This window comes from Brachymonas sp. J145 (genome assembly GCF_036312245.1).
Classification (GTDB): domain Bacteria; phylum Pseudomonadota; class Gammaproteobacteria; order Burkholderiales; family Burkholderiaceae_C; genus Brachymonas; species Brachymonas wangyanguii.
Genome location: NZ_JAZDCI010000004.1, coordinates 1 through 113,474, shown reverse-complemented (window position 1 = coordinate 113,474; position 113,474 = coordinate 1). Strand labels below are relative to the sequence as shown.

The window sequence follows — 113,474 nt, the reverse complement described above, 5'->3', positions numbered from 1 at the left end:
CACCCAGATCGTCGGCACGGACGCTGGACAGGGCACCGCCGTAACGGCCGATGGGCGTACGGATGGCATCACAGATAAAAGCCTGGTTCATGTCGGGAACTCCTTACAGTTGCTTCGGACGGTTGTCGAACACACGACGGGCCTTGCCGGTCATGGTGCGCGGCAGCGTGTCGAAATCGACCACGATCACCTTGGTGGAAATGCCGATGTTGGTCTTGATGTGGTGCGTCAGTTCCTTGGCGATGGCCGCCACTTCGTTCGGGCTCAGGTGGCCGGAGAACTCGCGCTGCAGTTCGCAGTGGACTTCCACGTTGTCCATGTGACCGGTACGGTTCAGGTGGATCTGGTAGACGCCAGCCAGACGCTTGTCGCGCAGGATCTGCTCTTCCACCTGGCTCGGGAACATGTTCACGCCACGCACGATCAGCATGTCGTCGGTACGCGCGCCGATCTTGCCGATGCGGCGGAAGGAGCGGGACGTCGGCGGCTGCAGGCTGGTCAGGTCACGCGTGCGGTAGCGGATCACCGGGAACGCTTCCTTGGTCAGGGAAGTGAACACCAGCTCGCCTTCGCTGCCGTCGGGCAGCACTTCGCCGGTTTCCGGATCGATGATTTCGGGGTAGAAGTGGTCTTCCCAGATCACCGGGCCGTCCTTGGTTTCCACGCACTCGCAGGCGACGCCCGGGCCCATGACTTCGGTCAGGCCATAGATGTCGATGGCGTCAATGCCCAGCTTGCGCTCGATTTCGCCACGCATGCCTTCGCCCCAAGGCTCGGCACCAAACACGCCGACGCGCAGGGAGATGTCCTTGGGATCGATGCCCAGGCGCTCGAATTCCTCGGCCACGACCAGCGAGTAGGACGGCGTCACCATGATGGCGTCCGGCTTGAAGTCCAGGATCTGCGCGACCTGCTTCTCGGTCTGGCCACCGGACATCGGCACCACAGTACAACCCAGGCGCTCGATGCCGTAGTGGGCACCCAGACCGCCGGTGAACATGCCGTAGCCGTAGGAGTTCTGCACCATGTCGCCCGGGCGCACGCCGGCGCCGTACAGGGAGCGGGCAATCAGGTCGGCCCAGTTGTCCAGGTCGTTGGCGGTATAGCCCACCACCACCGACTTGCCGGTGGTGCCGCTGGACGCGTGCACGCGTGCCACTTTCTCGCGCGGCACGGCCAGCAGGCCAAACGGGTAGTTGTCGCGCAGGTCGATCTTCGTCATGAAGGGGAATTTCGACAGATCGGACAGCGTCTTCAGGTCATCCGGGTGCACGCCCTTCTCTTCACACTTGGCGCGGTAGGGAGCCACGTTGTCGTAGGCGTGGCGCACCGACCACTTCAGGCGCTCGAGCTGCAGCGCAGAGATTTCATCACGGCTGGCCGATTCGATCGCGTGCAGGCCCTTGCCGTTGGTTGCGGGTTGATGTTTCATGGATGTCTCCAGATTGTCTGTTGTGGGAGAAAAGTGCGACTGCTCAGGCCGCGTCAGTGAAGCTGGTGGTCACTTCGCCACGGATGCGATAGCTCTTGCCGCGGAACAGGGCCACGACCGGGCCACCGACCACGCTGACCGTGACGTCATAGACGCCAGTACGGCCGGAAGCGGAGCGCTCCTCGCCGCGCGCTTCGAGCAGGTCGCCCTCGCGCGCCGGCGCCAGAAAATCGATATGGCAGGCCGAAGCCACCGTATTCAGGTTGTAGCTGTTGCAGGCGTAGGCAAACGCGGTGTCGGCCAGTGTGAAAATCATGCCGCCGTGCGCAATGTGGTGGCCGTTGGCCATGTCCGGACGCACGCGCATGCGCAGCGTGGCCTTGCCGGGCGTGACCTCGATGCGCTCCATGCCGAGGGCGTGGGCGGTGGCATCGCGTTGCCACATGGCATCGGCAGCCGCCGTGGCCAGTGCTTGGGCTTCCTGCGGCGTCAGTTCGGGTTGCTTATCCATGCTGCTTGCCTCCTGCCAGTACGGTCTGCTGGATCCAGGGCGAGACGCGATAGCGGTCTTCGCCGTAGAACGCGGCCAGGTTAGCCAGCACGTCACGCACATGCGCCAGGCCGACGTCTTGCGCCCAGGCCAGCGGGCCGCGCGGGTAGTTCACGCCCAGTTGCATGGCCACGTTGGTGCTCTCGACATCGCAGACGCCGGTATTGACGGCATCGGCCGCTTCGTTGGCCAGCATGGCGACGGTACGCATCACGGCCAGGCCGGGCACGTCACGCAGCACGGACACGGCGTAGCCGGCAGCCTGCAGCAGGCCGGTCACGGCCTCGGTGGCAGCAGCATCGGCCTGCAGAGCGGCGGCAATGGCCAGGCGCGTGGCCTTGGTGTAGTCCAGCGCCAGGTCCACCAGCACCAGGTTGTTGCAGCCCAAGGCATGGGCGCGCTGGGTGGCCGTGCGGCCATCGGTCAGGCAGAGCACGGTGTCGCCAATCTGCGCCACGCGGCCATCGGCCTGCGCCGGCTGCTGCGTGAAGGCCACGCCCGCCTGTTGCAGACGGCTGGCCAGTGCCTGTGCCAGCGGGCAGTCGCCATGCAGCACGATGTTGGCCGGTGCGGCCACGGCGGCAGCGGTTTGCGGTTGCGGCTTCTCGGCGCCTTCCGCGTAGTCGTAGAAACCACGGCCGGTCTTGCGGCCCAGGAAACCGGCATCCACCAGATCCTGCTGCATCAGCGAGGGCAGGAAGCGCTGGTCGTTGTAGAAGGCGTTCCAGACCGACTTGGTCACGGCAAAGTTCACGTCGTGGCCGATCATGTCCATCAGCTCGAACGGGCCCATGCGGAAGCTGCCAGCCTCGCGCAGGATCGCGTCCAGCGTGGCGATATCGGCCGCACCCTCGCCTGCCAGACGCAGGCTTTCGGCGTAGTAGGGACGCGCCACGCGGTTGACGATGAAGCCGGGCGTGGACTTGGCGTGCACCGGGGTCTTGCCCCAGGCAGCGGAAGTGTCATAGATGATCTCGGCCACCTGGCGGTCGGTAGCCAGGCCGGAGACGACTTCAACCAGCTTCATCAGCGGAGCCGGGTTGAAGAAGTGCATGCCGACCAGCTGCTGCGGACGCTTCAGCGCCGCGCCGATGGCGGTGACGGAGATCGAGGAGGTGTTGGTGGCCAGGATCGCGTCTGCAGCGACGATGTCTTCCAGTTCGGCAAACAGCTTGCGCTTGACGTCCAGGTTCTCGACGATGGCTTCGATCACCAGGGCGGCATCGGCAAATTCCTGGTTGCTGGCGGCCGGCAGCAGGCGTGCGCCGGCGGCTTCGGCCTCTTCGGCGCTCATGCGGCCTTTCTCGGCCAGCTTGTCGAACATCTTGCGGATGTTGGCAATCGCCTGTTCGGCGGCACCTTCACGGGCATCCAGCAGACGCACGGTGTGGCCAGCCTGGGCGGCGACCTGGGCAATGCCGGCGCCCATGGCACCAGCACCAATCACGGCAACCACACGGCTGGTGGGCAATGCTTGACTCATGTTCAGGCTCCGGTAAAGCGCGGTGCGCGTTTTTCCAGGAAGGCAGACACGCCTTCCACATAGTCGGCGCTGCGGCCCATTTCACGCATCAGCATGCCTTCCAGCGTCAGGTGCTGTTCCAGCGTGTGGCTGGAGGCAGTCAGCATGGCCTGGCGCGTGCGCACCAGGGCCTTGGTCGGCATGGCGGCCAGCTGGGCAGCCAGGGCGTCGATGCGGGCAGCGAAGTCGTCGTTCGGCACGGCTTCCCAGATCAGGCCCCACTCGGCGGCCTTGGTGGCCGGCAGCTTTTCGCCGGTCATGGCCAGGCCCATGGCGCGGGCAAAGCCCAGGCGCTGCGGCACGATCCAGGAGCAGGCGGTATCGGGAATCAGGCCGATCTTGGCGAACGGCAGCATGAAGGCGGCCGATTCGGTGGCCACCACCATGTCGCACACCAGCGCCAGGCTGGCGCCGGCACCGGCGGCGATGCCGTTGACGGCGGCGATGGTCGGCACGCGCAGGCTGGCCAGTTGCATCACCAGCGGCTTGTAGCGGCGTTCCACCACGTCACCCAGGTCGGGCGGCGTGCCTTCGCCGGGCACGAAGCGCACTTCGGCATCGGCCAGGTCCTGGCCAGCACAGAAGCCACGGCCATTGCCGGTCAGCACCAGCACGCGCACGCTGGCGTCGTCCTGCACCTGTTGCAGCGCAGCGCGCAGCTCGTCGTGCATGGTGCCGTTGAAGCTGTTCATCTTGTCCGGGCGATTCAGCGCCAGTCGCGCCACGCCCTGCTGGATGTCCAGCGTGATGGTTTCAAACGTCATGCCGGACTCCTCAGACGTGGTAGCGGCGCTGCACCACGCGGAAGCGGTTGGCCACGAAGGCGGAATCCGCATAGGAGGCGTTGGCAGACGGGTTGCCACCAGTGCCGTGGTAGTCGGAGAAAGCGGAAGACTGGTTCACGAACACGCCGCCCAGTAGGTTGATCGACAGGGCGACCTTGCCGCGCCAGGTGGCTTCGGTCATGGCGTCCAGGTAGTCCTGCTTGGTGGAGTAGACACCCACGGTCAGTGAGCCGTGCGTCTTGACGATGCGCTCGGACAGGGCCAGCGCGCCAGCGGCGCTGTCGGCCTTGACGACAAAGCTGATCGGGCCAAAGCGCTCTTCCATGTAGGCGGCTTCGTCGGCAGCATCGACCGCCAGCAGCACCGGGGTGCGCACGTCGGCGTTCGGGAAATCGGGGTTGTCCAGCTTCTTGGAGGCCAGCACGACCTTGCCCAGCTGACCGCTGTTGGCCAGGTCGACACGCTCGGCCGTAGCCGTGGACTGCATCGCGCCCAGCACGGCGTGGGCGACTTCGGGCTTGCCCAGGAAGCGCTCGATGGAAGCACCCAGGTCGGCGCAGACTTCGTCGTAGCTCTTGTGGCCCTGGTCGGTCTCGATGCCTTCTGCCGGCACGATCACGGCCTGGGTAGTGGTGCACATCTGGCCGGAGTACAGCGACAGGGTGAAGGCCAGGTTGTTCAGCATCGCCTTGTAGTTGTCAGTGGACTCGATCACCACGTTGTTCACGCCAGCCAGCTCGGCGTAGACCTGCGCCTGGCGGCAGTTGTCGATCAGCCACTCGCCAAACACGTTGCTGCCGGTGAAGTCAATCGACTTGACGGACTCGTGCTGGGACAGAGCCTGGGTCACGCTGCGCTTTTCAGCGACGCACAGGGTCACCAGGTTGGGGTCGATACCGTTCTCGGCCAGCACGGCGCGGATGGTACGCACGGTGATGGCAGCCGGCAGGATGCCGTTGCTGTGCGGCTTGACGATCACGGCGTTGCCGGTAGACAGCGCAGCGAACAGGCCGGGGTAGGTGTTCCAGGTCGGGAAGGTGCCGCAACCGATCACCAGGCCGATACCGCGGCCGACGATCTCGAAGTGCTTCTTCATCACCAGCGCCGGGTTCTTGCCCTGCGGCTTTTCCCAGTGGGCGGTGGTTGGCACGAAGCTCTGCTCGCGCCAGGCGTAGGCCACGGCCTCAAGGCCACGGTCCAGCGCGTGGGCGGAACCGGCCTGGAAGGCCATCATCCAGCCCTGGCCGGTGGTCATCATGACGGCGTGGCCCATTTCAAAGGCCTGCTTGTGCAGACGATCCAGGATTTCGACGCAGATGCCCATGCGGCCTTCGGCGCCCACGGCCTGCCAGCCCTTCATGGCGTCCAGACCGGCAGCGATCAGTGCCTCGTGGTCGCACACCGGGTACTTGATGTTCATCTCGATGCCGTAGGGAGAGGCTTCGTTGCCACCCCAGCCAGTCTGGCCCGGCTGATCCAGTTCGAACTGCTTGCCCAGATGCGCCTCGAAGGCGGCCTTGCCATCAGCGGCAGCGGTTTCGCCGTAGAGCTTGGGGCTCGGCATCTCGGGATAGGGCGACCAGTAGCCGCGCGTGGCGATGGCGTTGAGGGCGCCATCCAGGGTAGCGCGGTGCTTTTCGAACAGGGGATGAGACATGTGCTAGCTCCAGAACTTGGGGGTAAGTGGGGAGAGCAGAGGCCACATGACACGCCAAAACGACAACGTGCTACAGGCAATCTGCATTTCGAAGATGAAATGTATCACGTTTGATCCAAGTCAAATTAGTGGTTTCCCCTATACGTGACTCAGAATCGTGTTGCCAAGTGTTGATTCGGTGACACTTCAGAGACAGTTGGCAAGGGCCTGTCCTGAACATACACACTACCATGTACGACACAAAAAAACCCGGCTTTCTTGCGAAGAGCCGGGTTAATCCCTGTCTGCCAGCGGGTCAGAACTGTTCGTGCGGACCGAGGTAGCGCCACTGCCCGACCGGCAGCTTGCCGAGCACCACCTGGCCGATGCGCACGCGCTTGAGGCCGACCACTTTCAGACCGACCGCTTCGCACATGCGGCGGATCTGGCGCTTCTTGCCTTCGACCAGCACGAAGCGCAACTGCTCCAGGTTTTGCCAGTCCACCTGCGCCGGCTGTAGCGGCACGCCGTCCAGGCTCAGGCCATGGCGCAGCAGCGCGAGCTGGTCCGCCGGGAACACCGACTGCACGTCCTGACTGACGATGCCACGCGGCGACTGGTATTCGACGCGCACCAGGTATTCCTTGTCGGTGGTGCTGTCCTCGCCGATCAGCTGGCGCGCCACGCGGCCGTCCTGCGTCAGCACCAGCAGGCCGGTGGAATCGATGTCGAGTCGACCTGCCGGCGCCAGGCCGCGCAGCTGCTGCGGCTGGAAGCGCTGGCGCACCTGGCAGTCCTGCCAGCGGCTGGCGGCGCGGATCAGGCTGGCGGCGCTCTGGTAGCCGTCTTCGGGCTGGCCGCTGACATAGCCAACCGGCTTGTGGATCAGGATGGTGACGCGCTGCTCCTGCTGGCCACGCGCCGCCTTCTGCACGCGGATTTCGTCCTCGATACGGACGCGCTGGCCGGTTTCGGCTGCTTCGCCATTCACCAGCACCCAACCTTGCGCGATCCATTCATCGGCCTCGCGGCGCGAGCACAGGCCAAGCTCGGCCATGCGCTTGTTGAGGCGGATGCCGGTGGTCAAGCTGGGCGCAGCAGCCGGGCGCGCACGCACCGGGGCGGCATCGGCCGGCAGGCGGTCGGTGGGTACGGCGGGCGCCAGCGGAGCGCGGCGTTCACGTGGCGGTTGCGCGGAAGCTGCATCGCGGTCACGATAGCGCCCTGCACCGTCGGCATCGCGCCAGCGGTCTTGCGGGCGCTCTTGTGGCCGCTCCTGGCGGTTGCGTTGCGGCGCACGCGAATCGGCATCGTCACGGCGACGCGCGCGCGGCGGGCGATCCGGGTCATCGCGCCAGGCACGACGCGGATGCTCGTCACGTTCTGGCCTGCCATCTTCCGGGCGGCGGCGCTGCGGCGGGCGATCCAGCTGGCGCGGCATCGGACGACCCTGGCCATCGGTCGGGGCGGCACCCTCGTGGCGTTTCATGCCGGCGCTGCGCAGCACCGGCTTGCCCTCCCCTTTCAGTGCAGAAGGATCGTCACTGCGCCAGACATTGGCACGCGGTGCCGGCGGCCGCAGTGCGGCGGCGGCGCCGTGCGAGCGGTAGCCCTTGCTGCGCATGCCACCGGACGGGGCCGGCTGGGCGGGCGTATCAGCAGGTTTAGACTTGGCCGGACGGTGCAGGACGGGACGGGAGGGCGGCTTGGAATCGGTCATGCGGCATTATCGCGCGCCGGCCCGCTGCTGGCTATTCCGCCTCGAAGGTTCCGCGCCGCAACAACTCCAGATCCGACACCAGCAAGCCGCCATAGCCAACCCGGATCGCGCCATGCGCCGCCAGCACGCGCAGCGCCTCGTTCACGCGCTGGCGTGACAGGCCTACCAGATAGGCCAGCTCCTGCTGCGTGATGCGCAGCATCTTGTCCGCCACCGTCGGGAACAGCACCGGGTTGAACAGCGCCGCGAGGTTGCGCGCCACGCGCACATCCGGACTGTCCAGCCGTTCCACCTCGCGCGCGGCGATGAACTGGCCGAGGCGCTCATTGAGTTGCCGCATGATGAAGCGGTTGAAGGCAATCGAGTGGTCCAGCAGCCAGTGGAAGGTCTCGATCGGCAGCACTGCCACCGTGCTATTGCGCAAGGCCTGGATGTTGTAGCGATAGGGCTCACGCTTGATCAGCGTGCCCTCGCCAAACCAGCCGCCCGGCGCCAGGCCGGAGAAGGTGATGGTCTGCCCTTGCGAGCCGTCATTGCTCATCTTGAGCAGACCTTCGAGCAGGCCAAACCAGTAGGTTGGCGCGCGCCCGGTACGGCAGACCAGCTCGCCGGCATGCGCCTGCCCGACACGCATGTCCTGCGCCACGCGCAGCTGGTGCTCCGGTTCCAGCAGCCGCCACCAGGTGATGTCCTGCAACTCTTCATGCGTGGCAAAACGGTGCCGCTCCAGCAGGGGCGGCACGCTGGAAGCAGTGGAAGCGACTGACGGGGCGGAAGATGGGGCGTACATGCTGGCTACAGGCCAAAAAGGGGAGACTGGAAAATTGTCAACAGGATGCTGTTTTAGCAGCAATGTGACACGGTAGCAAAACAACAGCCCTCCCCGCCATCAGGGTTATTCCCACAGAGGGATTGCCCTAGATTGTCAACAAAAAGACACTCAAACAACAAAGTCACCGATAACATTCGCCAAAGACATTTAGCCCGTAGCGACTTGTTACTGACGCAACGGACTTCTACAAACACACGGAGACAACGAGGCAAGCGCATGACCATGACCTTCCCCCGATTGCTGCTGGAGCATGCAAGCCAGCGCCCCCAGGCCCACGCCCTGCGGGAAAAAGAATATGGCATCTGGCAGACCTGGAGCTGGCAGCGCGCTGCCGACGAGGTGCGCTGGATGGCCGGTGGCCTGGCCAGCCTGGGCTTCCAGGCCGGCCACAACATGGCCATCGTCGGCAACAACCGGCCGCACCTGTACCTGACCTTCCTGGCGGTGCAGAGCCTGCGCGGCATCCCGGTGCCGATGTACCAGGATGCGGTAGCCACTGAAATGGCTTTCGTGCTAGGCGATGCAGACATCCACTTCGTGTTTGCCGAAGACCAGGAGCAGGTCGACAAGATGCTGGAGCTGCGCGAAACCATGCCCGGCATCTCACACATCATCTATGACGATCCGCGCGGCATGCGCAACTACAGCGAGCCGGGCCTGATCAGCGTGGACGAGCTGTTCGAACTGGGCCGCGCCTACGAGCAGCAGCATCCCGGCTTCTACCAGCAGTCGGTAGACCAGATCCAGCCCGATGACGTGTCGGTGATCCTGTACACCTCCGGCACCACCGGCAAGCCCAAGGGCGTGTGCCAGACGCATGCCAGCTTCATCGGTTCCGCGCGCGGTGGCCAGCAGGTCGACGGCCTGAACCCCGGCGACAACATGATCTGCTACCTGCCGCCGGCCTGGGTGGGTGACCACCTGTTCTCGATTGCGCAGTGGCTGGTGGCCGGCTTCACCATCAACTGCCCGGAATCGGCCGAAACGCTGAGCATCGACATGCGCGAAATCGGCCCAAGCTACTACTTCGCGCCGCCGCGCGTGTTCGAAGGCATGCTGACTTCGGTCTCGATCCGCATGGAAGACGCCAGCAAGCTCAAGCAGAAGATGTACAAGGCCGCCATGAACGTGGCGCAGCGCGTCGGCTCCGACATCCTGGACGGCAAGAGCGTGGGCACCGGCGACCGCATCAAGTATGCGCTGGGCAACTGGTTTGTCTACGGTCCGCTGAAGAACGTGATGGGCCTGAGCCGCATCCGCGTCGCCTACACCGCCGGTGCCGCCATCGGCCCGGACCTCTTCCGCTTCTTCCGCTCCATCGGCGTCAACCTCAAGCAGCTCTACGGCCAGACCGAGACCTGCGCCTATGTCTGCCTGCAGCAGAACGGCCGCGTCAAGCTCAACACCGTGGGCGAGGCCGCTCCCGGCATCGAGCTGAAGATTGCCGATAACGGCGAGGTGCTGGTCAAGGGCGTGTCGGTGCTCAAGGAGTACTACAAGCGCCCCGACGCCACCGCCGAGGTGATCGACGAGAACGGTTACTTCAAGACTGGCGATGCCGGCGTCATCGACAGCGATGGCCAGCTGCGCATCATCGACCGTGCCAAGGACGTGGGCAAGCTGGCCAGCGGCGCCATGTTCGCACCCAACTACATCGAGAACAAGCTCAAGTTCTTCCCGCAGATCAAGGAAGCCGTCTGCTTCGGCCACGACCGCGACAGCGTGATGGCCTTCATCAACATCGATTACGAAGCCGTCGGCAACTGGGCCGAGCGCCAGAACCTGCCCTATGGCGGTTATGTCGATCTGGCCGCCAAGCCGCAGGTGCTGGAGATGGTGCGCGAGTGCGTCGAGAAGGTCAACGCCGACCTGGCGCGCGAAGCCGGCATGGCCGATACCCAGATCGCCCGCTTCCTGGTGCTGCACAAGGAGCTGGATCCGGACGACGACGAGCTGACCCGTACCCGCAAGGTGCGCCGCGGCTTCATCTCCGACAAATACAAGGTGCTGGTGGACGCGCTGTACGAGGGCAAGTCCGAGCAGTTCATCGAGACCCAGGTGAAGTTCGACGATGGCCGCACCGGCAAGGTCAGCGCCACGCTGAAGCTCGCCGACGCCAAGACCTTCCCTGCCACCCAGGCCGCGGCCTGATCACGACCGACGGAAGACCGCAACATGACTACGAAAAAAATCGGCGACGTCATTCTTGACATCAAGAACATCAGCCTGCGCTTTGGCGGCGTGAAGGCACTGACCGACATCTCCTTCAACGTGCAGGAGCACGAGATCCGCGCCATCATCGGCCCCAACGGCGCCGGCAAGAGCTCGATGCTGAACTGCATCAACGGCGTCTACACCCCGACCGAAGGTTCCATCACCTTCCGTGGCAAGACCTTTGACCACATGAACAGCCGCCAGGTGGCCGAGATGGGCGTGGCCCGTACCTTCCAGAACCTGGCCCTGTTCAAGGGCATGAGCGTGCTCGACAACATCATGTCCGGCCGCAACCTGAAGATCAAGAGCAACATCTTCCTGCAGGCGCTGCGCTTCGGTCCGGCTGAGCGCGAAGAGATCCGCCACCGCGAATACGTGGAACGCATCATCGACTTCCTGGAAATCCAGGCCTTCCGCAAGACGCCGGTCGGCACCCTGCCCTACGGCCTGCAGAAGCGCGTCGACCTGGGCCGCGCACTGGCGATGGAGCCGCAGGTGCTGCTGCTGGACGAACCGATGGCCGGCATGAACGTCGAGGAAAAGCAGGACATGAGCCGCTTCATCCTGGACGTGAACGAGGAATTCGGCACCACCATCGTGCTGATTGAGCACGACATGGGCGTGGTGATGGACATTTCCGACCGCGTCGTGGTGCTGGACTACGGCAAGAAGATCGGTGACGGCAGCCCCGAAGAAGTGCGCAACAACGAAGACGTGATCCGGGCCTATCTGGGCTCCAGCCACTGAACCGGCGACCACGCAAGGAGACAACAACATGGGATTTTTCCTCGAAACCCTTCTCGGCGGCCTGATGACCGGCATGCTGTATTCGCTGGTCGCGCTCGGCTTCGTGCTGATCTTCAAGGCCAGCGGCGTGTTCAACTTTGCCCAGGGTGCCATGGTGCTGTTCGCCGCACTGGCGATGGCGCGCCTGGCCGAATGGATTCCGCAGTACCTCGGCATCAGCAACATGATTGCCGCCAACCTGATCGCCTTCATCGGCGCCGCGCTCATCATGTTCGTGGTGGCCTGGCTGATCGAGCGCCTGGTGCTGCGCCACCTGGTGAACCAGGACGGTGCCACGCTGCTGATGGCCACGCTGGGTATCACCTACCTGCTGGAAGGCGTCGGCCAGACCCTGTTCGGTAGCCAGATCTACTCGATCAACATCGGCATGCCCAAGGATCCGGTGCTGGTGATGGAAGGCCTGATCGAAGGCGGCGTGCTGATCAACCGTGAAGACCTGATTGCAGCCGCGATTGCTGCCGTGCTGGTTGCCGCGCTGACGCTGTTCTTCCAGAAGACGACCACCGGCCGTGCCCTGCGCGCCGTGGCGGACGACCACCAGGCCGCCCAGTCGATCGGCATTCCGCTGAACCGCATCTGGGTCATCGTCTGGTGCGTGGCCGGTATCGTCGCCCTGGTGGCCGGCATGATCTGGGGCTCCAAGCTCGGCGTGCAGTTCTCGCTGGCCACCGTGGCACTGCGTGCCCTGCCGGTGGTGATCCTGGGCGGCCTGACCTCGGTGCCCGGCGCCATCATCGGCGGCCTGATCATCGGTGTCGGCGAGAAGCTGTCCGAAGTCTACCTGGGCCCCATGGTCGGCGGCGGCATCGAGATCTGGTTTGCCTATGTGCTGGCGCTGGTGTTCCTGCTGTTCCGTCCGCAAGGCCTGTTCGGTGAAAAGATCATCGATCGCGTGTAACCCATAACGATAAAACTGGAGACTTCCCATGCTTTACCGCGAAAACGGTCAATACAAGACCACCTACCGTGCCGATCAGGCCATGCTGCCGATCAAGCAGGACCGCTTCTTCATGCTGGCGCTGCTGGCCGTGGTGTTCATCGTGGTGCCGGCGATTGCCAGCCCCTACTGGTTCAACGCCGTGCTGATCCCGCTGCTGATCATGTGTCTGGCGGCCCTGGGCGTGAACGTGCTGGTTGGCTACTGCGGCCAGATCTCGCTCGGCTCCGGTGCCTTCATGGCGGTCGGCGCCTACGGTGCCTTCAACCTGCTGGCACGTGTCGACGGCATGCCGCTGATCATCTCATTGCTGTTTGGCGGCCTGTGCGCGATGGCCTTCGGCATCCTGTTCGGCCTGCCCTCGCTGCGCGTGAAAGGCCTCTACCTGGCAGTGGCCACGCTGGCCGCCCAGTTCTTCAGCGACTGGATGTTCCTGCGCATCAAGTGGCTGACCAACAACTCGGCGTCCGGCTCGGTCTCGGTCAGCAACCTGAGCCTGTTCGGCATCCCGCTGGATACGCCGGTGGCCCGCTACCTGTTCGTGCTGAGCGTGCTGGTGATCAGTGCCGTGCTGGTGAAGAACCTGGTCCGTGGCGCCATCGGCCGTGAATGGATGGCGATCCGCGACATGGACGTGGCTGCTGCGGTGATCGGCATCCGTCCGATGTTCGCCAAGCTGTCGGCCTTTGCCGTGAGCTCCTTCATTGTCGGCATGGCCGGCGTGCTGTGGGCCTTCATCCACCTGGGCTCCTGGGAGCCGGGCGCGTTCAGCGTGGACCTGTCCTTCAAGCTGCTGTTCATGGTGATCATCGGCGGCATGGGCTCGATCATGGGCAGCTTCTTCGGTGCCGCCTTCATCGTGCTGATGCCGATCTTCCTGACCAACTTCCTGCCCTTCGTGGCTGGCCTGTTCGGCATGAGCATGTCCACCGCCACCATCTCGCACATCGAGTTCACCATCTTCGGCGCGCTGATCGTCTGGTTCCTGATCGTCGAGCCGCATGGCCTGGCCAAGCTGTGGAGCATGGCCAAGCAGAAACTCCGGATCTGGCCCTTCCCGCACTGATTGCCAATCCGACTGTCCTTTTTCCGAATCTGAATTTCCCACTTTTTCCACTTTCAACACACCAGGAGACAAACCCATGACTACACTCCAATTCCGCCCCGCCCTGCTGAGCGTTGCCGCTGCAGCCCTGCTGGCCCTGGCCGGCTGCGGCGACAAGGGTTCCAGCACCAGTACTGCTGCCAGTGGCGCAGCCTCCGGCGCTGCAGCCGGCACCGCTGCCGCCCCGGCAGCCACCGGCGGCGGCGGCAAGTCCGTCACCGTGGAAGCCAGCGCCGACAAGCAGTTCTTCCCGCTGCTGTCCTACCGTACCGGCCCCTACGCACCCAACGGCATCCCGTGGGCTGACGGCAAGCAGGACTACCTGAAGCTGGTCAACGAGCGTGACGGCGGCATCAATGGCGTCAAGATTGCCTTCGAGGAGTGCGAGACCGGCTACGCCACCGACCGCGGCGTGGAGTGCTACGAGCGCCTGAAGACCAAGCCCGGCGTCGCCATGTTCGACCCGCAATCCACCGGCATTACCTTCGCCCTGACCGAGAAGGCCCCGGTCGACAAGATCCCGCTGCAGACCTTCGGCTACGGCCTGTCGGTGTCGCAGGATGGCACGCACTTCAAGTGGAACTTCCCCAACATGGGCAGCTACTGGACCGGCGCTGACGTGCTGATCCAGCACCTGGGCCAGAAGGAAGGCGGCCTGGACAAGCTGAAGGGCAAGAAGATCGCCCTGGTCTACCACGACAGCCCGTTCGGCAAGGAGCCGATCCCGCTGCTGCAGAAGCGTGCCGAAATGCACGGCTTCGAACTGCAGATGCTGCCAGTAACCGCACCGGGCGTGGAACAGAAGGCCACCTGGCTGCAAGTGCGCCAGAGCAAGCCTGACTATGTGCTGCTGTGGGGCTGGGGCGTGATGAACTCCACCGCCCTGAAGGAAGCGCAAGCCACCGGCTTCCCGCGCGACAAGATGTATGGCGTGTGGTGGGCCGGTGCCGAGCCGGACGTGAAGGACGTGGGCCAGGGTGCCGCCGGCTACAACGCGCTGGCACTGAACGGCAGCGGCCAGCAGTATCCGGTGATCCAGGACATCCTGAAGCACGTCTATGACAAGAACAACGGCACTGCCTCCAGCCGTGACGAAGTCGGTACCGTGCTGTACAACCGCGGCGTCGCGATCCAGATGCTGTCGGTTGAAGCCGTGAAGGCAGCCCAGGAGAAGTTCGGCAAGGGCAAGGTCATGACCGCCGAGCAGGTGCGCTGGGGCATGGAGAACCTGAACCTGGACAAGGCCAAGCTGGAAGCGCTGGGCTTCGGTGACATGATCCACCCGATCGCCACCACCTGCCAGGACCACATGGGTTCTACCGCGGCCCGCGTCCAGACCTGGGACGGCAGCAAGTGGAACATCCAGACCGACTGGATCCAGGGTGATGCCGCCGTGCTGGATCCGCTGATCAAGGAAGGCGCTGCCAAGTACGCCAGCGAGAAGGGCATCCAGGCCCGTACCGCTGAAGACTGCAACGCCTGATCGTTGATCCCGGCAGTCCGCTGAGCCGGACTGCCCCGCTGCCCTGGCAGCGGCAAGGCGGTGCCCCCGCGCCCCCTTGCCAGTGCCGGCACCCTGCCCCACCGACAACAATACCTACGGAGACAACGCCCATGGACACCACCACCCCCGCCGCAGCCGCCAACCCGCGCCTCGACGCACCCGCGCTGGTCACGGTCAACGGCATCGAAGTCATCTACAACCACGTGATCCTGGTGCTCAAGGGCGTGTCCCTGAGCGTGCCCGAAGGCGGCGTGGTCGCCATCCTGGGCGGCAACGGTGCCGGCAAGACCACCACCCTGCGCGCCATTTCCAACCTGCTGGCCGGCGAGCGCGGTGAAGTCACCAAGGGCACCATCGAATACCGCGGCGAGCAGATCCAGAACCTGTCGCCGGCCGACCTGGTCAAGCGCGGCGTGGTGCAGGTGATGGAAGGCCGCCACTGCTTCGCCCACCTCACCATCGAGGAAAACCTGCTGACCGGTGCCTACACGCGCAAGGACCGTGGCGAAATCGCCGCCAACCTGGAAAAGGTCTACAACTACTTCCCGCGCCTGAAGACGCGCCGCACCAGCCAGGCCGCCTACACCTCCGGCGGCGAGCAGCAGATGTGCGCCATCGGCCGCGCGCTGATGAGCAACCCGAACATGGTGCTGCTGGACGAGCCCTCCATGGGCCTGGCGCCGCAGATCGTGGAAGAGGTGTTCGAGATCGTGAAGGACCTGAACACCAAGGAAGGCACCACCTTCCTGCTGGCCGAGCAGAACACCAACATGGCGCTGAAGTACGCCGACTACGGCTACATCATGGAAAGCGGCCGCATCGTGATGGATGGCACCGCCGAACAGCTAACCAGCAACGAGGACGTGAAGGAGTTCTACCTCGGCATGGGTGGCGGCGAACGCAAGAGCTTCAAGGACGTGAAGAGCTACAAGCGCCGCAAGCGCTGGCTGGCCTGAAGCCGGCCCGGATCTCCGGATTTTTCAAGCCCTGGGCGCACGCCACTGCCGCGTGCAGGCTGGCTGCGCCCTCCATCTGACCTTTTGCTTTCTGTCCGACCATGCAGACCTATTACGACACCCTGGAAATCCGTCCGGCCGAGGAGCGCGAAGCCGCCCTGTTTGCCGCCCTGCCGAAGCAGATTGCCCATGCCCAGCAGAACTCGCCGGCCATGGCCGAGATCCTGGCTGGCGTGGATGCCGCCAGCATCACCAGCCGCGAGGCACTGGCAACGCTGCCGGTGACGCGCAAGTACGAACTGCTGGAGCGCCAGAAGGCGCAGCGCGCATTGAACGCCTTTGGCGGCTTCAGCGCGATTGGCTATGGCCCCAACATGGGTCGCGTGTTTGCCAGCCCGGGCCCGATCTACGAGCCTGAAGGCAAGGCGCGCGACTACTGGCGCATGGGCCGCGCCATGCACGCCAGCGGCTTCCGCAGTGGTGAGCTGGTGCACAACTGCTTCAGCTACCACTTCACGCCGGCCGGCAGCATGATGGAAAACGGTGCCCACGCCCGTGGCTGCACCGTGTTCCCGGGCGGCATCGGCCAGACCGAACAGCAGGTGCAGGCGATGCTGGAGCTGCATCCGGCCGGTTATGTCGGCACGCCGAGCTTCCTCAAGATCATCCTGGAAAAAGCCGCCGAGATGGGCGTCAGCCTGCCCTCGGTGACCAAGGCCATGGTCAGCGGCGAGGCCTGCCCGCCCAGCCTGCGCGACTGGTTTGCCGAGCGCGGCGTGCAGGTGTTCCAGTGCTACGCCACCGCCGATCTGGGCCTGATCGCCTACGAGACCAAGGCGCGTGAAGGCATGGTGCTGGACGAGCACGTGATTGTCGAGATCGTACGTCCCGGCACAGGCGACCCGGTGGCCGAAGGCGAAGTCGGCGAGCTGGTTGTCACCACGCTGAACCCGGATTACCCGCTGATCCGCTTTGGCACCGGCGACCTGTCCGCCGTGCTGCCCGGCCAGTGTCCGACCGGCCGCACCAACACCCGCATCAAGGGATGGATGGGTCGCGCCGACCAGACGACCAAGGTGCGCGGCATGTTCGTGCATCCGGCGCAGGTGGCCGAAGTGGCACGCCGTTTCCCGGAAGTGGTCAAGGCTCGGCTGGTGGTCAGCGGTGCCATGGCCAACGACCAGATGACGCTGCAGGTGGAGTGCGGCCAGCCGTCCGATGCGCTGCTGCAGGGCCTGGCCAATGCCGTGCGCGAAGTCACCAAGCTGCGCGCCGATGTCAGCTTCTGCACCCCGGGCAGCCTGCCGAATGACGGCAAGGTGATCGAGGACGCGCGCAGCTACGATTGAGCGGCAGCGCCGCCTGCCGCCCTCAGTCTTCCCAGGGCGGCGTATCGTCAGCGGTGGCTTCGGCCACCGTTGCCGTTTCTGTCGCCGCCACGCCACTCGCCACATGCAGGTGCAGCGGTGCCTGCACCGCCGGAGTGGCGGCACCAAACTCCTGCTCGCCTCCCAGGATCGCGAACAGATCCGGCAGCAAGGCGATCAGCTCGCCGGTGGCAATCGCGGCATCGGCATCGAAACCGTCATCATCGGGCGACTTGTCCTCGAACACCACGTCCTGGAACGCCAGCTTTTTCAGCTGCAGCGTATCGGTCAGCGTGAAGGAGACACGATCCTGCCAGGTCATGGCCAGGCGTGTCGGCACCTTGCCACCGACCAGGATGTGCTGGCGCACCTCGTCGGTATCGAGCAGATGGCGCGCATAGCGCACCACCGATTTCATCTCGTCCATGGTCTTCAGCTCGCATTCGCGATCGATACTGAAGCCGTCCGGTGCCTCGCCGGTGCCGAGCCAGTCGGTCATGGCGGCAGCCGGTGACACCGCGGTCTGTATCAGCGACAGCGCCAGCCCCTCGAACTCCTTCACCAGCAGCGTGGTGACCTCGTCGGCCTTGCCCTGGCTGCCGGCATCCACCACCAGCAGGCGCTGTTGCGGCGCAATCCAGACGCGCGTCGCGGACTGGCGCGTGAAGGCGCGCGGCAGCAGTTCGTGCAGCGCCTGTTCCTTCAGCTCCTTCTGTTCCTTCTTGCCGGGCTTGCGGCCGGTGGTCTGTTCGATGTGGGCAACGATCTCGTCCACGCGCTGCTTGACGGCCGACGCCGGCACCACACGCTGCTCGGTCAGCAGCTTGAGCAGCCAGTGGCCACCCACGCTTTCCACCAATGCACCGCCGGCCTCGCCACGCGGCTCCACCCAGCCCAGCGCCTTCTGCTGGGTCGGGCCGCAGGGCACGAAACGGTTCTTGTCCAGACCAGCCTCCAGCGTGGCAACGCCGGGGTTCCAGTCGGGACCAATACGAAACAGGATCAGATTCTTGAACACGGGATTCCTTTGTCTTGTGGGCCGGCACAACGCAAGCGCCCCGGGACAGGCCGGGGCGTCAGGGAGCAGCCAGCCGCGGCAAGCGACAGCGGATGCTGTCCATGCCGGGGGCTCTATCGTAGCGGCTATCGCAGCGATTTTGCCGGCTGTTTCAGGCCGCCATGAGGTCCTTCATGGCGTGCACCAGCGCCTTGCCAGTGGCATAGCCGCTGGTGATCAGGTGCAGTTCCCTGCCCTTGCGCAGCACCACCGTGGGGAAGCCGCTGACGCCCCACTCGCGCACCATGTTGAACTCGGCGTAGGTCGCCTGGCGCGCTTCTTCCGAGGCAAAGCGCTCACTGAACACTGCGAAATCCAGCCCGGTCTGCGCGCAGATCTCGCGGTAGAAATCCACCTGGCCCGGATCGGCATTGTCGGCATAGAAATGGTGCTGGATGCCGGCAAAGAAGTCGTGCAGCGCCGATTCCTCATCCTCGCGTTCCAGCAGCATCTCGCGCGCGATCACGACAGCGCGGCACGGCGGCTCGGTGTCGTAATCGAAGCTGCGCTCCTTGTCGTCCAGCAGCTCGTAGCTGAAGGGCTGGCCAGTACGCGTCCAGACCTCTTCCCAGTGGTGGCGCAGGAACTGGCGCATGGCATCGTCCCAGGCTTCGCCACCGCCCGGACGCAGGCCGCCGACCAGGATGGTGTAGGGCAGGCCGGCTTCGGCCGCGGCCTTGTGCAGCGTGCGCAGGCCCGGCTCCATGCCCCAGCACCAGGAACACATCGGATCACCGATGTAGATCACTTCCTGGCTACTCGCTTCAGCATCATCGGCTTCGCCGTCTTCCTCGTCCGTCGCGGCCGGCTGCTGGGCAGACTCGGGGCCGGCACCCGGGGTGCAGCTACCGGTCACCGGATCGCAGTAGGGAATATCCTGCAGCTTGCCGCTATCGGCAGCCGGGGTATCCGGCGTACACGTCCCCGTGACCGGGTCGCAGTAGGGAATATTGTCCAGTTTCTTGCTCATGCCAGTCCCCTTTGCACGGCAGGACGCGCCAGAAACGCCTCCAGAACGCGCAGTACGTTGCCAAACTCATCGATACCGACCAGCTCTCCCGCCTGGTAGACGTCGCGCATGCAGCGCACCCAGGGGAAGATGGCGATATCGGCCATGCTGTAGTCACCCATGACCCAGTCGCGGCCTTCCAGCCGGCGATCCAGCACGCCCAGCAGGCGGCGCGCCTCGTTCACGTAACGGTCGCGCGGGCGCTTGTCCTCAAAGTCCTTGCCGCCATAGCGGGTGAAAAAGCCGACCTGGCCAAACATCGGGCCAACGCCACCCATCTGCCACATCAGCCACTGGATGGCCTGGTAGCGCTGCACCGGATCCTGCGGCAGCAGCTGGCCGGTCTTTTCTGCCAGATAAATCAGGATGGCGCCGGTTTCCCACAGCGGCATCGGCTCACCACCCGGCCCGGCCGGATCGAGAATAGCGGGAATCTTGTTGTTGGGGTTGATGCTCAGGAACTCGGGCGTGAACTGGTCGTCCGCCGAAATGTCCACGCGGTGGAACTCGTAGGGCAGGCCCAGTTCCTCCAGCGCAATCGACACCTTCTGGCCATTGGGCGTGCCCAGGCTGTACAGCTGGATGCGCTCCGGATGCTGCGCGGGCCAGCGCCGGGTGACGGGAAAGGCGGACAGGTCTGTCATCTTGGGCTCCTCCTGCAATGTGATGATCCCAGTATGCAGCTTTCCGCGGCCCATTGTTGTAGGACGGGATTGCCGATAACCCGAACAGGGGCTTTCGTCGGCACCAAAAGACAGACCCGCGCGGCACCGGGCCGGGCGGGTCTGCAGGCTACAGGCTGGTGCCCAGCCGCGCCATCAGGGCTTGATGGCGATCTTCAGCACACCGTCACGCTGGTTGGCGAACAGATCGTAGGCCTCGACGATGTCGTCGAGCTTGCGCTCGTGCGTCACCAGCGGTTTCAGGTCCACGCGGCCGGATTCGATCACGTTCATCAGGCGGCGCAGGCGTTCCTTGCCACCCGGGCACAGCGCGGTGTTGATCTTGTGGTCACCCAGGCCGGCACCAAACGGGCCGAGCGGGATCTTCAGGTCAGTAGAGTAGACACCCAGGCTGGACAGCGTGCCACCCGGCTTGATGCAGCGCATCGCCTGCTCGAAGGTGCTCTGCAGGCCCAGCGCCTCGATCGCGCTGTCGGCACCGCGGCCTCCAGTCAGCTTCATGACCTCGTCCACCACGTCGACGTTCCTGAAGTTCAGGGTGACATCGGCACCGAGCTGCTTGGCCACGGCCAGGCGCTCGTCGTTGCCGTCCACGGCGATGATGGTGGTGGCGCCGCGCAGCTTGGCACCAGCGGTGGCGCACAGGCCAATCGGGCCTTGCGCGATCACGACCACGGTGTCACCGATCTTGATGTTGGCGTTTTCGGCACCGACGAAGCCGGTGGACATGATGTCCGGGCACATCAGCACCTGCTCATCGGTCAGGCCGTCCGGCACCGGCGCCAGGTTGCCCTGGGCATCGGGTACCAGCACGTATTCGGCCTGGGTACCGTCGATCAGGTTGCCGAAGCGCCAGCCGGCGGTGAGCTTGTAGCCATGGCAGCCGCAGCGGCCACTGGCGACCAGATAGCTGCCGTCCTGGGACGCCACGCCATCCTGCGCCGCGTAGCTGTTGAAGTCGGGGCAGATGGCACCGGCAATCACGCGCTGGCCTTCCTGGTAGCCCTTCACCGCGCTGCCGAGCTTGACGATGATGCCGACCGGCTCATGGCCAACCGTCAGGCCTTTTTCCACCGGATACTCGCCCTTGAGGATGTGGACGTCGGTACCGCAAATGGTGGTGGTGGTGATCTTGATCAGCGCGTCGTTGGGGCCGACATCGGGAATCGGCTTGTCGGCGATCTCGATACGACCGGGTTCAACGAAAACTGCTGCTTTCATCATGGCTGCCATGGACTTGTCTCCTCGATCAAGGTTGGGAAAACATACACGTTCAGGGCAGCCTGCCTGCATACCGGGCTGACTGCCGCTGGAATGACGATGGACCAACCCCAGTGTAGCAGCCTGCCTCCCGGGCGTACAGGGCGGGAAGCGGCAGCCTCAAACCGCTGCGGCCAGTGCCTGCAGACGCGCCCACTCCGCCGCCGGCAAGGCGATGCCGTCGCGCTCCGATTGCGCGCGCTGGCGGTAGCGGCGCTCGCCGGGCATGCGCGTCTGGCCGGCCTCGCGCATGGCCAGTACCAGCGCCTCAGCCCGATCGACAAAGCCGGCTGCGCTGGCACCTGCTGCCGGATCAATCACGATCAGCAGCTGGCCGGTACGCGGCGTCTGCGCTCCCGGATGCTGCGCCCAGCTGAAACCAAACGAGAAATCGCCACCGGTCAGCGCGGCGGCCAGCAGCTCCACCATCATCGACAGTGCCGATCCCTTGTGGCCGCCAAACGGCAGCAGCGCCCCACCCTGCAGGATCGCCTGCGGATCCTGCGTTGGCTGGCCGTTGGCATCGACGCCATGCTGCGGCGGCAGCAAGCGCCCTTCGCGTGCGGCAATCTGCACATCGCCATGCGCGATGGCACTGGTGGCCATGTCGAACACCAGCGGATCGCCCCCGGCGCGTGGCGCGGCAAAGGCGAGCGGGTTGGTGCCGAACAAGGCCTTCTGGCCGCCGTGCGGCACGACGCAGGCCATGCTGTTGACGACACTCAGCGCCACCAGCCCTTCATCCGCAAAGGGCTCGACGTCGGGCCAGAGCGCGGCAAAGTGGTGCGAATCGCGGATCGCCAGCAAGGCGATGCCGTTGCGGCGCACTTTCTCCAGCAGCAGCGGACGTGCCGCTGCCAGCGCCGGCTGGGCAAAGCCGTTGCGCGCATCGACACGCACGAAACCGGGCGCCACATCCTGCACCTCAGGCACGGCGCGACCATCGACCCAGCCGCTCTTGAGCGTGGAGACATAGCCGGGCATGCGGAACACGCCATGGCTGTCGGCGCCATCGCGCTGGGCAGCGGCACAGTTGACGGCAAGAATGGCGGCGACTTCGGCCGAACAGCCGTGACGCTCAAAAATGCGCGCCAGCAGCGCCGTCAGGTCAGACAGGGAAACGGTGTGGACGGAATCGGTCATGCAGGGGCCCGTTCGGCAAAAGCCCCATGGTAACGGACTGCGGCGGCGCTCAGTGCGCTGGTGCCAGCTGCGTCGGGAACAGGCCCGCGTTGCCGACCTTGGGGCGCGCCTCCGGCAAGGGCACGGCCTGCAACACCGGGCTGCCGCCGAGCGACTGGTACAGCGCCACCAGGTTATTCAGGCGTTCCAGCTGCACGTCTTCCAGCGCCAGCTGCGCGCTGCGGCGCGTTTCCTGCGCATCTAGCCAGAGCTTGAGCGCCACGGCGCCGGCGCGGTAGCGCACTTCCATCAGCTCTTCTGTGCGCGCGGCCTGCTGTAGCGAGCGGCGCAACTGCGTCTCTTGATCGGCCAGGTTGCGGCGGCCAGCCAGCGCGTTTTCGACATCGGCATAGGCCTGGTACAGCGTCTGGCGGAAATTGAGGATGGCCTGCTCGTACTGGTTTTGCGCGATCGCCGTGTTGCGGCGCATTTCGCCAAGGCGCAGGAAGGGCAGCGCCAGGCCGGCGCCCAGCGTGGCAATCGGGTTCTCCAGCAGGTCAGACAGGTCGCGGCTGCTGTTGCCGATAGAGCCGGTCAGGCTCAGCACCGGGTAATAGCTGGCGCGCACCGCATCGGCATTGGCCAGCACCGAGCGCAGCCGCATTTCGGCGGCCAGCAAGTCCGGGCGGCGGCCCAGCAGTTCGGACGGCAGGCCAGCGGGAATCACCGGCAGCGCGCGTGTATTCGGCAGACGCGGCTTGCGCGCCTCGGGCGGCAGCTGGTCGGGCGCGCTGTCAAACAGCAGCGCCATGGCGTTGCGCAGCTCGACGATTTGCTGGCGGTAGCGGCTGATCTGCGCCTGCTGGCTGGCCTGGGTCTGGCGCGCCTGCGCCAGTTCCAGCCCGGAAATCGCGCCGGCCTGGTACTGCACGTTCACCAGCTCCAGCGTGCGGTTGGCACGTGCCAGGCTTTGCTGCTGGCTGGCCAGCTTGCTCTCGGCCACGGCCAGCTGCCAGTAGGTGCCGGCCACGGTGCCAATCAGCGCCTGCGCTACCGCCTGGCGGTCCATTTCGGTGGCGGCAGCTTCCCAATCAGACGCTCGCTGCGCCGAAGACAGGCGGCCCCACAGGTCAGCCTCCCAGCTCGCGCCCAGGCTGGCATTGTGGTTGCGGCTGGTGCCGGCACCGCCGTCCAGCACGCGGCTGGCGCTGGTGCCGATGCTGGCACTGGGCGTCGGAAAACGATCGCCCAGCGCATTGCCTGCCTGCAGCTGCGCATTGCGCACGCGGTAGGCGGCCGCAGCCAGGTCGTTGTTGCGCTGCAGGGCCAGATCGACCAGCGCGGCCAGCTGCGGATCACCCAGCTGCGTCCACCAGCGGTCGCGCTGCGCCACCTGGCTGCCGGTAGTCGGCTGGCTGGCACCCTGTTGCCAATGGCCGGGCACCTGCACGGCAGGGCTCTGGAACGGCGTGGCAGCACAGCCGGCCAGCAGGCTGGCGGCGGCGATCACGCCCAGGCTGTGGCGGCGCCACACGGCGGCAGCAAACATCGTCTTCATCATGGAATCACTCATGTCATTGGCGCGATAGCGCATCCACCGGATCCAGCCGCGCCGCATTGCGCGCCGGCAGGAAACCGAACAGCACGCCGATCAGGGTCGAGAAGAAACAGGCCGCCACAATCGAGCCGACCGAAAAAATCATGCGGAAATTGCCGCCAAACTGGGCAAAGATCCAGCCCACGGTCAGCGCCAGCAGCACGCCGAGCACGCCACCCAGCAGACACACCAGCACCGCCTCGATCAGGAACTGCTTGAGGATGTCGCCCTGGCGCGCGCCCACCGCCATGCGCACGCCAATTTCCTGGGTGCGCTCGGTGACCGATACCAGCATGATGTTCATCACGCCAATGCCACCCACGATCAGCGAAATCAGCGCGATGGCGGAAATCAGCAGCGTCATGGTCTGGGTCGTGCTTTCCACTGTCTGGCGGATGCTGTCCGAGTTTTGCGTGAAGAAATCGACCTTGCCGTGGCGCAGCGCCATCAGCTGGGTGATGCCCTCTTCGGCCGCCTTGCTGTCGGCGCCGTCCTTGACGCGCACCGTGATGCCGCGCAGGTAGTCGGTGCCCATGATGCGCCCCATCACCGTGGTGTAGGGCAGCCAGATGTTGAGCGTGTCAGCCGCGCCGAACATGCTGTCCTTGGGCTCGGTCACGCCCACCACACGCACCGGCACGCTGCCGATCAGCAGCACCTTGCCCAGCGGGTTCTCGCCCGGCTGGAAAAAGGCATCGCGCGTGTTCGGGTCGATCACCGCATCCTGGTTCTGCGTGCGCACGCTGTCATCGTCAAAGCTCACGCCCTGCGCCAGGGTGTAGCCGCGCACCTGGAAAAACTGCGGTCCGACGCCCTGCACGGTGGCGTTCTTCTCGACGTTGGTGCGGCGCAGCATGGCGCTGGTCTGCACGTTCGGCGTCACGCTATCAACGTAATTCAGCTGCGCCAGCGCCTGCGCATCGGATGGCTTGAGCGTACGGATGCGGCCCGAGCGCCGGTCACCAAAGCCGGTGCCGGGATAGACATCGATGGTGTTGGTGCCCATGCTGCTGACGTCCTGCAGGATACGCTGGCGCGAGCCCTCGCCCAGCGCCACCACCGACACCACCGAGGCGATGCCGATGATGATGCCGAGCATGGTCAGCAGCGTACGCATCTTGTGGCCGACCATGGCGCGCACCGCCATCTGCAGCGCCTCGCCCAGCCGGCCCCAGGTCGCGGCCCAGCTGTTCTTCTGCTGCGGCACGCCGCTGTTGTCCTTGACGGCAGACGCCGGGGCATCGCTGTTGCGCGTATCGCCAACGATGCGGCCATCGCTGATTGTGATGACGCGTTCGGCATGCGCCGCCACCTGGGCATCGTGCGTTACCAGGATGATGGTGTGACCGGCGGCATGCAGCTCCTTGAGGATGGCCATCACCTCGACACCGCTGGCGCTATCCAGCGCGCCGGTCGGCTCGTCGGCCAGGATCACGTCACCGCCGTTCATCAGCGCGCGCGCAATCGAGACACGCTGCTGCTGGCCACCCGAAAGCTGGCCGGGCCGGTGGTGGATGCGCTCGCCCAGGCCCAGTCGCTCCAGCAGCTGCTGCGCGCGCCGGTGGCGCTGCTCCACATTGACGCCGGCGTAGATCGCCGGAATCTCCACGTTCTGCAGCGCGTTCAGGTCGCCCATCAGGTGGTAGCGCTGGAAGATGAAGCCAAAGTGCTCGCGGCGCAGGCGCGCCAGCTCGTCGGCTTCCATGCGGCCGGTTTCCTTGCCGGCGACCTGGTAGCTGCCGCGCGTGGCGCGATCCAGGCAGCCCAGGATGTTCATCAGCGTGGACTTGCCGGAGCCGGAGGCACCGACTATCGCCACCATCTCGCCGGCATGGATGTCCAGGTCGATGTCCTTGAGCACGGCCACCACATCGTCGCCGGCCGGGTATTCGCGCGTCACGCCGCGCACCCGCATCAGCGGAATGCGCTCGTCCGTGCCAGCAGGGGATCGGGTTTCAGTCATGGCGCTTCCGTCAGAACATGCGCGGCGTGCGGCGCGCCGGCGAGTTGGCACCGCCCGCGGCAGAATCACCCACCACCACCAGCTCGCCTTCCTTCAGGCCATCCAGCACCTGCACCTGCACGCGGTTGTTCAGGCCGATGCGCACCTGGCGCGTTTCCACGGTTTCCTTGCCCTTCTCGCCGCTGGCCACGCGCACCGGATAGACCGGTTCCTTGCTGCCCGGCGCACGCTTGCCCAGCGCACCGGCCGGAATCAGCAGCGTATCCTTGGCTTCGGCCAGCACGATGGAGACCTGCGCCGTCATCTGGATGCGCAGCTTGCCATCGGCGTTGGGGGCATCCAGCAGGCCGTTGTAGTAGACGGCACTGGTGTTGGAGCTGCTGGTGGCGCTGCCATCGTAGGTTTCCATGTCGATCGGGCCCGGCTCGATGCTGCGCAGCGTAGCCGAATAGCGTTTTTCCGGCTCGCCCAGAATGGTGAAATAGGCCGGCATGTCGGGCTTGACGCGCGGCACGTCCGCCTCGGAAATCTGCGCCTGGATCGTCATCGTGTCCAGCTGCGCCACCTTGACGATGGTCGGCGCGGTCTGGTTGGCGTTCACGGTCTGGCCTTCATCGGTCACGATGGCGACAACGGTGCCGGCGCCCGGCGAGGTGATGCGGGTGTAGCCCAGATTGGCCTGCGCCGTCTGCATGCGCACGTTGTACTGCGCGATGCTGGCATCGGCCGTCTTCAGGTCGGCGCGTGCCGTGGCCAGGGTCTGGCGGGCGGCATCGTAATCGGCCTTGCTGGCGGCATCGCGGTCGTACATGTACTTCTGGCGGTTGTACTCGGTCAGCGCCTTGTCCACCACCGCCTGCTTGGCCACCTTCTGCGCCCGCGCCGAAGCCAGCGCCGCCTCGGCGTCACGCAGGTTGTTGCTCTGCGTCACGGCGTCGATATCGGCAATGCGCTGGCCGGCCTGCACCTGGTCACCGACCTTGACGTACAGCTTCTTGACCTGGCCCGATACCTGAGCGCCCACGTTCACCAGGTTCGAGGCCTGGATCGTGCCGGCGGCCAGCACGCTGTCCTCCAGGCTGCCGCGCTGCACCGGCGCGGTAATCAGCGGCGGGGTTTCCGGCTTGGCCAGGAAGGTGCTGTAAATCAGCCAGCCGGCCAGTACCAGCACGGCGACAGAGAAGGCAATCCACCAGGGGTGGCTCTTGAGGGTTTTCCACATGGTCTTGTTGGTGTCCTGTTGCGGATCCGGCCCGATGCCGGATACCAGGAGAGGTGTCGGCCTGCTGCTGCAGCAGCGATGTTGCAGTGCAGGACTCCTGAACGATACGGCCATGATGCCGGAAGTTCCCGGAGCCTGCCGCCGATATCGCGTCAAATTCGCGTTGGATCGTAACTGGCTGATACATGAAGCCGCGCTGCAGACGGTAAACTCATGGCTTTACCGTTACCGTTTTTTCTGACCACCACCATGACCGTCGCTACGGCAACGCCGAGTTTCGAATTCAAGAGCGCCTTCCTGTCCACGGTGGCCCTGCTGCTCAAGTCCCCTGACCTGTCCCTGCTGCAAGCCGGGCTGGACGCCCAACTGGGTGACGATCCCGACTTTTTCGACCACGATGCCCTGGTGATCGACCTGGCTGCCGTACACGGCGAGACCATCGATTTCGCCGCGCTGGTGGCCTTGCTGCGCGCACGCCGCACGCTGCCGGTTGCCGTCCGCGGCGGTTCACCGGAGCAGATGCAGGCCGCGCTGGCCCAAGGCCTGGCCGCCGCCCCCGAAGAGCTGCCGGCGCGTGCCGTGGCCGCCCCGGCAGCGGCTCCCGCACCGGCACCGCAGACCGTGGTGCAGCAGGTCGAGGTGGTGCGCGAAGTGCCGGCACCGGCCCCCGTCACCATGGTGATCGACAAGCCGCTGCGCTCCGGCCAGCAGGTCTATGCGCGTGGTGCCGATCTGGTCGTGCTGGCCATGGTCAGCGACGGTGCCGAGGTCATCGCCGACGGCAACGTGCACGTCTATGCGCCGCTGCGCGGCCGCGCCATTGCCGGCGCGCGCGGCAATACCGATGCCCGCATCTTTACCACCTGCCTGCAGCCGCAGCTGGTATCGATTGCCGGCATCTACCGCACCAGCGAACAGGAGCTGCCGCCCGAGGTGGCCGGCAAGCCGGCACAAGTGCGGCTGGACGGCGAAAAAATGCTGTTCGAACCCCTGAGTTAATCTTCATATCCATTACCAAGGAAATCCCAACATGGCAAAAATCGTCGTCGTGACCTCCGGCAAGGGGGGTGTAGGCAAGACCACCACCAGCGCCAGCTTTGCCACCGGCCTGGCCATGCGTGGCCACAAGACCGCCGTCATCGACTTTGACGTCGGCCTGCGCAACCTGGACCTGATCATGGGCTGCGAACGCCGCGTGGTGTACGACCTGATCAACGTGATCCAGGGTGAGGCCAACCTGAACCAGGCGCTGATCAAGGACAAGCAGGTCGACAACCTCTACATCCTGGCCGCCAGCCAGACACGCGACAAGGACGCCCTGACCAAGGAAGGCGTCGGCAAGGTACTGGAAGACCTGGCCGCCATGGGCTTCGAATACATCGTCTGCGATTCGCCCGCCGGTATCGAGGGCGGTGCCATGATGGCCATGCACTACGCCGACGAGGCGCTGGTGGTGACCAACCCCGAAGTCTCCTCCGTGCGTGACTCCGACCGCATCCTCGGCATGCTGGGCAGCAAGACCAGGCGCGCCTCCGAAGGCAAGGAGCCGATCAAGGAGCACCTGCTGATCACGCGCTACAACCCGAACCGCGTGGCCGATGGCCAGATGCTGTCGCTGGAGGATATCCAGGACATCCTGCGCATCAAGCTGATCGGCGTGATTCCCGAATCCGAAGCCGTGCTGCAGGCCTCCAACCAGGGCTCGCCGGCGATCCTGTCCACTGGTACCGATGTGGCCCAGGCCTATAGCGACGTGATCGACCGCTTCATGGGCCAGGACAAGCCGCTGCGCTTCATCGACGCTGAAAAGCCGGGCTTCTTCAAGCGCCTGTTCGGAGGGAAGTAAGCATGGCATCGTTCCTGTCCTTCCTGCTCGGTGAAAAGAAGAAGACCGCCTCGGTCGCCAAGGAGCGCCTGCAGATCATCCTGGCGCACGAGCGCAGCGGCCGCGCCGGTGCCGACGAGCCCGACTACCTGCCGGCGCTGCAGCGCGAGCTGGTGGCGGTGATCTCCAAGTACGTCAAGATCAACCCGGACGACCTGAAGGTGCAGCTGGACCGCCAGGACAACCTGGAAGTGCTGGAAGTCAAGATCGAACTGCCGGACGCACAGCAGCGCTGAAGCCCATGCGCCACGCCCGGATAGCCCCGGCGTAGCGCATGTCACGCGACTCCGCTAGGATTCCGGAATGCAATTCCTGTTTTCCTGGTTTGAACGTCGCCTGCCACCCTACCCCTCGCGGGAGCCAGTGGCCCCTCCCACCAGCCTGCTGCGCTTTGTCTGGCAGATGACGCGCGGCGCGCGCGGCTACCTGCTCGGCATGGCCGTGCTGTCAGCGCTGGTGTCCATGTACGAAGTCTTCCTGTTTGCCACGCTCGGCCGCGTGGTGGACTGGCTAGCCGCCAGCACGCGCGACACCCTGCTGCAGGACTTCGGCAGCCAGCTCGGCTGGCTCACCGGCATCATGCTGGCCTCGATCGTGGTGGTCGGGCTGCAGACCATCTTCAAGCACCAGGCGCTAGCCATCAACTTCCCGATGCGGCTGCGCTGGAACTTCCACCGGTTGATGCTGGGCCAGAGCATGGCCTTTTACGCCGAGGAATTTGCCGGCCGCATCACCACCAAGATCATGCAGACCGCGCTGGCGGTACGCGACATGCTGTTCACCACCACCGATGTGGTGATCGGCATGGGCACCTACATGATCACCATCCTGCTGCTGGCCGGCGGTTTCGACCTGCGCCTGATGCTGCCGTTTGCGCTCTGGGCGGTGAGCTATCTGCTGGCCTGCTGGTATTTCGTGCCCAAGCTGGGCCAGGTGAGCAAGGCGCAGGCCAACGCCCGCGCCGCCATGACTGGCCGCATCACCGATGCCTACGCCAACATCGGCACCGTCAAGCTGTTTGCACACACCCAGCGCGAAGCCGGCTTTGCACGTGCCGCGATGGACGATTTCCGGGCCACCGGCTACCAGCAGATGCGACTGGTGAGCCGTTTCGAGATCGTCAACCAGATCATGATGGTGCTGCTGATCCTGAGTGCCACCGGCCTGTCGCTCTGGCTCTGGACGCGTGGCGAAGTCGGCACCGGTGCCGTCGCCGCCGTCAGCGCCATGGCGCTGCGCCTGACGGGCATGAGCCACTGGGTGATGTGGGAAATGACGATGCTGTTCGAGAACGTCGGCACCATCCAGGACGGCATGCAGACACTGTCGCGCCCGCGCACCGTGGTCGACGCCGACAATGCCCGCCAGCTGGAAGTGTCGCAGGGCGAGGTGCGCTTCGAGCGTGTCAGCTTCAGCTACCGCGCCGGCCTGGCACCAGTGATCGACGGGCTGGACCTGGTGATCCGCCCCGGCGAAAAAGTCGGACTGATCGGCCGTTCCGGTGCCGGCAAGTCGACGCTGGTCAACCTGCTGCTGCGCTTCCAGGACGTGGACAGCGGCCGCATCCTCATCGACGGCCAGGACGTGCGAAGCGTGACGCAGGACAGCCTGCGCAGCGCCATCGGCATGGTGTCGCAGGACACCTCGCTGCTGCACCGCTCCATGCGCGACAACATCCTCTATGGCCGACCCGATGCCAGCGAAGCCGAGATGATCGCTGCCGCCGAACGCGCCGAGGCCGACGAGTTCATCGCGCGCCTTGATGACCGCCAGGGCAACACCGGCTACGACGCCCAGGTCGGCGAACGCGGCGTCAAGCTCTCCGGCGGCCAGCGCCAGCGCGTGGCGATCGCCCGTGTCATGCTCAAGGATTCGCCGATCCTGGTGCTGGATGAAGCTACCAGCGCACTCGACTCCGAAGTCGAAGCCGCGATCCAGAGCAGCCTGCTGCGCCTGATGGAAGGCAAGACCGTGATCGCGATTGCACACCGCCTGTCCACCATCGCCGCGCTGGACCGCCTGATCGTGCTGGATCAGGGCCGCATCCTGGAACAGGGTACGCACCAGGAGCTGCTGGCGCTGGGCGGGCTCTATGCGCGCCTGTGGCAGCGCCAGAGCGGCGGTTTTCTGGCGTCGCAGGATAGTTGATCAGGGGGCGCTTGCCCCTGTCGTGAATCGCTATATGAAGAGATAACTTGCCCGCCGCCGCTTACCCCGCCAGCACCACCTGCGCCGCCTCCCGACCACGCGGTGCCAGACCATCCAGGAACTGGCGCGTGGCCGAAGGCCAGTTGAACTGCTCGGCGTGGCGGCGCACGGCGGCACGATCTTTCGTCTTGTCCAGCGCTCGCAGGCAGGCCTGGCGCAAGTCGGTATCGAGCACGCCGCCGTCCGAGTCCATGCCGATCACGTCGATCGGTCCCGGGACCGGATAGGCCGCCACCGGCGTCCCGCAGGCCATGGCCTCAACCATCACCAGACCGAAGGTATCGGTGACGCTGGGGAACACCATCACGTCGGCACTGCGGTAGGCGGTGGACAGCGGTTCGCCCTTGAGCACGCCAAGCCAGCGCGCCTCGGGGAAGCGCGCGCGCAGCTTCTCTTCTTCCGGGCCGGAGCCGACCACCCACTTCTCGCCGGGCAGGTCCAGCTCCAGGAACTTGTGCACCTGCTTTTCCACGGCAATGCGGCCGACGTAGAGGAACACTGGATCCTTCTCGCGCGGCAGGAACTCGCCATCGGGATGGAAGGCATCGAGATTGACGCCGCGCGACCACAGGCGCGCCTTGCTGAAGCCGCGCTCCTTCAGGTCCTGCACGATGGCCGGCGTGGGTGCCATGGTGGAACGCGCCGCATTGTGGAACTTGCGCAGTACCGCATAGCTGATGCCGACCGGCAGGCGGAAGCGCGCGTGCACGTATTCGGGAAAGCGGCTGTGGTAGGCGCTGGAAAACGGCCAGCCCAGCTTGATCGCGGTATGGCGCGCCATCCAGCCCAGCGGGCCTTCGGTGGCAATGTGCAGGCAATCCGGATCGAAGGCCTGGATGCGCTGCGCGATCTGCGCCGGCGTGGCCAGCGCCAGCGAAATCTCCGGGTAGGTCGGGCACGGCATGGAGCGGAACTCCAGCGGCGACAGGATCTGCACCTCATGCCCCAGCTCCTGCAGGTGGGCGGTGGTGGTCTTCAGCGTGCGCACCACGCCATTCACCTGGGGCTCCCAGGCGTCCGTCACAATCATGATTTTCATGTCACTCGCTTCCGTGTCCGGGGGCGGCCTCATGCTGCCCCGCACCATAATGTGTGACCATTGGACGGGTTTTGCACGACGAACACGTGTCGAACCCGTGACGTCTGCGTGTCAACCCCAGATGCCCTGCATCAGTGCCAGCACCGCCGCGGCGGCGGCCACCTGCGTGATCAGCGTCAGCGCCACGTACCAGCCATAGGAGCGGCTGCCGCTGACCAGGGCCAGCGTGGCCTTGGCCGTCGAACCCGAAGCCAGCACGCCCACCAGGCCCCATTGCGCCGTGGTTTGCGGCATATGGCCGGATGTTGCCATGCGCGCAATACTGACTGCCGCTGCCTGCAGCTCGGTCAAGGCCGCCAGCATCGCCGCCAAGATCGCCACGGTATCGCCAAACAGATGGCGCAGCCAGGCCGCCATGATGGATACCAGCGCAATCGCCAGGGCGATCAGCAATGCGTGGCTGAGCTTGAAGGCACGTGCCGATGCCGGTGCAGTCTCTTCCGGTACCGGCTGCTGCAGCGAACGGCGCAAGCCGATCAGTGCCCCCAGCAACAGCACCAGCACCGCCATGCCCAGGGGCGCTGCCGTGGCCAGCAGCAGGCCAGGCGCCACCGCCCAGACCACGGCACCAAGCAACAGCAGCGAGGCCAGGTTGGCCAGTATCGCGGCAGCTCCGGCCTCCAGGGCGCTGCCGCGATCGGACTTGCTGCGTTGCCCCATGCTGGCGGTAGCGGCCGTGGACGAGGCAAAGCCGGCAAAGAAGCCGGCCACCGGCAGGCCCCAGCGCGGCCCGACCATGCGCTGCGCCACATGGCCCAGCACGCCCACCGCCATCACCAGTACCACCACCTTCCACACCGTGCGCAGGTGCAGCACGCCCCAGGGATCGACCGCGGCGGCTGGCAGCAGCGGCATCACCACCAGCCCCGCCACCAGCAGCACCATGCCATCGCGCACTTCCTGCTCGCTGATCAGGTTGCGGCTGATGTTCTTGAGCTGGCTCTTGGCCTGCAGCAGCACTGCCACCACCACGCCCAGTGGCACGGCCAGCTCCGGACGGTGCATCGCCAACCCGGCCAGCGCCATGTTCACCAGCAGCGCCGCCTCGCCGGTCAGGCCGACATCGTCCGGCTCGTTGCGCATGTAGCCGGCCACGCCATAGGCGCCAATCACCAGCACGGCCACCATGTAGATACCGACGCCCAGTTCCATGCAGATGGCACCCGCCAGCGCCACCAGCGCATGCGTGCGGATGCCGGCCATGGTTTCGGTATTGCGGCGCTCGCGCACCATGCCGATCAGCAGGCCGATACCGAGTGCCGCGAGAATGCCGCGCAAGCTGTCATTCCATTCCATCCCCGAGTACTCCTCTGCCCTGTGCGGGCTTGTCTGGCCAGCATATACCAACTGGCCTCGCCTGCGGAGCGGGGCCATGCCGGAGGCCATTCATGCCCTTGCCGCCACTGCGTGAATGAACCTTTTGTCACAGCCGCTGGCCTAGAATTTCTGCATGACTGACAAGCAGACCCCCTCTCCCCGCCCGATTCCGATCCAGACCGCTGCGCCACGCCCCTCCGCCGAAGACAAGGCGCGCGAAAAAGCCGCCCTGCTGGCCGCGGCCGAAGCCGCGCCCTGGCGCCTGCAGGACCTGATGCGCGCCCCCCACCGGCTCGGCTTTTTCCTGGCGATGCTGCTGCTGGTGCTCGGCAGCCTGTGGTGGGCGCTGGTGCAGACTGACCGCTTCAGCGGCGCGCTGCAACTGCAGCAGACGATCCCGGCCACGCTGGTCCACGCCAACGTGATGGTCTATGGCTTCATGCCGCTGTACTTTGCCGGCTTCCTGTTCACCGCCGGTCCCAAGTGGCTCAACGTCACCGCCCCCACGTCAGAGCAGGTACGGCCGCTGCTGCTGTTGCAGGCCGGCGGCTGGCTGCTGTGGCTGGTCGGCGCGCAGCTGAACCAGACACTGGCGCTGGTCGGCGGCGCGCTGGCGCTGATCGGCCTGTGCTGGATGTACGCCATGTGGTGGAAGCTGGTGCGCATCAGCGTGCACCAGGACCGCCTGCATGCCAAGAGCGTCGGCATTGGCGGCCTGATCGGCTGTATTGCCCTGGCCGGTGCCCTGCTGGCGCTGTGGCAAGGCGATGCGGCGCAATCGCGCCTGTGGACGCTGACCGGCCTGTGGGGCTATATCGTCGTCACCTTTGTCGCCGTGGCCCACCGCATGATTCCCTTCTTCACCAGCAATGCCGTGCCCATGGTGCAGGTCTGGCGTCCGTTCTGGGTGCTGGGGCTGATGCTGGGTGCCGCGCTTTTCGAGGCCATCGTGCCCTGGCTGGAAGCGCTGGGCCTGCGCGGCCAAGGCTGGATGCTGTTCCGCGGCGTGGTCGAGCTCGGCATTGCCGCCATGCTGCTGTGGCTGGCCGTTGTCTGGGGCCTGGTGCAGAGCCTGAAAATCCGCCTGCTGGCGATGCTGCACATCGGCTTCATCTGGCTGGGCCTGGCCTTCCTGATCAGCGGCCTGACGCAGATCCTGGGCGCCAGCGCCGGCATCGTGCTGCCGTGGGCGGCGCTGCACGCGCTGACCATGGGCTGCCTGGGTTCGCTGATCGTGGCCATGGTGACGCGCGTGTCCTGCGGCCACAGCGGCCGTGCCCTGATTGCCGACGATACCGTCTGGCGCTTGTTCTGGCTGCTGCAGCTGTCCATCCTGCTGCGCATTGCCGGTGCCTTCCCGAGTGGACAGGCCAGCCTGCTGCTGATGCTGGCAGCCCTGCTCTGGACCAGCATCCTGGCGGTCTGGGCCTGGCGCTACAGCCTCTGGTACGGGAAGCCGCGCGCTGACGGCAAGGAGGGCTGATATGCCTGCGCGCCAGCTCAGCGCTGGCGCAGGAAGAACAGCAGCGTCATCACCAGGCCGGTGATGATCACGATGGCACGCACGGCCCGCATCGGCAGCCGGCGTGCCAACCGGGCACCAGCCCAGCCGCCGAGCGTGGCAAATACCATCATCACCAGCGCCTCGCGCCAGACAATCGCACCAGCCCAGGCAAAGGCCGCCACCGAAATCAGCGACAGCACCAGCGAGTTGAGATTCTTGAGCGCATTGGCGGTATGCAGCCGCGCCTCGCCCACCAGCAGGTACATCGCCATCAGCAGGATGCCGAGCCCGCCGTTGAAGTAGCCGCCGTAGATGCAGACCAGCAGCAAGGCCGGCAAGCGCCAGCGCTGCAACTGGTCAGCCTGGCCGCCGCGCAGCCGTGCCGTCAACCAGGGGCCAAATGCGAACAAGGCCGTGGCAAACAGCAGCAGCCAGGGCACGATGCCGGCGAACACAGCCGAAGGCGTCACCAGCAGCAGCAGCGCCCCCAACAGGCCACCCAGCGCCGCCACCAGCATCTCGCGCCAGAGCAGGCGGCGCGGCAAGTCCTGCAGCTCCGGCCGGAAGCCCAGCGTGCTGCCCAGATAACCGGGGGATACCACGGCGGCGCTGGTGGCGTTGGCGGCAATCGGCGGAATGCCGGCCCATACCAGTGCCGGAAAAGTCAGGAAACTGCCGCCACCGGCAATCGCATTCAGTACGCCCGCGCCAAAGGCGGCCAGTGCCAGCACCAGCCAGATGCCCAGATCCAGTTCAGCCACGGCGCTCAGCGTGTCTCGAAGCAGGCGGGATTGGTGACACTCTCATGCGCGTAGATCGTGTCCAGCGGGAAGCGGTGGCCGCTCAGATAGTCTTCCAGCGAGCGGAGCACCATCGGGCTGCGATGGCGGTGCACGCTGGCACGGATCTCGTCGGGCGTGAGCCAGAGCGTGCGCTCGATCGGCGTGTCCAGTTCGCGCTCCGAGTGGAACTGGCCGAGTTGGCCGCAGAAGGTGAAGCGCAAAAAGGTCAGGTCACGGTCGATGCCGCGCTTGGGGTCATGACCCTGGTAGCGCGACAGGTAGACGCCGACCAGCGCCTCGGGTGTGAAGTCGTAGGCGGTTTCTTCCAGCACTTCGCGCACGCAGGCATGCACCAGGGACTCGCCGCGGTCCAGGTGGCCGGCCGCATTGTTCAGCACCAGACCACGGGTCTGACGCTCTTCCACCAGCAGGAATCGGCCTTCATGCTCCAGCACGGCAGCCACGGTAACTCGAGGGGTCCAGCGTTCCATGATTGTTCTTTCAGCATTGCAGGCCTGCATCAGGATCAGGCCAAGGAAGAGGATATTATCGCATTACTACCGGCGACCTACACGGCTTCACGCCTTCAGGAACTCGGCCTTGCCGCCCAGCCAGCGCTCCAGGTGGCGCTCGGCCAGCACCGGGTGCTGCCGCAGCATGCGCGGCGCCCAGTCGCGTGCCCAGTCCAGCAGCAGGCCATCCTGTTCCAGATCGGCAAAACGCAGCAGCGGGCTGCCGCTCTGGCGCGCCCCCAGCAGCTCGCCCGGGCCGCGAATTTCCAGATCGCGCCGGGCAATCTCGAAGCCGTCACTGGTTTCGGCCATCGCCGTCAGCCGCGCCTTCGCCGTCTCGCTGACCCGGCCGGCCTCGTTCGGTGCAAACAGCAACACGCAGACGCTGGCAGCCGCGCCCCGCCCGACGCGGCCGCGCAGCTGGTGCAACTGGCTCAGGCCGAAACGCTCGGCGTGCTCGATCACCATCAGGCTGGCATTCGGCACGTCCACGCCGACCTCGATCACGGTGGTGCTGACCAGCACGCCGGTCTCGCCGCTGACAAAGCCTTGCATGATGGCCTTCTTCTCGGCCACCGGCAGCTTCGAGTGCAGCAGCGCCACCTGCACGCCCGGCAGCGCCTCGCCCAGTTCTTCCCAGGTCTGGGTTGCGTTCTGCAGGTCCAGTACCTCGCTTTCCTCGATCAGCGGGCAGACCCAGTAGACCTGCCGGCCCTGTGCCAGCTGCGTACCGATACGCTCGATCACCTCGTGCCGGCGCTGCTGGCTGATCAGCTTGGTCAGCACCGGCGTGCGTCCGGGCGGCAGCTCGTCGATCGTGCTGACGTGCAGGTCGGCGTAGTAGCTCATCGCCAGCGTGCGCGGAATCGGCGTCGCCGTCATCATCAGCAGGTGCGGCTCGCGCACCACGCCGGTATCGGCATCGGCTGCGGTCGCCATCTTCTGCCGCAGGGCCAGGCGCTGCGCCACGCCAAAGCGGTGCTGCTCGTCGATGATGGCCAGCGCCAGCTGGTGGAACTGCACCTTGTCCTGGATCACCGCATGCGTGCCCACCACCAGCTGCGCCTCGCCGCTGGCAATACGCGCCAGCATCTCGCGCCGCTCCTTCGCCTTCTGGCTGCCGGTGAGCCAGGCCACGCCCACGTTCAGCGGCGTCAGCCAGTCCAGCAGCTTGCGGAAATGCTGCTCGGCCAGGATCTCGGTCGGTGCCATCAGCGCGCACTGCCAGCCGGCATCGATGCAGATCGCCGCCGCCAGCGCCGCCACCACGGTCTTGCCGGAGCCGACATCGCCCTGCAGCAGGCGGTGCATCGGCTGGCCTTGCTGCAGGTCATGCGCGATCTCTTCGCAGACACGGCGTTGCGCTGCCGTCAGACTGAACGGCAGCTGTGCCAGCAGCTGTTCATGCAGGCCGCCCTGGCGCAGCGGCAGTTGCGGCGCCTGCAGCTGCTCGCGCGCGATATGCGCCTGCGCCTGTGACAGCTGCTGCGCCAGCAGCTCCTCCGCCTTCAGTCGCAGCCAGGCCGGGTGGCTACGATCCTCCAGCGCCGCCACCGAAACATCGGCCGACGGATGGTGCAGATACTGCAGCGCATCGCCCAGCGCCCAGGGCGGCTGGTGCACCACGCGGCCCAGATCCTGCAGCGCCGCCGCCGGCAGGGTTTCGGCCAGCAGGCCGGCCTTGTGTGCGCGTTCCAGCCCCGATTGCACGGCACGCCGCAAATAGGCCTGCGGCAGGTTGCCGGACGAGGGATAAACCGGCGTCAGCGCCTCCGGCAGCTCGCCCCCGGCGGCGCGGAACGAGGGGTGCAGCATGGTGCAGCCCATGAAACCGGTGCGGATCTCGCCGCGCAGCAGCACCTGCCGCCCTTCCGACAAGGCCTGCTGCTGGTTCGGATAGAAATTGAAGAAGCGCGCCGTGCAGACATCCGTGCCATCGTCCACCGTGACGATCAGCTGGCGCCGTGGCCGGTACTGCAGCTCGCTGGACGTGACCACGCCCTCGATCTGGATCACCTCGCCCGGGCGTGCATCGCGCAACCGCGTGATGCGCGTCTCGTCCTCGTAGCGCAGCGGCACATGCAGGGCGAAATCCATCGGTGACAGCAGCCCCAGCTTGCGCAGGGCCTTCTGCATCGGGGACAGGGGCTTGGCCGCAGGGGCGGCACGCTCGGGTTCGGACATGGGGACAATTCTGCCTGCTTTTGCGGCGTGGCAGGCACAGCGCGAGCGATACGGCGATGGCCCTGCCATCCCGCCAGCCCATCAGCTTGAGCCAGACCGCACTCTTGGTTACCATTGCAGATTCGCCGCGCCATGCGGCCTGTCCTGTTCCGCTTGGAGACCCCGCCCCATGAGCCTGATCCTGACCCAGCCCATCACCGGCCCTTCGGCCTGGAAAGCCGCCGATGCAGCCCAGCGCCAAGACGAATGGCTGCGCCCCCTCTCCGCCGAGGCCATTGCCGCACTGGATGCTGCGCTGGCAGGGCTGGAGGCACGCGGTCTGCGCTTCCCGCACTTCACCAAGGAAGACTTCCCGCTGGACGCGCTGGCTCCCGAGCTGGCACGCTGGTCCGAAGACCTGGAGAACGGCCTGGGCTTTGTGGTGGCGCGCGGCATTCCGGTAGAGCGCTATACCGAGGCACAAATCGATGCCATCTGCTACGGCATCGGCCTGCATCTGGGCCGCCCGGTGCGCCAGAACCCCAAGGGCGATCTGCTTGGCAAGGTTCAGGCCGTCGGTGATATCGGCGACAAGAACACGCGCGTCTACGAGACCAACCTCTACCTGCCCTACCACACCGATCCCTCCGACGTGGTGGGCCTGCTGTGCGTGCGCAAGGCCAAGGAGGGCGGCCTGTCCAGCCTGGTAAGCGTGGCCTCCATCTACAACGAGATCCTGGCCAAGTACCCCGAATACCTGGGCCTGTACTACAAGCGCTGGTACATGGCCCACCTGTGCCAGCCCACACCGGCACTGACCGCGCTGTTCAGCTACCACCAGGGCAAGCTGAGCTGCCGCTACCTGCGCCAGTACGTCGAGCTGGGCCACGAGATCATGGAGCTGCCGCTGTCGCAGGTCGAGATCCGCGCGCTGGACATCCTCGACGAAGTGATCGCCAACCCCGTGCACCGCATCGACATGATGCTGGAACCGGGTGACCTGCAACTGGCCAACAACAACGTGGTGCTGCATTCGCGCACCGGCTTTGTCGATCACGACGACGTCGTCAAGGATGGCCGCAAGCTGCTGCGCCTGTGGCTGCAAATGCCCAACGCCCGTGAGCACGGCGACGATTTCCCCGGCCGCAACGGCTTCCCGGAAACGCCGGAGATGCTGGCTGCCCTGGCCTCCTGATCGGACTTGGTGGCGGCAACGCCACCGGCCTGGCCTGCCCTCTTCTGCCCCAAGGGTTTTCCTGGCGCGGGCCTGCACGTGGGACAATGCGGCCTGCCCTTACCGCCTAGCGCCATGATCTCCCCTGCCCCCACCTTCACCCTCAGCGATTTCGACTTCCACCTGCCGCCCGAGCTGATCGCTCAGCACCCGGCGCCCGAGCGCACCGGCTCGCGCCTGCTCGATGGCCGTGCGCCCGAACCGGTGGACCGCCGCTTTACCGAGCTGCCCGGCCTGCTGCGCAGCGGCGATCTGATGGTGTTCAACGATACCCAGGTGGTGAAGGCGCGCCTGTTTGGCCAGAAGGCCACCGGCGGCCAGCTGGAACTGCTGGTGGAGCGCGTGCTGCACGAAGCCGATCTGCCGCACACGGTCGCCGCGCACATGAAGGTCAGCAAGAAGCCGCAACCCGGTGCCGTGCTGCAGATGGACGGCGGCTTCACCGCCACCCTGCTGGGCCGCTGGCCGCACGAGGACGGCCCGATCTACCGCTTCCAGTTCAGCGATGATCCGTACACGCTGATGGCGCAGCACGGCCACGTGCCGCTGCCGCCCTATATCACCCACGGCGACGATGCCGAGGACGAGCGCCGCTACCAGACCGTGTTTGCGCGCCACCCCGGCGCCGTGGCCGCTCCCACCGCCGCGCTGCACTTTGACCAGCCGCTGCTGGACCAGTTGCAGGCCATGGGCGTGGAACGTGCCCATGTCACGCTGCACGTGGGAGCCGGCACCTTCCAGCCGGTCAAGACCGAAAACATCGCCGAACACGTGATGCACCACGAGCGCTACCATGTGCCGCCCGAGACCCAGGCCGCCATCGAGGCCTGTCGCGCGCGCGGCGGCCGCATCGTGGCGGTAGGCACCACCAGCGTGCGCGCGCTGGAAAGCTGGGCCACGTCGGGTCAGGCCCATGGCGATACCGACATCTTCATCACGCCGGGCTACCGTTTCCGCGTGGTGGACCTGATGCTGACCAACTTCCACCTGCCCAAGAGCACGCTGATGATGCTGGTCAGCGCCTTTGCCGGCTACGACCAGATCAAGGCGCTGTACCAGCATGCGATTGCGCAGCAATATCGCTTCTTCAGCTACGGTGATTCCATGTTGCTGCAACGCAACATGACTGGCAACACCTGAAAATCATCTTCCAAGTCCTTGCAATAGTTCACACTTTTGTCATGACTGAAAGCTGACACTGCCGTCAGCTGATGCACAATCGTGTTGCATCAAGGAAGGATAAGTCACATGTTGTCTCTGTTTGGCCGTCTGGCCGCTGCCATGGTTTTCCTGCTGGGCTTCAGCGTTGTTACCGCCTGGGCGTGGGACAGTTCGGATCGTGCCGATGGCCGCTCCGACATCACCCAGCCCCAGCTGGTCCAGACCAGCCACGCCCCGTCGCAGCAGTAATCCTGCCGATCCCGGCACGGCGCGCCATGCGCCACACATGACGCCGGCGCAGCCAGGCCCTACAATCGGTCGCCATGCTGCAATTCGATCTTCTCTCCACCCACGGCCAGGCGCGCCGTGGCCGGCTCACGCTCAACCATGGCGTGGTCGAGACCCCCATCTTCATGCCCGTGGGCACCTATGGCACCGTCAAGGGCGTGATGCCGCGCAGCCTGCACGAGATGGGCGCACAAATCATCCTCGGCAACACCTTCCACCTCTGGATGCGTCCGGGGCTGGACATCATGCAGCAGTTTGGCGGCCTGCACCAGTTCGAAAACTGGCACAAGCCGATCCTGACCGATAGCGGCGGTTTCCAGGTCTGGAGCCTGGGCGACATGCGCAAGATCAGCGAGGAAGGCGTGCGTTTTTCCAGCCCGGTCAACGGCGACAAGCTGTTCCTCACGCCCGAGATCAGCATGCAGATCCAGACCGTGCTGAACTCCGACATCGTGATGCAGTTCGACGAGTGCACGCCTTACGAGACGCACGGCCATCTCACTACCGAGAAGGAAGCGCGTGAATCGATGGAGCTGAGCCTGCGCTGGGCGCAGCGCTGCAAGGACGAATTCGCCCGGCTGGAGAACCCGAACGCGCTGTTCGGCATCGTCCAGGGCGGCATGTTCGAGCACCTGCGCCAGGAGTCGCTTGAACAGCTGGTCGAGATGGATTTTCCCGGCTATGCGGTGGGTGGCGTCAGCGTTGGCGAGCCGAAGGAGGACATGCAGCGCCTCACCGCCTACACGCCGCACCGCCTGCCCGAGCACAAGCCGCGCTACCTGATGGGCGTAGGCACGCCGGAAGACCTGGTGTTTGGCGTGCAGCACGGCGTCGACATGTTCGACTGCGTGATGCCGACGCGCAATGCGCGCAACGGCCATGTGTTCACGCGCTTTGGCGACCTGAAGATCCGCAATGCGCGCCACAAGACCGATCCGCGCCCGCTGGACGAGACCTGCAGCTGCTACGCCTGTGCCGGCGCCAGCGGCATCCCCTACGCCGAAGGCGGCCGTGACGGCTTCAGCCGCGCCTACCAGCACCACCTGGAAAAGTGCGGCGAGATGCTCGGCCCGATGCTCACCACCATCCACAACCTGCACTACTACCTGAACCTGATGCAGGAAATCCGCGATGCCATGGATGCCAACCGTTTCGAGGCCTTCGTGCAGCAGTTCCACGCCGATCGCGCACGCGGCGTTTGATCCCTCACGCCGGAACTGACACGGCAGGCAGCAAAAAGGCCTTCCCCCTTGCGGGTGGAAGGCCTTGTCGTTTGCGCCTCAGCGCAGCGGATTATTGCTTGGCAAAGGGATCGGGACGCGGCGTGCTGTCACCCGACACCGGCAGTTGCGGCAGTGCAAAGTTCGGCTGGTCGCCGGTCAGCGTCTTCAGGAAGGCGACGATCTTGGCGTTCTCGTCTTCCGTGAAGGTGCGGCCCAACTGCAGCTTGCCCATGGTGTCCACGGCTTCGGTCAGCGTCATGGCCGCGCCATCGTGGAAGTAGGGATAGGTCAGTTCCACGTTACGCAGCGTCGGCACCTTGAACAGGAAGCGGTCCTGGTCAGACTTGGTCACGTCCATGCGGCCCTGGGCCGTGTGTGCCGTCTTGTAGGCTTCGACCACGCCCATTTTCTGGAATGAGGCACCGCCCACGTTGGGGCCGTTGTGGCAGGCCACGCAGCCAGCCGACTTGAACAGCTCGTAACCCGCCAGCTCGTCGGCGGTGATGGCCGAGTCGTCACCCAGCAGCCACTTGTCGAAACGGGAGTTGGGCGTGACCAGCGTTTCCTCGAAAGCCGCCAGCGCCGTCGTCACCTGGTCGATATCGATCTTGTCGCTCTTGAAGACCTCGGTAAATTCCTGCTTGTAGCCCGGAATGGTTTCCAGCAGGGCCACGGCCAGATCGTGCGTGAAGGCCATTTCCACCGGGTTGGCAATCGGGCCGCCGGCCTGTTCCTTCAGGTCCTTGGCGCGGCCGTCCCAGAACTGGGCGATGTTCAGGCTGGAGTTCAGCACGGTGGGCGAGTTGATGCCGCCCTTCTGCCAGCGGTCGCCGATGGAAGCGGCCAGGTTGTCAGAGCCACCCATGCTCAGGTTGTGGCAGGAGTTGCAGGAGAAACCGCCGGAGCGCGACAGGCGCGGATCAAAGAACAGCTTCTTGCCCAGTTCGACCATGGCCGGATCCTTGATCTCGGCCACCGGAATCGGCTTGATCAGCTCATTGCGGACCGCAGCAGCCGGTGCCGCTGCCGTGGCGGAAGCCGGTGCAGAAGCAGCAGCGCTGGCAGCAGCAGAGGCGGCCGGGGCAGCCGTCGGGGCTGCAGGCTTCTGGTCATTGCCACAGCCAACGAGTCCGAGGGTCAGGGCCGTGATGACCGCCGCGGTCAAGGCATTGAGTTTCTTGTAGGCCATGGGCATTTTCTCCTGTCTGCACATGCGTGCTTGCGTTATAGATGCATTTGCAGTGCAGAACGGGATGACCACCAAAGGCTACAAAATCCACACTGATATTGGGGATTCTGTCTGTATTCCTGGCACATGACAAGATTTGACCGAGTGTAACAGTGGGTTTTCAGAATACATCCGGCGGGCCGATCAGCAGGCGGTCCACCACGCGGCGCAGCAGGCCGTAGTGCAGCTGGCACAGGCGTTGCCAGTCCTCGCCAGCAGCGGCACCCGTCAAGGGATCCTGCAGGGCCACGCGCACCTGTCCGGGTGCCAGTTCACGCACGCTGGCTCGCAGCGGCAGCAGCACGCACAGGTCCGGATCGATCTGCCGCACCTGCTCCAGCACGCGCGGTGCGCAGACCGACAGCAGCACCTGGTTGCGGCGCGCTGCGGCATCGGACAGATCCTGCTCCTGCCAGATCTGCAAGTCCTCGGCCTCCAGCGCCTTGCGTACATCGCCGAGCGCGGCGTGGAACGGCCGGTGCACCTCTACCGTCAGTGCAAAGGCAGGCCGGCACGCGCTCTCTGCGTCGGCAGGCTGGCGCGCCGGCGAGGTCCGGCTGAGGAAAGGCCACACCATCTGCGCCTGCTCCGCCGGGACTCAGCCCTGCTGCAGGGCACGTTCCAGCGCATCAATGAACAGCGCCGGCACGTTGCAACCCATCTGGTCGTGGATTTCCTGGAAGCAGGTCGGGCTGGTGACGTTGATCTCGGTCACCTTGGTGCCGATGATGTCCAGGCCGATCAGCAGCAAGCCACGCGGTGCCAGCGCCTCGCCAATCGCCAACGCCGTGGCACGGTCGGCATCGCTCAGCGGCTGCGCCACGCCCTTGCCGCCGGCGGCCAAGTTGCCGCGCACCTCGCCACCCTGCGGAATGCGCGCCAGACAGAACGGCACCGGCTCGCCGCCAATGATCAGCACGCGCTTGTCGCCCTCGGCGATTTCCGGCAGGAACTTCTGCACCATCACCGTGTTCTGGCCACCCTGATTCAGCGTGTCGATGATGCTGCCCAGGTTCAGGCCGTCGGCCTTGACGCGGAAAATGCCGGCACCGCCCATGCCGTCCAGCGGCTTCAGGATGATGTCCTGGTGCTCGGCATGGAAGGCGCGGATGTCGGCGGCGCGGCGCGTCACCAGCGTCGGCGCGATGAACTGCGGGAATTCGAGGATGGAGAGCTTTTCCGGCTGCTCGCGCAGTGCGCCCGGGCGGTTGAACACGCGTGCGCCCTCGCGGCCGGCCTGCGTCAGCAGGTGCGTGCAGTAGATGTATTCGGCATCGAAGGGCGGATCCTTGCGCATCAGCACGGCGTCAAAATCGCGCAGCGCGGCGACGCGGCGCTCGCTGCCCTGCTGCTCGGCGCGGAACCACTGCGGCTTCTCGCCGGTGAGCGTGATGTCGCGCACATCGGCTGTCACCAGCTGCTGGCCGGACTGGCTGTGCGCCACCCAGCTCAGGTCGGCCGGCTCGCACACGCTGATGCGGTAACCACGCGCCTGCGCCTCGCGCATCATGGCAAAGGTAGTGTCCTTGTAGATGACGAAGGATTCGATCGGGTCGGCAACAAACAGCAGGTGCATGGGGTTCCTTTCAGGCAATCTGACCCTGCACTTTACCCTGTTTGGCTCACACCCGTCGGCGCGGTACGCCTTCCTGCACCAGCAGTGCGACCATGCCGGCGACCACGCCCCAGAAGGCCGAACCGATGCCGAGCAGCTCGACGCCGCTGAGCGTGACCAGGAAGGTGATCACCGCCACTTCGCGATGACGTTCCGGGCCCAGGCCCGCCACCAGGCTGCTGGCAATCGTGGACAGCAGCGCCAGCCCGGCCACCGCCTGCACCAGTTGCAGCGGGAAGGCCGCCAGCAGGCCGGCCACCATCACGCCGCCAATGCCGATCACGATCATCAGCAGGCCCCAGACCACGGCTGCCATGTAGCGCCGCGTCGGGTCTTCATGCGCCTCGCGGCCCATGCAGATGCTGGCGGTGATGGCGCTGAAGTTGATCGCATAGCAGCCAAACGGCGCCAGCACCAGCGACACCATGCCGGTCAGCGTGATCAGCGGCGATACCGGCAGCGCATAGCCGGCAGCACGGAAGGCCGCCACGCCAGGCAGGTTCTGCGATGCCATGGTGACGACGAACAGCGGCAGCGCCATGCTGACAATCGCCTGCCAGTGGAAATCCGGCTCCATGAACACCGGCCGCGCCAGGCCAAAGGCCAGCGCCGAGGTATCGAGCATGCCGGTGAGCGCGGCCCAGGCGATGCCGGCGATCAGCGTCCAGAGCATGGCGTAGCGCGCGCTGAAACGTTTGCCCAGCAGATAGACCAGCAGCATGCAGAGCACCAGCCCCGGCGCCGTGGTGGCGGCACCAAAGGCCTGCATGGCAAAGCGTGCCAGCACGCCTGCCAGCAGTGCCGCTGCCACCGCCATCGGAATCCGGTCCATGATGCGCTCGAACCAGCCGCTGACGCCGCTGGCCACGATCAGCAGCGAGCTGACCATGAAGGCGCCCACCGCCTGGCTCAGCGTGAACTGGCCAGTGGCGGCAGCCGTGGCCAGCACCACCGCGCCCGGCGTGGACCAGGCCATCATCACCGGCTTGCGCAGCAGCAGCGAAGGCACCAGGCTGGTCAGGCCGCAGGCGATGCACAACGCCCAGATCCAGGACGCGGTTTCTTCGGTCGTCGCGCCCAGGCCATGCGCGGCCTGGAAGATGATGGCGACCGAGCTGGTAAAGCCGACCAGCGTGGCGACAAAACCGGCCACCCAGGCGGTGGTCGACATGTCGCGCGCCCAGTCACGCAGGGGAAGGGAAGGCAAGCGGAGCATGGGCAGGCGCTGGATCGGCAGGCAAGGGGGGACGGAATCAGCCCTGCAATTCGCGGTCGCGCGCGATGCAGGCGGCAATCGCCTGCTTGACCGCATGGCGGAAACCATGGGCATCGAGCGCATTCACGCCGGCAATCGTGGTGCCGCCGGGCGAGCAGACCCGGTCTTTCAACACCCCGGGGTGCTCGCCGGTGTCCAGCACCATGCGGGCCGATCCGGCCACAGCCTGGGCCGCGATGCGCTGGGCATCGGCGCGCAGCAGGCCGGCAGCGACGCCGGCATCGGCCATGGACTCGATCAGGATATCGATGAAGGCCGGCGAGCAGCTAGCCAGCGCCATGAAGGCGCTGAAGTCCTTCTCGCCAATCTGCACCACCTCGCCACAGGCCGCAAACAGCGACTTGACCAGTTCCAGCTCATCCGGCGTGACCGGCGCATTCGGCGCGATCGCCGTCATGCCCTGGCCGATCAGCGCCGGCGTGTTGGGCATCACGTGGAACAGTCTGGCCTCGCTGCCGTACATGGTTTCGAGGCGCTCCATCGTCATGCCGGCGGCAATCGATACCAGCAGCACGCCGGGCTTGAGCTGCGGACGGATCTCGGCCGCCAGATCGGCATATTGCTGCGGCTTGACGCCGAGGATGATGACATCGGCCTGCTGCACCGCCTCGGTGTTGCTGGCAGCCACCTGCACGCCCAGCTCGTCGGCCATGGACTGCGCATCGGCGGCGTTGAGCGAGGTGATGCGCACCTGCTGCGCCGGCACCAGGCCGGCACGCAGCACGCCGCTGAGGATGGCGCGGCCCATGTTGCCGCAGCCGAGAATCGTCAATTGCATGGACATCGCGTGTCTCCGTATCGATGCGGGGCTCAGCCCAGTTTCTGCTTCAGCAGCGCGTTGACCTGGCCCGGGTTGGCCTTGCCCTTGCTGGCCTTCATGACCTGGCCGACCAAGGCGTTGAAGGCCTTGTCCTTGCCCGCCTTGTATTGTTCGACGTTGCCCGGGTTGGCCGCGATCACCTCGTCGATGATGGCTTCCAGCGCGCCGGTATCGTTCATCTGCTTCAGGCCCTTGGCCTCGATCAGGGCATCGACTTCGTTGCCTTCACCGGTCCACAGCGCCTCGAACACCTGGCGGCCGGCGGCGTTGCTGATGGTGCTGTCGGCAATGCGCTGGATCAGCGCCGCCAGCTGCGTGGCAGATACCGGGCTTTGCGCGACCTCGATCTCGTCGGCATTCAGGCGGCGCGACAGCTCGCCCATGACCCAGTTGCTGCTCAGCTTGGGCTGGCCGCTGGCCTGCGCCACCTGCTCGAAGAAGGCCGCCATGTCGCGGCTCAGCGTCAGCTGGCTGGCATCGTATTCGGGCAGACCGTAATCATGGACAAAGCGCTCGGCCATCTGGCGCGGCAGTTCCGGCATGTCGGCCTGCACTTGCGCCACCCATTCAGGCGCAATCACCAGTGGCGGCAGGTCGGGATCGGGAAAATAGCGGTAATCGGCCGCATCTTCCTTGGTCCGCATGGCGCGCGTCTCGCCGGTGTCGGGATCGAACAGCACGGTAGCCTGCTGGATCTCGTAGCCGTCTTCCAGCTGCTCGATCTGCCAGCGGATCTCGTAATCGATCGCCTGCTGCATGAAGCGGAAGCTGTTGAGGTTCTTGATCTCGCGGCGCGTGCCCAGCGGCTCACCCGGCTTGCGCACGCTGACGTTGGCATCGCAGCGAAACGAGCCTTCCTGCATGTTGCCGTCACAGATGCCGATCCAGGTCACGATCTTGTGCAGCTCCTTGGCATAGGCCACGGCCTCCTCGGTGCTGCGCATGTCGGGCTCGGTCACGATTTCCAGCAGCGGCGTGCCGGCGCGGTTCAGGTCGATGCCGCTCTGGCCGATGAAATCCTCGTGCAGCGACTTGCCGGCATCTTCTTCCAGGTGGGCACGCACCAGGCGCACCGTCTTCTTCTCGTCACCAACGTAGAACGATACCTCGCCGCCCTGCACCACCGGAATCTCGAACTGGCTGATCTGGTAGCCCTTGGGCAGGTCCGGGTAGAAATAGTTCTTGCGCGCAAAAATGCTGCGCGGCGCGATATGCGAACCCACTGCCAGACCGAAGCGGATGGCGCGATCAACCACGGCACGGTTCATCACCGGCAGCGTGCCCGGCAGCGCCAGGCAGACGGCGCTGGCCTGGGTGTTGGGTTCGGCACCAAAGGCGATGCTGGTGCGACTGAAAATCTTGCTCTGGGTCGACAGCTGGGCATGCGTCTCGAAGCCGATCACGACTTCATAGCCCTGGACGAGTTGCGTTGTGCTCTTGCTCATGGTGCTCAGATTCCTTGCGGCGCGCGCTGATGCCAGTCGGTGGCTTGCTGGAAGCGGTGGGCGGCGTTCAGCAGGCGGCCTTCCTGCAGGTAGTTGCCAATCAACTGCAGACCAACCGGCATGCCGGCCTCGCCGAAACCGGCCGGCACGCTCATCGCCGGCAGGCCGGCCAGCGATGCCGACAGCGTGTAGATGTCGGCCAGGTAATCATCCAGCGGGCTCTTCTCGGCACCCAGCTTGCCGGCCACACGCGGGGCCACCGGGCCGGCGATCAGGTCGCACTGGGCAAACGCCTGCTGCAACTGCTCGGCCAGCAAGCGGCGGATCTGCTGTGCCTTCAGGTAGTAGGCATCGTAGTAGCCATGGCTCAGCACATAGGTGCCGGTCAGGATGCGGCGCTTGACCTCTTCACCAAAACCTTCTTCGCGTGTCTTCTCGTACATGTCGGTCAAATCACCGTACCGGGCAGCACGATGGCCGTAACGCACGCCATCGAAACGGCTCAAATTGCTGCTGGCTTCGGCCGGGGCAATGATGTAGTAGACCGGAATGCTCACCGGCACCAGCGGCAGGGAAATGTCCACCAGCTTCGCGCCCAGCTTTTCGTATTCCTTCAGCGCCTCCTGCACGGCGGCGCGCACGTCGTCGCTCAGGCCTTCGTCCATGAACTCGCGCGGCACGCCGATACGCAGGCCGTCGATGCTGTCGTTCAGCTTCAGGCTGTAATCCTCGACCGGCACATCAAGCGACGTGGCATCACGGTCGGCATCCACACCGCTCATGGCGCTCAGCAGCAGCGCGCAGTCCTCGGCCGTGTGTGCCATCGGGCCGGCCTGGTCCAGGCTGCTGGCGTAGGCAATCATGCCGTAGCGGCTGACGCGGCCATAGGTCGGCTTGATGCCGGTGACGCCACAGAACGAGGACGGCTGGCGGATCGAGCCGCCGGTATCGGAGCCGGTGGCACAGGGGGCCAGCTGCGCCGCCAGCGCCGCCGAGCTGCCGCCCGAGGAGCCACCCGGCACACGCGTCAGGTCCCAGGGGTTGAGCGTCTTGCCGAAGGCGGAGTTTTCGGTGCCCGCGCCCATGGCAAATTCGTCCATGTTCAGCTTGCCCAGCGTGACCATGCCGGCACCGGCATCCTGACCGCCCTGGTCCTGGTTGCCAAAGCCCAGGCGTGCCACCACGGTGGCGTCAAACGGGCTGCGGTAGCCTTCCAGCATCTTGCTGGCGGCGGTAGTCGGCCACTCGCGCGTGACGAACACGTCCTTGTGCGCGATCGGCACGCCGGTCAGCGGCGTGGCCTGGCCGGCGGCGATGCGCGCATCGGCCTGGGCTGCCTGCTGCAGCGTGGCATCGGCATCGATGCTCAGGTAGGCGTTGATATCGGCGCGGGCCTGGCTACGGGCCAGGAAATGCTGCGCCAGTTCGGTGGCACTGGCCTGGCCGCTCTGCAGCAGGCGGCCCAGTCCGGCCACGGTTTGGGTGTGGAATTCGCTCATGGTGGAAATCTGTTGCGGGTCTGTGGGAGGCACGCGGCCTTACTCGATCACCTTGGGCACCAGGAACAGGCCGTTCTCGACCGCCGGGGCGCTGCGCTGGTTGGCTTCGCGCTGGTTGGGTTCGCTGGCGACGTCGTCGCGCAGGCGCAGGGCCACTTCCTGCATCACGTCAGTCGGGTGTGCCAGCGGCTGCACGCCGGTGGTGTCCACCTCCTGCATGGCACCGACCACGGTGTCGAAAAACTGGTTGAGATGATCCTGCAGGCGCGGGCTTTCCTCGGCGGTCAGCGACAGCCGGGACAGCTTGGCAATGGAGGCGATATTTTCTGCGGTAAGGGACATGGAGCAATCTCTTGTCGGATGAACGCCACGCCAGTGCCGGGCAGCTGCTGCAGGGCTGATGGTGCAATGCAACAAAAGGGCTTGACCGGACGCCAAAAGTGACGTTCGGATACTGACGCAATACGGCGGATAAGGTATTATCCTAGGTTTGGAACCGGTCTGCGAATGGCCGTGCGCAATGCCGTTGCCAACGTCCTGTCCAAGACGATCGCCATGGTGCCCGCAGCGCCCGCATCCCCTTCCCGAAACAGACACTTCCCCCATATGCAGCGCCGCCGCAGGCATCTCTTGCGACGGGCTTGAAGGATCCTACCCATGTTTTCTGGTTTCCGCCGGTACTTCTCGACTGACCTGGCCATCGACCTCGGCACCGCCAACACCCTGATCTGCACCCGTGACAAGGGCATCGTCCTGGACGAGCCCTCCGTCGTGGCGATCCGCCACGAAGGCGGCCCCAACGGCCGCAAGGTGATCCAGGCCGTCGGCCGTGACGCCAAGGCGATGCTTGGCAAGGTGCCCGGCAACATCGACGCGATCCGCCCGATGAAGGACGGCGTGATCGCCGATTTCGTCGTCACCGAGCAGATGATCAAGCAGTTCATCAAGATGGTGCATCCGCGCTCGGTGCTGCGCCCCAGCCCGCGCATCATTGTCTGCGTGCCCTGCGGCTCGACCCAGGTCGAGAAGCGCGCCATCCGTGACGCGGCCCTTGGCGCCGGCGCCAGCGACGTGTTCCTGATCGAGGAGCCCATGGCCGCCGCCATCGGTGCCGGCCTGCCGGTGTCCGAAGCCAGCGGCTCGATGGTGGTCGACATCGGCGGCGGTACCACCGAAGTCGGCGTGATCAGCCTGGGCGGCATGGTCTACAAGGGCAGCGTGCGCGTCGGTGGCGACCGTTTCGACGACGCCATCATCAACTACATCCGCCGCAACTACGGCATGCTGATCGGCGAGCAGACCGCCGAGGCGATCAAGAAGGAAATCGGTTCTGCCTTCCCCGGCTCCGAAGTCAAGGAGATGGAAGTCAAGGGCCGTAACCTGTCCGAAGGCGTGCCGCGCAGCTTCACCATCAGCAGCAACGAGATCCTCGAGGCGCTGAGCGAGCCGCTCAACCAGATCGTCAGCGCCGTCAAGACCGCGCTGGAGCAGACCCCGCCCGAACTGGGTGCCGACATTGCCGACCGCGGCATGATGCTGACCGGCGGTGGCGCCCTGCTGCGTGACCTGGATCGCCTGCTGGCCGAAGAAACCGGCCTGCCGGTGCTGGTGGCCGAAGACCCGCTGTCCTGCGTGGTGCGCGGCTGCGGCATCGCGCTGGAGCGCATGGACCGCCTCGGCAGCATCTTCACCGACGACTGAGTTCTGTCGGAGCCGGCTGCACGCCGGTTCTGCCAGATACGCCTGCCATGGCCCTGGACACCCTGGAACGCAGCACGCCCCGCCTGTTCCATCGCGGGCCGTCTCCCCTGACCCAACTGGGCATCGCCGCCATCGTGGCGGTGTTCCTGATGCTGGCCGACAGCCGCTTTCAGGTGGGCAATTCGGCGCGATCGGTGCTGGCCACCGTGCTGGCGCCGCTGCAGTGGCTGAGCGCGCAACCGGTGAAATCGGTCAACCTGATGGGCGATTACGTCACCACGCTGGACAGCGCGCGCCAGAGCCAGGAGCAGGCCGCCCTGCTGATTGCACAGCAGGCACTCAAGGCCCAGCGCGCCGAGCTGCTGCAGCGTGAAAACGAACAACTGCGCCAGATGCTCAGCCTGCAGCAGGCGCTGCCGATCCAGGCACGCGCCGCCGAGATCGTCTATATCGCGCCCGATCCGTTCACGCGCAAGGTCGTCATCAACAAGGGCAGCGCCCAGGGCGTGGCACTGGGCTCGCCGGTGATCGACTCCACCGGCCTGCTCGGCCAGACGATCCGCGTGTTCCCGCTCAGCAGCGAAGTCTCGCTGATCGACAACCCCGAGTATTCCGTGCCCATCCTCAACACGCGCAGCGGCCAGCGTGGCCTGGCCTTTGGCGATGGCGAAGCTTCCCAAGCCGGCATGCTGGAAGTGCGCTTTGTCTCGCACAATGCCGATTTCCAGGTCGGTGACGTGCTCACCACCAGCGGCAGCGGCGGCATCTACCCGGCCGGCCTGCCGGTCGGTACCGTGACCGTGGTCGAACGCCAGAGCAGCACCTCGTTCTCGCGCGTGCAGGTGCAGCCTTCGGCACGCCCGCTGGCGCTCGGCTATGTGCTGGTGCTGGATCCGCAACCGGTGGTGCAGCAGGAGGCCGCCGCAGCCGCGGCTGATGCCGCCAGCCAGCCGGCATCGACAGGGAGCGCGCCATGAGCCTGCACCGCACCGAGCAGCTGCTGCTGCCCGTCAAGCCCTGGTTCATCGTCGGCAGCCTGTTCGTGGCGCTGCTGCTGAACCTGCTGCCGTTTGGCCGCACGCCCTGGGTGCCCGACATCCTGCTGCTGGTGCTGGCCTTCTGGGTATTGCAGCAGCCGCTGTTCGTCGGCGTGACGATCGCCTTCCTGTGCGGGCTGGTGATGGACGTGCACCACACGACCTTGCTCGGCATGCACGCGCTGGCCTACAGCATCGTGGCCTGCCTGATGCACCTGTCGCGCCGCCACCTGCAATGGTTCTCGCCCTGGTCGCAGATGCTGCAGGTGTTCGGCATCCTGCTGCTGGGCCATGGCTGCCTGTGGCTGCTGCGCCTGATTGCCGGTGGCGATTTTCCCGGCTGGTCGCTGTTGCTGGCGCCGGTGATCGAGGCCGTGCTGTGGCCCTTCATCAGCCTGCTGCTGCTGGCACCGCAGCGCCTCGCGCCCGACCGCGACCTGACGCGTCCACTGTGAGCCGCCTGTGGCCATGATGTCCGGACTGCATTCCGCCAGTGATATCCGCAACGCCGAGGCGCAGCAGAGCGCCTTCCGGCTGCGCCTGCTGGCCATGGGCGCGCTGGTGCTGATCTGCTTCAGCCTGCTGGTCTGGCGCTGGAGCGTGCTGCAGATCGCGCGCCACGACACCTACCTGGAACAGGCCGAACGCAACCGCACCGCCCTGCTGCCGATCGTGCCCAGCCGCGGCCAGATCATGGACCGCAACGGCATCGTGCTGGCGACCAACTACTCGGCCTACACGCTGGAGCTGACGCCCAGCAAGATCGATGACGTGGACGAGACGATTGATGCGCTGGCCGAGATCATCCCGATTTCCGATGCCGATCGGCGCCGCTTCAAGCGCTTGCGCCAGGACAGCCGCAGCTTCGAGGCAGTGCCGCTGCGCAGCCGCCTGAGCGAGGAAGAAATCGCGCGCTTCTCGGCACAGCGCTACCGTTTTCCGGGCGTGGCCATCAATGCCCGGCTCTACCGCTACTACCCGTACACCGAAGCCGGCAGCCATCTGATCGGCTATATCGGCCGCATCAACCAGCGCGAGAAGGAACGCATCGAGGACAGCGACCTGGCCGACAACTACAAGGGCACCGAGCATATCGGCAAGCTCGGCGTGGAGCAGGCCTACGAGGAGCAGCTGCACGGCACCTCCGGCCGCGAGCAGATGGAAACCACCGCCGGCGGCTTTGTCGTGCGCCGGCTCGCCAGCACCCCGTCCACGCCGGGACAGAACGTGATCCTGTCGGTCGACATCAAGCTGCAGATGATGGTGGAGCAGCTGTTCGGCAAGCGCCGTGGCGCGCTGGTGGCGATCGATCCGCGTGACGGCCAGGTGCTGGCACTGGTCAGCGCCCCGACCTTCGATCCCAACCTGTTTGTCGACGGCATCGACCACGAGAGCTGGAATGCGCTGAACAACTCGCCGGACACGCCCTTGCTGAACCGCGCGATCCGCGGCACCTACCCGCCCGGCTCCACCTACAAGCCCTTCATGGCGCTGGCGGCACTGGAAACCGGCACCCGCACCGCCGGCACCACGATCCACGATCCCGGCTACTACATGTTCGGCAGCCACCGCTTCCGCAGCGGCCATGCGCTGGGCAGCGTCAACCTGCACCGCAGCATCGTCAAGTCGAGCAACGTCTACTATTACTCGCTGGCGCACGAGATGGGCGTGCAGAAGATCCATGATTTCATGGCACCGCTCGGCTTTGGCCAGTCCTCCGGCATCGACATGCGCGGCGAGACGCGCGGCATCCTGCCGAGCCCGGAATGGAAGCGCAACACCTACAAGCGCGCGGCCCAGCAGAAGTGGTTGGCCGGCGAGACGATTTCGCTCGGCATTGGCCAGGGCTACAACAGCTTCACCATGCTGCAGCTGGCGAATGCGCTGGCGACGCTGGTGAACGGCGGCCACAAGTACGAGCCGCGCGTGGTGCAATCGCTGCAGGATCCGGAAACGCGCCAGCTGCACACGCCGGAGCGGGACCCGGCGCAGGACCTGGGCTACCAGCCCGAGCACATCACCATGGTCAAGAACGGCATGGTGGGCGTGACGCTGGAAGGTACCGGCCGCGGCGTGTTTGCCGGTGCCGGCTACCTGAGCGGCGGCAAGACCGGTACTGCCCAGGCGGTATCGATTGCGCAGGGCCAGCGCTACAACGCGGCCGCACTGGCCGAGCGCAAGCGTGACCACTCGCTCTACGTGGCGTTTGCGCCGGCCGACAATCCGACGATTGCCGTGGCCGTGATCGTGGAAAACGCCGGTTTTGGTGCCACCGCCGCAGCCCCGATCGCGCGCCGCGTGCTCGACTACTGGCTGATGGGCCAATACCCGAACGAAGCCGATATCGCCGCCACCTCGGTCGGCCGCAGCAGCCGCCCGATGGGCACGCCGCTGCGCGTGGCCGACATGCCCTGGCCCCCCAAGGGCACGGCGATGCTGACGCAGAACGGCAACGGCCTGCCGATGGCGGTGCGCAGCACCGAGGCCATGGCGAGCGCGCCGTTGCCAGCCGCTACCGTTGCCAATGTCGCCCCGGCAGCGGCCACTACGCCGGCCTCTGCGGCTTCGTCGCCGGCTTCTGCCGCGGCAACCCTAGCACCGGCCAGCAGTCCCTACCTGCCGGCACCGGCGGGTGCGCTGTACCAGATCTTCCAGCCACGTCCGCCAGCGAGCGCCGCTTCCGGCGCGGCTGCCGCCAGCACACCGCAATCACCGACCAGCCCCGCCACGCGGCGCTGAATCCGGCCTTCCGGAAACAACAAGGGCGCGCTGTTGCCAGCGCGCCCTTGTCATGCAAGCCGACGGGAATCAGGCCTTGATGTTGTGGCCACCGTCCACATAGACCACGCTGCCGGTCTGGCCGCTACCGGCCAGGGTGCACAGCTGGGCAGCGGCATAACCGACTTCTTCCAGCGTCACCAGGCGACCCAGCGGGGCGCGCGTCACGGCGTCCTCGATCAGGGCGTCAAACTCGTTGATGCCGGAGGAGGCGCGGGTACGCATCGGGCCGGGAGACACGGCGTTGACGCGGATGTTCTGCTCGCCCAGCTCGTTGGCCAAGTAGCGCACGGTGCACTCCAGCGCCGCCTTGACCGGGCCCATCAGGCCGTAGTTGTCCACCACTTCCTGGGCACCATGGTAGCTCATGGAAATCAGCTGGCCACCATCTGTCATCAGCGGGACCGCCAGCTTGGCGGTGCGGATGAAGGAGTGGCAGGAAATGTCCATGGCCTGCAGGAAGCCGTCGGCCGAACTGTCCACCAGCGGACCGTGCAGGTCCTGTGCCGGGGCAAAGGCAATCGAGTGCACCACGGCATCCAGCTTGCCCCACTGCTGGCGCACGGTCTCGAACACCGCCTCCAGCGAGCCTTCCTGGCGCAGGTCCATCGGCATGAACAGCTCGGGCGCCACGCCCAGCTGCTCGGCCAGCGGCTGCACATGCGGCTTGGCCTTGTCATTCAGGTAGGTCAGCGCCAGCTCGGCACCCAGGCTGCGCATGGCAGCGGCACAGCCGTAGGCGATGGAGCTGGCATTGGCCACGCCCAGGATCAGGATGCGCTTGCCATCCAGACGCACGGCGGCCGGGTTGAACAGGGTCTCTTCGAGGGAGGTGGGCAGGTCGTGGAGGTTCATGGTGTTCTTCTTCAATTTTGTTGCAACGCAGCAATCTTACTCCCTATGACGTTACGGAAGGATGACGCGCCGCAGCAATTTGTGAACGGTCGTGATATTTGCCACTGATGCGCCCATCCTGCAGACAGATTGCACGCTTGGCACTACAGCCATGTCCGCCCTTGTCTGACACCGGCATGCGCCCTGGCCATTTAGGCTGAAGTCATGGTTCAACACGAGAAGGAGACACGCCATGACGACCTATACCCTGCGCCAAGTCCGCCCGCTGCTGACCCCTGATGAACTGAGCCTGTTCCAGGACAGCCGCCGCCAGTCGATCGGCCAGCTGAGTGTCCAGCAGCTGCGCAAGGCGATTGACCGTAGCCGCAGCCTGCGCGACAAGTACCGTGACCTGTATCGCCGCCAGACGGTGGAAACCCGGACCAGCCGCACCGCCGAAGGCAAGACGGCACGCTCCCAGCACGGTGGTGAAAACGCCCGCACACAACTCAAGTCCGACGTGCTGGCCGATGTGCTGCAGCGTTTCCAGCTGCGCCTGGACAAGGTGACCGAAACCGCTGGCAAGGTGATGGGCAAGAAGTCCGGAGCCAAACGCAAGCAGACCCGCCAGGCCGCTGCCGATGACAGTCCGGCCATGGACATCGAAACCCTGAAGCAGGATGTGCGCGATGCCCTGGCGGCCTCACGCGAGGCGCACGACAACCCGCTGCACGATGCCATGGAGCAGCACACCGATATCAGCGGCAAGGCCAGTGCCCAGGCGCATGGCGCGATGCCGACCGACATCCAGCCGGCAGCCTTGCGCCAGAACGTGCTGAAGCAGGATCCGGTCAACATGAAGATCCACGCCTCGGCACGCGGACGTGGCAAGGCGTATCAGGCGCATTCTGACAAGCGCGGCGAAGACAACAGCTGATCATCGGGCGCAGCAGCGCCCGCCCGGCTCCTCGCCCATGAAAAAACCGCATGCAGTACATGCATGCGGTTTCCCTTCATCCGGCGAGGGGATAACGATCAGCGCGCGCCACTGATCTCCACATCAACGCGGCGGTTCGACTGCAGGCAGGCGACCAGTGCTGCGCGCGCGGTATCGGTACACTGCACCACCGGCTGGCTTTCGCCCATGCCTGCGGCAGAGATGTTGGCCGCGGGCACGCCCTGATCGACCAGATAGCGACGCACGGTTTCTGCACGACGCTGCGACAGCGCCAGGTTGTAGGCATCGCTGCCCAGTCGGTCGGTATGGCCCACCACGCGCATGTGCGAGTTGCTGTCCAGCTGGCGCAGCTCACCGGCCAGGCGGTCCAGTTCGGAGCGGCCACCCGGCAGCATGTCAGCCAGTGCCGAACCGTCAAAACGGAACAGCGTATCGCCCTTCAGGCTGATCACGTGCGACTTGGCCGGCGCTGCCAGCGGCTGGCCATTCACGAAGCGTGCGCAATCCTCCGGGGCCCAGTAGAAGGACTGGCCCTTCATGTCCTTGTCGAAGATCACCTTGTACTGGCAGATCGTGACTGGACCATGCGGCACTTCGCGGAACTTCATCACGTAGTCCCATTCGCGCGCGCCCAGGGTCTCGCGGAAGTGCGGACGCCCGATCAGGTAGTACAGGTCATCCTTGGTGACGCCATTGCTGATCTTGCGCAGGTTTTCCACGTTCGGGAAGATGCCTTCGTGGATGCCCGAGGTCTTGTCGATGTCAGGGAAGATAATCTCGTCGGCCTGGCCCTGGTCATTCACGCCACGGCTCACGGTGGAGGTACAGGCGGCCAGTCCGGCGGCCGCTACCACGGTCAGCAGTGCGCCCGTCAGGCGGCCCAGTGTGTGCTTGTTCATGTTCTTTGCTCCAGATTGAATGTATTGAATCCATGATCCGGGTCGGCGTCACGCGGCAGGCGTGACGCCGGATCCCGTCAGCGCCACTGGTAGAGCGCACCTACGCCGGCACCCAGGTGCCCTTGCGTGTTGGTCGACAGGTTGCCCTTGAAGATCCACTTGCCGTTGTCCGACATGCCGGAGACACCCACCGCCATGCTGGACTGGCCATGGTAGGTACCACCGGCTACAGCCACGCCCTTGGCACCCGGCATCGTCACCTGCGGGATCGAGGCCGTAGCAATGGCATTGGCGACGCCGGCATAGGTATCCTTGGCGACGCCGTTGATCTGGTCACCCAGATTGCTGATCTTCTGATCGACGGCAAACAACTGGGAGCCATTGACGGCCTGCGTGCTGGTCGCGCTGACTTCGCCTGGAGCCACGTTGTTGATCGTGTTGCCGCCCATGTTCACCGTGGCACCTTTCTGCACCGTCAGGTGATCGCCCACGGTAGTTCCGCCCTGCAAGGTCACTTCGCCGGTAAAGGTCGGGTTGTCCACCACGTTCACCTGCAGCTGCTTGTCGCGCAGCGACACCGTGGTGTTCTTGCCATCGATCACGTTGACAGTGTCATTGCCAGCGATATGGCTGCTGGTACCACCATTGGCCTGCAGGTTCCAGCCCGGATTGACAGTCAGGTCCACTGCCTGCAGCGCGTCGTTGACCGTGGTGTAGGTCTTGCCTCCCACATTCAGGCCCGCATTCACGGTGTTGGTCGTGGCGTTGTAGGTGCTAGCACGTTGGCGATGTTCTGGCCAGTCTGGTGCAGCTGGCTGCCATTCACGGCCTGCTTGCTGTCAGCCGACAGGGTCGCCGGTGCCACGTTGTTGATCGTGACGCCGCTGCTGGTATCGCCATTCGGGCCGACCAGCGTCACCTGGCTGGTGCTGGTGAACGGATCTGCCGCGGGCGTGTTGCCACCGGCTGCGGTGTTGGTCGTGGTGTACTGCAGCGCAGACGGAGCAGCCGAGACCGTCACCTTGGACGTGCCGGTGGCATCCTGCGTTACATCCACACGCGTGCTGGTGTTACCTGCAACAAAGTCCACGCGCTTGCCTGGGGCCACGTTGCCGACCTTGCCAGCGGCATTGCCGATGTCCCAGCCGGCATTGGCCACAGCCGCCACGTCCTTCAGCTGGCCGTAGTTGACGGCATCGGTATCTGCCACGCCGGCCTTGACGTTGCTGATGGTGGTGCCGGCTGCATTGATGCCGCCCTGGGTCACGCTCGGGCCACCATTGATCTCCAGGCCGTTGCTGGTGACCTTGGTGTTGCCTGCGGTCAGGCCCTCGTTGTTGATGACGGTGCCGCCGGCATTCACGCTGTCAACGTTCAGGTTGTTGGCCAGATTGAAGGTCGCCGTGTTGCCGATATTGCTGATCAGGATGTTGCCATCGATGTTGGTCAGCTGCACGGTATCGCCGGGCTTGACGTTGCTGGCGGTACCCGTGTCAGTGGCCAGGTTCCAGCCCTTGTTGGCGATCTGCTGCACGCTGTTGAGCTGGCTGACGTTGACCGCATCGGTCGCCGCCGTGCCGGCCGTCACGCCAGTGATCTTGCCACCGCCGTCGGCGTTGATGGTCACATTGCCAAACTTGGGCGAATCCGCCATTTGCAGCTGGATCGCGCCCGTTGCAGAATCGGTCACCGTCTTCAGGTTGGTGCCGCTATAGCTGCCTGCCGCCGATGCCAGGCCGCGGATCGCCAGCGTCTGGCCCAGATCACGGTGCTCCGTGCTGCCCTCGTTGCCACTGAAGTTCAGGCCATCTGTCTTCAGCTGGTTCAGCTGGCTGACGTTCACGGCATCGGTATCATCGGTGCCCTTGGCTACGTTGACGATCTTGTTGCCGGCCATGTCGGCACCCTGGTTGAAAGTTGCCGTGTTGTTCACCACCAGCGGGCCGTTCAGCGTTGTGCCGCCCGTCACTGTCAACGGACCACCGACATTCACCGCTCCCGTGGTGGTCAGCGTCGTGGCCTGCACGTTCGAGAACACCGGGTTATCTGCCATCTGCACCTGAATCTGGCCAGTCGCCTTATCGGCAAACGTCTGCACGTTCTTGGCCGTGTACGGTCCGGCTACTGCGGCATCAGCCGACAGGCCTGCCGCCACCTGAGTCGTCGCGCCAATGATGGGCAGCGTGCCACCCAGATCCTTGTGCACGATATTGGTGCCGGCGGCATCAGTGAAGTTCAGGCCAGTCGTGACCAGCTTGTCGGCCGTCGCATACAGCTGGCTGCCGTTGATGGCATCGGTGCTGGTGGCACTGATTTCACCCGCAGCGACGTTCTGGATGCGGCGCTCCTCGCCGGCTGCGCCAACCGACACCGCACCCACGCTGGTCTTACCGGCAAAGCCGCCGTAGGTGATGCCTTGCACCGTGGCCGTATCCACGGTCCCGGTCAGGCCCCCTGTCGTGGTGGTGCCAGCCGTATAGGTACGGGTAAGGTTGGCCGTACCTATGCCGCTGGCCGTACTGGCCGTGCTGTTGTCACCCAGATAGACCGAGTTCTCGGCCGTCTTGCCGTAGGGAACGGGTGTCGCGCCAGCAGTAGCCGAGTTATTGACGTTGCTGCCAAGAACATATGTGTTGCTGGAGTTGACAACGTTATTGTTGCCCAGGATGAACGCGTTCGGTGCCGCACTGGTGATCGCGTTGTTATTGCCGATCCCGTAGCTGCTGTCAGCGTCGATGTAGGTCGGGTCGCCGATGGCACCGGAGTTGTGGCCAGTGACCACGTTACCCGTGCCAATGCTGATCGACTGGTTGCCCAGCGCCTGCGCGCCCTTGCCAATGGCGACCGCTAGTGGTGCCTGCCACGGACATGGTGCCCAGGGCGATTGAGTCGTTGCCGACCGCCACCGCTTTCTGGCCTAGCGCCACTGCCCGATCAACGGTCAACGGTGCGGTCCCCGCCGCCATATTTGCACCGCTACCCAACGCAAGGTTGTCGCTGCCAATAGTGTTGGCACCCGCACCCTTGCCAATTGCGGTGTTGTAATTGCCAGTCGTGTTTCGTGCGGAGTTTTCACCAATGGCAATATTGCCGTCGCCAGTCAGGTGCGAGCCCGCATTGAAGCCATACGATGAATTGTTGTTGCCAATTGCGCCTTCGCCTGCGAATTCGCCTACACCAACGTTGCGATCTCCCTTAACAAACCAACCACTGAACAAACCCAGGCCGACGTTCGAACTGCCGACTGTACTTCTGCCGGCAAGTTGACCGACAAACACATTGACGTCGCCGGTGGATGGGCTCCCTGCGCCATTTCCAATGAAAATGCTATGGCCTGGTCCTGGCATGTAGTGGGAGTACCCGGTAGGAGCCGCATTGACGTTCGAACCGGCGTTCATGCCGATTGCGACGCTCTCTCCAGCCACCTGGTTTCGGACATTGGTGGTATCGGCAAACAAATTGCTGCCTGTCCCGTTGCTGCCGATGGCAACGTTGGTCCCCGTCCCATAGATCGTGTTACCCACTTTCCAGCCAAGCGCCAGGTTGACATGGGAATGTGTGTCCATGCCGGACTGCGACCCCACTGTCGTCGAACCAACGCCGCCGGCTAGCGAGCTGGTACCGATCGCCACGCTGCTATGCGGCTGGAGGTTGTCGATCGCATAGGTCTTTGCACCATAGCCAATTGCCGTCGAACTGGTTGCTGCGGTGATTGCCCCAAAGCCGATCGCAACCGATTTCTCGCCATTACCGACAGAACTCGGGTTGGACGGAAACGCCAGCTGGGTCTCGGCACCTCGTCCCAACGCGAGCGAGCCGTTCGTGTTTGCGGATGCCCCGTCGCCTATGGCGACTGCAGTGCCGCCGGAAGCCATCGCATTGACGCCGGCGGCTACCGAGTTCACGCCACTGGCACCATCGTTGTTGTAGTTGCCCTGAGGCACGCCGCCATCGTTGACGCTGTAGTAGTGCGTCTGCCCTGCAGCAATCGCCTGGTTGGTCGCCACGGCACTATCACCAGCCGCATTCGCCGCCTTGCCAATGGCGATCGCGCTGGCACCGGAAGCCGATGTCGTGCCGCCATTGGTCCTGTCTGGATCACATAGCAGGCTGCTCGCGCCGGTACCGATCTCGCACTTGACGACCGGTTGCGCTTGCACCGTCAACGGCAGCACAGCCGACAAAGCCACAACCATTGCCGACAGCAGCATCCACTTGCGCCCACCACCCGTGTCTTCCGGCGTCGACAAGCCCAAGACCGACCGGACCGCCTTGTGGCTCTTCTTGCCACGCGCCGACTCTATTTCCGAAACTGCGACCCAAGCGCCCAGCGCCTCATTCCAGACCGATTTATACGACTTGTTCATGTCTCCACCTCATCATTGACAAAGCAACCAATGCAGCATGTTGCATGCATCTATTTACATAAAAAAGTTATATAACCCCTGCAATCTTTTGCATCTCTTAACCAAGCTAGTCGGTTAAGTCTCAAGTGTGAAAAATGTCACAGTACAGACAGTTATCTCATTCTGATCTCCCCATTCTCCTGAACAACAGTCCCTGACAGGCCTAGCTTACTGGTTGTACACCTCCAGCCCCAGCGCCACCACCGTCGCCACCTCCGTCCCCACCGCCTCACGAAATTCACGCTCTGCCTGCGCCACGGCGCGCTCAAAACCACCCAACCAGGCCAGACCCTGCGGCGTGAACACGATCAGGCGCGCACGCGCATCGCGCGGATCGGGCCCGCGCTGCACGATGCCCCAGGCCTCGCACTGGTCCACCAGGGCCGCCATGGCCTGCTTGCGCATGCCGGCAGCCTCGGCCAGCTCGGTCAGCCGGTTGCCTTGCAAGGACAAATGCCGCGTGATGTGCACATGTGCCGCACTCACCTGCTGCCGCGCTGCCAAGTTGGACAGCGCCAGCGGCACTTCGGGATCGTGTGCCATCAGCTGCAGCACGCGTGCATCAAAGCGGCGCAAGGCTTCGCCGAGCAGGCGGCCCAGATGGCTGGCGCGCCAATCGCCCGTGGTATAGCGTGGTTCCTGCAGATAGTTAGTCATGCAAACTGCCCTTTAATCATGATTTTTTGATTCTACCCTCGCCTATACTCCTGCTCATGCATACATGCTGTATGTTTTGACATATAATACTTTTCACCTCATTTAACCAGGAGCATTCCATGAGCACGATTGATCAGGCAGAAAAGGCAAAAGCACTGCAAGCCGCACTGGCGCAGATCGAAAAGCAGTTCGGCAAGGGCACCATCATGCGCCTGGGCGAAGGCGAGCCCGTGCAGGACATCCAGACTGTCAGCACCGGTTCGCTCGGCCTGGACGTGGCGCTGGGTGTCGGCGGCCTGCCGCGCGGCCGCGTGATCGAGGTCTACGGCCCGGAATCTTCCGGCAAGACCACGCTCACCCTGCAGGTCATCGCCGAAATGCAGAAGGTCGGTGGCACCTGCGCCTTCGTCGATGCCGAACACGCGCTGGACGTGCAATACGCGCAAAAGCTCGGCGTGCAGCTGCATGAGCTGCTGATCAGCCAGCCCGATACCGGCGAGCAGGCGCTCGAGATCGTGGACAGCCTGGTGCGCAGCGGCGCGGTGGACCTGATCGTGATCGACTCGGTCGCCGCCCTCACGCCCAAGGCCGAAATTGAAGGCGACATGGGCGACCAGCTGCCCGGCCTGCAGGCACGCCTGATGAGTCAGGCGCTGCGCAAGCTCACTGCCACCATCAAGAAGACCAACTGCATGGTGATCTTCATCAACCAGATCCGCATGAAGATCGGTGTCATGTTCGGCAGCCCGGAAACCACCACCGGCGGCAACGCGCTCAAGTTCTACTCCAGCGTGCGCATGGACATCCGCCGCGTCGGCACCATCAAGAAGGGGGACGAAGTCGTCGGCAGCGAAACCAAGGTCAAGGTGGTCAAGAACAAGGTCGCGCCGCCATTCAAGGAAGCCCGTTTCGACATCCTGTACGGCACCGGCATCAGCCGCGAAGGCGAGATCATCGACATGGCGGTCGAGGCACGCATCGTCAACAAGGCCGGTGCCTGGTATTCCTACAACGACGAGAAGATCGGCCAGGGCCGCGACAACACGCGCGAGTTCCTGCGCGAGAACCCGGCGCTGGCACGCGAGATCGAGAACAAGGTGCGCGAACACCTGGGCATCAGCGGCATGGCGTCCGTCGCTACGAGCAGCGACACCGTGGATGGCGACATCACCGACGATGTCGAGGCCTGATCGCAGCCAGTCGTGGCGGGAGCGCTGCTGACATGCGCCCCGTCACCCTCTCGCTCAAGGGCAAGGCGCTGGCGCTGCTGGCAGCGCGCGATTATTCGCGTGCCGAGATGGAGCGCAAGCTGCTGCACTGGCTGGAACTGCGCGCCCGCGCCCATGCCGACGCGTTGACCGAAGCCGAACTCCAGCCCCCGGAAGCCGGCCTGGAGCCGGCAGAGCGTCTGGCCGCCATCCACGCCGTGCTGGACGAGATGCAGCACAAGCAGTTCCAGTCCGACGAGCGCGCCGCGCAATCGCTGGTCTATCGCCGTGCCGGCAAGCTCGGTACGGCACGCATCGCGCAGGAGCTGCGCCGCAAGGGCCTGGACGACAGCACCATTGAACAGGCGCTGGACACGCTCGAAGGCACGGAACTGGAACGTGCGCGCGAAGTCTGGCAGCGCAAGTTCAGCCAGCCGCCCGCCACGCCGCAGGAACGTGCGAAGCAGATGCGCTTTCTCGCCAGCCGCGGCTTTGGCGGCGATGTGGTGCGGCAGGTGCTGCGCGGCAGCGAGGACTAGGCCCCGGCTGCCGCTGGCAGCACTCAGTTCCGCACTTCGCCCTGCCCCAGCACCACGTACTTGAGCGAGGTCAGGCCTTCGATGCCGACCGGGCCACGCGCGTGGAACTTGTCGGTGCTGATGCCGATTTCGGCACCCAGACCGTATTCGAAGCCGTCAGCAAAACGCGTACTGGCGTTGACCATCACGCTGCTGGAGTCCACCTCGCGCAGGAAGCGCTGGGCGTGGATGTGATCGGTGGTGAGGATCGCTTCGGTGTGCTGCGAGGAATAGCGGTTGATATGCGCAATCGCCTCGTCCAGCCCGCCCACGACCTTGATGCTGATCACTGCTGCCAGATACTCGGTGCCCCAGTCCTCTTCGCTGGCGTCCACCAGTTGCGCCTGCGGCAGCGCGGCTGCCAGAATCGCGCGCGATGCGGCATCGCAGCGCATTTCCACGCCCTTGTCCTGATAGATGCGGCCAATGCGCGGGAGGAAATCAGCTGCCACGGCCTCGGCCACCAGCAGGCTTTCGGTCGCGTTGCAGGGGCTGTATTTCTGCGTCTTGGCGTTATCGGCCACCTTGACCGCCATGTCCAGATCGCAGGGATCATCCACGTAAGTGTGGCAGTTGCCATCCAGGTGCTTGATCACTGGCACCTTGGCCTCGGCGCTGATGCGTTCGATCAGGCTCTTGCCGCCACGCGGGATGATCACGTCCACGTACTCGGGCATGGCGATCAGGCGGCCCACCGCGACTCGATCGGTAGTCGGCACCATCTGCACCGCATCAGCCGGCAGGCCAGCCGCCTGCAGCGCCTGTGCCACCAGCGCCGCCAGTGCCAGGTTGGAATCGATCGCCTCGCTGCCGCCGCGCAAGATGCAGGCGTTGCCGCTCTTGATGCTCAGGCTGGCAGCCTCGATGGTGACGTTGGGACGGCTCTCGAAAATCATTCCGAACACGCCAATCGGCACGCGCATCTGGCCAACGCGGATGCCGCTGGGCTGCTCCTGCATGCCGCTGATGGTGCCAATCGCGTCCGGCATGGCGGCCAGCTGCAGGCAGCCTTCCTGCAGGGTCTCGATCACTTTCGGCGTCAGGCGCAGGCGGTCCACCATCGGCGCGCTCAGGCCGTTCTGCTCGGCGCGCGCGATGTCTTTTGCATTCGCTTCGGCCAGTTGCGCGCCGGCCTCGCCCAGCAGGCGTGCCAGTTCGCGCAAGGCGGTGTTCTTGTGGGCGGCGCTGGCGCGCGCCATCAGGGTGGAGGCAGCGCGGGCGCGTTCGCCCATCTGCTGCATCAGGACATGCACATCGGTACTCATGACGCTTGGAATCCGGAATAACAGGGAGGCTGCCAGCCCATCCGGCAACCTGGCCACAGGGGCCCATCCCTCCATGATAAGCTGCATGACGCATTTCCGTTAACGATCCCGGCCGGCAGCCCCGGCTGTCGCACCTGTTTGCCCATGCCTGAACGCATCGACCTCAACCTGCAGGACAGCCTGCAGGTCCTGCTGCAACAGCTCACCCTGGCCCTGCCGGCCTCCTGGCCACCCGGCCTGCGCATGTTCACGCTGTTTGCCGGCCTGATGACGCTGGCCATCGGGCTACGCCTGTTGCTGGAGTTCGCTCTGCTGACCTTGCGCCGCCAGGTCATGGGCCGGCTGCAGAACCTGTCCGCCGGCGTGCATGTGGTGCTGGACGAGCGCGTGCTGCGCCGCGCCGCCCGTGTGCCAGGGCCGCTGCTGGTGCAGATCGGCATGCAGCTGTCGCCGTTTTCCAGTGGCACCGTATTCACGCTGATGTCCAGCGTGCTGTCCGCGCTGGCGGTCTGGTACGTGGTGCGCGTGCTACTCGCCCTGCTGGATGCGCTGCTGGCCTACCAGTCGCTGCACACCATGACCTCGCCGCGCCAGCAGCTGTCGCTCAAGAGTTATGTACAGCTGGCCAAGCTGCTGCTGACCATGGGCGGCCTGATCGTGGTGGTGGCGGTGCTGATCGACCGCTCGCCGCTGCTGCTGCTCTCCGGTCTGGGTGCCTTGTCCGCCGTGCTGATGCTGGTGTTCAAGGACACCATCCTGTCCTTCATCGCCGGCATGCAGCTGGCCAACAACGACCTGCTGCGCGTGGGTGACTGGATCGACATGCCGCAGGCTGGTGCCGATGGCGAGGTGGTGGACATGATGCTGCACACGGTCAAGGTGCAGAACTGGGACAAGACCATCATCACGATCCCGACCTGGCGCCTGATGTCGGAAAGCTACCGCAACTGGCGCGGCATGCGCGATTCCGGTGGCCGCCGCATCAAGCGCACGATTCCGGTCGATGCCACCTCGGTGCAGTTCCTGAACGACGAGCAGCGCACCCGGCTGCACCGCTTGCATCTGCTGCGCGGCTACCTGCACGAAAAAGAAGTGGCGATTGCCGATGAAAACCAGCGCCGCCTGGAACAACTGCCGAAAGACGCCGCCGGCGACCCGGCCAACCTGCGCCGGCTGACCAACCTCGGCACTTTCCGCGCCTATGTGCTGAGCTATCTGGAAAACCATCCTGAAATCCGCCAGGACATGCTGCGCATGGTGCGCATCATGGACCCGTCACCGCATGGCATTCCGGTGGAGATCTACTGCTTTACCAACACCATTGTCTGGACCGAGTACGAGCGCATTCAGGGCGACCTGTTCGACCATGTACTGGCACAGCTGCCGGAGTTCGGCCTGCGCCTGTACCAGCAGCCGACCGGCTTCGACATGCGCCAGCTGCGGCCCGAGGCCTGGATGTTCAGCGCGGACGCGCCTCGGCCGCCTGACGGCACAGCTGCAAGGCCAGGCGCTGCAGCGCCTGCCAGCTATCCACCGGCCAATCCGGGCTCTTGATCCCTTTCACGATGCCGTCCACCACGTGGGCGGCATGCAGCAGGCCCGCCAGCGAGGTCGCCGTCATGCGCGGCGCCACGCGCTCGAACAGGCGCTCACGCATGCCCCAGATGCGCTGCTCGCGCAGCGCCATTGGCAGCGGCTTGCCCTGGTCCAGCGCCTCGCGCACACGCTTGAGCGCGCGGATGTCCTCGGCCAGCGCGTAGTGCACCAGCACCTCGCTTTCACCTTCGGCCTGCAGCCCGTCCATCATGCGCTGCACGCGCTCGAACTGGCCGGCCAGCACCGCCTCGCTCAGCTTGAACACGTCGTAGCGCGCCACGTTGAGCACGGCCGCCTCGATCTGCTGCGCGCTGAGCTCGCCATGCGGATAGAGCAAGCCGAGCTTCTGCACTTCCTGGTGCGCCGCCAGCAGGTTGCCCTCGACACGGTCGGCAAAGAAGCGCAGCGCATGCTCGCCCTCGGCGCCGGCCGCCACATGCTGGCCTTGCAAGCGCAGGCGCTGGGCAATCCATTGCGGCAGCGCATTGCGCTCCACGCTTTCCACCGGCACCGTGACACCCTGGTTTTCCAGCGCGACAAACCAGGCCGATGCCTTGGTCTGCTTGTCCAGCCGCGGCAGCGTCACGATCACCAGCGTGCCGTCATTGCCCTGCGCCGATTCGGCGACCTGCTGCAGCGCCTGCGAGCCCTCCTTGCCGGGCTTGCCGCCAGGCACATGGATCTCGACGATCTGGCGATCGGCAAACAGCGACAGCGATTGCGTCGCCGCCACCACTTCGCCCCAGTCGTAGTTCGCGCCCTGCACCGTGTGCGAGGTGCGCTCGGTGTAACCGGACTGGCGCGCCGTGGCGCGGATGGCATCGACCGCCTCCTGCACCAGCAAGGGCTCATTGCCGTGCACGGTGTAAAGCGAACGCAAGCCCTGTTTCAGGTGGGCGGCCAGATGGTCAGCGTAAATCTGCATGCAGCAATCAGCGGGGTTCTTGTACGGCGTCGAGGCGGCGCAGGATCTGGCGCGCGGCGTCGATACGCATGTCGCGGTACAGGCCCTGGATCTCGGCGACCTTGGACAGCTGGTAGGTTTCGCTGTAGTTGATATCACGTACCAGGCGGATGGTGGCCGGTACCATCAGCGCGCGCCCCTGGCGATCCACCGCATCAAAGGTGACGGCCAGCCCCAGCGTCACTTCCTGCGCCAGACCGCTGGAGGTAATCACTTCGGTGCTCTGGCTCGGCTGGTCCTGCAGGATGCGCAGCACCACATCGGCGCTCTCGGCACTGCTGGCCAGTTGCGCCTGCTGGTGGCCCAGCATGCGCCGCACGAAGTGGTTGACCGTATCGCGCTCGGCCGGTGCCACGTAGATGGCACCAAAAGCGTAATAGGCCTTGCCGCGCAGACGGAAGCCGCAAGCGCCCAGCAGGCTGCTGGCGCCCAATGCCGTGATGGCCAGAATCTGTCTGCGCTGCATGCCGTTCTCCTCAGACCACGATGTTGACCAGGCGCTTGGGCACCACTACCACCTTCTTCGGTTGGGCACCTTCGGCAAACTTGGCAAAGGCCTCGGTCGCCAGCGCAACCGCCTCGATCGCGTCCTTGTCGGCATCGGCCGGCACGCGGATGCTGCCGCGCAGCTTGCCGTTGATCTGCAGCATCAGCTCGATCTCGTCCTGCACCAGCGCTGCCGGGTCGACTGCCGGCCAGGGCGCGTCCAGCAGCGGACCGCTGACAGCCGCGTAGCCCAGTTCGTTCCACAGGTGGCAGGTGGCGTGCGGACACACCGGGTAGAGCACGCGCAGCAGGATCGAGAAGCTCTCGGCCAGCGCAGCCTGGTCGTCGGCGCTATCCGTCAGCTTGGCGGCTTCCAGCGTATTCAGCATCTTCATCACGGCAGACACCACCGTGTTGTACTGCATGCGCTCGTAGTCGTAGTTGGCCTGGCCCAGCGTGGTGTGGATCTCGAAGCGCAGCTGCTTGCCGGCCGCGCTGATGGCGGCCAGTTCCGGTGCCGCAATGCCGGCGCGCAGGGCGGCCTGGTGCTTGACGGCAAAGTTCCAGACGCGGCGCAGGAAGCGGTAGCTGCCTTCGACCGCGGCATCGTTCCACTCCAGCGTCAGCTCGGGCGGTGCGGTGAACATGGTGTACAGGCGCGCGGTGTCGGCACCGTACTTGTCGATCAGCGCCTGCGGATCCACGCCGTTGTTCTTGGACTTGGACATGGTGCCCACGCCCTCGTAGTCAATCGCGGTGCCCGCCGGCAGCTCGCCGTCAGCGCTAGGCACTGCCTTGTTCAGCTTCGCGCCGATGACCTTGCCTTCCTCATCCAGCACATGGTCGACATCGCTCGGCCAGAAGTATTCCTTGGCGCCCTTGGCGGTGCGGCGGCTGTAGATGTGGTTGAGCACCATGCCCTGCGTCAGCAGGCGCTTGAACGGCTCGTCGCAGTCCACCAGGCCCATGTCGCGCATCACCTTGGTCCAGAAGCGCGCATACAGCAGGTGCAGGATGGCGTGCTCGATACCGCCGATGTACTGGTCCATCGGCATCCAGTAGTTGGTGCGCGAATCGACCATGGCGGTGTTGTTCTGCGCACAGGTGTAGCGCATGAAGTACCAGGAACTGTCCACGAAGGTGTCCATGGTGTCGGTCTCGCGGCGCGCCGGCTTGCCGCACTGCGGACAAGTGACGCCGGCGTGGAAGCCTTCGTGCTTGTGCAGCGGGTTGCCGGAACCGTCCGGGATGCAGTCATCAGGCAGCACCACCGGCAGGTCCTTCTCGGGCACCGGCACCGGGCCGCAGCTGTCGCAGTGGATGATCGGGATCGGCGTGCCCCAGTAGCGCTGGCGGCTGATGCCCCAGTCGCGCAGGCGCCAGGTGGTCTTTTTCTCGCCCAGACCCAGTGCCGACAGCTCGGCCGCCACCTTGTCTACCGCATCGGCGCAGGACAGGCCGCTGAACTTGTCGGAGTTGATGGTGATGCCCTTGGTCTTGTCGGCGTACCACTCCTGCCAGCGCGTGAAATCGTAGTGCTCGGCACCGAGCACATCCACCACCTGCTTGATCGGAATGCCGTACTTCAGGGCAAAGGCGAAATCGCGCTCGTCATGGCCGGGCACGCCCATCACGGCGCCATCGCCATAACCCATCAGCACGTAGTTGCCGACCCACAGCGGCACTGACTCGCCGCTGATCGGGTGCACCACGTGCAGGCCGGTCGGCATGCCCTCTTTTTCCTTGAGCGCCAGCTCGGCTTCGGTGGTGCCGCCCTGCTTGCACTTCTCGATGAAGGCGGCCAGCTCCGGGTTGCCGGCAGCCGCGTGCAGCGCCAGCGGGTGCTCGGCCGCCACGGCGCAGAAGGTGACGCCCATGATGGTGTCGGCACGCGTGGTGAACACGTACATGCGGCCATCACCGATCAGCTTGCCATCGGCACCGGCGACATCGTGGGTGAAGGCAAAGCGCACGCCGGCGCTCTTGCCGATCCAGTTTTCCTGCATCAGGCGCACACGCTCGGGCCAGCCGTCCAGCGTGGCCTTGGGGTTGCCGACCTGCACATGGTCCAGCAGCTCCTGCGCGTAATCGGTGATCTTCAGGTAGTAGCCGGGGATTTCCTTCTTCTCGACCAGCGCGCCGGTACGCCAGCCGCGGCCGTCGATCACCTGCTCATTGGCCAGCACCGTCATGTCCACCGGGTCCCAGTTGACAACCTGGGTCTTGCGGTAGGCGATGCCTTTTTCCAGCATCTTCAGGAACAGCCACTGGTTCCAGCGGTAGTACTCGGGATCGCAGGTCGCCACTTCGCGGCTCCAGTCGATCGCCAGACCCATCGCCTGCATCTGCTTCTTCATGTAGGCGATGTTGTCGTAGGTCCACTTGGCCGGCGGCACGCCATTCTTGAGCGCCGCGTTCTCGGCCGGCAGGCCGAAGGCGTCCCAGCCCATCGGCATCAGCACGCTGTGGCCCTTCATGCGCAGGTGGCGCGTGAGCATATCGTTGATGGTGTAGTTGCGCACGTGGCCCATGTGCAGCTTGCCGCTCGGGTAGGGCAGCATGGAGCAGGCGTAATACGGCGGCTTGTCGGTGGTTTCAACGACGCGGTAGACGTCATCCTGACCCCAGGCGGCCTGGATGGCTGCCTCGATCGCTTGGTGCTGGTAGGTTTCTTGCATGGAATGGCCTCGCCGGCTGGCGGTTGGCGGTTGGCAGGCGAAAAATCGGGAAACAGCAGCCTGACAGGGTCAGTTGCTGCGAAACATGAAATATACCGCACCCACCAGGCACAGTCCGGCCCAGAGGTAATCGAGCTTGAGCGGCTCCTTCATGTAGAACACGGCGAAGGGCACGAAAATCGCCAGCGTGATGACTTCCTGCATCACCTTGAGCTGGCCCAGGCTGAACACGGTGTAGCCGGCGCGGTTGGCCGGCACCTGCAGCAGGTATTCGAACAGGGCAATGCCCCAGCTGACGACCGCCGCGATATACCAGGGACGCGCCGCCAACTCCTTCAGGTGGGCGTACCACGCAAAGGTCATGAACACATTGCTGCACACCAGCAGCAGAATGAAGGTCAGCGCCGGGCGCTGGGCAAACAGCTCCATGGGGCGAATGGGCGCAAGCCGGAACGGATCACGCCCGCAGGCATCAGTCCTTGGGCAGGCCGAGCACGTCGAACATGTCGAACAGGCCGCTGCGCTTGCCAGCCAGGAAGCGCGCCGCACGCAGGCTGCCTTCGGCATAGGTGGCGCGGCTGGAGGACTTGTGCGTGATCTCGATGCGCTCGCCGGTGCCGGCAAACAGCACGGTGTGGTCGCCCACGATGTCACCGCCACGGATGGTGGAGAAGCCGATGGTGGACGGATCACGCTCGCCGGTATGACCGTAGCGCTCGTAGACTGCGCATTCCTTCAGGTCGCGGCCGATGGCTTCGGCGATAACCTCGCCCATGCGCAGTGCGGTGCCGCTCGGGGCATCTACCTTGTGGCGATGGTGCGCCTCGATGATCTCGATGTCGTAGCCGGTGGCCATGGCCTTGGCCGCCATCTGCAGCAGCTTGAAGGTGACATTCACGCCCACGCTCATGTTGGGCGCCATGACGATGGCGATGTCTTGCGCAGCCTCGGCGATCTGCGCCTTCTGCGCGTCGCTGAAACCGGTGGTGCCGATCACCAGGTTGACGCCAGCGGCGCGGCAGGCCGCCAGATGCGCCATGGTGCCTTCGGGGCGGGTGAAATCGATCAGGGCATGGGCATCCTGCAGGCCCTGGGCCAGGTCCGCCGTGATGGCGACGCCGGCCGGCTTGCCGGTAAAGGCCGCCGCATCGCTGCCGAGTGCGGCCGCGCCGGCGATATCCAGCGCACCGCTCAGGGTGCAATCGTCGGCGGCCTGAATGGCCTCGATCAGCATGTGGCCCATGCGCCCGCTGGCGCCGGCAATGGCAATATGGTGTTGCATGAAAAAACCGGAAAACAGGGAGAAATCTTATTGCGGCAGCGGCGGGAAGCTGGTGGAACCAGGAGCCGTAGGCTGCTCCGGCAGGCTGCTTTCACGCGGGCGGTTCTTCTCGGCAAAGCTCTGCAGCTTGTCGGGATCGGCCTGCAGGTTGCGCGGCTTGTATTCCTTGTCGTGGCCCAGCACGCGCACGAACTCGGTCTCGGTCGGCAGGGTATCGGCGCCCTCTACCGAGGCCAGCACATCATCCTGGAAGAACACGCTCAGGCGGTAGTTGAGGCGCTCCACATCCTTGCGCTCCTTGAGCGTGAACACGTAGTCCCAGCGATTGGCGCGGAACAGGTCCTGCAGCAGCGGCGTGCCGAGTACCTGGCGCACCTGCTCGCGCGTCATGCCCGGCGCCAGACGTGCCGCCTGCTCGCGCGAGACGAAGTTGCCCTGCGCCACCTCGGGCTTGTACAGGGCACAGCCGCTGCCCAGCAGCGCCGCCGCCACGGTCAGGGCGGCCATGGCACGCGCCATACTGCGGCGCGGAGTAGTAGCTTGGGAATGATCCTGCATCGGGATGCCTTCCTGAAGATATGATGTGAACACTATTCGGTCGAAAGGACATTGTAGCGGCAGCACCATGAGCAATATCGAGGAAATCAAGAGCACCGGTCTCAAGGCCACCGGCCCGCGCCTGAAGATCCTGGAAATCTTCCAGAACTCCGAGCAGCGCCACCTGAGCGCGGAAGACGTGTTCCGCATCCTGATGCAGGAAGGCTCGGAGATTGGCCTGGCCACGGTGTACCGCGTCCTCACCCAGTTCGAACAGGCCGGCTTGCTCAGCCGCAACAGCTTTGACAACGGCAAGGCCGTGTACGAGCTGGACCAGGGCGAGCACCACGACCACCTGGTCTGCCTCGATTGCGGCCATGTCGAGGAGTTCTTCGATGCCGAGATCGAGAAGCGCCAGCACAATATCGCGCGCGATCACGGCTTTGAGCTGCACGACCACGCGCTGAGCCTGTACGCCCACTGCAAGAAGACCGACTGCCCGAACCGCGACAAGCCTTGATTTCCCCATGGACGGCCTGAAAGGTTTCACCATCCTGCTGCTGTTCCAGCTGGCCGGCGAAGGCATCGTGCGACTGCTCGGCCTGCCGCTGCCAGCGCCGGTGCTCGGCATGGTACTGCTGTTGCCAGCCCTGCTGTGGGAGCCGCTGCGCCGCCCGGTGCAGGCCTGTGCCGAATTCCTGCTGTCGCATTTTTCGCTGCTGTTCGTACCGATCAGCGTGGGCGTGATCACCCAACTGCCGCTGCTGGAGCAGTACGGCGGTCGCATCCTGCTGGTGCTGTCGCTGTCCACGCTGCTGGGTCTGGTGGTGACGGCACTGGTACTGCGGGCGCTGCTGCGCGGTACGTCTGCCGACCAGGGAGATGCCGCCCATGAATGACGTGGTCGAGCTCTGGATCTACCTGTCCGAGATGCCGCTGTTTGGCCTGACGGCAACGCTGGCGGCCTACCTGTTCGGCTTTTTCCTGTACGCCCGCTCCGGCTATGCCTCCTGGGCCAACCCGGTGCTGACCTCGGTGGCGATGCTGATCGCGCTGCTGCTGCTGACCGGCACGCCCTACCCGCGCTATTTTTCCGGCGCGCAGTTCATCCACTTCTTGCTGGGCCCGGCGGTGGTGGCGCTGGCCTGGCCACTGTGGCAACGGCGTCAGGTGGTGCGCCGCTACTTCAAGGCGCTGCTCACCGCCGCCCTGATCGGCGGCGCCGTCAGTGCCCTGAGCGCGGTGCTGCTGGGCTGGGCCTTTGGCCTGCCCAGGGAGCTGATCGTGTCCATGTCGCCCAAGGCGATGACGGCACCGGTAGCGATGGGCGTGGCCGAAGCGATCCACGGCCTGCCGGCACTGGCGGCGATTTTCGTGCTCTATACCGGCCTGTTCGGCGCGATTACCGCCAAGTACCTGTTTGACTGGTGCAAGATCGATTCCTGGCCGGTGCGCGGCTTTGCGCTGGGTACGCAGGCGCATGGCTTTGGCACGGCACGCGCGCTGCAGATCAATGCAGAAGCCGGCGCTTTTGCCGGCCTGGCGCTGGGCATGCAGGCGATTCTGGGGTCGTTCCTGATTCCGCTGGTGTTCCGGCTGTTCCAGTAGGCGCGCAGGGCACAGGACGCGGCATCGACTGACACGCCAGCGGCAGCTTGCCGCGGACAATCAGGCCATGGACGATGTCATGGATCGTCCCCCGCCACCCAGGAGAACACCATGCCCTCCCGCAAGCCCCGCACTCCCCATCCCTATCTGCGCTATCTGGGCGTAGCCACCACGGCCCTGCTGATGTATGCCGGCCTAGTCGCCATCGATTTTGAAGGCGCACGCGACTATCCGGACGTGGCCGTGCGCCTGGCGCTGGCCGAAGTGGATCTCTGACGCTGCAGTGTCAATGCCCGGCTGATTCCTGACGCGGAATCGCCAGCAAGGCAGCCGCCATCACCAGCACGCCACCGGCCAGCACCTGCAGCGTGAGCTGCGCCGAGCCCAGCCAGGCCGAGGAGATGCTGGCGAACAGCACTTCCAGCAGCATGATCAGCGACAGCGTGTGCGAACTCAGCCGCGCCGATCCATACTGCAGCGCAATATTGCCCGAGACAAACAGCAGGCTGAACAGCACCACCTGCAACACCCAGACCCACTCCACGGCCGGGATCGGCGTCACGCCCATGCGGCCCAGCTGCAGCATGCTCCAGGCGGTCAGACTGCCGAGCAGCACGCCACCACTGAACATGGCCAGCACCCGCGCCGGCGGCGAGCTGTGGCGGCTGCTGCGGTTGAGCAGCACATTGGTGCAGGAAAAGAAGAAGCCGCCCAGCAGCGCCAGCACATCGGCCTGGCCTTGCGGCAAGGGCAGCTGCCAGTCGCGCCAGTTGCCGCCAGAGGGTTGCAGCACCAGCACCACGCCGGCCAGGGCCAACACCACGCGCAGCAGCGCGGAACGGGTCGGGCGCTCATCCAGCAGCCACCAGGCCAGGAACACGGTCCAGACCGGCATCAGGTAGAACAGCAGCACGACGCGGATCACGTCGCCGGTAGCGACGGCCCAGTTGAAGCAGGCATTGGTCAGGCCGGAAGCCAGCAGCAGCCACCAGAGATCGCGCTGGCCGGCCAATTCGCGCAGCAACTGCGGCCGCCACAGCAGCAGCGACAGCATCGGCAAGCTGTACATCAGCGCGGTGGACCAGAGCGGGTGCAGGCCCTGCCCCTGCAGGTGCTGCAGTGGCAGCCAGGAAATGCCCCAGACCAGCGCGTTATAGGCGATGGCCCAGGCTGGCAGCAGACTGGTGCGGGAGGCGGCCGGCATGGTGGCTCAATGCAGCTTGTCGCTGCGCGCCAGTTCCAGCAGCGATTCCACTTCACGCGGGTAGCGGCGCAGGTTGGCGGCGTGCCAGCGCATGATCAGCCACATGCTGAAGGCCACCAGCAGGCCAAAGGCGGTGATGGCGCCAAACGCCGTCATGCCCCACTTGGTGGACAGGGTGTACAACAGGCCAATGCCGAGGATACAGGCCTGCTCGTTGAAGTTCTGCACGGCAATCGAGCGGCCGGCACCCATCAGGTTGTGGCCCCGGTGCTGCAGCAGCGCGTTCATGGGCACCACCATGTAGCCGCCGATGGCGCCGAGCACGATCAGGAACGGTGCCGCGACCCAGACATCACGCACGAAGATCAGCATGATCACCAGCAGGCCCATGACGATGCCCAGCGGCATCACGCGCGGCGCCTGGTCCAGCCGCACCCGCATCGAGGCCCAGATGGCACCGACAGCCGTGCCCACGGCCACCACGCCGACCAGGCTGGAGGCCTGCGTGACGTTGTAGCCGAGTGCCGCGGCGGCCCAGGCCAACACGATGTAGCGCAGGTTGCCGCTGACACCCCAGAACAGCGTGGTGGTAGCGAGCGAAATTTGGCCCAGCTTGTCGTCCCACAGGCGGCGGTTGCAGGTGCGGAAATCCGGCACCAGGCTCAGCAGGTTGCGCGGCAACGGACGCATGATGACGCCGGTTTCCGGGATCCAGGTATTGATCAGCGAGGCCAGCGCATAGATCAACATGATCACGCAGATGGCGGCCTTTTCCGGCGAGCTGATGCCGGTATCGATCAGGGGGAAGTTGATCGACAGCAGCAGCGGTGCCAGGTGCGGCCCGATGAGCTGGCCGCCGAACAACACGCCCATGATGATGGAGGCAATCGTCAGGCCCTCGATCCAGCCGTTGGCACGCACCAGCTGCGAGGGGTGCAACAGCTCGGTCAGGATGCCGTACTTGGCCGGCGAATAGGCGGCCGCGCCCAGGCCGACCAGCGCATAGGCCAGCAGCGGGTGCGAGCCGAACAGCATGGCCAGGCAGCCGACCACCTTGAAGGCGTTGCTGTAGAACATGACGCGGCCCTTGGGCTGCGAATCGGCAAAGGCACCGACGAAGGGTGCCAGCAGCACGTAGAACAGCGCAAACATCGGCACCAGCGCTGCCATTTGCCAGTCGGGCGAGCCGCTGGCACGCAGCAGCGCGACGGCGGCAATGAACAAGGCGTTGTCGGCCAGCGAGCTGAAAAACTGCGCGGCCATGATGGTGTAGAAGCCGCGTTTCATGAGTCGGCGGCTCCGGTGCACATGCAGGGATCGGCAAAAATCAAACGAAAAACCTTCACGGATATGGCGTGCCGGGAGTGTATGCGGCACGTCATCCGGCACGGCGACCGGACACAGAATGGGGTGCCTGCCGCTGCGGCAGGACATCCTCGTAGTATGCGCCAATTGGCTGGCGGTTTGATGACGGCCGGCAAAATCCCCGTGCATTCTGTTTGCCGGGCGCATAATCGGGAGCTTCTGAACGAGTCCGCCATGCCACGCCCGATCCACGCCCTGATCCATACCGATGCCCTGAGCCACAACCTGCAACGCTGCCGCCAGGCCGCTGGCGAGGCGCGCGTCTGGGCGGTCGTCAAGGCGAATGCCTATGGCCATGGCATCGAGCGCGCCTACGAGGGCTTGCGTGGTGCCGACGGCTTTGCGCTGCTGGACCTGGCCGAGGCGCAGCGCATCCGCCAGCTCGGCTGGCGCGGCCCGATCCTGCTGCTGGAAGGCGTGTTTGATCCGCGTGACCTGGAGCTGTGCTCGCGCCTCGGGCTCTGGCACACGATCCATAGCGACGAGCAGATCCACATGCTGGCCGGCCACAAGACGCTGCAGCCGCACAAGGTGTTTCTCAAGCTCAATAGCGGCATGCACCGGCTCGGCTTTGCGCCGGAACGCTTCCGCGCCGCCTATGCACGGCTGCAGGCACTGCCGCAGGTGGAAGATATCGGCCTGATGACGCACTTTGCCACCGCCGATGTGGCCGTGCCCGGCACTGCCACCGCCTGGCAGGCGTTCCAGCAGGCCACGGACGAGCTGCCCGGCGAGCGCAGCGTCTGCAACAGCGCCGCCCTGCTGCGCGACCCGGAGATTGCCGAACAGACCGACTGGGTGCGCCCCGGCATCGCGCTGTATGGCAGTAGCCCGGATTTTCCCGATCACGGCATCGCGCACTGGCAGCTGCAGCCGACCATGAGCCTGCGCAGCGAGCTGATTGCGGTGCGTGAACTGCAGCCCGGCGATGCGATCGGCTATGGCGGCACCTTCACGACAGAACGGTCGCTGCGCGTCGGCATCGTCGCCTGCGGCTATGCCGATGGCTACCCGCGCGTTTGCCCGACCGGCACGCCGGTGCTGGTGGGCGGCCACCGCAGCCGCACGCTGGGGCGCGTGAGCATGGACATGCTGGCGGTGGACCTGACACCGGAGACGACGCAGATCCCGGCCGACTTCGACACCCGTGTGGGCACGGAAATCACGCTGTGGGGCCGTTCCAGCGGCGGCGCGCTATTGCCGATTGACGAAGTGGCTGCGGCGGCCGGTACGCTGGGCTACGAGCTGATGTGCGCGCTGGCGCAGCGCGTGCCGACCGAGGTGGATGGCGCGGAGCCGCTATCGGCACCCTGAACCTGGTGGTTTTCCGGCGCTTCACGGATGTGTAACAAAGAGCAGTTACAAACAGGAACTTTCAACCTGTTTTTAACTGCCATGTCCAAGCTGACCACATTCCCCCGCCACCTGCTGCTGTCGCTGGTGGCTGCTGCCGCCCTTGCTGCCTGCGGCGGCGATGACAACAAGCCTGCTGCTCCCGCTGCCCCGGTAGAGGCCACGCCCAAGACTGTGGTGCTGGAAAAGATCGGTGCCTATGACAGCGGCGTGTTTGGCGAAAGCGCTGCCGAAATCCCGGCGTTTGATGCCAAGAGCAAGCGCGGCTTCATCGTCAACGCCCAGAAGGGTGCCGTGGACGTGATCGACATGACGGATCCGGCCAAGCCGGAGCACATCGGCACGATCGATGCCACCAAGCTGCTGCCCGGCGCCTCCATCAACAGCGTGGCCGTGCATGAGGGCCTGGTGGCCGTGGCCGTGCAGGCCGCCACCAAGACCGACAAGGGCCTGCTGGCGCTGTACAAGGCCAGCGACCTGAGCCTGCTGGGCCAGGCCGAAGTGGGCGCCCTGCCCGACATGCTGACCTTCACGCCGGACGGCCAGACCGTGCTGGTGGCCAACGAAGGCGAGCCGAGCGATGACTACCAGATCGATCCGGAAGGCTCGATCAGCGTGGTGGACGTGCGCGATCCGGCCAAGCCGGTGGTGCGCACCGCCGATTTCAAGGCCTTTGACAAGGCCGAGCTGCTGAAGAAGGGCGTGCGCGTCTTTGGCCCGAACGCCACCGCCGCCCAAGACCTGGAGCCGGAATACATCGCCGTGTCGGCCGATGGCAAGACGGCCTGGGCGTCGCTGCAGGAAAACAATGCCTTCGCCATCATCGATGTGGCGAATGCCAAGGTGACCGATATCGTGCCGATGGGCTTCAAGGACCATGGCAAGGACGGCAATGGCATTGATGCCAGCGATACCGACCTGAAGGTGGATATCCGCACCTGGCCTGGCGTGCGCGGCCTGTTCCTGCCGGATGCGATTGCCGCCTACGAGGTGGACGGCAAGACCTATCTGGTGAGCGCCAACGAGGGCGATGCACGCGCCTGGGGCGAGGACAACAAGGCCTACTGGGCGGGCGACGCCAGCAAGGGCTTTGTCGAGGAGTTCCGTGCCAAGCACCTGATCAACGCCAAGGGCTGGTCTGGCCGCGCCGGTGACGACCTGCCGCCGCAGCTGGCGGCCATGGCCAAGGGTGGCCTGCTGAACCCGGCCGTGTTTGGCTACTGCGGTGCCGAAGCCGGCAAGCCGGGTGACTGCCGCGAAGACGACCAGCTGGGCCGCCTGACGGTGACCTGGACGCAGGGCTACCAGACCAACGCCGACGGTTCGCCCAAGATGTACAACGCCTCCGGCGTGGCCGACCCCAAGGGTGACCGCCTGATGTACGACGCACTGTACGCCTACGGTGCGCGCTCCTTCTCGATCTGGAATGACAAGGGCCAGCTGGTATGGGACTCCGGCGATGCGATGGAGCAGTTCCTGTCCAGCGACAGCTGCAAGGCCGGTGCGGCACGCAATATCCCGTGCAAGGACTTCTTCAACTCCAACCACGAAGCTGGCAGCTCGATGGACAACCGCAGCGACAACAAGGGTCCGGAGCCGGAAGGCGTGACTGTCGGCAAGATTGGCGAGAAGACCTTTGCCTTTATCGGCCTGGAGCGCATGGGTGGCGTGCTGGTGTATGACATCAGCAAGCCGACGGCCCCGGAGCAGGTGGATTACATCAACACGCGTGAAGACTGGACGATCAAGGATCCGTCTACCGTGAAGGCGGGTGACCTGGGTCCGGAAGGCCTGGCGTTTATCCCGGCAGCCCAGTCGCCTAACGGCAAGCCGCTGCTGATGGTGGGCAACGAGGTGAGCGGTACGACCTCGATCTACCAGCTGATCCTGACCTATTGATCCCCTAAGTCAGGCCTGGCCTGACTGACGGATGCAACCGGCTGTGGCCCTGTGCCGCAGCCGGTTTTTTCATGCCTCAACCGCGCGTGACGAGCAGCGCGCCAACCAGCACCAGCGCGGCACCGAGCAGGCGCGTAGCGTTGACTTCACGCAGCGGCATGCCGAGCAGGCCAAAGTGATCCAGCACCAGCGCCATCAGGATCTGGCCGGCAACGAACAGCACGATCATGCTGGCCGCGCCAATGCGCGGTGCTGCCAGGATGCTGGTGAGCACAAAGAACGCCCCGAGCGGTCCGCCCAGCCACATCCACCACTGCGTCTTGCCCAGTTCGGCCATGCTGGGCAGGCCACCGCGCAGCGCGCCAAAGTAGACCAGCAGCAAGGCCAGCGTGCCCATGGCAAACGAGACCAGGCTGGCCAGCACCGGGCTGCCGAGCAGGCCACTGCGCAGCTGGCTGTTGATGGCGGCCTGGATCGGCATGGCGCTGCCGGCGATGATGACCATGGCTATGAGGGCTTCGCGCATGGGGGTCCTTTAAATGAAAAAGCGTCACAGAAAGATAGTGCACCGGCAAGAGAAGCAGGCAGATAGCCAGCCTCGCGCATGGTGCCATTTCCAGGCTACCCGGGCAGCCTACACGACGCCAGCATGACAATGCCCCGCCAGCGCCAGCTGTACGGGGCAGGTGATCAGGCAGATGGCAGACGCAGAGCGTTTACAATCGTCGATGCCCCAGCGCCGGCAGCTGCTGGCGCATCTCCTGCATCATCTCCCAGTCACAGTTGGCCGTCACCACGCCGGCATCGTTGGCGCGTTCGGCCAGCAGCTTGCCCCAGGGGTTGACGATCATGGTCTGGCCCCAGGTGCGGCGGCCGTTTTCATGGCGGCCACCTTGTGCCGGGGCCGCCACATAGGCCAGGTTCTCGATGGCACGTGCGCGCAGCAGGATTTCCCAGTGCGACTGGCCAGTGGTGTAGGTAAACGCGCTCGGCACCACGATCAGGTCAGCCGCCAGCTGGCGGTACAGCTCCGGGAAGCGCAGGTCATAGCAGGTCGACAGGCCAACACGCCAGGTGTGGCCATCCGTGGACGGCAGGTCAAACGTCACCGGCTCGGCTCCCGCCACTTGCACACGCGACTCGTCATAGCTCTCGCCACCACGGTGAAAGGCGAACAAGTGGATCTTGTCGTAGCGCGCCACCTGCTTGCCGTCCGGGTTGTACACCAGCGAACTGTTGGTGACACGATTCGGATCCTCGCTGCGCAGCGGAATTGCGCCGCCCACCAGCCACAGGTTCAGGTCATTCGCCATCTCGGCCAGGAAATTCTGCAGCGGGCCCTGGCCCGGCTCTTCCGCCAGCTCCAGCTTCTGCTCGTCGCGCAGCGCCATCTGGCAGAAGTACTCGGGCAGGATCGCCAGCTCGGCACCCTTGCCGGCGGCCTCGCGCAGCAGCTCCTGGGCAGTGATCATGTTGGTGGCAACCGAGGTGCCGGACACCATCTGGATGGCGGAAACTTTCATGCAACAGCTCCTGACTGGGCAGCACCCGTGCTACCGGATTTCTGAAGGGGGGATAGCCTGATGATAAGCCACGCGCCGGCGCTTGCCGCTCCGCCAGACGACGGATATGAAAAAGCCGGCCTGATCTGCATCAGGCCGGCTCGTGACTCAGGTCAGGCGGAGACGCTTACTTGGCGTTCACGACCTTGACCATGTCCAGGCAACGGTTGGAGTAGCCCCACTCGTTGTCGTACCAGCTCACCAACTTGACGAAGTTGCCGTCCAGCGCGATGCCGGCTTCGGCGTCAAAAATGCTGCTGCGGGCATCGCCACGGAAGTCGGTAGCCACCACCTTGTCTTCGGTGTAGCCCAGCACGCCCTTCATCTTGCCTTCGGACTGGGCCTTCATTTCGGCGCAGATCTCTTCGTAGCTGGCAGAGTTTTCCAGTTCCACGGTCAGGTCAACCACGGACACGTCAGAGGTCGGCACGCGGAAGGACATGCCGGTCAGCTTGCCCTTCAGGGCCGGCAGCACCACGCCCACGGCCTTGGCAGCGCCAGTGCTGGACGGGATGATGTTTTCCAGGATGCCGCGGCCACCGCGCCAGTCCTTGTTGGACGGGCCGTCCACGGTCTTCTGGGTGGCGGTAGCAGCGTGCACGGTGGTCATCAGGCCGCGCTTGATGCCCCACTTGTCGTTCAGCACCTTGGCCACGGGTGCCAGGCAGTTGGTGGTGCAGGACGCGTTGGAGATGATCGGCTCGCCGGCGTAGCTGGCGCAGTTCACGCCGTGCACGAACATCGGGGTGTCGTCCTTGGACGGGGCCGACATGATCACCTTCTTGGCGCCGGCGTCGATGTGCTTCTGTGCGCCTTCCTTGGTCAGGAAGATGCCGGTGGACTCGATCACCACGTCCACGCCGATCTCGCCCCACTTCAGGTTGGCCGGATCCTTTTCGGCGGTCAGGCGGATGGTCTTGCCGTTCACCACCAGGTTGTTGCCCTCGACCTTCACGTCGCCCTTGAAGCGGCCGTGCACGCTGTCGTACTGCAGCATGTAAGCCAGGTAGTCGGGCTCCAGCAGGTCGTTGATGCCAACCACTTCGATCTCGTCACCGAAGTTCTCGACAGCAGCGCGGAACACGCAACGACCGATGCGGCCGAAGCCGTTGATGCCTACTTTGATTGCCATGGGATTTTCTCCTTGATATATGAAACTGGAAACCGGAAAAAAAGTTCAGTTACCGAGCACGGCCTGCACCTGGGCAGCCACGTTATCGGCAGTGAATCCGAAATGCTTGAACAGCGCGCCTGCCGGAGCAGATTCGCCATAGGTATCGATACCGACCACGGCCGCACAGCCGTACTTGTACCAGAAGGCAGTCACGCCCATTTCCACCGCCACGCGCGGCAGGCCGGCCGGCAGCACGGTCTGGCGGTAGGCCTCGTCCTGGCGGTCGAAGGTGGTGCTGCTGGGCATGCTGACCACGCGCACTGCCACGCCCTGTTCGGCCAGCTGCTTCTGCGCCTCGACCGCCAGCTGCACTTCGCTGCCGGTAGCGATCAGCACCGCCTGCGGCGACTGGCCGTCAGCCGGATCGGACAGCACGTAGCCGCCCTTGTGGATGATGCTCAGGTCATGCTTGGGCAGATAGGGCAGGTTCTGGCGGCTCAGCAGCAGTGCCGTGGGACGCTCGCGGTTCTGCAATGCCACCGACCAGGCGACCGCCGTTTCGGCGGTATCGCACGGGCGCCAGACATCCAGGCCCGGAATCAGGCGCAGGCTGGCGGCGTGCTCGATCGACTGGTGCGTCGGGCCGTCTTCACCCAGGCCGATGGAATCGTGCGTGAACACGTGCACCACGCGCTGCTTCATCAGCGCCGCCATGCGGATCGCGTTGCGGCTGTAGTCGCTGAAGGTCAGGAAGGTACCAGCGTAGGGGATGTAGCCGCCATGCAGCGCCACGCCGTTCATGATGGCCGCCATGCCAAACTCGCGCACGCCGTAGTTGATGTGGCGGCCGATCTGACCGTCTTCGGTCTTGACCACGGCACCGGCGGCATCGACGCGGAAGGCCGGCGTGGACGGGGTGTTGGTCAGGTTGGAGCCGGTCAGGTCGGCACTGCCGCCCAGCAGCTCGGGCATGGCGGCGGTAAAGGCGTTCAGCGCGATCTGGCTAGCCTTGCGCGATGCCACGGTCTCGGCCTTTTCGGCAGCCTGCTGCGTAGCCTGGATGCAGATGCGGGCGAAGTCATCGCTCAGCTGGCCGTTCATGCGGCGCAGGAATTCGGCGGCCAGAATCGGGTGTGCCATGGCGTAGCCGGCAAACACGCTGTCCCAGGCAGCTTCGGTCTTCTGGCCGGCGTCGCGTGCGTCCCAGGCGGCGTAGACCTCCTGCGGAATCTCGAACGGGCCATGTTCCCAGCCCAGCGCCTGGCGCGTCAGCGCGATTTCCTCGGCGCCCAGCGGTTCGCCGTGCGCCTTGGCGGTATCGACACGGTTCGGGCTGCCCTTGCCGATATGCGTCTTGCAGATGATCAGCGTGGGCTTGCCGTTGCCGACCTTGGCCTGGGCGATGGCGGCGCTCACGGCAGCGGCATCGTGGCCGTCGACCGGACCGATCACGTTCCACTGGTAGGCCTCGAAGCGCTTGGCGGTATCGTCCACGAACCAGGGCTGCACCTGGCCGTCAATGCTGATGCCGTTGTCGTCGTACAGCGCGATCAGCTTGTCCAGCTTCCAGGCGCCAGCCAGGGCACAGGCCTCGTGGCTGATGCCCTCCATCAGGCAGCCGTCACCCAGGAACACATAGGTGTGGTGGTTGACGATGTCGTGGCCCGGACGGTTGAATTCGGCCGCCAGCAGTTTTTCTGCCAGTGCCATGCCCACCGCGTTGGTGATGCCCTGGCCCAGCGGGCCGGTCGTGGTTTCCACGCCCGGGGTGATGTCGACTTCCGGGTGGCCCGGCGTCTTGCTGTGCAGCTTGCGGAAGTTTTTCAACTCGTCCAGCGGCAGCTCGTAGCCGGTCAGGTGCAGCAGCGAGTAGATCAGCATCGACGCATGGCCATTGCTGAGCACGAAACGGTCACGATCGTGCCACTGCGGGTTGGACGGGTTGTGACGCAGGTGCTGGCCCCACAGGGCGACAGCCATGTCGGCCATGCCCATCGGGGCACCGGGGTGACCGGAATTGGCCTGCTGTACGGCATCCATGGACAGCGCGCGAATGGCATTGGCCATGGTGGTGGCCGATACGGTGGAGGTCATGCGGGTGGACTCCGGGGTGTGGATGAAATGGGAAATACCCTCCATTTTAACCTTGTCAAGCGCAATTGCAGCAAATGGATACAAGGCACAGACGCAGGCAGGGAATTACAATCCCGCCAGACCCGGACGCACCCGGCGCCGGCCAGCCCCACTCCTGCCCATGTCTGACGCTGTCACCCCGAGTACCCCCCGTTCCCCGGCCCAGGCCATGCTGCTGGCTGCCGGCCGCGGCAACCGCATGCGCCCGCTGACCGACCACACGCCCAAGCCACTGCTGCAGGTGCAGGGCCGGCCCTTGCTGGAGTGGCCGATGCGCGCGCTGGCCAGCCAGGGCTTTACCGAGTTGCTGGTCAATACCGGCTGGCTGGGCGAGCAGATTCCGGCCTGGTTTGGCGCGCACTATGCGCACGGCCAGCCGCTACCCGCCAGCACACTGCGCTACTCGCGCGAAGAGATCGATTTTGGCCAGGCGCTGGAAACCGCCGGCGGCATTGTGCGCGCGCTGCCGCAGCTGGCCGATACCTTCTGGCTGGCCGCCGGCGATGTCTTCGCGCCGGATTTTGTCTTCAGCCGCAGCGCATACGCCCATTTCAAGGCCAGTGACGCGCTGGCGCACCTGTGGCTGGTGCCGAATCCGGAACACAACCCGGCCGGCGACTTTGCGCTGGATGCGCATGGCGTGCTGCACGATACCGCGCGGGATAACAGCAGCCTGCCGCGCTACACCTACAGCACCATCGCCCTGCTGCGCCGCGAGCTGTTCCAGCCGCCCTGGTGCGAGATTCCACCGGGCAATCCGGCTGGCGTGGTGGCGGCGCTGGCACCGCTGCTGCGCGCCGCCATGGCGCAGGGCCGCGTCACCGGCAGCCTGTACCACGGCAGCTGGGTCGATGTCGGCACGCCGGAGCGCCTGGCAGCCATCAACAGCCAGGCCCGCTGACCGGATCGATCAGCGGGCCCTGGCAGGATCAGGCTGCAAGGATTACTGCAGCGGCTTGCCCAGCATGCGCTTCAGCGTGCCGTCCTGGTCCATCAGGTGGTGCTTGAACGCACCCGCCACGTGCAGCACGATGGCGCCCAGCATCACCCACAGCAGCAGGCCGTGCACCTGGCGGGCATTGCGCGCCATGGCACCGTCCAGCGGCAGGTTCTTGCCGGGATTAGCCAGATCCGGGTTGTTGGCCACCAGTTCCAGGCCGAACAGCTGCAGGCCGTTGCCGCCCATGATCGACATCACCATGCCGGACAGCGGGAACAGCACGGTACCGATCAGCAGCACCCAGTGCACCAAACTGGCCAGCGCATTCAGGCCGGCGCCCTGCTGGCCCAGCGGCTTGGGCATGCCGTTGATCAGACGGTGGATGACGCGCCACAGCACGAACACCGCAATCACCACGCCAAAGGACTTGTGCAGGCCGTACAGCGCATAGGTCTTGGTTTCGGCCATGTACCAGCCGACGCCCATCAGCACGATCATGAACAGGGCCACGATCCAGTGCAGGAATACCGTGGTGGTGGAGAGTTTTTGCAGGGTATCTTTCATGGAATGTCTCAGGAATGCAGGCGGCAGGTGCGCCGGGAAGCGGCCGCAACTGCAGGCCACGCCCAATCCGGACACGCCGCAATCCCGCGCGTCCATCAGGGTTACCCCCGAAAATACCTGATTACTTTGTAGATTGTATGTTTCCGCAACGGCTTCTTGCAACCAGCTGTAACCAAGCAGGCCGCCGCAGCCTGGCCGCTCCATGCACAATAGCTCCATGCACGATTCCGCCTCCTCCTCCCCGTACGCCGCGCGCCGCGCCCGGCTGGCGCAACAGCTCGGCCCGCGCGCCGTGGCCGTGATCCCGACTGCACCCGAGCGCGCTCGCAACCGCGACAGCGATTTTCCGTACCGGCACGACAGCTACTTCTATTACCTGACCGGCTTCACCGAACCCAACGCCACGCTGGTGCTGCGTACCGATGCGCACGGCCAGCCCCACGGCACGCTGTTCTGCCAGCCGAAAGACCTGGAGCGCGAGATCTGGGACGGCTACCGACTCGGCCCGGAGGCGGCCGTGGCCACGCTCGGCATCGACGCCGCCTTCAGCCAGGCGCTGATCGACCAGGAAATGCCGGCCCTGCTGGATGGTGCCGACGTCGTTGCCTACCCGTTTGCCACCCATGCCGGCCTGGAAGGCCGCATTGCCGGCTGGCTGGACGGCGTACGTGCGCGTACCCGGCTTGGGGCCGTGACGCCCTCACGCCAGCTCGATGCCTGCACGCTGCTGGACGAGATGCGGCTGGTCAAGGACGCGCACGAACTGGCCATCATGCGCCGTGCCGCGCAGATCAGCGCCCAGGCCCATGTGCGCGCCATGCAGGAAAGTGCACGCCTGCTGCGCATGGGCGCCGATGCGCGTGAATACCATCTGGAAGCCGAGCTGCTGCACGAATTCCGTCGCCACGGCTCGCAGTTCCCCGCCTATACCAGCATCGTTGCCGCCGGTGCCAATGCCTGCGTGCTGCACTACCGCGCCGATACCGCGCCGCTGCGCCCCGGCGAGCTGGTGCTGATCGATGCCGGCTGCGAGCTGGACGGCTACGCCAGCGACATCACGCGCACCTTCCCGGCCGATGGTCGCTTCAGCGCCGAACAGCGCGCCGTGTATGACGTGGTGCTGGCGGCACAACAGGCTGCGGTAGACGCCACCGCACCGGGCCGCCGCTTCAATGACGCGCACCAGGCCGCGCTGGAAGTGCTGGCGCAAGGCCTGCTGGATCTGGGCATCCTGGATCGCAGCAAGGTCGGCGGCCTGCAGGACGTGCTGGAGCAGCGCGCCTACCAGCCTTTCTACATGCACCGCACCGGCCACTGGCTGGGCATGGATGTGCACGATTGCGGCAGTTATGTGGAACCGTCCGAGGCCGATCAGACGCAGGAGCGATTCGATCCGGTCAGCGGCAAGACCGTGCTGGAGCGCCCGAGCCGCATCCTGCAGCCGGGCATGGTCACCACCATAGAGCCCGGCCTGTACATCCGCCCGTCCGATACGGTGCCGGAACGCTTCTGGCACATCGGCATCCGCATCGAGGACGATGCGGTGCTGACCGACAGCGGCTGCGAGCTGATCACGCGCGGCGTGCCAGTCGATGCCGACGAGATCGAGGCATTGATGCGCGGCTGATGACCGCCAGGTTCACCCGATCGGCACTGGCCGCTCGTCCAGCACGCGCCGCATGACAAAGCTGGAATGCACGCCGGTCACCCCCTCGATGCGGGTGAGCTTGTTGAGCAGCAGGTGCTGGTAGTGGTCCATGTCGCGCACCACCACCTTGAGCTGGTAATCCGACTGCTGGCCGGTGATCAGCAGGCATTCCAGCACCTCGGGAATATCGCCGACCAGCGCCTCGAAGTTGGCAAAGCGCTCGGGCGTGTGCTTGTCCATGGAAATGCTGATCAGCGCCATCAGGCTCAGGCCGAGCCGGCGCGCATCGACCAGCGCGCGGTAGCCGGTAATCAGGCCGGCCTCCTCCAGCGCACGCACGCGCCGCAGACAGGGCGAAGGCGACAGCCCGATGGCATCGGCCAGCTCCTGGTTGGACATGCGGCCATCGGCCTGCAAGGCCTTGAGAATGGCGCGATCGTAGCGATCCAGCTCCATATCTTCCACCCCTATGTGTTATTGCGCAATTTCCTGCCAATATTGTGGCGCTGCAGCATAAAAATCGCAAGTTTCTGCTGCACCTGCACAACTAAGATAACACCCATGCAACAAGCAACAGCGACCCCGGTCTGACACCCCACCCACAGGTGCAGACTCCCAGTCAGGGCTTGTGGCCCACCCGATCCGGGGCAAGCCGCAAGGAGATCAGCCGCCCACCAGGCAGCCATGGTCAGGAGTGATACAGTGGCGGCATCGTAACCCGGTGCCGCCACTTGTCTTTTGTACTGCTCAGCCTCAATGTCGCGCTTGCCAGTCCGCTGCTGATGCAGGGACGCAGCGTGCTGTCCGGCATCCGCAAGCGCGGCACGCCCGATACCCTGGCCGTTGGCAAACTCGGCCTGCAGGGCGATGAACAGGCCGACCTGGATGTGCACGGTGGCCTGCGCAAGGCCGTCTACGCCTTCCCGTCCGAACACTACCCCTGGTGGCAGCAGCAGCGCGCGGCACGCGGCGCGCCTGATCCCGAACAAATCCTGCCCTGGGGCTTTCTGGGCGAGAATCTCACCCTGCAGGGACTGACCGAAGCCGATATCCATGTGGGCGACCAGCTGCACTTTCCCGATTGCGTGCTGCGCGTGAGCGAACCGCGTCAGCCCTGCGACAAGCTGGTGCACGTCATGGGCTATCCGCAGGCCGCGCGCGACATGGTGCAGCACGAACGCTGCGGCTGGTATCTGGCCGTGGAACAGGCGGGTAGCCTGCGCGCCGGTCAGCACGGTACGCTGGTCCCCGGATCCCGACAAACCCCGGTCGCCAGCCTGCTGCGCCGGCACCGCAACCTCTGACCCGAGTTTCCCCACACCATGGACCTGCGCCAACCCCTGGATACCCGCGCCTACCTGCTGATGCTGCTGCTGTGCACCATCTGGAGCCTGCAACAGATCACGCTCAAGGCCACCGCCGCCGACTTTTCGCCCACGCTGCAACTGGCGCTGCGCTCCGGCATTGCCGCGCTGCTGGTCTGGGGCATGATGCGCTGGCGCGGCGAGCAGCTCACGGTGCGCGATGGCATCTGGAAGCCCGGCCTCGCCGTCGGTGCGCTGTTTGCCTTCGAATTCCTGCTGATCGGCAAGGGGCTGCAATACACCACCGCCGGCCACATGATCGTGCTGCTGTATTCGGCACCCATCTTTGCCGCGCTCGGCCTGCACTGGAAGCTGCCGTCCGAGCGGCTGTCGCCCCTGCAGTGGCTGGGCATCCTGCTCGCCTTTGCCGGCATCGCCGTCGCCTTTCTCGGCCACGGCACCGATACCAACCTGGAGATGCTGATCGGCGACCTGCTGGCCGTGGGCGCGGCCATCCTCTGGGCGGCCACCACGGTCACCGTGCGCACCACGCGCCTGGCCACGCTGCCGGCGACCCAGGTGCTGTTCTACCAGCTGGCTGCGGCCTTCGTGCTGCTGCTGCCCGGTGCCTGGCTGATCGGCCACACCACCCTCCACATCGATGTGCCCATGGTCTGGGCTGCGCTGGCGTTCCAGGCGCTGGCAGTCTCCTTCTTCAGCTACCTGGTCTGGTTCTGGCTGCTGCGCTTCTACCTGGCCTCGCGCCTGGGCGTGCTGTCCTTCCTGTCGCCGCTGCTCGGCGTGGTGCTGGGCGCCTGGCTGCTGGACGAGCCAATCGAGCGCAACTTCATGATCGGCGCCGCCATGGTGCTGGTCGGCATCGTGCTGGTCAGCGGTCACGCCTGGCTGCAGCAAGTGCTGACACAGCGCCGCACCTGAGCGCTTCTCCTACACCGGCACAAGCGCCGTTCCGTAGCGCGCTGCATACCGGCGCGCGTACGCTGGAGTCTCCATATCCACTCACAGGAGATTCCCATGTCCGTAGCCAAAGTCCTCGAAATCAGCGCGTCCAGCACCAAGAGCTTTGAAGATGCGATCCAGACTGGCATCAACCGCGTCAACACCAGCGTCGATCAGGTGCAGGGTGCCTGGATCCAGGAACAGAAAGTCGTGGTCGACGCCGGCAAGATCACCGAATACCGCGTCAACATGAAAGTGACCTTTATCGTGCAGGACGTGGCCGAGAACACCTCGCCGGCGAAGAAGGTGGCTGCGCGGAAGAAGTAAGCGATGCAGCGGGGCCGCGCTAGCCGAGGTTCCGCTGCAGACTTGAGATGGTGGCGCCAGCTCCAGATAGGACACAAAATTAATACATTGGAATTAATTTATCACTTAAAATCCCTGCTCCAAATGCTTGACAGCCGTGAACAGGTGATTACACTGTGTCCATATTCTCGATCGAACAAACGCATGAATTTTCCTTCTGGCTGAAGCACCTGAAAGATGATGTCACGCGGAGACGCCTGCTATTGCGGCTGCGAAAAGCCAGCCTCGGCAATCTCGGGGACACTGCCCCTGTTGGCGAAGGCGTCATGGAGATGCGGGAACATTTCGGCCCGGGTTGGCGCATGTACTACCTCCAGCGCGGCTCCAGGCTGATCGTGATGCTCGGAGGCGGCAACAAGGCCAGCCAGTCCAGCGATATCGTCAAGGCCAGGCAACTGGCTGCCCGCGTTCAGGAGTAAACCATGTCCACTACCTCAACTGAGCCTGCGCTGGAACTGACACCTTTCGATGCAGCCGACTACCTCAAGGACGAAGCCGACATCACCGCCTATATCAACTTGGCGCTGGAGGATGGTGACCCGGCCCTGCTGCTGGCCGTCCTCGGTGACGCAGCCCGCGCACGCGGCATGACACAAGTGGCCGAACAATCCGGCCTGACACGCGAAGCACTCTACAAGGCCTTGCGGCCCACGTCACGGCCCCAATTTTCCACTGTGGCACGCGTCATGCGCGCCCTGGGCATACGGCTGGTGGCGCAAGTCGAGCAAACTGGCTGACTTCCTGCCCCTGAACGTTCGGACGTCAAGGGCCACGTCAGCCCTGCCACTCAACTCACATGCTTGCCAATCAACCCCGCCAGCGCGAACATGTTGACGCTATCCGCGCCCAGCACCGGGCGCAGCTTTGCATCGGCAACGATGGTGCGCTTGTCCTTTGGATCCTGCAGGTTGTGGGTCTTGATGTAGTCCCAGATCTTCTTCATGGCCTGCGGACGCGAGATCAGCTCGTCGCCGATCACGGCGGCCAGCTCGGCGCTGGGCTTGAGTGTGCCGGCAGCCGGAGCGCGTTTCTTTTTCTCGGCAGCGGACTTGGCAGCCTTGGGTGCCTTGGCTGCGGTTGATTTCACCGCTTTCACGGCCTTCGCCGCCTTGGCGCCAGTCGTCTTTGCCGCGGCACTGCCACGCGCAGCGCCCGCCTTGCCGGCACGCGGCTCGAATTCGAAGCCGACCTTGCCTGCATCCGCATCCCAGACCAGGAAGGCCTTGAAGGCGCGGCGCGTGCGGTTGGAAATGAACTTGTCCAGCAAGTCGGTCTTGCCGGTTTCCAGCAGCTTGCTCAGCTGCTCGTGCGTGATCGGCTGCTGCAGGATGATGCTGCCGGTCTTGAACTTGCAAGTGGGCGTTGTCTGCTCCAGCGTGGGCACGGCTTTTTCGCAGACGTAGTTGCTGCCATATTCGACCACGCGGCTGCCGCAGGACGGGCACTTGCCGAGCGACTGCGCCTGACTCAGGTCCAGCAGCTCGCCGCTATCCTCATCGCCCTTGTCGCCAAAGTCGAATTCCAGCTTATGGTTCTGCGACTCCTCGTCAAAGGTGAGCTTGAGTTCGGCGGTGAACGGCCAGCCGGCCTTGCTGCGGAAGCCTTCCAGCGGGCCAACCTGCTTGTCGCGCAGCAGCTGCTCGACTTCGGCATCTTCAAAGGTGCGGCCGCCGGGGATCTTGCTGATGGAGAAGCCGCATCCTTCGCCCGCGCCGTTGGCACCGGTGCAGCTGTAGCGGCGGTAGTTTTCCTTGACCACGCCGCCACAGGTCGGGCACGGCGTCTGCAGCGTGACGTAATCACCCGGCACGGTATCACGATCGTATTCCTTGGCCTTGCGCACGATGCGCTCGGTCATGGCGGCAATGTCCTGCATGAATTCAGCCCGGCTCAGTGCGCCCTGCTCGATCTGCGCCAGCTTGCTTTCCCAGTTGCCGGTCAGGGCCGGCTTGCTCAGCTCTTCCACTTCCAGGCCGCGCAGCAGCGTCATCAGCTGGAACGCCTTGGCGGTGGGGATCAGCTCACGGCCTTCGCGCAGCATGTATTTTTCGCCGATCAGGCCTTCGATGATGGCGGCGCGCGTGGCCGGCGTGCCCAGACCCTTGTCCTGCATCGCCTCGCGCAGCTCGTCGTCCTCGATCCACTTGCCAGCGCCTTCCATGGCTCCGAGCAGCGTGGCTTCGCTGAAGCGTGCCGGCGGGCGCGTCTTCAGGCCCTTGGCCTGGGCCGATTCGGTCAGCACCTGCTCGTTCGGCTGCACCGGCACCAGATGCTTGCTGTCCTTGCCATCCTTGTCGTCAGCGGTTTCGCTGGCGGCTTCCTTGCCGTAAATCGCCAGCCAGCCCGGATTCACCAGCACCTTGCCGTCGCTGCGGAAATGGTGCTGCTGCACTTTCGTGATGCGGGTGGTGACCATGAACTCGGCGCTCGGGAAGAACACCGCCATGAAGCGGCGCACCACCAGGTCGTAGAGCTTGCGCTCGGCCTCGCTCAGGTTGCCGGGCGCCTGCAGCGTCGGGATGATGGCGAAGTGATCGCTTACCTTGCTGTTGTCGAAAATGCGACGGCTCGGCTTGATATAGCCCTTGTCGATCGCCTGGCGCGCAAACGGCGCCAAGTGGCTCATGCCGCTGTCGGCCAGCATGGCAAAGGTCTGGTGCGCCACGCCCAGATAGTCCTCTGGCAGGTAGCGCGCATCGGTACGCGGATAGGTCAGCGCCTTGTGGCGCTCGTACAGGCTTTGCGCCAGGCTCAGCGTGGTCTTGGCGCTGAAGCCGAACTTGCCGTTGGCCTCGCGCTGCAGGCTGGTCAGGTCAAACAGCTGCGGAGAGGCCTGGGTGCTGGGCTTTTTCTCTTCGGTGACGCTGCCGGTCTGGCCGCGCACGGCATCGACAATCTCCTGCGCCTGCTGCTGGTTCCACAGGCGATCCGCCTTGGCCTCGGCGTCATCGCTCTTCTTCCAGGCCGGATCAAACCACTTGCCCGGGTACAGGCCAGCCTGCGCGGCAAACTCGGCATGCACCTCCCAGTAGTCGCGGCTGACGAACTTGCGGATCTTTTCCTCGCGCTCGACCACGATCGCCAGCGTCGGCGTCTGCACGCGGCCGACGGTGGTCAGGAAGAAGCCGCCATCGCGCGAGTTGAACGCCGTCATGGCACGCGTGCCGTTGATGCCGACCAGCCAGTCGGCCTCGCTGCGGCTGCGTGCGGCATCAGCCAGGCCCTGCATGTCGGCATTGCTGCGCAGCTTGTCGAAGCCGTCACGGATCGCCTGCGGCGTCATGCTCTGCAGCCAGAGGCGCTTGACCGGCTTGCCCAGCGGCTTGGCGCCACCGGCATACTGCTCGATCAGGCGGAAGATCAGCTCGCCCTCGCGGCCCGCGTCACAGGCGTTGATCAGCTCGCTCACTTCCTTGCGCTTGACCAGGCGCGTCACGGCATTCAGGCGCGACTTGGTTTTTTCCACCGGCTTCAGGTCGAAATGCGGCGGGATCACCGGCAGGTGGGTAAAGCTCCACTTGCCGCGCTTGACGTCGTATTCTTCGGGCGCCTGGATCTCGACCAGGTGGCCGACGGCGCTGGTGACAATGTAGCGATCGTTCTCGAAATAGTCGTCATGCTTGCTGAAAGCGCCGGCGACCGGCGTCAGGGCGCGCACAATATCTTGCGCGACCGAAGGTTTTTCCGCGATGACCAGTGACTTGCTCATGGGATGATGGGATTCCTGTATATATCTCGTGCTGCGGCCAGCTGGTACGCTGCCAGTGGCGGCAGCATACCGCAGCTGACGCACAATGCGCAGCAACATTTCCTTTTTATAAGCTACCACAAGCTGGCAGCCCGCTGTTTCCTTTCCTGACAAACCGATTCCCGCATGCCCGCCTCCCTGACCCTGAACTGGCCCGCCGAAACCCTCTGGAGCCAGATCGAACCGCACTGGCCCGGCTTCAGTGTGGAAGTCCTGCCCACACTGGACTCGACCAACAGCACGCTGATGGAGCGCGCCCGCGCCGGCCAGGCCTGGCCGGTGCTGCTGGTGGCCGAACAGCAGACCGCCGGCCGCGGCCGCATGGGCCGCAGCTGGGTCAGCGAGCAGGCCGTGGGGCAGTCGCTCACCTTCTCGCTGGGCGTGCCGATGGACGAGGCCGACCTGTCCGGCCTGTCGCTGGTGGCCGGCTGCGCGCTGGCGCAAGGGCTGGACCCGCTGCAGCGCCACGGCATCCAGCTCAAGTGGCCGAATGACCTGTGGCTGCAGCAGCGCAAGCTCGGCGGCATCCTGGTCGAAGTCTGCATCCTTGGCCGGCAGCGCTACGCGGTGATCGGCTGCGGCATCAATGTGGCGCCGCCGCCGGTGCTGCCGCCAGCCGCCGCCGGCCAGACCAGCGTCACGCCACCGGCCTGGGTGCAGCAGTTTGCGCCAGACGTGCTCGCACCCGAGGTGCTGCTGCAGGTGGCCATGCCGCTGGCACTGGCGCTGAAGCAGTTTGCCGTGCAGGGTTTTGCCCCCTGGCAGGCCGAGTTTGCCCGGCGCGATGCCCTCGCCGGCCAGCTGGTCCGGCTGTCGGATGGCAGCGAGGGACTGGCCAGCGGCGTCAACGCCCAGGGCGGCCTGCTGATCCGCCAGGCCGACGGCCAGCTGCACGAGGTGCTGAGCCAGGAAGTCAGTGTGCGTCCGGCCGGCGGCTGAATCCGCTACCATGCCAGCAACAGCCGGAGCCTTCCGGCGCACGGAATTGCCATGAACCACTCTCCTGTTTCCCCCGCCGTGGTGCATCTGCTGGACTGGCAGGCCGCCCTGGCCAGCCAGCCTGATGGCCTGTCCGAAGCCGCCCAGGACGCCGCGATTGCCGACTGGGCACAGCGCTGCTGGCTGGACCTGGCCGTGGCGCTGCCGCACCAGCACCACGCCATACTGGCGCACCCGGGCAATCTGCAGACCGCCGCACGCTGCTACCTGTACGCCGGCGAAGCCGCCAGCGGCTGGCTGCACTCGCCGCTGCACGGCACGCCCGAGGCACCGCACTGGAACGCCGACAGCGCCGCGCTGGCCGATGAAGCGGCACGACTGGCGCTGGGCCGCGGCTTTTGCGCCGCCGATGCCGCCGTGCTCGGCCTGATGGGCGCGCTTGCCGCCATCGATGCGCGCAGCAACACCCTGCCGGAGGATTTCACGCGCCAGCGCCGCCATTTCCCGCTGCTGGGCGCACCGCGCGCCCTGCCCTTTGCCAGCATGCCGCGCAGCCTGCGCCAGCCGGCACACCCGCATCGGCTGTACGCAGTGATGGGCGATGCCGACTGGGTGATCCGCTGCCTGGAGCTGGGCGTGAAACTGGTGCAGCTGCGCCTGAAAAACCCGGCACCCGGCGAGCTGGACACGCAGATCGCGCGCTGCGCCGATGCCGCCAGCCGGCATGGTGCGCTGCTCTTCATCAATGACCACTGGGAGGCCGCACTGCGCCACACGCTGCACCGCAACAGCCATGGCATTTACGGCATCCACCTGGGGCAGGAAGACCTGCAGCAGCTGTCCGATGCCGATCTGGACCGCATCCAGCTGGCTGGCCTGCGCCTGGGCCTGAGCACGCACAGTCTGTGGGAGCTGTCACGCGCACTGCGCACGCGCCCGAGCCATCTGGCCTGCGGCCCGGTGCACGCCACCACCACCAAGGACATGCCCTGGATCCCGCTGGGCAACAGCAACGTCGGCTGGTGGGCGCAGCTGCTGCATGCCGATGCCGGCAGCGACCATCCGCCACTGCCGCTGGTCGCCATTGGCGGCATGACACCGGTGCGCGCGCAGGCAGCCGCTGCCGCCGGCGCGGACATGGTGGCGGTGGTGAGTGACATTACCGGTGCGGCCGATCCGGCTGCTGCGGTGCAGGCGCTGGAGCAGGCGATTGCCAGCGGCCAGGCGCAGCGTGACGCCCAGCCAGCCCCGACCTGGCCGGAGCCGACGCTGCCAGCCTGAGAGCGCCAGGCGCTACGGCGCGATCAGAACTTGCGGAACACCAGCAGGTTGCGCTGCGCTTCAGCCTCGCTCATGATGTCGGTGCTGATGCGCGTCAGGCCGGCACGGCCGACGTTCAGGCGCATGTTCTCGTCCTTGGACGCCAGCTGGATCACGCTGTTGCTGGCATCCCAGCGGAAGCGGCCATTGCTGGTAAAGCTGTAGGGCTGGGTACGGCGCTTGACCGTGGTGGACAGCGTGTAGGTGTTGCCGCTGTTGAGCGTCAGCACCTGGTCGATGCCGGTGCAGCCGGCCGGTGCATTGCTAGGACAGCGGCTGCTGCCGATATAGCGGCCGGGCCAGTTCACGCTGTAGCGCGCACCCTGTACCGGGGTGGGAGCGACCTGGGTGACACCGGAACCGGTGCTGGGGCCACCGGCACAACCGGCCACGATCACGGCACCAGTCGTGGCCAGGGCGGCCAGCGCCAGGCGCGACCAGGAGGAAAGGCGGAAAAACTGCTTCATGAGGGGTATCCTGTTGCGGGCATGCGCCGGCTGGCGGCATGCAAGGCGAGGTAATGGCATCGAATGTACCCCTATCTGCCGGCAACTCCCGCGATCCGACAAGTCCTGTTACGATTTCCCCATGACCATGAGCACTTCCCCCGCCCCCATCGGCATCATCAGCGCGCTGCGTGACGAACTGTCGGCCGTGCTGCTGCGCATGCCGCCCGAAAGCCAGCAGCGCATTGCCAACCGCAGCTTCCGCCAGTGCCACTGGCACGACCAGCAGGTGGTGGCGGTGTTGTCGCGCATTGGCAAGGTGGCCGCTGCCACCACCGCCACGGCGATGATTGAGCGCTACGGCGTGCGCGCCATCGTGTTTACCGGCGTGGCGGGTGGTCTGGGCGAAGGCGTGAATGTGGGAGACCTGGTGGTGGCGCGCAGCTTTCTGCAGCACGACCTGAACGCCTCGCCGCTGTTTGCGCGCCACGAGGTGCCGCTCTACGGCCTGACGCGCTTCCGCACCGATACCGACCTGAGCGATGCCCTGGCCAGCGCCGCGCGCCAGGCGCTGTCCGAGCCGACCGGCCTGCTCAGCGAACAGGCGATGCAGGACTTTGGCCTGCAGGCACCACAGGTGCACGAGGGCCTGATCCTGAGTGGCGACCAGTTCATCAACACCGCGCAGGACAGCGCGCGCCTACTGGCCGAGGTGCCCGATGCACTAGCCGTGGAAATGGAAGGCGCTGCCGTGGCGCAAGTCTGCCACGACTATGGCGTGCCCTTTGCCGCCATGCGCACGATTTCAGACCGCGCCGACGACCAGGCGCATGTGGATTTTCCGCGCTTTACCGAACAGGTGGCCAGCCATTACAGCGCGGCGGTGCTGGAACAGCTGCTGGCGCACTGGCCGCAGCCGGACTGAGCCTCAACCCAGCCGCGCGCGCAGCCGCTCGGCATAGCCCTGCAGCACGTCAAAGCCCGGCTCCTTGCGCGGCCAGCTCAGCGCGATGCCGTCATCGGCATGGCGGGGCACCACGTGCAGGTGGAAGTGGAACACGGTCTGGTCGGCTTCGACACCATTCGCCTGCAGCAGCGTGATGCCGGGCGGGTCGAACTCGTCGACGATGGCCTGGGCGATTGTCTGCGCCGCCTGCATCACGGCAGCCGCCTCTTCGGGCGTGAGCTCCAGCAGGTTGGCTGCGTGGCGTTTGCTGGCCACCAGCACATGGCCGGGGTTGACCTGGCCCAGGTCCATGAAGGCGATCGTCAGATCGTCCTCATGCACCTTGGCAGACGGAATCTCGCCGGACACGAGGCGGCAGAAAATGCATTGTCCGGGCGGGGAGGTATCGACAAACTTGGGCATGGTGTAGCGGTTTCGGATCGGAATGCCCCGAGTGTGCCGCAGCGCGGGCGGCCTGTCGGCCACCCCCGGGAAACTACCGAGCCATCAGCGGACCCTCACCGGGCACGTGCCAGCACCTGCGCCAGATAGCGGCCGGTATGGCTGGCCGGCTCAGCCGCCACCTGCTCCGGCGTGCCCTGCACCACCACGCTGCCGCCGCCATCGCCGCCTTCCGGCCCCATGTCGATCAGCCAGTCAGCCGTCTTGATCACATCCAGGTTGTGCTCGATGATGACGATGGTGTTGCCGGCGTCGCGCAGGTGGTGCAGCACTTTCAGCAACAGCTCGATATCGCCAAAGTGCAGGCCGGTGGTCGGCTCATCCAGGATGTAGAGCGTGCGGCCGGTATCGCGGCGTGACAGCTCCAGCGCCAGCTTGACGCGCTGCGCCTCGCCGCCCGACAGCGTGGTCGCGCTCTGGCCGAGCTGGATATAGCTCAGGCCGACATCGAGCAGGGTCTGCAGCTTGCGCGCAATCGTCGGGACCGCGCCCATGAACTGGTAGGCCTCCAGCACCGTCATTTCCAGGATCTGCGCGATATTCTTGCCCTTGTACTGCACCTCCAGCGTCTCGCGGTTGTAGCGCTGGCCGTGGCAGACGTCACAGGGCACGTAGACATCGGGCAAGAAGTGCATCTCCACGCGCTTCACGCCATCGCCCTGGCAGGCCTCGCAGCGGCCGCCGGCCACATTGAAGCTGAAGCGGCCCAGGCTGTAGCCGCGCTCGCGCGCTGCCGGCATCTCGGCCATCAGCTCGCGGATATGCGTGAACAGGCCGGTGTAGGTGGCCGGGTTGCTGCGCGGCGTACGGCCGATCGGCGACTGGTCGACGTTGATCACCTTGTCAAACTGTTCCAGCCCGTCGATGCCATCGTGCGCGGCCGGTTCGGCATGGGCGCGGTGGATCTGCTGCGCGGCAGCGGTGTAGAGCGTGTCGTTCACCAGCGTGGACTTGCCCGATCCCGACACGCCGGTGACACAGGTCATCAGGCCAACCGGAATCTCCACCGTCACGCCTTTCAGGTTGTGGCCACGTGCGCCACGCACGGTGATGCGCTGCAGGCCCGGATGTTCGGCTGCAGCCACCGGCGCCTCGCCCTGCGCGCGCGCCAGCGCAGCGCTGCGGCGCGGCTTGGCCACTTCCTGCACCGGCGCCGGCAGCCAGGCGGTGCGCCTTGCCGGCACGGCGATCTGGCGCGTGCCGCTCAGGTACTGCCCGGTGAGCGATTCCGGCGCGGCCATCACCTCCGCGCATGTGCCCTGCGCCATCACCTCGCCGCCATGCAAGCCGGCGCCCGGCCCCATGTCGATCACGTGGTCGGCGGCGCGAATCATGTCCTCGTCGTGCTCCACCACCAGTACGCTGTTACCCAGGTTGCGCAAATGCACCAGGGTACCGATCAGGCGGTCGTTGTCGCGCTGATGCAGGCCGATGCTGGGCTCGTCCAGCACGTACATCACGCCAGTCAGGCCGGAACCGATCTGGCTGGCCAGGCGGATGCGCTGTGCCTCGCCACCGCTCAGCGTCTCGGCGCTGCGCTCCAGGCTCAGGTAGTTCAGGCCGACATCGTTGAGGAAGCGCAGCCGGTTGGCAATCTCGCGGATCACCTTGTCGGCGATCTCGGCCTTGGCGCCCTGCAGCTCCAGGGTATCGAAATAGGCCTGGGCGTCACCCAGCGTGACCTGGCCGATCTGGTAGATGGCGCGGCGCTGCTCACCTTCGCCAACAAACACATGGCGTGCCTCGCTGCGCAGGCGCGTGCCGTGGCAGCTATGGCAGGGCTGCACGCTGCGATAGCGCGCCAGATCCTCGCGCACCACGGCCGATTCGGTATCGCGGTAACGCCGTTCCATGTTCGGGATCACGCCCTCAAACGGATGCTGCTTGACCACTTCCTCGCCCTTGCGCGCGCCACTTTCCATCACGTAGCGGAAGCTGATCTTCTCCTCACCGGAGCCATGCAGGATCACCTGGCGCACCGCTTCCGGCAGCTGCTCGAATGGCGTGTCCACATCCACCTGGTAATGCTGGCAGACCGATTCCAGCAGCGAAAAATAGTAGCCATTGCGGCGATCCCAGCCCTTGATGGCACCGCTGGACAGGCTCAGGCCCGGAAACGCCACCACGCGCTGCGCATCGATCACGTCCACATGGCCGATACCCTCGCAGGTCGGACAGGCACCGGTCGGCGAGTTGAACGAGAACAGGCGCGGCTCCAGCCCGGCAATGCTGTAGTTGCAGACCGGGCAGGCGTACTTGGCATTGAACCAGTGCTCCGTGCCGCTGTCCATTTCCAGCAGGATGGCGCGCTGCTCGCCCAGGCGCAGCGCGGCCTCGAAGCTTTCCGCCAGGCGCTGGCGCACATCAGCGCGCACCTTCAGGCGGTCAATCACCACGTCGATGCTGTGCTTTTCCTGCTTGGCCAGCTCCGGCAGGCTGTCCACGTCCACCACCGCGCCATCGATGCGGAAGCGCACGTAGCCGAGCGCCTGCATCTGCGCCAGCTGCTCGTGGAACTCGCCCTTCTTCTCGCGCGCCAGCGGCGCCAGCAGCATCACGCGCGTGCCTTCGGGCAGCGCCAGCACCGCATCCACCATCTGGCTCACGGTCTGCGCCTGCAGCGGCAGGTCGTGCTCCGGGCAGTACGGCGTACCGGCTCGCGCATACAGCAGGCGCAGGTAGTCGTGAATCTCGGTCACCGTGCCCACGGTGGAGCGCGGGTTGTGGCTGGTCGCCTTCTGCTCGATGCTGATCGCTGGCGACAGGCCCTCGATCAGGTCCACGTCCGGCTTGTCCATCACCTGCAGGAACTGGCGCGCATAGGTCGACAGGCTTTCGACATAGCGGCGCTGGCCTTCGGCATACAGGGTATCGAAAGCCAGGCTGGACTTGCCCGAACCAGACAAGCCGGTAATCACCACCAGCGCATCGCGCGGGATGTCCAGATCCAGGTTTTTCAGGTTGTGCGTGCGCGCACCGCGGATGCTGATGTGGGTATGCGCGCTGGTAGCGCGCGCGGGGGAAATCGGTTTTGCCATGCAGGAGGCAGCCGCTTGACACGGCTGCAGGAAAAAATGGTCAACAGAGCATGATAGCCCAGCCGCATGACGCTGCCAAACCGGACGCCAGTACGCGGTCCGGCGTGGCGCGTTACCATGTGGGGATCAGTTCCCATTACACAGAAGCCACAGGAGACTCCCCCATGCTGAATTTCGACTACCAGAACCCCACCCGCATCGTGTTTGGCCAGGGCAGCACCGCCAAGCTGGCACGCATGGTGCCGCAGCGCGCCCGCGTGCTGGTGCTCTATGGTGGTGGCAGCGTGCGCAGCAATGGCACGCTGGCCGATGTGCTGGACGCGCTGAAGCAGAACGGCCAGCGCTACGTGGCCGAGTTTGCCGGCATCGAGCCGAACCCGACCTTCGAGACGCTGATGAAGGCGGTGCAGCAGGTGCGCCAGGAACAGATCGATTTCCTGCTCGCCGTGGGTGGCGGCTCGGTGATTGACGGCACCAAGTTCGTCGCCGCCGCGGCACGCCTGCAGGACCACGAAGATCCCTGGAGCATCCTGGAGACGCATGGCCGCGTGGTGCAGGCCGCGATGCCGTTTGGCGCCGTGCTGACGCTGCCGGCGACCGGCTCGGAAATGAACGCCGGCGGCGTGGTCACGCGCGCGGCCACGCAGGACAAGCTGTCCTTCAGCAGCCGCCTGCTGTATCCGCAGTTCTCGGTGCTGGATCCGGTGCGCACCTACTCGCTGCCGGAGCGCCAGGTCGCCAACGGCGTGGTCGATGCCTTTGTCCACACCATGGAACAGTACCTGACCTACCCGGTCGATGCCCGCGTGCAGGACCGCTGGGCCGAAGGCATTCTGCGTACCCTGGTGGAAATCGGCCCTGATGCGGTGCACAAGACCGACGATTACGACACCCGCGCCAACCTGGTCTGGAGCGCCACCATGGCCCTCAATGGGCTGATCGGTGCCGGCGTGCCGCAGGACTGGGCCACCCACATGATCGGCCACGAGCTGACCGCGCTGCACGGCATTGACCATGGCCGCACGCTGGCGATCGTGCTGCCCGCCGTGATGCAGGTACGCCGCGAGGCCAAGCGCGCCAAGCTGCTGCAATACGCCGATCGCGTCTGGGATATCCGCGAAGGCAGCGAAGAGGAGCGCATCGATGCCGCCATCGCCAAGACGCGCGCATTCTTCGAATCGCTCGGCGTGCCGACGCGCCTGGCCGACTACCAGCTCGGCACCGAGGCGATCGACCCGATCATCGCCGCGCTGGAAAAGCACGAGATGACGCAGCTGGGCGAGAAGCAGGACATCACGCTGGAGATCAGCCGCGAGATCCTGCAGGCAGCACTGTAAGCCGCCTGCCTGAGCGACCAGACCGGCATCGCCGCCACGGCGATGTCACCGGGTCGTCACATGCGCTCGCCATCATGGACGCATGTTGACGCTGACCCGTTGTTTCCGGCCATGTCACTGAAGACAGTCCTGCCCTGGCTGGCATTGCCTGCCCTGCTGGCCGGCGTGCTGCTCTGGCCGGATGTGAGCGAGTTCTACCAGCAGCAGCGTGCCGCTCGCAGCACGCCGGGGCAGACCGAAGTCAGCACCGCCTTTGCGCTACCGCCCAACCACGGCCAGACCTATGCCGCCTGGCGCCAGCAGCAGCCCCAGGCCGCCATCAACCTGTTTGCAGCAGACAGCGCACCGCTGCTGCACGCGATCCAGAACTCGCTCTACCAGATCCCGGCCTACCGTGGCCAGCAACTGCAGGTGGTGCAGCAGATCAACTTCAGCGAGCAGCAGGTGGAGATCACGCTGGAAGCTGCGGACAACCCGACGGTACGCGACACCTACCGCTGGCAAGCCGATACCGGCTGGAAATTCAAGCAGCCTGAACGCCTGCGCCGCGATGCCGACCAGGACCGGCGCGTGCCGCTGTCTTCCATCAGTTTTGCGCTGGTGCCCGCGCTGTATGCCGATGCGCGCCAGCACAACGCCGGCCTGTACCAGGAGCGCATCCACCGGGTGGTGTTCCAGGCCGGCACCAAGCGCAGCATCACGCGCATTGTTGGCACCACCCATGTCGGCACGGGCGATCCGACCTTGTGGATCGTGCGACTGGTGGATGACCGCCGCACCCACACCGTGTTCTACTACCCTGACGGCCGCCTTGAAGGGGTGGATCAATCGCGATGAGGCCATTGCTGACCCGTACCCTGCCCTGGCTGCTGCTGTTGCCGCTGGCCGGCTGTTTCGACGCCTTCCGCTCCGTGCCACCACCCGTATCCGCGGCGTCCGAGGCAGAAAAGCGCGCCTATCAGGAGATTCCGGCTGCGCCGCAAGCCGAGCCCCTGGCCGTGGCCGCTCCGGAGCCGCCACGGCCACCGGTATCGCTGCTGCTGCAACCAGACTTGCTGGAGCAGATCGGGCAGCAACTGCAGCAGCTGCCAGAATTTGAAGGGCAGCCGGTCCGGCTGGTGCGGCATGTGAATTTCTACCCGGAGTGGATCGATGTGGTGGTGCAGGACCCGAAACAGTCCAGTCATTACGAAAAATACCGCTGGCAGGATGGTCGTTGGCAACACCGGGGACCAGACCAGGTAGCAAAAGCCAGTCGCCCGGACCAGATGCCGGCGTCACGCGTGCCCTGGCGCATCGCGGCACAGGTCTACCAGCAGGTGCTGGCGGAGGCGGCCAAACTGGAAGGTTCTGGTCCGATACGCTTCATCAACTTCAGCATGCTCCGTCAGCAGCCGCATTTCCAGGCGGTGCTGCATGGCAGCCGGGAGAATCTGGACCTGCAATACCGGCCAGATGGCCGCTTACTCAGACGCAGGCCGTTCTGAGGCTCAGAGCGGGTAGCCGACGCCGGCCAGTGCCGCCAGCGGACCCACGCTGCGGATCAGCTCCATCTGCTCCGGCTGGCGCGTGAACAGGGCACCGCCAAAGCAGATCGCGCTGAAGGAGATGCCCTCGTACATTTCCTGGGTGCGCGGAATCAGCAGCAGCCAGCCGTCACCGGCGAGCAGGTTGAAGGACGGCATCAGGCCGTCGCTGGCCGGGGCCAGGCCCAGTTCGCTGCAGCCGCGCTGGAAGGCCTGGTGCAGCGCCCTGGCGGCCTGCTCCACCCGCATGCCCTGAATCTCGCCGGTGCGTACGAACACGTGCTGCATGGCCAGGCCCGGGTGGCGTGCCACGGTCTGCGCCTCCGCATCGGCCGGCAGGCCCGGCTGGTAAAGACGCAGATGCGCCTGCTCATCGGTGCCGGGAATCCACTGCACGTGCTTGTGGCGCTGGCTGGCACCGGCAGCGGTGCCGCCGTTGTACAGGCCCAGGCCGCCGGCTTCGGTCATCACCAGCGCCAGCGCGGTAAAGTCTTCCAGGCTGAGCGGCTCCAGCTGTTCGGCAAACACGCGGCGTGCCAGCACCAGGTGGCGCGGCGTGAGCGGGAACTTGTTGAGGATGATGGTGTGGTGCTCGCCGATCGGGCCGACGGTCAGGGCCGGATCGGGATTGAGGAAGGGGTTAAAATTGGGATCGCGCGGGCCACCTGGCACCGCCACCTTGGCGGTGGCGTCCTTGGCCGCCAGCGAGGAGACCCAGAGCACGCGGAACTGCATGCCGCCGTCTTCGACCGTGACCTGTTCGGATTGAACCGGGACCAGATCACCGGAGGCCAGCGCGCTGGCGCTGCAGGTGTCGATGGCTTGCATCAGGGGGGTGCTCATGCGGATACTCCTTGTAGTGGACACTGCGCGACCAGCACGCAGCCAGACAGCCTTTCCGGGAAATGGCAAAACCTCTTGAGCTTACCAGCCCGCGGTGGTTCCGGCCAGCGGGGAAGACCCTTGGCCGGGGCAGCCCTGCAGCAGCTGGTGGCAATACGCGACGGCTTGCCTGCGCCGCCCTACAATGCGCGTTTTCCTTCGGCAGACAGGCGGCAGAGATGAGCGGCAACAGTGCTTCGCGTGATGGTTTCAGTTCCGGTTTTGGCGTGATTGCCGCCACGCTGGGTTCGGCTGTGGGTCTGGGCAATATCTGGATGTTTCCCTACCAGGTGGGCGTGAATGGCGGCGGCGGCTTTCTGCTGATCTACCTGCTGGCCACGCTGGTGGTGGGGCTGCCGCTGATGATTGGCGAGATCAGCATGGGCCGCAGCACGCGCAGCAACCCGATCGATGCCTACCGCCAGCTGGCACCCGGCAGTGCCTGGTGGCTGATCGGTGCCATGGGTCTGGTGTCGGTGCTGCTGATCATGTCGTTTTATTCGAGTGTGGTGGGCTGGGTGTTTGCCTATGTCGGCAAGAGCCTGGGCGGCAGCATCCTGACGCAGGACCGCGCCTTGCTGGAAGGCACGTTTGGCCAGTTGATCCAGTCGCCGATGCAGGCGCTGGGCTGGCAGTGGGCGGTGCTGCTGGTGGTGGGCAGCATCATCACTTTTGGCGTCAGCCGCGGCATCGAGGCCGTCACCAAGCGTCTGATGCCGCTGCTGTTCGTGCTGCTGATCGCGGTAGCGGTGGCCTCGCTGTCCCTGCCCGGAGCGATGGAGGGGGTACGCTTTCTGTTTTTGCCAGATTTTGCGCGGCTCAACGGCCAGGTGGTGCTGATGGCGTTGGGGCTGGCGTTCTTCAAGCTATCTCTGGCAGTCGGCAGCATGATGATTTACGGCAGCTATTTCCGCCAGGAGCAGAACATTCCGCGCACGGCGCTGACCGTGATGCTGGCCGATTTGAGCGTATCGCTGTTGGCCGGGCTGGCGATTTTTCCGGCGGTATTTGCGCTGGGCTTCAACCCTTCCGGCGGCCCGGCGCTGCTGTTCCAGACCATTCCGGCCGTGTTTGCCAGCATGCCCTTGGGGCATGGACTGCTGGTGGTGTTTTTCATCCTGACGGCGCTGGCCGCCATTGGCGCCATGCTGTCGCTGGTGGAAGTGCCGGTGGCCTTTCTGCACGAACACTACCGCCAGCCACGCACCCGCGCCACCTGGTGCGTGATCGTCGTGCTGGCGCTGCTGGGCAGCCTGAGCGCCCTGTCAGCCAGCAGCCTGAGCCAGGTGCAAATTGCCGGCATGTCGCTGTTTGACCTGTTCGATTTTCTCTCCAGCAAGCTGCTGATGCCGCTGTGCGGACTGCTCACCTGCATCTTCATCGCCCGCCGCTGGGGCCGCGAGGCCTTTGTGCAGGCCAACAGCAACCAGGGTGCCCTATCCAATCAGGCTCTGCTGCGCCGGGTGTACTGGGTGCTGACGCGGATTACGCCGGTGCTGATTGCGGTGGTGATGGGGGTGGGGTTGCTGGGGTAAAGGTCAGTCAGTCTCCGAGGCCATCACGCGAATCCGTAAAACCCGAGCCAAGTACAACAGTGCCGGCTCCCCCTGAATGCCCAATGCCGACCATGACTGGTCGGCATTGGACTGATCCCGGGCATGCAAGCATGCCCGGGATACCCCGTGGATCAAATCACCACGAAGTCGCTGGTCAGCAAGCTGGCGGGCTTGTTTTCCAGAGTGGCAAAGACCGTCGGCGCATACACCGTGTTCGTGCCATCTGCATCGTAGGACAAATTGCCGGTTGCGCTGTCATACAGCACCGTCGGATTTTGCGTGGTAGCGCTGCTGCCAAACTCCAACGTCCATGCCGGTGAAGTGCCTTCCAGACCAGGGAAATAGCGGGAATCCAGTACCAGCTTGTCGCCTTGGGCAGCATTGAAATCCTTCACCACATCAGCGTTGGCTGCAAGCAAGGGCGCAGTGAACACGAAGCGATCCGCACCTGCACCACCTGTGAGGGTGTCAACGCCGGCTCCGCCAATCAGGATATCGTTACCGTTGCCGCCATTCAGCGTGTCATTGCCGATACCACCGTACAGCAAATCATCGCCATCTCCCCCATTGAGCGTATCGTCACCAGCACCGCCGTACAGGGTGTCATTGCCGCCCATGCCGTTCAGTGTGTCAATACCGTCACGGCCATCAATGGTGTCGACTCCCGCCGTACCCGTCAGGGTGTCGGCAGTCACATCGCCAGACAGGGTGGCATTGCTGATCGGCAAGGCAGTCAGGTTGATGATCAGGTGGCTTTCAACCACGTCACCATCTCCATCCACAAACCTGAACAGGGCCACTTCCGGGTCGTAATTGACAACGCTCGCAGGCGGATCGTAGGTGTAGTTCCCGGACTCTGTGCCTTGTGCCATGGCAATGGTCAGCACGCCACCCTTGGCCGTGGTAACTTGCAGTTTGCCGTTGCCCAGATGCTGCCACGTTCCGCCGTTGCCAGTCATCGCCTGACCATCCCAAGTGTAGATATGGCCGCCGATTTCCACCCTGGTCACATAACCGCCATCTCCACCAAAGCCCGAGCCGGGGATGCTACCTGCCAGCAGTGTGCTGTTGATCGCCTGAGGTACTGGCGTAGTTCCGGTCAGGAAAGCTGCCAGATCACTCATGTTGGTCACGACCTTGGCCAGATTGGCATTGTCATCTGCTCCGGTCACACCGTTGTAGGCAATCGGAAGCAACTGGTTCAGGTTAGCCCCCGCCCCCATGCCGATGGCATAGGAGACAATCTTGTAGTCCTTGTTGATGTTCAGCTCGCCACGCAGGAAAGATTCCCAGTTGGCCTGGCCCACATCGGTATTGCCACCAGCCTGGAAGCCGGTGATACTTCCGCTGCTGATGCCATTATTGGAACCATTGCTGGCCGTGGGTGCGCCATCCGTCAGCATGTAGGAAATATTGGCAGGATCCTTGCCCTTGGCTACCGGCTGACCATACACCCCGTTTACGGTATCGTGACCGTAAATGCCCTGCGCCGCATTGTTGGCCGCACTGAAGGAGTCGATCAATTCCTGCAGGGCAGCATCATAGTTGGTGGCACCAGAACCATCGTAATTGTTCCAGGCATTAATGATCGCCTTGGCCTGCGCAATGGTCACCCAGCCCGCAGTCTGCTGCGTGGCCCTGGAGTTGAAGCTGGACAGGCTGACCCTGACCTCCCCTTCCTGCGCCGCATTCAGGTTGGCCTGGTACTGATCCAGCATGATGTTCAGGGCATCCTTGGCCGCACCCAGACGGGTCGTGTTGTAGGTTGTGCCGTTGGCCCTGGTAATTGTCACAATGTCATCCATGCTGCCAGACAAGTCCAGACTGATCATGACGTTGGCGTAGAACTTGCTGGCCACACCCACAGTCGAATACACCGGTGAGGCATACGGGCTGTCATCTTCCACGGTGACAACAAATTCTTGCTTGTCGGCACTCAAGTCGCCATGCCCATCTCTGACCTGTACATCAAAGGCGAAATCCAGCACGTCTTCGACAGTCTTGTTCGGATGGTCCAGCGGCTTGGTAAGGGTGACATTAACCCCTGCCTCGTACGCATTGGTCGCTCCCGTAACAGCCAGCGCCGGGGTACTTTCTACCTTGATGACCTCGACATAATCCGGCTGCCCCTTGGTACCGGTGTAACCGATCAGGACGTTATCCGTGGTGTCATCCCACTTGACAAGCTTGCCACCAGAGGTAAACGGCGTTGTCAAGGTGGGTGCCGTGAACTTGAAGGTATACGTCAAGCTGTCCACGTCCACGAACTTGATCACACCCAAGGCCTGGGCATTCGCAGCATCCGTCTGGTCAGAGGTTCCGGCACTATCCGGAATACCACCGGTCAGGCCTTCTTCTGAAACCACCATCTTAACCGGTGTACCCGGATCCAACTCGGGCGAGTCATTCTCCCCTGTAATGGTGATTTTCAGGGTCGTGGTTGACAGATCCCCGTCGCCATCCCGAATCGTGTAGACAAAGCTGTCAACTGCGCTATCTCCCTCTCTCATGGTCTGGGCGACTGCATTCGGCTTGTAGGTATACGTGCCGTTGGCCTGCAGCGTCAAGGTACCGTACGCACCTCCAAACGCAGTTCCTACATTACCAACCACAGCCGTCGTTTCATCTGTACCGGCCAGACGAACTCCAACCACCGTCGCGCCATCTGCGCCCTGGATGTCGTTGGTCATCACCATGCCGTCAGTGATTTCCTGATCTTCCGTGATGGTGCGCGTGTCTGCCAGCGCCGTCGGCGCATCATCGTCAAACGTGATCGTCAGCGTGTTGTTCGTCGTTGCGCTGCCGTCCGCATCCGTGATCACGTAGCCCAGCACCACCGTCGGATCTGTCGTGCCCTCGTCATCCGGGCCGGCCGCATGCAGCACGTTGTCCAGCAACGTCACCGTGTAGGCACCCGTTGCCTTGTCCGTGATCTCCACCTTGAACAGGTCTGTGCCCACACGCGTCGCATCCGGGCTCGTCGTGATCTTGGCCGTCAGCACGCCACCCACAACCGTGTACGTCACCGTCTCCTGGCCCAGCGTCGCTGTTCCGCCACTGAGCGCCGTGGCAAACGTGAAGCCATTGCTGCCTGCTCCATCAGCTCCCACGCTGCCTTGCAGCACGCTCGTGAACACCGCTTCGCTCGTGTTCGTGTCGCCGGCCAGGTTCGCATTCAGGTCGCCCACCGTGCTCGTCGGGTTGCCACCCGTCAGACCGTCATCGTCCACCGCTGCCACAGACTTGTTGTTATCCGACGGCGTGTTCGCATCCGTCACCTGGAACGTGAACCCGGCCTGCGCCGTGTCCCCGTCCCCATCCGTCACCGTGAACGTGCCCACCACCGGGGCCACCGGCGTCAGCGTCACCGCATCGGCCTTGAACTCGTAGCTGCCGTCCGCCTTCGCACGCAACTCGCCTGCACCCAGGTCCACCCACTGTGACCAGCCCGTGCCGGCGTCAAACGCCAGCTCCGTCGTGTTCACGTGCGTCAGCGTCGCGCCGTCTGCGCCCGCCTCAAAGTCGAACTGACCAGGCAGCGTCGCACCCTCGGCTACGTTCTGGGAGGCCTCCGCCGTTGCGCTCGGCACATCGTCCACGATCGTGATCGTCACGCTGCCGCTGGCCGTCTGGCCGTCCGCATCCGTCACCACCAGGCCCACCTGGGGCAGGCTCAGGCTGTTCGTGCCGTCCGCATCCGCATGCGCCACGTTGTCCTTGAGCACGTAGCTGTAGTGCACCGTGCCCGCACCTGTCGCAGCATCAAACTCGTAGTACGCCTTCAGCGTGCCTGTGCCATCGTCCTGCACCGTCACCGCTGTGGCCGCATCCGTGCCCAAGGCCACCGTACCCAGCGTCACCGAGCCCACGCCGTCCTTGCTGGTGAAGGCAATCGTGCCTGTCGTCGCTTCGCTCTTGTCGCTGTCGTTGGCTCCGTTGCCGTCTGCCATCTCGCCCGAACCGCCCGGCTCCGCACCACGCGGCGCCAGACCCTTCTCGTTGACCGTGGCCGTCACGTTGGCGGTGGCCGGCTCATTGGGCTCGCCCACCGTCGGCGGCACGTTGCCCAGCGTGATCGTCAGCGTGCTCACCGACGTGTCCTTGTCTCCATCCTCGATCGTGTACCTGAACACATCGCTCACACCGCCCGGCGTGCCCGGCGTGCGCGCATAGCTGTAGCTGCCGTCCGCACTGATCGTCAGCACACCGTACTGACCGTTGACCACCGTGTCCGTGCCGATCGCCTGCACATCGCCTGCGCCCACCTGCACGCCCACTACCACGACTCCGTCCGCGCCCTGCACGTCATTCGTCAGCACATTGCCGCTCACCGGGCCATTGCTGCCCGCAGCCACGCTGTTCGTGTCCACCTCCGCCGTCGGCACATCGTCCACGATCGTGATCGTCACGCTGCCGCTGGCCGTCTGGCCGTCCGCATCCGTCACCACCAGGCCCACCTGGGGCAGGCTCAGGCTGTTCGTGCCGTCCGCATCCGCATGCGCCACGTTGTCCTTGAGCACGTAGCTGTAGTGCACCGTGCCCGCACCTGTCGCAGCATCAAACTCGTAGTACGCCTTCAGCGTGCCTGTGCCATCGTCCTGCACCGTCACCGCTGTGGCCGCATCCGTGCCCAAGGCCACCGTACCCAGCGTCACCGAGCCCACGCCGTCCTTGCTGGTGAAGGCAATCGTGCCTGTCGTCGCTTCGCTCTTGTCGCTGTCGTTGGCTCCGTTGCCGTCTGCCATCTCGCCCGAACCGCCCGGCTCCGCACCACGCGGCGCCAGACCCTTCTCGTTGACCGTGGCCGTCACGTTGGCGGTGGCCGGCTCATTGGGCTCGCCCACCGTCGGC

The 113,474-nt window shown here is 65.1% G+C and carries 98 protein-coding genes and 2 pseudogenes (1 of these 100 running past the window's edge); 44 read left to right on the top strand and 56 right to left on the bottom strand.

Translation table 11 applies throughout. The features are described 5' to 3' along the window. From pcaF to V1261_RS05720, 8 genes and pseudogenes are all read right to left on the bottom strand, one after another. Positions 1 to 91, bottom strand: the 5' portion of a protein-coding gene (pcaF, locus tag V1261_RS05755; RefSeq protein WP_329770668.1) for a 3-oxoadipyl-CoA thiolase. It extends 1,115 nt beyond the left edge of the window; only the first 91 of its 1,206 coding nucleotides appear in the window; the start codon lies at positions 89 to 91; the stop codon falls past the left edge of the window. Positions 92 to 103: 12 nt separating this feature from the next. Further along, the gene (gene paaK, locus V1261_RS05750) at positions 104 to 1,432 is read right to left on the bottom strand and encodes a phenylacetate--CoA ligase PaaK (RefSeq protein WP_329770667.1); all 1,329 of its coding nucleotides are present in this window, start codon (positions 1,430 to 1,432) and stop codon (positions 104 to 106) included. Positions 1,433 to 1,475: 43 nt separating this feature from the next. Further along, entirely contained in the window at positions 1,476 to 1,943 is a 468-nt protein-coding gene (gene paaI, locus V1261_RS05745; RefSeq protein WP_329770666.1) for a hydroxyphenylacetyl-CoA thioesterase PaaI, read from the bottom strand. Then, entirely contained in the window at positions 1,936 to 3,465 is a 1,530-nt protein-coding gene (paaH, locus tag V1261_RS05740) for a 3-hydroxyacyl-CoA dehydrogenase PaaH (RefSeq protein ID WP_329770665.1), read from the bottom strand. Before paaH ends, paaI begins: the two co-directional genes overlap by 8 nt. A 2-nt stretch (positions 3,466 to 3,467) precedes the next feature. Beyond that, positions 3,468 to 4,268, bottom strand: coding sequence for an enoyl-CoA hydratase-related protein (locus V1261_RS05735; RefSeq protein WP_329770664.1), 801 nt, complete (start codon positions 4,266 to 4,268; stop codon positions 3,468 to 3,470). Positions 4,269 to 4,278: 10 nt separating this feature from the next. After that, complete coding sequence (gene paaN, locus V1261_RS05730; RefSeq protein WP_329770663.1) at positions 4,279 to 5,946, bottom strand: phenylacetic acid degradation protein PaaN; 1,668 nt, start codon at positions 5,944 to 5,946, stop codon at positions 4,279 to 4,281. A gap of 295 nt (positions 5,947 to 6,241) precedes the next feature. Next, positions 6,242 to 7,225 (bottom strand): annotated as a pseudogene (locus V1261_RS05725) (pseudouridine synthase); the annotation flags it as partial. Between the two features lie 451 nt (positions 7,226 to 7,676). Further along, on the bottom strand, positions 7,677 to 8,435 hold the full coding sequence (locus V1261_RS05720; RefSeq protein ID WP_329770662.1) for a Crp/Fnr family transcriptional regulator: 759 nt from the start codon (positions 8,433 to 8,435) through the stop codon (positions 7,677 to 7,679). Between the two features lie 258 nt (positions 8,436 to 8,693). Between V1261_RS05720 and V1261_RS05715 the strand changes: the two genes are divergently transcribed. The 7 genes from V1261_RS05715 (at position 8,694) to V1261_RS05685 (ending at position 17,349) form a co-directional block, all read left to right on the top strand. After that, positions 8,694 to 10,628 carry an AMP-dependent synthetase/ligase gene (locus V1261_RS05715; RefSeq protein WP_329770661.1) on the top strand — a complete coding sequence of 645 codons (1,935 nt, stop codon included), beginning with the start codon at positions 8,694 to 8,696 and terminating at the stop codon, positions 10,626 to 10,628. A 24-nt stretch (positions 10,629 to 10,652) separates the two neighbouring features. Then, positions 10,653 to 11,438, top strand: a complete 786-nt coding sequence (locus V1261_RS05710) for an ABC transporter ATP-binding protein (protein WP_329770660.1) — start codon at positions 10,653 to 10,655, stop codon at positions 11,436 to 11,438. Positions 11,439 to 11,466: 28 nt separating this feature from the next. Beyond that, complete coding sequence (locus V1261_RS05705; RefSeq protein WP_329770659.1) at positions 11,467 to 12,396, top strand: branched-chain amino acid ABC transporter permease; 930 nt, start codon at positions 11,467 to 11,469, stop codon at positions 12,394 to 12,396. Between the two features lie 28 nt (positions 12,397 to 12,424). Next, complete coding sequence (locus V1261_RS05700) at positions 12,425 to 13,501, top strand: branched-chain amino acid ABC transporter permease (protein ID WP_329770658.1); 1,077 nt, start codon at positions 12,425 to 12,427, stop codon at positions 13,499 to 13,501. Between the two features lie 76 nt (positions 13,502 to 13,577). After that, positions 13,578 to 15,023: an ABC transporter substrate-binding protein gene (locus tag V1261_RS05695; protein WP_329770657.1), complete on the top strand. Its 1,446-nt coding sequence runs from the start codon at positions 13,578 to 13,580 to the stop codon at positions 15,021 to 15,023. A 131-nt stretch (positions 15,024 to 15,154) separates the two neighbouring features. Then, a complete protein-coding gene (locus V1261_RS05690; protein WP_329770656.1) occupies positions 15,155 to 16,000 on the top strand; it encodes an ABC transporter ATP-binding protein in 846 nt (281 codons plus the stop codon). Positions 16,001 to 16,101: 101 nt separating this feature from the next. Then, positions 16,102 to 17,349: a phenylacetate--CoA ligase family protein gene (locus tag V1261_RS05685; RefSeq protein ID WP_329770655.1), complete on the top strand. Its 1,248-nt coding sequence runs from the start codon at positions 16,102 to 16,104 to the stop codon at positions 17,347 to 17,349. Between the two features lie 22 nt (positions 17,350 to 17,371). Here the strand turns inward: V1261_RS05685 and V1261_RS05680 are convergent, their stop codons facing one another. The 8 genes from V1261_RS05680 to V1261_RS05645 form a co-directional block, all read right to left on the bottom strand. Continuing rightward, on the bottom strand, positions 17,372 to 18,385 hold the full coding sequence (locus tag V1261_RS05680; protein WP_329770654.1) for a recombination-associated protein RdgC: 1,014 nt from the start codon (positions 18,383 to 18,385) through the stop codon (positions 17,372 to 17,374). Between the two features lie 151 nt (positions 18,386 to 18,536). Next, positions 18,537 to 19,394, bottom strand: a complete 858-nt coding sequence (locus V1261_RS05675; RefSeq protein WP_329770653.1) for a DsbA family protein — start codon at positions 19,392 to 19,394, stop codon at positions 18,537 to 18,539. Beyond that, positions 19,391 to 20,077, bottom strand: a complete 687-nt coding sequence (locus tag V1261_RS05670) for a glutathione S-transferase N-terminal domain-containing protein (protein WP_329770652.1) — start codon at positions 20,075 to 20,077, stop codon at positions 19,391 to 19,393. The genes V1261_RS05675 and V1261_RS05670 overlap by 4 nt, the downstream gene beginning before the upstream one ends. 174 nt (positions 20,078 to 20,251) lie before the next feature. Continuing rightward, positions 20,252 to 21,349 carry an NAD(P)-dependent alcohol dehydrogenase gene (locus V1261_RS05665; RefSeq protein WP_329770651.1) on the bottom strand — a complete coding sequence of 366 codons (1,098 nt, stop codon included), beginning with the start codon at positions 21,347 to 21,349 and terminating at the stop codon, positions 20,252 to 20,254. A 147-nt stretch (positions 21,350 to 21,496) separates the two neighbouring features. Then, a complete protein-coding gene (locus V1261_RS05660; protein ID WP_329770650.1) occupies positions 21,497 to 22,519 on the bottom strand; it encodes an Ldh family oxidoreductase in 1,023 nt (340 codons plus the stop codon). Between the two features lie 49 nt (positions 22,520 to 22,568). Beyond that, complete coding sequence (locus tag V1261_RS05655) at positions 22,569 to 24,059, bottom strand: efflux transporter outer membrane subunit (RefSeq protein ID WP_329770649.1); 1,491 nt, start codon at positions 24,057 to 24,059, stop codon at positions 22,569 to 22,571. Between the two features lie 13 nt (positions 24,060 to 24,072). After that, on the bottom strand, positions 24,073 to 26,058 hold the full coding sequence (locus tag V1261_RS05650) for a MacB family efflux pump subunit (RefSeq protein ID WP_329770648.1): 1,986 nt from the start codon (positions 26,056 to 26,058) through the stop codon (positions 24,073 to 24,075). 10 nt (positions 26,059 to 26,068) lie between these two features. Further along, a complete protein-coding gene (locus tag V1261_RS05645) occupies positions 26,069 to 27,280 on the bottom strand; it encodes an efflux RND transporter periplasmic adaptor subunit (protein WP_329770647.1) in 1,212 nt (403 codons plus the stop codon). Between the two features lie 249 nt (positions 27,281 to 27,529). On the opposite strand from V1261_RS05645, the gene minC reads away from it, so the two are divergent. The 4 genes from minC (at position 27,530) to V1261_RS05625 (ending at position 31,313) form a co-directional block, all read left to right on the top strand. Beyond that, the gene (gene minC / locus V1261_RS05640) at positions 27,530 to 28,279 is read left to right on the top strand and encodes a septum site-determining protein MinC (protein WP_329770646.1); all 750 of its coding nucleotides are present in this window, start codon (positions 27,530 to 27,532) and stop codon (positions 28,277 to 28,279) included. A 31-nt stretch (positions 28,280 to 28,310) separates the two neighbouring features. Further along, positions 28,311 to 29,126, top strand: a complete 816-nt coding sequence (gene minD, locus V1261_RS05635; protein WP_329770645.1) for a septum site-determining protein MinD — start codon at positions 28,311 to 28,313, stop codon at positions 29,124 to 29,126. 2 nt (positions 29,127 to 29,128) lie between these two features. Continuing rightward, positions 29,129 to 29,401, top strand: a complete 273-nt coding sequence (gene minE / locus V1261_RS05630; protein ID WP_329770644.1) for a cell division topological specificity factor MinE — start codon at positions 29,129 to 29,131, stop codon at positions 29,399 to 29,401. Between the two features lie 67 nt (positions 29,402 to 29,468). Further along, positions 29,469 to 31,313, top strand: a complete 1,845-nt coding sequence (locus V1261_RS05625) for an ABC transporter ATP-binding protein (protein ID WP_329770643.1) — start codon at positions 29,469 to 29,471, stop codon at positions 31,311 to 31,313. A gap of 61 nt (positions 31,314 to 31,374) precedes the next feature. On the opposite strand, the gene V1261_RS05620 is transcribed toward V1261_RS05625, so the two are convergent. Both V1261_RS05620 and V1261_RS05615 read right to left on the bottom strand, forming a co-directional pair. Beyond that, positions 31,375 to 32,412 (bottom strand): glycosyltransferase family 4 protein, encoded by a 1,038-nt coding sequence (locus V1261_RS05620; protein WP_329770642.1) that lies wholly within the window; start codon positions 32,410 to 32,412, stop codon positions 31,375 to 31,377. Positions 32,413 to 32,523: 111 nt separating this feature from the next. Continuing rightward, positions 32,524 to 33,768 carry an MgtC/SapB family protein gene (locus V1261_RS05615; RefSeq protein ID WP_329770641.1) on the bottom strand — a complete coding sequence of 415 codons (1,245 nt, stop codon included), beginning with the start codon at positions 33,766 to 33,768 and terminating at the stop codon, positions 32,524 to 32,526. 154 nt (positions 33,769 to 33,922) lie between these two features. Here V1261_RS05615 and V1261_RS05610 point away from each other — a divergent pair, with 154 nt between their 5' ends. After that, complete coding sequence (locus tag V1261_RS05610; RefSeq protein WP_329770640.1) at positions 33,923 to 35,272, top strand: NnrS family protein; 1,350 nt, start codon at positions 33,923 to 33,925, stop codon at positions 35,270 to 35,272. Between the two features lie 17 nt (positions 35,273 to 35,289). Here the strand turns inward: V1261_RS05610 and V1261_RS05605 are convergent, their stop codons facing one another. The 3 genes from V1261_RS05605 to recG form a co-directional block, all read right to left on the bottom strand. Further along, positions 35,290 to 36,063 carry a sulfite exporter TauE/SafE family protein gene (locus V1261_RS05605; protein WP_329770754.1) on the bottom strand — a complete coding sequence of 258 codons (774 nt, stop codon included), beginning with the start codon at positions 36,061 to 36,063 and terminating at the stop codon, positions 35,290 to 35,292. Continuing rightward, complete coding sequence (locus V1261_RS05600) at positions 36,060 to 36,566, bottom strand: NUDIX hydrolase (RefSeq protein ID WP_436231801.1); 507 nt, start codon at positions 36,564 to 36,566, stop codon at positions 36,060 to 36,062. The genes V1261_RS05605 and V1261_RS05600 overlap by 4 nt, the downstream gene beginning before the upstream one ends. An 87-nt stretch (positions 36,567 to 36,653) precedes the next feature. Next, positions 36,654 to 38,771 carry an ATP-dependent DNA helicase RecG gene (recG, locus tag V1261_RS05595; RefSeq protein ID WP_329770639.1) on the bottom strand — a complete coding sequence of 706 codons (2,118 nt, stop codon included), beginning with the start codon at positions 38,769 to 38,771 and terminating at the stop codon, positions 36,654 to 36,656. A 169-nt stretch (positions 38,772 to 38,940) separates the two neighbouring features. Between recG and V1261_RS05590 the strand changes: the two genes are divergently transcribed. The 4 genes from V1261_RS05590 to tgt all read left to right on the top strand — a co-directional run bounded on the left by V1261_RS05590 (position 38,941) and on the right by tgt (position 42,635). After that, the gene (locus tag V1261_RS05590) at positions 38,941 to 39,945 is read left to right on the top strand and encodes a TauD/TfdA family dioxygenase (RefSeq protein WP_329770638.1); all 1,005 of its coding nucleotides are present in this window, start codon (positions 38,941 to 38,943) and stop codon (positions 39,943 to 39,945) included. Between the two features lie 114 nt (positions 39,946 to 40,059). Further along, on the top strand, positions 40,060 to 41,124 hold the full coding sequence (gene queA, locus V1261_RS05585; RefSeq protein ID WP_329770637.1) for a tRNA preQ1(34) S-adenosylmethionine ribosyltransferase-isomerase QueA: 1,065 nt from the start codon (positions 40,060 to 40,062) through the stop codon (positions 41,122 to 41,124). Positions 41,125 to 41,232: 108 nt separating this feature from the next. Next, positions 41,233 to 41,394 (top strand): hypothetical protein, encoded by a 162-nt coding sequence (locus tag V1261_RS05580; protein WP_329770636.1) that lies wholly within the window; start codon positions 41,233 to 41,235, stop codon positions 41,392 to 41,394. A 74-nt stretch (positions 41,395 to 41,468) separates the two neighbouring features. Beyond that, positions 41,469 to 42,635, top strand: coding sequence for a tRNA guanosine(34) transglycosylase Tgt (tgt, locus tag V1261_RS05575; protein WP_329770635.1), 1,167 nt, complete (start codon positions 41,469 to 41,471; stop codon positions 42,633 to 42,635). 91 nt (positions 42,636 to 42,726) lie between these two features. On the opposite strand, the gene V1261_RS05570 is transcribed toward tgt, so the two are convergent. The 8 genes from V1261_RS05570 to gatC form a co-directional block, all read right to left on the bottom strand. Then, complete coding sequence (locus V1261_RS05570) at positions 42,727 to 43,845, bottom strand: cytochrome-c peroxidase (RefSeq protein ID WP_329770634.1); 1,119 nt, start codon at positions 43,843 to 43,845, stop codon at positions 42,727 to 42,729. A gap of 160 nt (positions 43,846 to 44,005) precedes the next feature. Next, positions 44,006 to 44,461, bottom strand: a complete 456-nt coding sequence (locus tag V1261_RS05565; protein ID WP_329770632.1) for a DUF302 domain-containing protein — start codon at positions 44,459 to 44,461, stop codon at positions 44,006 to 44,008. A gap of 21 nt (positions 44,462 to 44,482) precedes the next feature. Further along, a complete protein-coding gene (gene gshB, locus V1261_RS05560; RefSeq protein WP_329770631.1) occupies positions 44,483 to 45,460 on the bottom strand; it encodes a glutathione synthase in 978 nt (325 codons plus the stop codon). A gap of 46 nt (positions 45,461 to 45,506) precedes the next feature. After that, positions 45,507 to 46,670: a benzoate/H(+) symporter BenE family transporter gene (locus tag V1261_RS05555; protein ID WP_329770752.1), complete on the bottom strand. Its 1,164-nt coding sequence runs from the start codon at positions 46,668 to 46,670 to the stop codon at positions 45,507 to 45,509. A gap of 82 nt (positions 46,671 to 46,752) precedes the next feature. Then, entirely contained in the window at positions 46,753 to 47,553 is an 801-nt protein-coding gene (gene proC, locus V1261_RS05550) for a pyrroline-5-carboxylate reductase (protein WP_329770630.1), read from the bottom strand. Between the two features lie 32 nt (positions 47,554 to 47,585). After that, entirely contained in the window at positions 47,586 to 49,040 is a 1,455-nt protein-coding gene (gene gatB / locus V1261_RS05545; RefSeq protein WP_329770629.1) for an Asp-tRNA(Asn)/Glu-tRNA(Gln) amidotransferase subunit GatB, read from the bottom strand. A gap of 5 nt (positions 49,041 to 49,045) precedes the next feature. Next, positions 49,046 to 50,539 carry an Asp-tRNA(Asn)/Glu-tRNA(Gln) amidotransferase subunit GatA gene (gene gatA / locus V1261_RS05540; protein WP_329770628.1) on the bottom strand — a complete coding sequence of 498 codons (1,494 nt, stop codon included), beginning with the start codon at positions 50,537 to 50,539 and terminating at the stop codon, positions 49,046 to 49,048. Between the two features lie 39 nt (positions 50,540 to 50,578). Further along, a complete protein-coding gene (gene gatC, locus V1261_RS05535; protein WP_329770627.1) occupies positions 50,579 to 50,881 on the bottom strand; it encodes an Asp-tRNA(Asn)/Glu-tRNA(Gln) amidotransferase subunit GatC in 303 nt (100 codons plus the stop codon). Positions 50,882 to 51,196: 315 nt separating this feature from the next. On the opposite strand from gatC, the gene V1261_RS05530 reads away from it, so the two are divergent. The 4 genes from V1261_RS05530 to mrdA are packed head-to-tail and all read left to right on the top strand — an operon-like array spanning position 51,197 to position 56,016. Beyond that, positions 51,197 to 52,240, top strand: a complete 1,044-nt coding sequence (locus V1261_RS05530) for a rod shape-determining protein (RefSeq protein WP_329770626.1) — start codon at positions 51,197 to 51,199, stop codon at positions 52,238 to 52,240. Between the two features lie 47 nt (positions 52,241 to 52,287). Next, entirely contained in the window at positions 52,288 to 53,217 is a 930-nt protein-coding gene (gene mreC, locus V1261_RS05525) for a rod shape-determining protein MreC (protein ID WP_329770625.1), read from the top strand. Continuing rightward, complete coding sequence (gene mreD / locus V1261_RS05520; protein ID WP_329770624.1) at positions 53,214 to 53,732, top strand: rod shape-determining protein MreD; 519 nt, start codon at positions 53,214 to 53,216, stop codon at positions 53,730 to 53,732. Before mreC ends, mreD begins: the two co-directional genes overlap by 4 nt. A 13-nt stretch (positions 53,733 to 53,745) precedes the next feature. After that, positions 53,746 to 56,016, top strand: a complete 2,271-nt coding sequence (gene mrdA, locus V1261_RS05515) for a penicillin-binding protein 2 (RefSeq protein ID WP_329770623.1) — start codon at positions 53,746 to 53,748, stop codon at positions 56,014 to 56,016. 69 nt (positions 56,017 to 56,085) lie between these two features. On the opposite strand, the gene fabI is transcribed toward mrdA, so the two are convergent. Beyond that, positions 56,086 to 56,910 carry an enoyl-ACP reductase FabI gene (fabI, locus tag V1261_RS05510; protein WP_329770622.1) on the bottom strand — a complete coding sequence of 275 codons (825 nt, stop codon included), beginning with the start codon at positions 56,908 to 56,910 and terminating at the stop codon, positions 56,086 to 56,088. Between the two features lie 232 nt (positions 56,911 to 57,142). Between fabI and V1261_RS05505 the strand changes: the two genes are divergently transcribed. Continuing rightward, positions 57,143 to 57,826 (top strand): hypothetical protein, encoded by a 684-nt coding sequence (locus tag V1261_RS05505; RefSeq protein WP_018716178.1) that lies wholly within the window; start codon positions 57,143 to 57,145, stop codon positions 57,824 to 57,826. A 98-nt stretch (positions 57,827 to 57,924) separates the two neighbouring features. Here the strand turns inward: V1261_RS05505 and V1261_RS05500 are convergent, their stop codons facing one another. The 5 genes and pseudogenes from V1261_RS05500 to V1261_RS05480 all read right to left on the bottom strand — a co-directional run bounded on the left by V1261_RS05500 (position 57,925) and on the right by V1261_RS05480 (position 63,809). Continuing rightward, positions 57,925 to 58,746: an OmpA family protein gene (locus V1261_RS05500; protein WP_018716177.1), complete on the bottom strand. Its 822-nt coding sequence runs from the start codon at positions 58,744 to 58,746 to the stop codon at positions 57,925 to 57,927. Positions 58,747 to 58,823: 77 nt separating this feature from the next. Then, positions 58,824 to 59,495 carry a YadA family autotransporter adhesin gene (locus tag V1261_RS05495; RefSeq protein ID WP_329770621.1) on the bottom strand — a complete coding sequence of 224 codons (672 nt, stop codon included), beginning with the start codon at positions 59,493 to 59,495 and terminating at the stop codon, positions 58,824 to 58,826. Positions 59,496 to 59,539: 44 nt separating this feature from the next. Further along, positions 59,540 to 61,084 (bottom strand): annotated as a pseudogene (locus V1261_RS05490) (beta strand repeat-containing protein); the annotation flags it as partial. A 445-nt stretch (positions 61,085 to 61,529) separates the two neighbouring features. Then, positions 61,530 to 63,113, bottom strand: coding sequence for an ESPR-type extended signal peptide-containing protein (locus V1261_RS05485; protein WP_329770619.1), 1,584 nt, complete (start codon positions 63,111 to 63,113; stop codon positions 61,530 to 61,532). A 207-nt stretch (positions 63,114 to 63,320) separates the two neighbouring features. Further along, the gene (locus tag V1261_RS05480; RefSeq protein WP_329770618.1) at positions 63,321 to 63,809 is read right to left on the bottom strand and encodes a MarR family winged helix-turn-helix transcriptional regulator; all 489 of its coding nucleotides are present in this window, start codon (positions 63,807 to 63,809) and stop codon (positions 63,321 to 63,323) included. Positions 63,810 to 63,928: 119 nt separating this feature from the next. Between V1261_RS05480 and recA the strand changes: the two genes are divergently transcribed. Both recA and recX read left to right on the top strand, forming a co-directional pair. Next, positions 63,929 to 64,999 carry a recombinase RecA gene (gene recA / locus V1261_RS05475; RefSeq protein ID WP_018716136.1) on the top strand — a complete coding sequence of 357 codons (1,071 nt, stop codon included), beginning with the start codon at positions 63,929 to 63,931 and terminating at the stop codon, positions 64,997 to 64,999. A gap of 32 nt (positions 65,000 to 65,031) precedes the next feature. After that, positions 65,032 to 65,556 (top strand): recombination regulator RecX, encoded by a 525-nt coding sequence (gene recX / locus V1261_RS05470; RefSeq protein ID WP_018716137.1) that lies wholly within the window; start codon positions 65,032 to 65,034, stop codon positions 65,554 to 65,556. A gap of 23 nt (positions 65,557 to 65,579) precedes the next feature. Here recX and V1261_RS05465 read toward each other — a convergent pair whose 3' ends face one another. Continuing rightward, positions 65,580 to 66,860, bottom strand: coding sequence for a glutamate-5-semialdehyde dehydrogenase (locus tag V1261_RS05465; protein WP_329770617.1), 1,281 nt, complete (start codon positions 66,858 to 66,860; stop codon positions 65,580 to 65,582). A 144-nt stretch (positions 66,861 to 67,004) separates the two neighbouring features. On the opposite strand from V1261_RS05465, the gene V1261_RS05460 reads away from it, so the two are divergent. After that, the gene (locus V1261_RS05460; protein ID WP_329770616.1) at positions 67,005 to 68,414 is read left to right on the top strand and encodes a mechanosensitive ion channel family protein; all 1,410 of its coding nucleotides are present in this window, start codon (positions 67,005 to 67,007) and stop codon (positions 68,412 to 68,414) included. On the opposite strand, the gene holA is transcribed toward V1261_RS05460, so the two are convergent. From holA to V1261_RS05430, 6 genes are all read right to left on the bottom strand, one after another. Beyond that, a complete protein-coding gene (holA, locus tag V1261_RS05455; RefSeq protein WP_018716140.1) occupies positions 68,320 to 69,381 on the bottom strand; it encodes a DNA polymerase III subunit delta in 1,062 nt (353 codons plus the stop codon). The two genes, V1261_RS05460 and holA, sit on opposite strands and share 95 nt — an antisense overlap. Before the next feature lie 7 nt (positions 69,382 to 69,388). Further along, positions 69,389 to 69,886, bottom strand: a complete 498-nt coding sequence (locus V1261_RS05450) for an LPS-assembly lipoprotein LptE (RefSeq protein ID WP_329770615.1) — start codon at positions 69,884 to 69,886, stop codon at positions 69,389 to 69,391. A gap of 10 nt (positions 69,887 to 69,896) precedes the next feature. Further along, on the bottom strand, positions 69,897 to 72,584 hold the full coding sequence (gene leuS / locus V1261_RS05445) for a leucine--tRNA ligase (RefSeq protein ID WP_329770614.1): 2,688 nt from the start codon (positions 72,582 to 72,584) through the stop codon (positions 69,897 to 69,899). A gap of 69 nt (positions 72,585 to 72,653) precedes the next feature. Next, complete coding sequence (locus tag V1261_RS05440) at positions 72,654 to 73,013, bottom strand: DMT family protein (RefSeq protein ID WP_329770613.1); 360 nt, start codon at positions 73,011 to 73,013, stop codon at positions 72,654 to 72,656. 43 nt (positions 73,014 to 73,056) lie between these two features. After that, the gene (gene dapB / locus V1261_RS05435) at positions 73,057 to 73,866 is read right to left on the bottom strand and encodes a 4-hydroxy-tetrahydrodipicolinate reductase (protein WP_329770612.1); all 810 of its coding nucleotides are present in this window, start codon (positions 73,864 to 73,866) and stop codon (positions 73,057 to 73,059) included. A gap of 27 nt (positions 73,867 to 73,893) precedes the next feature. Continuing rightward, positions 73,894 to 74,424, bottom strand: coding sequence for an outer membrane protein assembly factor BamE (locus tag V1261_RS05430; RefSeq protein WP_329770611.1), 531 nt, complete (start codon positions 74,422 to 74,424; stop codon positions 73,894 to 73,896). 67 nt (positions 74,425 to 74,491) lie between these two features. Here V1261_RS05430 and fur point away from each other — a divergent pair, with 67 nt between their 5' ends. The 4 genes from fur (at position 74,492) to V1261_RS05410 (ending at position 76,287) form a co-directional block, all read left to right on the top strand. Next, the gene (gene fur / locus V1261_RS05425; protein WP_329770610.1) at positions 74,492 to 74,923 is read left to right on the top strand and encodes a ferric iron uptake transcriptional regulator; all 432 of its coding nucleotides are present in this window, start codon (positions 74,492 to 74,494) and stop codon (positions 74,921 to 74,923) included. A gap of 7 nt (positions 74,924 to 74,930) precedes the next feature. Further along, complete coding sequence (locus V1261_RS05420) at positions 74,931 to 75,302, top strand: CidA/LrgA family protein (RefSeq protein ID WP_329770608.1); 372 nt, start codon at positions 74,931 to 74,933, stop codon at positions 75,300 to 75,302. Continuing rightward, positions 75,295 to 76,011, top strand: coding sequence for an LrgB family protein (locus V1261_RS05415; RefSeq protein WP_329770607.1), 717 nt, complete (start codon positions 75,295 to 75,297; stop codon positions 76,009 to 76,011). The genes V1261_RS05420 and V1261_RS05415 overlap by 8 nt, the downstream gene beginning before the upstream one ends. Positions 76,012 to 76,122: 111 nt before the next feature. Then, positions 76,123 to 76,287 (top strand): hypothetical protein, encoded by a 165-nt coding sequence (locus V1261_RS05410; RefSeq protein ID WP_329770606.1) that lies wholly within the window; start codon positions 76,123 to 76,125, stop codon positions 76,285 to 76,287. Between the two features lie 10 nt (positions 76,288 to 76,297). On the opposite strand, the gene V1261_RS05405 is transcribed toward V1261_RS05410, so the two are convergent. Beyond that, positions 76,298 to 77,215, bottom strand: a complete 918-nt coding sequence (locus tag V1261_RS05405) for a DMT family transporter (protein ID WP_329770605.1) — start codon at positions 77,213 to 77,215, stop codon at positions 76,298 to 76,300. A 6-nt stretch (positions 77,216 to 77,221) separates the two neighbouring features. After that, a complete protein-coding gene (gene lplT, locus V1261_RS05400) occupies positions 77,222 to 78,502 on the bottom strand; it encodes a lysophospholipid transporter LplT (RefSeq protein WP_329770604.1) in 1,281 nt (426 codons plus the stop codon). 252 nt (positions 78,503 to 78,754) lie between these two features. Between lplT and alr the strand changes: the two genes are divergently transcribed. Then, positions 78,755 to 79,894 (top strand): alanine racemase, encoded by a 1,140-nt coding sequence (gene alr, locus V1261_RS05395; protein ID WP_329770603.1) that lies wholly within the window; start codon positions 78,755 to 78,757, stop codon positions 79,892 to 79,894. 81 nt (positions 79,895 to 79,975) lie between these two features. Continuing rightward, positions 79,976 to 81,832 (top strand): choice-of-anchor I family protein, encoded by a 1,857-nt coding sequence (locus V1261_RS05390; protein ID WP_329770602.1) that lies wholly within the window; start codon positions 79,976 to 79,978, stop codon positions 81,830 to 81,832. A 76-nt stretch (positions 81,833 to 81,908) separates the two neighbouring features. Here the strand turns inward: V1261_RS05390 and V1261_RS05385 are convergent, their stop codons facing one another. From V1261_RS05385 to tkt, 4 genes are all read right to left on the bottom strand, one after another. Beyond that, on the bottom strand, positions 81,909 to 82,358 hold the full coding sequence (locus tag V1261_RS05385; RefSeq protein ID WP_329770601.1) for a DMT family transporter: 450 nt from the start codon (positions 82,356 to 82,358) through the stop codon (positions 81,909 to 81,911). Between the two features lie 190 nt (positions 82,359 to 82,548). Beyond that, entirely contained in the window at positions 82,549 to 83,355 is an 807-nt protein-coding gene (locus tag V1261_RS05380; RefSeq protein ID WP_329770600.1) for a carbon-nitrogen hydrolase family protein, read from the bottom strand. 166 nt (positions 83,356 to 83,521) lie between these two features. Then, positions 83,522 to 84,526 carry a type I glyceraldehyde-3-phosphate dehydrogenase gene (gene gap, locus V1261_RS05375; RefSeq protein ID WP_329770599.1) on the bottom strand — a complete coding sequence of 335 codons (1,005 nt, stop codon included), beginning with the start codon at positions 84,524 to 84,526 and terminating at the stop codon, positions 83,522 to 83,524. A gap of 45 nt (positions 84,527 to 84,571) precedes the next feature. After that, complete coding sequence (tkt, locus tag V1261_RS05370; protein ID WP_329770598.1) at positions 84,572 to 86,647, bottom strand: transketolase; 2,076 nt, start codon at positions 86,645 to 86,647, stop codon at positions 84,572 to 84,574. Positions 86,648 to 86,762: 115 nt separating this feature from the next. On the opposite strand from tkt, the gene V1261_RS05365 reads away from it, so the two are divergent. Further along, positions 86,763 to 87,542 (top strand): nucleotidyltransferase family protein, encoded by a 780-nt coding sequence (locus V1261_RS05365; RefSeq protein WP_329770597.1) that lies wholly within the window; start codon positions 86,763 to 86,765, stop codon positions 87,540 to 87,542. 42 nt (positions 87,543 to 87,584) lie between these two features. Here the strand turns inward: V1261_RS05365 and V1261_RS05360 are convergent, their stop codons facing one another. Next, entirely contained in the window at positions 87,585 to 88,145 is a 561-nt protein-coding gene (locus tag V1261_RS05360) for a cytochrome b (protein WP_329770596.1), read from the bottom strand. Between the two features lie 217 nt (positions 88,146 to 88,362). Between V1261_RS05360 and V1261_RS05355 the strand changes: the two genes are divergently transcribed. Next, entirely contained in the window at positions 88,363 to 89,772 is a 1,410-nt protein-coding gene (locus V1261_RS05355; protein WP_329770595.1) for an aminopeptidase P N-terminal domain-containing protein, read from the top strand. Between the two features lie 12 nt (positions 89,773 to 89,784). On the opposite strand, the gene V1261_RS05350 is transcribed toward V1261_RS05355, so the two are convergent. Further along, complete coding sequence (locus tag V1261_RS05350) at positions 89,785 to 90,249, bottom strand: Lrp/AsnC family transcriptional regulator (protein ID WP_329770594.1); 465 nt, start codon at positions 90,247 to 90,249, stop codon at positions 89,785 to 89,787. A gap of 275 nt (positions 90,250 to 90,524) precedes the next feature. Between V1261_RS05350 and V1261_RS05345 the strand changes: the two genes are divergently transcribed. The 5 genes from V1261_RS05345 (at position 90,525) to V1261_RS05325 (ending at position 93,160) form a co-directional block, all read left to right on the top strand. Beyond that, positions 90,525 to 91,097, top strand: coding sequence for an MOSC domain-containing protein (locus tag V1261_RS05345; protein WP_329770593.1), 573 nt, complete (start codon positions 90,525 to 90,527; stop codon positions 91,095 to 91,097). Between the two features lie 18 nt (positions 91,098 to 91,115). After that, a complete protein-coding gene (locus tag V1261_RS05340; RefSeq protein WP_329770592.1) occupies positions 91,116 to 92,036 on the top strand; it encodes a DMT family transporter in 921 nt (306 codons plus the stop codon). A 96-nt stretch (positions 92,037 to 92,132) separates the two neighbouring features. Further along, entirely contained in the window at positions 92,133 to 92,384 is a 252-nt protein-coding gene (locus V1261_RS05335; RefSeq protein ID WP_329770591.1) for a dodecin family protein, read from the top strand. 155 nt (positions 92,385 to 92,539) lie between these two features. Further along, positions 92,540 to 92,842 carry a type II toxin-antitoxin system RelE/ParE family toxin gene (locus V1261_RS05330; RefSeq protein WP_329770590.1) on the top strand — a complete coding sequence of 101 codons (303 nt, stop codon included), beginning with the start codon at positions 92,540 to 92,542 and terminating at the stop codon, positions 92,840 to 92,842. 3 nt (positions 92,843 to 92,845) lie between these two features. Then, positions 92,846 to 93,160: an addiction module antidote protein gene (locus tag V1261_RS05325; RefSeq protein ID WP_329770589.1), complete on the top strand. Its 315-nt coding sequence runs from the start codon at positions 92,846 to 92,848 to the stop codon at positions 93,158 to 93,160. A gap of 50 nt (positions 93,161 to 93,210) precedes the next feature. Here V1261_RS05325 and V1261_RS05320 read toward each other — a convergent pair whose 3' ends face one another. Further along, positions 93,211 to 96,132 (bottom strand): DNA topoisomerase III, encoded by a 2,922-nt coding sequence (locus tag V1261_RS05320; protein ID WP_329770588.1) that lies wholly within the window; start codon positions 96,130 to 96,132, stop codon positions 93,211 to 93,213. A gap of 165 nt (positions 96,133 to 96,297) precedes the next feature. Between V1261_RS05320 and V1261_RS05315 the strand changes: the two genes are divergently transcribed. Together V1261_RS05315 and V1261_RS05310 are read left to right on the top strand one after the other, a co-directional pair. Further along, positions 96,298 to 97,110, top strand: coding sequence for a biotin--[acetyl-CoA-carboxylase] ligase (locus V1261_RS05315; RefSeq protein ID WP_329770587.1), 813 nt, complete (start codon positions 96,298 to 96,300; stop codon positions 97,108 to 97,110). A gap of 51 nt (positions 97,111 to 97,161) precedes the next feature. Continuing rightward, on the top strand, positions 97,162 to 98,391 hold the full coding sequence (locus V1261_RS05310) for a thiamine phosphate synthase (protein WP_329770586.1): 1,230 nt from the start codon (positions 97,162 to 97,164) through the stop codon (positions 98,389 to 98,391). A 23-nt stretch (positions 98,392 to 98,414) separates the two neighbouring features. Here the strand turns inward: V1261_RS05310 and V1261_RS05305 are convergent, their stop codons facing one another. After that, a complete protein-coding gene (locus tag V1261_RS05305; RefSeq protein ID WP_329770585.1) occupies positions 98,415 to 98,897 on the bottom strand; it encodes a copper resistance protein NlpE N-terminal domain-containing protein in 483 nt (160 codons plus the stop codon). A 127-nt stretch (positions 98,898 to 99,024) separates the two neighbouring features. Between V1261_RS05305 and V1261_RS05300 the strand changes: the two genes are divergently transcribed. Further along, the gene (locus V1261_RS05300) at positions 99,025 to 99,801 is read left to right on the top strand and encodes a 5'-methylthioadenosine/adenosylhomocysteine nucleosidase (protein ID WP_329770584.1); all 777 of its coding nucleotides are present in this window, start codon (positions 99,025 to 99,027) and stop codon (positions 99,799 to 99,801) included. Between the two features lie 3 nt (positions 99,802 to 99,804). On the opposite strand, the gene V1261_RS05295 is transcribed toward V1261_RS05300, so the two are convergent. Both V1261_RS05295 and uvrA read right to left on the bottom strand, forming a co-directional pair. Further along, entirely contained in the window at positions 99,805 to 100,245 is a 441-nt protein-coding gene (locus V1261_RS05295) for an HIT family protein (RefSeq protein WP_329770583.1), read from the bottom strand. 95 nt (positions 100,246 to 100,340) lie between these two features. Continuing rightward, on the bottom strand, positions 100,341 to 103,322 hold the full coding sequence (gene uvrA / locus V1261_RS05290) for an excinuclease ABC subunit UvrA (protein WP_329770582.1): 2,982 nt from the start codon (positions 103,320 to 103,322) through the stop codon (positions 100,341 to 100,343). 164 nt (positions 103,323 to 103,486) lie between these two features. Between uvrA and V1261_RS05285 the strand changes: the two genes are divergently transcribed. From V1261_RS05285 to V1261_RS05275, 3 genes are all read left to right on the top strand, one after another. Further along, the gene (locus tag V1261_RS05285; RefSeq protein ID WP_329770581.1) at positions 103,487 to 104,659 is read left to right on the top strand and encodes an iron-containing alcohol dehydrogenase; all 1,173 of its coding nucleotides are present in this window, start codon (positions 103,487 to 103,489) and stop codon (positions 104,657 to 104,659) included. 111 nt (positions 104,660 to 104,770) lie between these two features. Continuing rightward, positions 104,771 to 105,496, top strand: a complete 726-nt coding sequence (locus tag V1261_RS05280) for a hypothetical protein (RefSeq protein WP_329770580.1) — start codon at positions 104,771 to 104,773, stop codon at positions 105,494 to 105,496. After that, positions 105,493 to 106,146, top strand: a complete 654-nt coding sequence (locus V1261_RS05275) for a hypothetical protein (protein ID WP_329770579.1) — start codon at positions 105,493 to 105,495, stop codon at positions 106,144 to 106,146. Before V1261_RS05280 ends, V1261_RS05275 begins: the two co-directional genes overlap by 4 nt. Positions 106,147 to 106,149: 3 nt before the next feature. Here the strand turns inward: V1261_RS05275 and V1261_RS05270 are convergent, their stop codons facing one another. Continuing rightward, entirely contained in the window at positions 106,150 to 107,028 is an 879-nt protein-coding gene (locus V1261_RS05270) for an ATP adenylyltransferase family protein (protein ID WP_329770578.1), read from the bottom strand. 218 nt (positions 107,029 to 107,246) lie between these two features. Here V1261_RS05270 and V1261_RS05265 point away from each other — a divergent pair, with 218 nt between their 5' ends. Further along, a complete protein-coding gene (locus tag V1261_RS05265) occupies positions 107,247 to 108,602 on the top strand; it encodes a sodium-dependent transporter (RefSeq protein WP_329770577.1) in 1,356 nt (451 codons plus the stop codon). A gap of 152 nt (positions 108,603 to 108,754) precedes the next feature. On the opposite strand, the gene V1261_RS05260 is transcribed toward V1261_RS05265, so the two are convergent. Further along, positions 108,755 to 113,434 carry a beta strand repeat-containing protein gene (locus V1261_RS05260; protein ID WP_329770576.1) on the bottom strand — a complete coding sequence of 1,560 codons (4,680 nt, stop codon included), beginning with the start codon at positions 113,432 to 113,434 and terminating at the stop codon, positions 108,755 to 108,757. Positions 113,435 to 113,474 lie beyond the last annotated feature (40 nt).

What these genes read in the sequence shown, in the direction of transcription:
- paaK (WP_329770667.1), bottom strand. Translation starts at nt 1,432, where the DNA reads ATGAAACATCAACCCGCAACCAACGGCAAGGGCCTGCACGCGATCGAA.
- paaI (WP_329770666.1), bottom strand. Translation starts at nt 1,943, where the DNA reads ATGGATAAGCAACCCGAACTGACGCCGCAGGAAGCCCAAGCACTGGCC.
- paaH (WP_329770665.1), bottom strand. Translation starts at nt 3,465, where the DNA reads ATGAGTCAAGCATTGCCCACCAGCCGTGTGGTTGCCGTGATTGGTGCT.
- V1261_RS05735 (WP_329770664.1), bottom strand. Translation starts at nt 4,268, where the DNA reads ATGACGTTTGAAACCATCACGCTGGACATCCAGCAGGGCGTGGCGCGA.
- paaN (WP_329770663.1), bottom strand. Translation starts at nt 5,946, where the DNA reads ATGTCTCATCCCCTGTTCGAAAAGCACCGCGCTACCCTGGATGGCGCC.
- V1261_RS05720 (WP_329770662.1), bottom strand. Translation starts at nt 8,435, where the DNA reads ATGTACGCCCCATCTTCCGCCCCGTCAGTCGCTTCCACTGCTTCCAGC.
- V1261_RS05715 (WP_329770661.1), top strand. Translation starts at nt 8,694, where the DNA reads ATGACCATGACCTTCCCCCGATTGCTGCTGGAGCATGCAAGCCAGCGC.
- V1261_RS05710 (WP_329770660.1), top strand. Translation starts at nt 10,653, where the DNA reads ATGACTACGAAAAAAATCGGCGACGTCATTCTTGACATCAAGAACATC.
- V1261_RS05705 (WP_329770659.1), top strand. Translation starts at nt 11,467, where the DNA reads ATGGGATTTTTCCTCGAAACCCTTCTCGGCGGCCTGATGACCGGCATG.
- V1261_RS05700 (WP_329770658.1), top strand. Translation starts at nt 12,425, where the DNA reads ATGCTTTACCGCGAAAACGGTCAATACAAGACCACCTACCGTGCCGAT.
- V1261_RS05695 (WP_329770657.1), top strand. Translation starts at nt 13,578, where the DNA reads ATGACTACACTCCAATTCCGCCCCGCCCTGCTGAGCGTTGCCGCTGCA.
- V1261_RS05690 (WP_329770656.1), top strand. Translation starts at nt 15,155, where the DNA reads ATGGACACCACCACCCCCGCCGCAGCCGCCAACCCGCGCCTCGACGCA.
- V1261_RS05685 (WP_329770655.1), top strand. Translation starts at nt 16,102, where the DNA reads ATGCAGACCTATTACGACACCCTGGAAATCCGTCCGGCCGAGGAGCGC.
- V1261_RS05675 (WP_329770653.1), bottom strand. Translation starts at nt 19,394, where the DNA reads ATGAGCAAGAAACTGGACAATATTCCCTACTGCGACCCGGTCACGGGG.
- V1261_RS05670 (WP_329770652.1), bottom strand. Translation starts at nt 20,077, where the DNA reads ATGACAGACCTGTCCGCCTTTCCCGTCACCCGGCGCTGGCCCGCGCAG.
- V1261_RS05665 (WP_329770651.1), bottom strand. Translation starts at nt 21,349, where the DNA reads ATGGCAGCCATGATGAAAGCAGCAGTTTTCGTTGAACCCGGTCGTATC.
- V1261_RS05660 (WP_329770650.1), bottom strand. Translation starts at nt 22,519, where the DNA reads ATGACCGATTCCGTCCACACCGTTTCCCTGTCTGACCTGACGGCGCTG.
- V1261_RS05655 (WP_329770649.1), bottom strand. Translation starts at nt 24,059, where the DNA reads ATGATGAAGACGATGTTTGCTGCCGCCGTGTGGCGCCGCCACAGCCTG.
- V1261_RS05650 (WP_329770648.1), bottom strand. Translation starts at nt 26,058, where the DNA reads ATGACTGAAACCCGATCCCCTGCTGGCACGGACGAGCGCATTCCGCTG.
- V1261_RS05645 (WP_329770647.1), bottom strand. Translation starts at nt 27,280, where the DNA reads ATGTGGAAAACCCTCAAGAGCCACCCCTGGTGGATTGCCTTCTCTGTC.
- minC (WP_329770646.1), top strand. Translation starts at nt 27,530, where the DNA reads ATGACCGTCGCTACGGCAACGCCGAGTTTCGAATTCAAGAGCGCCTTC.
- minD (WP_329770645.1), top strand. Translation starts at nt 28,311, where the DNA reads ATGGCAAAAATCGTCGTCGTGACCTCCGGCAAGGGGGGTGTAGGCAAG.
- minE (WP_329770644.1), top strand. Translation starts at nt 29,129, where the DNA reads ATGGCATCGTTCCTGTCCTTCCTGCTCGGTGAAAAGAAGAAGACCGCC.
- V1261_RS05625 (WP_329770643.1), top strand. Translation starts at nt 29,469, where the DNA reads ATGCAATTCCTGTTTTCCTGGTTTGAACGTCGCCTGCCACCCTACCCC.
- V1261_RS05620 (WP_329770642.1), bottom strand. Translation starts at nt 32,412, where the DNA reads ATGAAAATCATGATTGTGACGGACGCCTGGGAGCCCCAGGTGAATGGC.
- V1261_RS05615 (WP_329770641.1), bottom strand. Translation starts at nt 33,768, where the DNA reads ATGGAATGGAATGACAGCTTGCGCGGCATTCTCGCGGCACTCGGTATC.
- V1261_RS05610 (WP_329770640.1), top strand. Translation starts at nt 33,923, where the DNA reads ATGACTGACAAGCAGACCCCCTCTCCCCGCCCGATTCCGATCCAGACC.
- V1261_RS05600 (WP_436231801.1), bottom strand. Translation starts at nt 36,566, where the DNA reads ATGGAACGCTGGACCCCTCGAGTTACCGTGGCTGCCGTGCTGGAGCAT.
- recG (WP_329770639.1), bottom strand. Translation starts at nt 38,771, where the DNA reads ATGTCCGAACCCGAGCGTGCCGCCCCTGCGGCCAAGCCCCTGTCCCCG.
- V1261_RS05590 (WP_329770638.1), top strand. Translation starts at nt 38,941, where the DNA reads ATGAGCCTGATCCTGACCCAGCCCATCACCGGCCCTTCGGCCTGGAAA.
- queA (WP_329770637.1), top strand. Translation starts at nt 40,060, where the DNA reads ATGATCTCCCCTGCCCCCACCTTCACCCTCAGCGATTTCGACTTCCAC.
- V1261_RS05580 (WP_329770636.1), top strand. Translation starts at nt 41,233, where the DNA reads ATGTTGTCTCTGTTTGGCCGTCTGGCCGCTGCCATGGTTTTCCTGCTG.
- tgt (WP_329770635.1), top strand. Translation starts at nt 41,469, where the DNA reads ATGCTGCAATTCGATCTTCTCTCCACCCACGGCCAGGCGCGCCGTGGC.
- V1261_RS05570 (WP_329770634.1), bottom strand. Translation starts at nt 43,845, where the DNA reads ATGGCCTACAAGAAACTCAATGCCTTGACCGCGGCGGTCATCACGGCC.
- V1261_RS05565 (WP_329770632.1), bottom strand. Translation starts at nt 44,461, where the DNA reads ATGGTGTGGCCTTTCCTCAGCCGGACCTCGCCGGCGCGCCAGCCTGCC.
- gshB (WP_329770631.1), bottom strand. Translation starts at nt 45,460, where the DNA reads ATGCACCTGCTGTTTGTTGCCGACCCGATCGAATCCTTCGTCATCTAC.
- V1261_RS05555 (WP_329770752.1), bottom strand. Translation starts at nt 46,670, where the DNA reads ATGTCGACCACCGCCTGGGTGGCCGGTTTTGTCGCCACGCTGGTCGGC.
- proC (WP_329770630.1), bottom strand. Translation starts at nt 47,553, where the DNA reads ATGCAATTGACGATTCTCGGCTGCGGCAACATGGGCCGCGCCATCCTC.
- gatB (WP_329770629.1), bottom strand. Translation starts at nt 49,040, where the DNA reads ATGAGCAAGAGCACAACGCAACTCGTCCAGGGCTATGAAGTCGTGATC.
- gatA (WP_329770628.1), bottom strand. Translation starts at nt 50,539, where the DNA reads ATGAGCGAATTCCACACCCAAACCGTGGCCGGACTGGGCCGCCTGCTG.
- gatC (WP_329770627.1), bottom strand. Translation starts at nt 50,881, where the DNA reads ATGTCCCTTACCGCAGAAAATATCGCCTCCATTGCCAAGCTGTCCCGG.
- V1261_RS05530 (WP_329770626.1), top strand. Translation starts at nt 51,197, where the DNA reads ATGTTTTCTGGTTTCCGCCGGTACTTCTCGACTGACCTGGCCATCGAC.
- mreC (WP_329770625.1), top strand. Translation starts at nt 52,288, where the DNA reads ATGGCCCTGGACACCCTGGAACGCAGCACGCCCCGCCTGTTCCATCGC.
- mreD (WP_329770624.1), top strand. Translation starts at nt 53,214, where the DNA reads ATGAGCCTGCACCGCACCGAGCAGCTGCTGCTGCCCGTCAAGCCCTGG.
- mrdA (WP_329770623.1), top strand. Translation starts at nt 53,746, where the DNA reads ATGATGTCCGGACTGCATTCCGCCAGTGATATCCGCAACGCCGAGGCG.
- fabI (WP_329770622.1), bottom strand. Translation starts at nt 56,910, where the DNA reads ATGAACCTCCACGACCTGCCCACCTCCCTCGAAGAGACCCTGTTCAAC.
- V1261_RS05505 (WP_018716178.1), top strand. Translation starts at nt 57,143, where the DNA reads ATGACGACCTATACCCTGCGCCAAGTCCGCCCGCTGCTGACCCCTGAT.
- V1261_RS05500 (WP_018716177.1), bottom strand. Translation starts at nt 58,746, where the DNA reads ATGAACAAGCACACACTGGGCCGCCTGACGGGCGCACTGCTGACCGTG.
- V1261_RS05485 (WP_329770619.1), bottom strand. Translation starts at nt 63,113, where the DNA reads ATGAACAAGTCGTATAAATCGGTCTGGAATGAGGCGCTGGGCGCTTGG.
- V1261_RS05480 (WP_329770618.1), bottom strand. Translation starts at nt 63,809, where the DNA reads ATGACTAACTATCTGCAGGAACCACGCTATACCACGGGCGATTGGCGC.
- recA (WP_018716136.1), top strand. Translation starts at nt 63,929, where the DNA reads ATGAGCACGATTGATCAGGCAGAAAAGGCAAAAGCACTGCAAGCCGCA.
- recX (WP_018716137.1), top strand. Translation starts at nt 65,032, where the DNA reads ATGCGCCCCGTCACCCTCTCGCTCAAGGGCAAGGCGCTGGCGCTGCTG.
- V1261_RS05465 (WP_329770617.1), bottom strand. Translation starts at nt 66,860, where the DNA reads ATGAGTACCGATGTGCATGTCCTGATGCAGCAGATGGGCGAACGCGCC.
- V1261_RS05460 (WP_329770616.1), top strand. Translation starts at nt 67,005, where the DNA reads ATGCCTGAACGCATCGACCTCAACCTGCAGGACAGCCTGCAGGTCCTG.
- holA (WP_018716140.1), bottom strand. Translation starts at nt 69,381, where the DNA reads ATGCAGATTTACGCTGACCATCTGGCCGCCCACCTGAAACAGGGCTTG.
- V1261_RS05450 (WP_329770615.1), bottom strand. Translation starts at nt 69,886, where the DNA reads ATGCAGCGCAGACAGATTCTGGCCATCACGGCATTGGGCGCCAGCAGC.
- leuS (WP_329770614.1), bottom strand. Translation starts at nt 72,584, where the DNA reads ATGCAAGAAACCTACCAGCACCAAGCGATCGAGGCAGCCATCCAGGCC.
- V1261_RS05440 (WP_329770613.1), bottom strand. Translation starts at nt 73,013, where the DNA reads ATGGAGCTGTTTGCCCAGCGCCCGGCGCTGACCTTCATTCTGCTGCTG.
- dapB (WP_329770612.1), bottom strand. Translation starts at nt 73,866, where the DNA reads ATGCAACACCATATTGCCATTGCCGGCGCCAGCGGGCGCATGGGCCAC.
- V1261_RS05430 (WP_329770611.1), bottom strand. Translation starts at nt 74,424, where the DNA reads ATGCAGGATCATTCCCAAGCTACTACTCCGCGCCGCAGTATGGCGCGT.
- fur (WP_329770610.1), top strand. Translation starts at nt 74,492, where the DNA reads ATGAGCAATATCGAGGAAATCAAGAGCACCGGTCTCAAGGCCACCGGC.
- V1261_RS05420 (WP_329770608.1), top strand. Translation starts at nt 74,931, where the DNA reads ATGGACGGCCTGAAAGGTTTCACCATCCTGCTGCTGTTCCAGCTGGCC.
- V1261_RS05415 (WP_329770607.1), top strand. Translation starts at nt 75,295, where the DNA reads ATGAATGACGTGGTCGAGCTCTGGATCTACCTGTCCGAGATGCCGCTG.
- V1261_RS05410 (WP_329770606.1), top strand. Translation starts at nt 76,123, where the DNA reads ATGCCCTCCCGCAAGCCCCGCACTCCCCATCCCTATCTGCGCTATCTG.
- V1261_RS05405 (WP_329770605.1), bottom strand. Translation starts at nt 77,215, where the DNA reads ATGCCGGCCGCCTCCCGCACCAGTCTGCTGCCAGCCTGGGCCATCGCC.
- lplT (WP_329770604.1), bottom strand. Translation starts at nt 78,502, where the DNA reads ATGAAACGCGGCTTCTACACCATCATGGCCGCGCAGTTTTTCAGCTCG.
- alr (WP_329770603.1), top strand. Translation starts at nt 78,755, where the DNA reads ATGCCACGCCCGATCCACGCCCTGATCCATACCGATGCCCTGAGCCAC.
- V1261_RS05390 (WP_329770602.1), top strand. Translation starts at nt 79,976, where the DNA reads ATGTCCAAGCTGACCACATTCCCCCGCCACCTGCTGCTGTCGCTGGTG.
- V1261_RS05385 (WP_329770601.1), bottom strand. Translation starts at nt 82,358, where the DNA reads ATGCGCGAAGCCCTCATAGCCATGGTCATCATCGCCGGCAGCGCCATG.
- V1261_RS05380 (WP_329770600.1), bottom strand. Translation starts at nt 83,355, where the DNA reads ATGAAAGTTTCCGCCATCCAGATGGTGTCCGGCACCTCGGTTGCCACC.
- gap (WP_329770599.1), bottom strand. Translation starts at nt 84,526, where the DNA reads ATGGCAATCAAAGTAGGCATCAACGGCTTCGGCCGCATCGGTCGTTGC.
- tkt (WP_329770598.1), bottom strand. Translation starts at nt 86,647, where the DNA reads ATGGAGGGTATTTCCCATTTCATCCACACCCCGGAGTCCACCCGCATG.
- V1261_RS05365 (WP_329770597.1), top strand. Translation starts at nt 86,763, where the DNA reads ATGTCTGACGCTGTCACCCCGAGTACCCCCCGTTCCCCGGCCCAGGCC.
- V1261_RS05360 (WP_329770596.1), bottom strand. Translation starts at nt 88,145, where the DNA reads ATGAAAGATACCCTGCAAAAACTCTCCACCACCACGGTATTCCTGCAC.
- V1261_RS05355 (WP_329770595.1), top strand. Translation starts at nt 88,363, where the DNA reads ATGCACGATTCCGCCTCCTCCTCCCCGTACGCCGCGCGCCGCGCCCGG.
- V1261_RS05350 (WP_329770594.1), bottom strand. Translation starts at nt 90,249, where the DNA reads ATGGAGCTGGATCGCTACGATCGCGCCATTCTCAAGGCCTTGCAGGCC.
- V1261_RS05340 (WP_329770592.1), top strand. Translation starts at nt 91,116, where the DNA reads ATGGACCTGCGCCAACCCCTGGATACCCGCGCCTACCTGCTGATGCTG.
- V1261_RS05335 (WP_329770591.1), top strand. Translation starts at nt 92,133, where the DNA reads ATGTCCGTAGCCAAAGTCCTCGAAATCAGCGCGTCCAGCACCAAGAGC.
- V1261_RS05325 (WP_329770589.1), top strand. Translation starts at nt 92,846, where the DNA reads ATGTCCACTACCTCAACTGAGCCTGCGCTGGAACTGACACCTTTCGAT.
- V1261_RS05320 (WP_329770588.1), bottom strand. Translation starts at nt 96,132, where the DNA reads ATGAGCAAGTCACTGGTCATCGCGGAAAAACCTTCGGTCGCGCAAGAT.
- V1261_RS05315 (WP_329770587.1), top strand. Translation starts at nt 96,298, where the DNA reads ATGCCCGCCTCCCTGACCCTGAACTGGCCCGCCGAAACCCTCTGGAGC.
- V1261_RS05310 (WP_329770586.1), top strand. Translation starts at nt 97,162, where the DNA reads ATGAACCACTCTCCTGTTTCCCCCGCCGTGGTGCATCTGCTGGACTGG.
- V1261_RS05305 (WP_329770585.1), bottom strand. Translation starts at nt 98,897, where the DNA reads ATGAAGCAGTTTTTCCGCCTTTCCTCCTGGTCGCGCCTGGCGCTGGCC.
- V1261_RS05300 (WP_329770584.1), top strand. Translation starts at nt 99,025, where the DNA reads ATGAGCACTTCCCCCGCCCCCATCGGCATCATCAGCGCGCTGCGTGAC.
- V1261_RS05295 (WP_329770583.1), bottom strand. Translation starts at nt 100,245, where the DNA reads ATGCCCAAGTTTGTCGATACCTCCCCGCCCGGACAATGCATTTTCTGC.
- uvrA (WP_329770582.1), bottom strand. Translation starts at nt 103,322, where the DNA reads ATGGCAAAACCGATTTCCCCCGCGCGCGCTACCAGCGCGCATACCCAC.
- V1261_RS05285 (WP_329770581.1), top strand. Translation starts at nt 103,487, where the DNA reads ATGCTGAATTTCGACTACCAGAACCCCACCCGCATCGTGTTTGGCCAG.
- V1261_RS05280 (WP_329770580.1), top strand. Translation starts at nt 104,771, where the DNA reads ATGTCACTGAAGACAGTCCTGCCCTGGCTGGCATTGCCTGCCCTGCTG.
- V1261_RS05275 (WP_329770579.1), top strand. Translation starts at nt 105,493, where the DNA reads ATGAGGCCATTGCTGACCCGTACCCTGCCCTGGCTGCTGCTGTTGCCG.
- V1261_RS05270 (WP_329770578.1), bottom strand. Translation starts at nt 107,028, where the DNA reads ATGAGCACCCCCCTGATGCAAGCCATCGACACCTGCAGCGCCAGCGCG.
- V1261_RS05265 (WP_329770577.1), top strand. Translation starts at nt 107,247, where the DNA reads ATGAGCGGCAACAGTGCTTCGCGTGATGGTTTCAGTTCCGGTTTTGGC.